The organism is Paenibacillus tepidiphilus (assembly GCF_008635795.1).
In the GTDB taxonomy this organism is placed as follows: Bacteria; Bacillota; Bacilli; order Paenibacillales; family Paenibacillaceae; genus Paenibacillus_AQ; species Paenibacillus_AQ tepidiphilus.
Genome location: NZ_VWRQ01000013.1, coordinates 115,344 through 200,526, shown reverse-complemented (window position 1 = coordinate 200,526; position 85,183 = coordinate 115,344). Strand labels below are relative to the sequence as shown.

The following is an 85,183-nucleotide window of genomic DNA, read 5'->3' as shown; positions in this document are numbered from 1 at the left end:
TTGGTGGGGGAGGCCTCCCCCACCAAGAGAACCATCTCACCGATGTCCCAGAAGAATACTTTTACTCTTTTACACAAACTTCTTGACGCTACCTGAAATTCGTAAAAACGGCGAAATTAGTGTGCGAAAATCCAACTATTTGAGCTGGGCAGTGCTGGACGGGCGCTGGACAACGCTGGGCAGTGTCAGTCAATGCTCGACGGCGCCGAGCAATGCTGGACAGTGCTGGACAGTGCTGAGCAGTGTTAGGTGTGTTGGAAGTGCCAGACAAAGCCGGACAATGCTGGACTCTTCCGGACAATGCCGAATTGCTGTCATCACACAAGCAACAGCCGTGACTCCGGGAACTAATGTGACTTCCAGCCGTTGTCCGTCCCCCGGGCTTCGCCGCAAACTAGTCGCAAATTATAGAAACGGTAGCTACGGTTAAGGCTTCGCCTGTGGACTGCTACCTGTGGCTGTTATCTGCGGACTGTTTCTAATCCCCTCATAGCACCAGAATCAGCAGCCAAGCATAGGCCCACTTAGCGGATGTTGCTGGTGATGCTGATTGCCACCCGAAAAATGAACCCCCAAAACGGAAATTTGAAGCCTTTCTCGCCCGGGTGTATGCGATTACAATAAAGAAGCAAAGATGAAAACGCTTAACACAGAGAAACAGATTGATGGTGGAGGTTCGGATTTTATGGAGAACAAGACAAGCGGGCACGGAAATCCCGCAATGAAGCCGCTGATTCCGGAGCTGATCGAAACCGGTAAAGGACGTAAAAACCCGCTTTGGAGGCGTCTGCTGGCCCAGCGCCATCTGCAGATTATGGCCCTTCTCGGCGTGGTCTGGATGATTATTTTCAACTACATTCCGATGTACGGGCTGATCATCTCCTTCAAGGAATATAACATCGTCAAGTCGATTGCCGAAGCACCTTGGGTGGGGCTTGAACATTTCCGCGAATTCTTCGACGACGATGAATTGCCGAATGTTATCCGCAATACGCTGGGCATCAGCCTGCTCAAGCTGCTTATCGGGTTTCCGCTGCCGATTATATTCGCGCTGTTTCTGAATGAGGTCCGCTCCCTGCGGTTCAAGAAAAGCATTCAGACGATTTCCTACCTGCCGCATTTTCTGTCCTGGGTCGTGCTCGGCGGTATTCTGGCTACCTGGCTGGCCGATGTGGGGATTATCAACAATATTCTGCTGGCGCTGAACCTGATCGACAAGCCGATCTCGTATCTGGCGGAGCCCAGCTATTTCTGGACGATCATCATCACCTCCGACATCTGGAAGGAGCTTGGCTGGTCGGCGATTATCTACCTGGCGGCCATCGCGGGCGTGTCTCCGGAAATGTACGAGGCAGCAACGATTGACGGGGCCGGACGGTTTCAGAAAATGTGGTTCGTCACGCTTCCGGCGATCAAATCGACGATCAGCATCCTGTTCATCCTGGCGGTAAGCGGCGTGCTGAACAGTAACTTCGACCAGATTCTCGTGCTGCGCAATTCGCTTAACGACAGCGCCAGCAATGTTATTGACTATTACATTTACTACACGGGCATTGTCTCCAGCCGCTTCTCCTATTCTGCGGCGGTCACCCTGATCAAAGCGGTCATTGCGCTGATTCTGCTCCTGATCGCGAACCAGGTTTCCAAAAAAATCAACGACACGTCGCTGTTCTAGGCTAAGGAGGATCTCATATGTTTACGCTCAAGCGCAAAACGGCGGGCGAAGCCGTCTTCGACATCGTCAACAATTTGGTAATGCTGTGCATCTGCTTCATCACGCTGTATCCCATCTGGTATGTGCTGATCAACGCCTTCAATGACGGCAACGACGCAATGATGGGCGGCATTTACTGGTGGCCGCGTGAGTTCTCTCTGGAGAACTTTGAGGCCGTCTTCCAAAGCCCCGGAATCATGCTTGCTATGGCAATCACCGTAGCTAAGACGGTAATCGGTGTCGCCGTGCACGTATTGTTCACGGCGACGGTAGCCTACGCGCTGTCCCGCAGAAATCTGATCGGCGGCAAATTGTATATTCTGCTCGGCACGATCACCATGTTCTTCAACGGCGGGCTGATCCCGACCTTCCTGCTGAACCGTGATCTGCACTTACTCGATAATTTTCTCGTCTACATTATTCCGGTCATGTTCAGCTTCTTCGATCTCATTATCTTCATGACCTTCTTCCGCGAAATTCCCGAGGGGCTGGAGGAAGCGGCCTGGATCGACGGGGCGAACGACTGGTCGATTCTCTTCCGGATTGTGCTGCCGATATCAATGCCGGTAGTTGCGACCATCGCGCTGTTCCACGGGGTGTATCAGTGGAATGATTATTTTGCCGGAATTATCTACATCAACAACCCGGATCTGCAGCCGATCCAGACCTATCTGTTCCGGGTGGTCGCGCAGTCCAGCTCTACTCAGATGATGGTGGCCGTGCAGGGCAGCAGCGTCACGAAGAGCGTCACCTCGCAGTCGATCAAGCTGGCGACAATGGTGGTCACCACCCTCCCGATCGTGTTCGTCTATCCGTTCCTGCAGCGCTATTTCGTCAAAGGGATGATGATTGGATCGATCAAAGGCTAGACGCAATGGTAACTCCTCCGGCGTCGCTTGGAAAGTGGCGCGGGAGTTATAGTATAAAAACTCATATTCTGTGCGAAAAGGGGTATACACAATGGGCAAGAAATACAAGCCAAGAGCAAGCATGCTGCTGACGCTTGGACTGGTGCTGGCGTTTGCGGCGACCGGCTGCGGCGGCAATAATGCGGCCAATAACAAAGGCAATGCGGAGAATGCGAATGCAACCAGCACGGCGGCTGCGGAACAGACGGCTGAACCAACGGCTGCGGCCTTGTCGGCTGACGAGCCGGGCTGGAAGATCGACACCTCGCCGATAACGTTTGACTGGTATCTGAACTTCTCCTGGTTTCCGAATAAATGGGGCGTAGACCCGACCTCACAATACGTCACGAAAAAAACAGGCGTCAACATCAACTTCATCGTACCTGCGGGTAACGAGAACGAGAAGCTCAACACGATGATCGCGTCCGGCCAGTTGCCTGACTTCATCACGCTCGGCTTCTGGGAAGATGCGATCAAGAAAATGATCGAAGGCGACATGGTGCTGCCGCTCAACAAGCTGGCAGAGGAATATGATCCGTATTTCTTCAAAGTATCCGATAAAGATAAGCTGGGCTGGTACACCCAGGAAGACGGCAATGTCTACGGCTATCCGAACTCATCCTCGTCTCCGGCTGATTATGAGAAATACGGCGCTAACTATGTTTCGAACCAGACCTTTGTGGTCCGCAAGGACATCTATGAAGCCATTGGCAGCCCGGATATGCGTACTCCTGAAGGCTTCCTGAATGCGCTGAAGCTGGCGCAGGAGAAATTCCCGCAGGTGAACGGCCAGCCGCTGATTCCGCTGGGTCTACATGAATTCACCGAGAACGGCAACGACTCGCTGGAAGGCTACATTCAGAACTTCCTGGCCATTCCATGGGAGAAGGACGGCAAGGTCTATGACCGCGAGACTGATCCGGAATATGTCCGCTGGATGAAGACGCTGCGTCAGGCCAACCAAGACGGGCTGCTCGCCAAGGATATCTTCATCGACAAGCGGGCGCAGATGGAAGAGAAGATCGCTCAGGGCCGTTACTTCGCGATGCTGTACCAGCGCACAGACTTCGCCGCACAGCTCGGCACGATCCAGCAGAAGAATCCTGATCAAGTGTATATCGCTGTAGACGGTCCATCCAACACCAATCTGGACCAGCCGACCCTGAACGGCCCCGGCATCTCCGGCTGGACGGTGACGCTGATCTCCAAGAACGTCAAGAATAAAGAGCGGGCGATCCGCTTCCTGAGCTACCTGAACAGTGAAGAGGGCAACAAGGATTTATATCTGGGCGAAAAAGGCGTCAGCTATGATACAATTGACGGTAAGGACCAGTTCCTGCCGGAAGCGTTCGAGCTGATGAACAAGGACCGTGCGGAGTTCGACAAGAAATACGGCTCCTCCTTCACCTTCTGGATGATGCAGAATACGAACATCACCGACCAATGGGCGCCGAAATCGGTAGAGCCGTTCAAACAGCTTGAGGACTGGACCCGCGGCAAAGCAATCAACACCTCGGAATTTCAGCTGATTGATCCGACCGGCAACTCGCCGGAGGGCATTATCGGCACCAAGCTGAAGAATCTGCGCGGCAAGACGCTGCCGAAGCTCCTGATGGCTTCCTCCGAAGCTGAATTCGACAAGATCTGGAACGAATATCTGGAGAAGAAGGATAAGGAAGGCCAGGCTGAATTTGATGCCTACCGGCAGATGAAATATGAAGAGAACAAGAAGAAGCTCGGAATGGAATAAACAGGACCGGCCCAATTGCCCGCCACCCGCGGGCTTTTGGGTGTTTTTCTTCTTTTGCGGAGGAAAGCCGGGCAGGGAGGATGCGGAAGAATGGGCATGCGCGGGCGGATAGGGGCACTATGGAATTCATTCAGCTACTGGTTTGGCCGGTTATCGCTGCAGAGCAGGCTGGTGGCGGCTTATATCTTTATTATTCTCGGTCCGAGCCTTCTCGTGTCCACGTATTCGTACCAGACCATCAACAAGACTTATGTAAGCGATGCCATTGACAAAAACAACTATCTCCTGCAGATGGAGAAGCTGCATGTCACGAACCAGATAGAAACGATGGAACGGGCGGCCCAGATGGTCATCTCCGATAAGGATGTACGGAGTTACCTGATGAATGATGCCTCCGCCCCGCTCTCGGAGCTGATTGAATTCAACACAATTACGATCCGGAATCTGAGCCGGATTATGGACAATAACCCGAGCATCGAGCATTTGCGGCTGTATTCGGACAATAGCAGCATGTACGAATTCTGGCCGATTCTGTTCCGTGAGGAACGGGCCAGAGATGCTTCCTGGTACCAGGAGGCCCTCAGACTGGGCGACCAGGAGCTCTGGGTGTTCCAGAGCACCGATCCCGATGTGATGCAGCGTTTCGCGAACCAGATTACGGAGGACCAGCCGAAGGTCTCCCTGGTGCGCGAGGTCAGCATCCCTGCGGGGCATCATGCAGGAGTGCTGCAGGTGGATATGCTGCTGAACAATTTCACGCCCAAGACCTATACTGATGTGCGCGACAACCAGTCGCAGATGTTCATTGCCGACCGTGATCTGCGTCTCTTTACGCGGCCGGATCATTCTTTTCTGGAAGCGAATGGGCAGATGTCGGCGGCGATTCTGGAGCGGCTGCAGCATTACCGGGATACGGGGGAGTGGGATGTCCATTACAAGGAAAACGGCAAATCCTTTCTGCTGATTCATGCGCCGCTGGAGCGGATCGGGGCGACGCTGCTCAATGTGGTGTCGATGGAGGATGTGCTGAAGGATATTTCCCGCACGCGCAATCTGCTCATCGGGGCGAATATCGGATTTATTTTTCTGGTAACGGCCATTGCTTATGTCATGAATGCCTTTATTCTCAAGAATCTGCGTAAATTGACCGAAACGATGAAGCAGGTACGCCGGGGCGGGGAATATACGGGCATAAGCATCCGCGGCGGCGGTGAGGTCGGGGAACTGGCGCATCATTTCTCCAAGCTGATGAATACGATCAATACGCTGGTGGCCCAGGCGGTGCACAAGCAGGCGCTCTCGAAGGAAGCTGAGCTGCGGACGCTGCATAACCAGATTGATGCCCATTTCCTCTATAACACGCTGGAAAATATCAAAATGCTGGCAGAAATCGAGGACCAGCGGGAAATCTCCGATGCGCTGACCTCACTTGGCGGAATGATGCGCTATAACTTCAAGTGGTCCGGTGAATACGTCAGGCTGCAGGAGGAAGTCCGCCACATTGAGAATTACATTGATGTGATGAATATCCGGTTCGACCACCCTGTACATCTGGAGCTGTGCATCGACCCGTTTTATGATGAGCTGGAGGTGCTGAAGATGTCATTGCAGCCGATCGTGGAAAATAGCGTCAAGCATGCCTGGCCGGCGGACACCGGAGATAGCGACGGGCGGGTTATCCGTATTGAGGTCAAGGAAGCGGGCGGAGATATCGCAATTACGATTACCGACAATGGCTCCGGGCTTTCAGCCGAAGCCCTCAAGGCGCTGCATGAGGCGATTTATGCCAAGGCAGAGCCGCATACGGAGGATTCCGCTGCGGCGTCAGCCGGCGGCAAGGCGGGCGGAATCGGGCTGCGGAATGTGCATCAGCGGCTGCAGCTGTTCTACGGCGAGGCTTACGGGCTGGTGGTGCGGAGCGAGCAGGGAAGTTACACCGAGGTATGCATTTCGCTGCCGAAAGTTCTTTTTGCCGGGGGAGGCAAGCCATGACAACACTGCTGATTGTCGACGATGAGAAAATGATCCGTCACGGCCTGAAGGCGATGATTGAACGGGAATTCCCGTCCATGTACAGCATCGCGCTGGCCGGCAACGGGGAGGAGGCGCTGGAGCTGTTCCGGCGGGAGCCCCGGGACATTATTATTACGGATATCCGGATGCCGGTGATGGACGGCTTTGCGCTGCTGGAATCTCTGGCGAAGCTGACGGCAGGCAGAGAGGGTCCCGCCGTGGTGATCTTAAGCGGCTACGATGACTTCGAGTACGCCAAGAATGCGATCCGCCACCGTGTGAAGGATTACCTGCTGAAGCCGATCCGCCGCGACGAGCTGTTCGAGGTGCTCTCCCGTATCGGCCGGGAGCAGCAGGAACGGGAGAGCACCGCCCGCCGGCAGGCGCAGGAGACGCAGGACTTCCGCCGCGAGCTGCGCGCCGCCCGGCTGCGCGGGCTGCTGATGCGGGAGGAGAGCGCGCCGACGGCGGAGCAGCAGGAGGAGCTTGCCGCGCTTGCGGCTCCGTTTACGCTGGCTGTGCTGGCCGGGTACTATGCCGACGGCACGCGGATGAAGCCGGAAGAGGTGCAGGCCCTGGCCGAACGGCTGGCTGGTCCGCTGGAGCGGCGGTTTCTGGAGGTTCTGGCCGACTGGGAGGGCAAGCTGGTGCTGGTCGGCGGGAGCAAGGAGCAGCTGCTGGTGCTCCCGAAGCTGGCGGAAGCCAAGGAACGAAAAAGCCTGCGGATCGGCATTTCACGGACGGCCGGACACGCAGGGGAGTTCCGGACATGTTACGAGGAGGCCTGCCGTGCGCTGAAGTACACCTTCCTCTCGCCGCAGGCCGGCTTCATGGATGTGGCGGACACGTTGACGGGGCGGCTCAGCTTCCCGGTTCCCGAGGCAGAGCTGCGTAAGCTGCTCAATATGCTGGGCACGGACCGGGGGAAGGAAATTCGCCAGCTGCTGGGCCGGATTTTTCATATCGAGCAGTTGCCGAATCTGGATCTGTCCTACGTGGAGCAGGTGGCCCGGAGCATCAACGAACGTGTGCTGGACGAGGTGTTCCGTATGCACGGGGAGGCCTCGGTGGAGGTGCTGAAGCAATACCGCATGGCCGGCAATATGTATAATTACCGTCATTTTCACGACTATTACCGGGCGCTGGAGCATCTGCTGCTGACGGTGAATGACTATATTATCGGCATCCGCTCGGCGCATACCGAGCACGCGGATATGGAGAAGGCGCTGCAGTATATCGAAGAGAATTATGCCCGGCCGCTGAACATGGCGATGGTCAGCAATCATGTGTCGCTCAGCTATTCTTATTTCAGTGAGGCTTTTAAGGTTTATACCGGAGAGAGCTTTGTCGTATACTTGAAAAAAGTCCGCATCCGCCATGCCAAGGAGCTGCTGCAGGGCAACACGATCAAACTGAACGCCGTATCGGCGGCGGTCGGCTTCGAGAACAGCAAGCAGTTCGCCCGCGTGTTCAAGGAAATGGAGGGCATCTCGCCCGGAGAGTACCGGACCAAGCATCTGCTGGAGCAATCCGCTTCCAGGGTAAGGGGTGGTCAACCGTAAGGCTGGGTGGCCAGCTGTAAGGCGGGAAGGTAGGATACGGGAGGGTCAACTATAGGCGGACTGGCCAGATGTAAGACGGGAAGGCTTAATGAGACGGGATGCCAACCATAGACGGACTGGCCTATTAAGTGCAGGGCCACTTTTGACGGGGCTACGTTGGATTTCGTGTTCCTTCCCGCCTACGGAAGCTTTGAATCTGGAGTATGGGGACTAAAGGGCCGGCGTACCTGGGCATTGGTGTGGCTGCGTTGCGGGCGGAATTGCTGGAGGAACATTGACATGGAAATGATTCAAGGGAATTTGATTACTGTAGAGACGCTGGCTGCAGATTTCCGCAGACTGGGTGTGCGGGAAGGGATGACGCTGCTGGTGCACTCCTCCTTCAAGTCGCTGGGAGAGTGGGTGGCGGGCGGACCGGTCGCGGTCATTCTCGCCCTGGAGGAAGTGCTTGGTAGGGAAGGAACGCTGGTCATGCCGACCCATTCCTCCGACCTGACCGATCCGGCCGGCTGGAGCAATCCGCCGGTGCCGGAGGAATGGTGGCAGACGATCCGGGAGCAGATGCCGCCTTATGATCCGGATTTGACCGCGCTGCGGGGCATGGGCATTATCCCGGATACCTTCCGCAAGCAGTCCGGAGTGCGGCGCAGCAGCCATCCGACGGATTCGTTCGCCGCTTGGGGCAAGTACCGGGATCAGATCATTGACGGCCATGGGCTGGAGTTTGGACTCGGAGACAGCTCGCCGCTGGCCCGGATTTATGATCTGCACGGCAGTGTGCTGCTGCTGGGGGTAGGCAACCTGAACAATACCTCGCTGCATCTGGCCGAGTTCCGGGCGGAGTATGCCGGGAAGAAGGAGCTCACCGCCGGAGCACCGATGCTGGTAGATGGTGCGCGGCAATGGGTCAAGTTCAGGGATTATAACTGGAACTCCGACGATTTCGGGGCGCTCGGCGATGACTTTGCCCGCGATACGGGCGGAATCGTCTATGGCAATGTAGCTGCCGCCGCAGCCCAGCTGATCCCGCAGCGGGAGATCGTTGATTATGCGGTGAGCTGGCTGGAGCGTGTGCGGCGGGAGGTCTTACGGTGAAGTGGCCACTAAGTGGATAATTGCAAACTAATATCGGGGTTTATGTGTAATTGGTGAGACTAAGTGGATTTGAGCAACCTATTTCAGCATTCTGAGGTGTGAGATGCGCTTTTTAGGCAGATTAGTTTGCTGTTTTCCACTTAGAAGTTAAATTACCGGTTACAGGATGAAATTAGGTGGCGATAATCCAACTAGCCGTGTTTAGTCGACCAGCTCGACAAGGCTGCATACGCTGTAAATCCCAGTCACTTCCCCCGGCTGAAAGAGCCGGGAGAAGCGAAGCTGCCATTCAAGAGAAGCGGTGTTCAAGAAAAACTGGCCAGGGGGCGAAGAAATGGGGACGACGACACTATACATCACAAGACACGGGCAGACGGAATGGAATGTACAGCAGCGCATGCAAGGGCATATGGACTCCCCGCTGACGGAGCTTGGCGTAAGGCAGGCGGAGTGGCTCGGCCGCGCGATGCGCGACAAGTCCATCGACGCTGTATACTCCAGCTCCAGTCTCCGGGCCGTGCGCACGGCCGAGATTATCCGCGGTGAGCGGGCGGTCCCGGTTGTGCCTTGCGACGAGTTCAAGGAGCTGGGCCTCGGCACATGGGAAGGCGGCGTCACCGCCGAGCTGGAGGCCGGCAGTCCGGAGCAATACCAGTATTTCTGGAAGGACCCGGCGCTGTTTGCGGTGGAGGGCAGTGAGACTTTTGCCGGTGCACAGCAGCGGGCGCTTGCCAAGCTGATGGACATTGTCCGCCGGCATGAAGGGCAGACGGTACTGATTGTCACGCATACGGTCATCATCAAGGTGCTGATGGCGTATTTCGAGGGTAGAGCGATGGAGAAGCTGTGGGACCTCCCCTATATCCATCCGACCTGTCTGTGCAGGGTGGATATTACGGACGGCGTGCCGGAAATCGTGCTGCATGGGGATATCAGCCATTATGAGACGGACGCGGGAGAGACGAAATCTTAACCGGCGTGTGCGAAGTATAAGACAGCGTCGCAAAGAAGGGGATATTAGACGCTGTCACTGGTATGAAAATGATAAGTACAGGCAGGCGATGGACGCTCAATAAACGTCTGTCGCCTGTTTACATAGGTGTCTGGTTCTTGGCAAGCGGGGAGGCGGCTGCTCCTCACTGATGGACAGGCAGCTGCCCGGGGGTGTCATGGAGCAATGAAGGCGATAGCAGCGGGCCGTTAATTCGGGCCTTCAGAGCTGCGAGATCGCCGTCAAGCGCCTTGAGCCCGGGTAGGAAAGCCATTACTCCCGCACAGAGGACGGGCAGGAGACCGGCCGCTACAAACATGGCGGGCACGCCGGATAGCTGGGCCACCGCCGAGCCTGCAAAAGCGCCGATGGGCTGGAGTCCCCCGCCAATAAGCAGCCGGATAGAATTGACCCGTCCCTGAAGTTCTGCAGGGACTAGTCTGCTGTGCAGGGCGGAGCTAAGCGAACCGAAGAAGGGACCGCAGACGCCGGTAATAAAGACGGCAGCCAGTGCAACGGGGTATACCGGGAACAGTCCCCATATTGCCGTGGCGAGACCGATACAGGTCAGGCTGCCGAGCATTACTGCCCGCCGCCGTTTGACCTCTCCAATTAGCGAGATCAAGCCCAATCCGGCCAGAGTCCCTAATGCGAGAGCTGTGGTCAGTGTGCCCAGAACTGTTGCATCACCGTGCAGTATTTGCCGCACATAAGGGCCCATCATTGTCCAGACAGCTGCAGAGCTTAGGTTGCTGACTGCGGCCATACCCATGATCATCAGCATGGCTGGAAACTGCCGGTAGAAGGAGAAGCCGGCAGCGATCTCCCGCCGATAACTCATGATGGAGAACGGGATTGAGGTTGGTGCGGGCACAGGTATACGGCGCAGGATCAGCAGGGAGCAGATGGCAGCGGCATAGCATAGAGCATTGATGCCCAGCGTAGGCAATGTTCCGCTTGCAGTAATTAAGACGCCGGCCAGCGCCGGACCCAGCAGAACGGCGGCACTTCGGCAGGCATCGACAGCAGCGAAGGCTCGGGTCAGCTTGCGGTCATCGGCGATGCCGGGAATAATAGCCATGGCGGTGGGCATGAATAGGGCTGCACCGGCACCGCTGAGGATAGCCGCCACGAATAAATGCCACAGCTGCAGGCTCCCGGTCAAGCCCATGAATAGCGGCACGACGATTGCCAAGATACGCAGGGCGGTCAGTACAGCCATCAGGCGTACACGGTTCAACTTGTCGGACAACGGTGAGCCGAGCAGGCGCAGCAACAGCTCCGAGGCACCGGAAACGAGTGCGATTCCCCCCAAGGCCAGCTTGGAATCGGTCAGCTCGCTCGCCAGCCACTCCATCGCAAACAGCCCGGCGGCATCTCCCAGCGTGCTGAAGGAGACTGTAGCCAGCAGGCCGTAATAACTGCGTTTTTGCATGCGCCTCACCTCTACTTAATTAGTGTGTTTCCTCAAATCCCGGGCATCAGGCTCAGCTTTGCAGATAGGCTGCCATCTGTTGCGGCAATCCATCAAGAGCCTCCAGCCTCAGGCTGTACGAGATGCTTTTACCGCTGGAATGGACGATGATCAGGCCTGCCGCCCGCAGGGCAATCAGGTGATAGTGAATGGTGCTTTTGGAAAGGCCGACCGCCTTTACGATTTCCGTGAAATTCAGCTGCTTGCCGGACAGCAGGCGCAGGATATAAAGCCGGGTCTCATCTGACAAAGCGCGGGTCAGGCGCAGCAGCGCCGGAGCCGGACGGCCTGCTTCGGGCGGGAGAACATCGCAGGAATAAGCGGTGAACACAAATTCATCATAGAACACGGAAGTAACCAAGGGCCGGGCATGATATTGCGGAATCAGAATGACCTGCTTCAATTGTTCAGATGGATACAGCCGCATACCCGCGGTGGCCTGCTCAAACACCTCCGCATCGTTCCCGCCACTTAGCGACCCGCGCCTGGCCTCCGCTTCTTGCTGCAGCCCCGTGAGAATCGCCGGATCAATGCTGCTGAAATAACCCTGATTCCATTCCCGCAAAATATCTACAGCCACATCCCGCAGCTCCGGCAGAGTGGACGGCACCGTTTGGCCGAAGCGTCCGGCGGTCTCATAGAGTTCTCCCGCACCCAGGGCTGCGAACCAATCCAGGAAGCCGTTGACTGTACGTTCACCCGGACAGGTCCAAATGAAAGGCAGCAAGCTGAAATCTCCGGAGGCCGTAACCAGCTCCTTCATTCGCTGCAGGGTTCTGGGGGCAAAGCCATCCTGGACCTCGCGGACCCAAAGCTTGCCCGCGTCCATGGCATTATGATTTTGCTTGCCCAAAAAGGCGTTCAAGCTATTGATACATTCGTACATTGGCGCGAAGTCAATTTCGACTTTGAACACGGGTATTCACCTTCCTTATTCAGCTCCTGAGTTGGTTCTATAAATATAGAACTAATATGTAGTTAGATTATATTTGAACATTACTCCAATTTCAAGAGAATCGCAGAATTTTTTTCCAAACTACGTGTAAACGCCAAAAAAGACGGCTCCAGGGACATCATGTCCCCGGAGCCGTCTTTGGCTCAAACTGCGATCATACTCGCTGGTTCAGAGCTTGAAATAGCGGATCAGTCGATGAACTGCAGCGACTTCAAGGCTTTCTCCAGCATGGTTACCGCTTCGGCGCGGGTCGCCAAGAGCTGCGGTGCAAAGGTGCCGTCCGGCCGGCCCTGGATAATGCCCTCGGCGGCAATCTCACCGATGGCAGCCTGGGACCAGGCCGGAATGCTTGCAGCATCGCTGAATTTCGCGAGTGCGGCAGCGTCGGCATTCAAGGCCTTGCCGGTGTACTTCATGGCTTTGGACAGCACGACCGCGATTTCCTGGCGGGTAATCGGGCTGGCTGGCTTGAAGCTGCCGTCCGTATAGCCTGTAATCAATCCCGCTGCCGCAGCGGTCTGTACTGCTTCAGCGTACCAGGCGTTTGCACTGACATCACTGAAGGCCGTTCCGCTGCTAATCGGAGCAAGTCCGAGCGAGCGGGTAATCAGCGCCGCGAACTCGGCGCGGGTTACGTTCTGCGATGGCGAGAACGCCGTGGCACTGGTTCCGGTGACGATCAGCTTGGAAGCCAGCAGCTCAATGGCCGATTGCGCCCAGTGTCCGCCGGTATCTCCGAAGGTCTTGGACGATGTTACTACGGTGTAGAGGCTGTTGCTGTTGCGCAGAATCGTTACTTCCGTTGTTCCGTCGGCCTTGGCGGTGAATACGGAAGGAACGAAGCTCAGCTTGCCGGTGGCCGGATCATAAGATACGGCTGTCGCATGGTCCGGATTCAGCGCAGACGGTGCGGTAATACTGCGCTTCACATACGTGCTGCCGAAGCTGTTCAGCGGCACGCTGGTACTGCCGGAGGAAGCAGTAACCGTGAATTCAATAACTGGTGCTGCTACGGTAACAGAGCCTGCTGCTGCAGCTTGGCTCACGCTGCTCTGCGCTGCTGCACTTGCTGTCAGCACGGACACGGTAACCGTGAAGTCGCCGCTGCCAAGCTGCGCCGTCAGTGCCGATGCGTTCAGAGCGCTAAGCGGCAGAGAGTAAGTGGCGGTGCCGGTTGTAAAGGTCAGCACCGTCGCAGGGTTAGCCGCTGCTTGCTGCAGCAGTGCGCTGCCCGGAAGCACAACCTGCGCGCCGCCTGCCGTTGCGGTTACCGGAATGACCAGCTCGCTGGTGCCGGAAGGCAATGCCGCCAGCTTGGCAGTCAGATCGGCCGGGGTAATCGTCGTTACCTGAGGCGCGGCGGAAGGTGCCGGTGTTGCCGAAGCACTAGGTGTCGGCGTCGGATTTGTTCCCCCGGTACCTCCTGGTGCAGGTGTCGGCGTCGGTGTCGGTGCGGCGCCCTTCAGGTCGGTGATACGTCCCTCCGTACCGATGTTGACTGTGCCAACGGCTTTCAGATGATCCGTAAATACTTCATAGTCCGGCAGGTACAGTTCATAGAACCGTCCGTCCGCTTTGGCTGCCGCGAGCGAGCGGTAGAAGTCGCCGCCGCCGGCCATAAAGGAGTTGGTGGACAGAATGTAGTAGCCGTTCGGATCAACGGCGGTGTAGCTGCCGTTCGCTTGCTTGATCTCTACGGATACAATCCGCTGGCCATTTTGTTCTACAACATTTGAAGTCGGATTAATGATTTCCGCCGGTTTGGTGGAGTCATAAGTGTATCTCATGCCGGAAACCTGGGCGAACCGGCCCTGGTCGGTCTCCAGACCGCTGACGCTGTTCTCCAGCGCGTCGATAATTTCTTGTCCTGTAACCTTCAAGGCTACCAGACTGTTGGAGAATGGCATTACGCCGAGCACTTCGCCGAGCGTGATGTCGCCCTGGTCGATGCCTGCCCGGATGCCGCCGCCGTTCTGGATGGCCACGAAGCCCTTAATCGTGGAAAGCTCCGCTGCCGGAATCAGACCGCTGACGAGTTCCTTCGCTTTGGCGTTGATGCCGTCGGCAACCAGATTGCCGAGATTGGTCTCTTCTTTGCGCACAACGCGTGTAGCTTTGCCGTCAATTACGCGTTCATAAACAAGCGGCACATCGGTCTTGCCGACAACGGTCTGGCGGATTTCCGCGAGATCCTTGTCATAGCCGGCCAGCATTTCCTTGGCCTGCGCATCGTCGGCAAATTTGGTGACGTCGAGCAGCTTGCCGCTGTAATCGGTAATGACGCCTTCATCGTCGAATTCGACATCGAGCTCGCCCAAATTTTGTCCGTACTCGCCGGTCTGAACAATCAAAGTGGGTTCGCTCTCTTTATTAACCATTACCGGTGTGTCCAGCTTCGTATGGGAGTGACCGCCGACAATGACGTCAATGCCCGGGACTTCTGCAGCAAGCTGCAGATCGACATTGTAGCCCAGGTGGGAGACGGCGATGATCTTGTTAATGCCCTCTGCCTTCAGTGCAGCTACAGTCGCTTCAGCGCTTGCTTTGTAATTCTGGAAGCTGATCTTGTCTCCCGGTGAAGAGAGGCCTACCGTATCCTCGGTGGTCAGGCCGAAAATGCCAATGGGCTCGCCGTATACTTCTTTTACAACAGAAGGGTAGATGTGGCCATTGAGCACTTCAGTTCCGCCCAAGCCGCCGATCTCATCCTTGTAGTTCGCCTTCAGTTCATTATCTTTGGTTGTAAAATCAATGTTCGAGCTGACAAACGGGAACTCCGCCTGATCCATGAACTTCTTCAAGGTGCCGAGACCTTTATCGAACTCATGGTTGCCGAAGGTCATTACATCATAGCCGATATAGTTCATGAAGTTGAGATCGGCCAGACCTTCGAACTTGGTGAAGTAAAGTGTGCCTGAGAACACATCCCCGGCGTCAATCAGCAGGGAATTAGGCGTGCGCTCCTGCTTGATGGCGGTCATCCGCTTCACGACGGTTTCCAGATGGCTGTGCGTGTCGTTCGTGTGCAGAATGCGCAGGGAGAAGTCTTCTTCCTCCGGTGCGGTACCCTTCAGGTCGGTGATACGTCCTTCCAGCTTGGCTTCAACCGATTCATGCTTCTTCAGATAAGACAACAGCACTTCGAAGTCGGGAAGTCCAAGCTCGTAATAACGCCCGTCTGCCTTCGCTGCGGCCAGCGCGCGGTAGAAGTCGCCGCCGCCCGCCATGAAGGAGTTCGTGGACAGGAGATAGTAAGCTTTCGGATCAATTGGCGCATAAGATCCGTCTGCCTGCAGGATATCAACGGAGATAATCCGTTCGCCTGCCTGCGTAACCTTGCCGGATGCCGAATCGACGATTTCCGGTGTTTTGGTCGAATCGAAGGTGTATCTCATGCCCGATACCTGGGCGAACCGGCCCTGGTCGGAGCTGAGGCCGCTGACGGAATTCTCCAGCGAGGAGATGATCTCTTCACCGGTGACCTTCAGCGCAACCAGACTGTTGCCAAACGGAAGTGTAGTCAGCACTTCGCCCATGGTAATGTCGCCTGGGTCAATCGCTGCGCGGATACCGCCTCCGTTCTGGATGGCGACCACACCCTTGATGGTCTTCAGATCCTCTGCCGACACGAAATTCGGCATCAGCTCGCGCACTTTGTCTGCGATGCTGTCGGCAATCAGGTTGCCGATCGGCGTTTCTTCCTGGCGCACGACGCGCACGGAGTCACCGTTGATCAACCGGTTGGTGTACAGGTCCACACTGGTGTGGCCGACCACAGTGCTGCGGACGGTCGCCAGCTTGGCGTCATATGGCGCAAGCAGCTTTTTGGCCGCCTGATCCTCGCCGAACAGACCCACATCAAGCAGTTTGCCGTTGTAGGACAAGATATCGCCGTCTTTGTCGAAGGTAACGTCCAGCTCGCCAAGGAACAGGCTGTACTCCCCTGTCTGGACAATCAGCACAGGGTCACCGTTGCCGTTGACGGCAGCGGTTGTCGGAGTATCGAGCTTCGTATGGGAGTGGCCGCCCACAATAATATCGATTCCCGGTACGGCTTTGGCCAGCTCCAGATCGACAGTGTAGCCCAGATGGGTAAGGGCGATGATTTTGTTGATGCCCTGATCTTCCAGCAGCTTCACTGCCTTCTTGGCACTTTCCACATAATTGTTGAAGATAATCTTATCGCCCGGAGAAGCCAGGCCGACGGTATCCTCGGTGGTCAGAGCGAAGATGCCTACTTTCTCGCCGTAAACATCCTTGATCACCGCAGGATAGATGTTTCCGTCCTTGGCGGTGCTTGCGCTCTCGCTGGTGGCAAGTGTTCCTACAGTGTCATGGTACAGCTCTGCCAGCTCACTCTTCTTGGTAGTGAAGTCAATGTTTGAGCTGATGAACGGGAATTGTGCAGCGGTGATGAAATCCTTGAGCACTTCCGGCTGCTCTTTGTTCATATCGAACTCGTGGTTGCCGAAGGTCATGGCGTCATAACCGATCAGGTTCATAAACTCAAGGTCAGCTTGACCCTTGAACTGGTTGAAATACAGCGTTCCCGAGAATACATCCCCGGCGTCGAGCAGTATCGTGTTGCCTGTGCGCTCGCTGCTGATGGCAGAGGTGCGCTTCGTGATATTTTCCAGATGGGCATGCGTATCGTTGGTGTGCAATACCCGCAGGTTAAAGTTGTCCGTACCGAAATCAATCTGGGTCAAAAGCGGATCATGGTCGCTGACGCGTCCGTCCTCTTCCATGAAGTCGGCGTTAATGTGGACAATATCCAGCTTGGACTGGCTGGCCAGTGCGTTGTTGACCAGCATATGGTCAAGCGTTTGCGAGTTGCCTTCATAGACGTAGGAATAACGTTCGCCCAGAGGCAGGGTGTCGATCAGATTGGTCAGTGCGCTGCCCTTGAGCACCTTGAGCGTGTTCGAGAACTGGAAGTCGTTGAGATCGCCCAGCACTACGATGTTGGCTTCAGGGTTCTTTGTCAGCACATCACTCACAAAACCGTTAACAACCTTGGCGATTTCCGCACGCTGCGTCTCGCTGTTTCTTACCGGAGGCTGGATGCCGCCGTACAGCCCTGAGTCGCCGGTCTTGGAGTTGAAGTGGTTGGCGATGACCATGACCTTCTCATCGTTAAACATAAATTCAGCCGCCAGCGGCTTGCGCGATTCGCTGAAAGCCGCGTTGCCCGGGTCGATCCGGCCCGGATTCAGACTGAGTCCGCCATCCTTGGTGTAGGTTACGGCAGTGGTGGCGTCGCCAGCAGTACCTGGAACCAGTGATACCCGTGCTGTGTTGTAAATGAAGCCGGCACGGATGTTGCCGCCAGTGGCGCCGCCGTCCTTATTATTTTCCGGTGAAATGTCGGTGTAGGCATACACAGGTCCGCCCGCCTTGGCGATGGCGTCAATCAAGGCCGTGTAGCTCTCTTTGGCATCGACGATGCCGTTGTCCGTGCCGCCGCTGTTGTCCTGAACCTCCAGCAGTCCGACAATATCCGGTGTCTGCAGGTTGCTCACGATGGCTTTGGCTATATTGTCAATTCTGGCTCCGGAAGTCTTGGAGAAATTCTCTACATTAAATGAAGCGATGGTCAGCTTGTCCGCTTCCGGCTTCAGGCTCGTAGTTTCCCGCACGATGGAGGTTCCTGCGCTGACCTCCGGAAGAGCTGCATCCGGACGAACCTTGTAATTACCGTAGTCATAGCCGAGAATACCGGTAATGTTGCCGGTGAAGACTTGGCCCGTCTTGACCGGAGTACTTGGTGCCTTGGCGATCAGAATCCGCTGCGGATTGAAGTCGGCGCCGGTAAGAACCAGGCCTCCCGCCGGAGAGCTAACCTCTGTAGTGCTGGTTCCGTTGTTTACGGTGACCGGAATTTCATATTTATTATAAGGTCCAATTATCTTTGGAGTATTGAGCTGCACGCGCATGCCTTCCAGACTTTCATAGAAATCCAGCGCGTATTTGGCGGGTTCGAGAGCTTTGGTCAACCCGGCAGAGATTGTAGCAGTAGGGATGGTGCGGCCGCCGGTGCCAATGATGGTAGGGGCGGGGAGCGCATTGCCCTTGGACAGCGTTACCGCCTGTACAGCCACGATTTCGGTCGTGAGCAGATCGACGGCGTCGGCATAGCCGGATTCCTTGTACTCTTTGACGCGTCCGTCCACTTGTACAGCATCGCCGACAGCTACGCTATTGCCTGGAAGGTATACCATGATGGCTTCCGAGGTGCGCGGATCGCTGTCGGGTGTTGCGGTCTGAATGTAGAAGGTGCTTCCGTTCTTGTAGGTAACGATCCCTTGAATACCCTGGACCAGCTGATCTGCATAGGTCGAAGAGTGGGCCGTTCCCTGAATTTGCGGAATCGTCAGGCCGGTAAGCGCCTGCTGTGTAGTGTAGCTGAACTGGGCGATGGAGCTGTCAGTCTTGCCTTCTTCCTTGGAAAAGGCTTTAATCGCCACACTGTCGGCTTCAAGCACGAGAGGGGCCTGATACCAGGCAAAATCCTCAACAGCCGTGCCGCTGCCGTCTATGTAGACGCTGTAGTAAACGCTGGCCGTTACACTTCCGGTGGAAAGGGCGAGTGCCGAGCCTTTAGGTACAGTTGAACCGGTGGCAATGGATGCTTTGACCGCAGGAGCGACAGTGTTGTCTACACCGGAAGAGCGCGGGTCCGGCGTACCGGCGGTGAAATCGGCGATATTGCTGTCCGTATCCAGTCCGCGGTTGCCGGCAGGAAGCAGATCAGAAGCTTTGCGGATGGCTGCAGTGGTGTTGCTGAGTACAGGAGCCGCACCTTCAGGGGCAGCGATGCCTTTTCCTTCGTACTCATTAGCTGAGCCATAGCCGACCAGGTCTATTCTTGTGCCTGAGGTATTTAACAATTCAACTTTTCCGTTAGGTCCACCCATAGCAATGCTGCCTACTTCGTTGGGAACCGGTAAATTCACAGTTCCGCCGGTGCCGGCTGCCTCTTGAATCAAATAGTAGTCACCGGCAGGAATGGTTCCGGACAGTGAGGTAACATACTTGTCGTCATCCGAGAATGAAGTGGTTGCACCTGCATATCTTACTTTCCAACCGCTCAAATCTACCGGAGAATCAGTCGGATTATACAATTCAATAAAATCGTTCTTGTACAGGGCGCCGGAGTTGCCGCCCCCACCGTATACCTGAGAGATGATGATATTGGAGTAATCGGGGGCTGCAGACGCCGTCTGCGGTGCGGGGAGGGCAATGCCGGCGATTAGCAGTGCGGAAAGCGCCACGGACCAGCCTTTTTTCCGCCTGGACGAAATATTCATGGGTTCAAATCTTCTCCTCTCGTACTTACAGTGATAATCAACCCGCTTCATTCTAGCATCTCAACGTTAAATGACAGGTTGTCTATCATTAAATATATATTAAGCCTAGCTTAAAAAACATGGATTTACTGGAAATTTTGTTGGTGGGCACAAAAATCTATGATTTTTTTCTCGATGAAAACAATAGAGTAGTGCTGAATCGTGAACTAATGAATAATTTGCTGGATTTAGTAGTTAAAGTGTATGTAATGTGCATGTTATTTTAGTGTTAAAAATACGCAAAAAAAAGGCGTTTTTCCCGAAGGTCGCGTGAATCATGTGAGGTTAAAGATCATTTTCCGCAACGAAAAGCCCTTGGCCAAAACGGTCAAGGGCTGATACAGATGTGAGTTCTCTGAAATTCTTCTACAGCGTAAGATATTCCTGACCGCCCATATAAGGCCGCAGCGCCTGCGGGATATATATGGTGCCGTCTTCCCGCTGATGGTTCTCCAGCAGCGGGATGAGAATCCGCGGCGTGGCCACAGCGGTATTGTTGAGGGTATGGGCGTACCGGAGGCGTCCGTCTTCATCGCGGTAGCGGATGTTCGACCGCCGGGCCTGGAAGTCCAGCAGATTCGAGGCCGAATGGGTCTCTCCAAAGGCATCGCGGCCGGGCATCCAGGTCTCGATGTCATACTGCTTGTGTGTCTTGAGCGACATGTCGCCGCTGCAGACCGCCACAACGCGGTAGGGCAGCTCCAGCAACTGAAGGATATGCTCCGCGTTGGCCAGAATCTCCTGCAGCATCTGCTCCGAGTAAGCCGGATCATTGCGGCAGATGATGACCTGTTCGACCTTCGCGAACTGGTGCACCCGGTACAGGCCGCGCACATCGCGTCCCGCCGAGCCGACCTCGCTGCGGAAGCAGGCCGAGATGCCGGCCAGCCGCAGCGGCGCGTCCAGCTCCAGAACCTCGTCGCTGTACAGCGAGACCAGCGACACCTCCGACGTTCCGGCCAGCCAGCGGTTCTCGCCGCTCAGCTCATACGTCTGGTCCTTGCCGGCGGGGAAGAAGCCGGTGCGGGTCAACGCTTCCGGCCGCACGATGACCGGCACGTCCATCGCCGTGAAGCCGCGTGCAGCCAGCACATCGAGGGCCAGCCGCTGCACGGCCAGATGCAGCAGGACCCCGGCGCCCTTCAGCACATAGCTGCGCGGGCCGCCGGCTTTGACGCCGCGCGGGATGTCGATGATCCCGTGCAGCTCGCCGAGCTCCACATGATCGCGCGGGGCGAAGGTGAATTCGGGCAGCGCGCCGACCCGGCGGAGCTCCACATTCTCGCTGTCGTCCTTACCGATCGGCGTGTCGGCCGAGATCGGGTTCGGCGCAAGCAGGTGCAGCTCCGCGCAGCGCTGACCGGCCTCTGTCAGTGCTGCTTCCAGCTCGGCCAGCGTGTCGCCAATCTCCCGCACCTGCTGTTTCACAACTTCGGCGGCATCAGCTTCACCCGCGCGCATCAAGCGCTCCACTTCCTTGGTCTGCTGATTGCGCTCCGCCCGGAGCTGCTCCGTCTCTTTCATCAGCCCGCGCCGCTTGTCGTCCCATTCCAGCAGATCGTCTAGCGGAAAGTCCACCTTTTTCCAACCTGCCGTCTGTCTTGCGAGCTCCTGGTTGTCTCTGATCCAATTCATGTCCAGCATACCGCGTTCCTCCTTGTTGTTCGAAATGAAAACAAAAAGACGCCCTCATCCATGGGACGAGGAGCGTCAGCTCGCGGTGCCACCCAGGTTGACCCTTATCCAGGCAGGCAATAGCCGTGCTATAGGAAGAGGGTCCTCTTTGGTCTTCGCGGTAACGGGCGAAACCCGGTAAACTTAGGGAACAACAGTTGGTGAAGATGCTCCGTTCGCAAACGCCTCACGGTTGGATGCCGTTCATTGGCCTGGTTGCGCTATAGTGTTGCCGTTTATTATAGCTCAGCGTGCAGCCGGGTGCAAGAGCTTACTTGCTTTGACAGAAGTCCGCGGATTTTGGTAGGATTAGTACTAATTTAAAGTATTCATGCCCGGAGTGGCGGGTACATATATTTTTATATTTTACGGATGAGGTGAAGATATGGCTAAGATTGTTGTAATCAACGGAACACCCTCTCTGGTATCGCGGATCAATGCGGTCATTGAACATGCGGAGAGCAGACTGAGTGAACAGGGTCTGGAGGTAGCGCGGATTAATGTGGCCGAGCTTCCGGCGGAGGACCTGATCCATACCCGGTTTGAGAGCGAGGATATTGTCAAAGCGAATGGGCTGGTGGCCGAAGCGGATGCGGTTGTGGTGGTAAGCCCCGTCTATAAGGCATCTTACACCGGGGTGCTGAAGACCTTTCTCGATCTGATTCCGCAAAAAGGACTCGCCGGCAAAATCGCCCTCCCGCTCTTCATGGGCGGCAGTCTGGCGCATCTGCTGACGATTGACTATGCGCTGAAGCCGGTACTGTCCGTGCTTGGCGCCCGCCATATTCTGGGCGGCGTCTACGCCGTGGATTCCCAGGTGACGCGCAATGACCAGGGTACGGTAGAACTGGCCGAAGAGCTGCAGCTGCGCCTGAACACCGTGCTGGACGAACTGGCGGAAGAGACCAGGCTGAAGGCGGCGCGGAGGCAGGCGGAGTAACCGTAGTTATCGGCAGTGGCCGGAGATCGCGAACGTCCTCTGGTGCGTGCTGTGAATTAGCGCTGGAGGCGCCGTATATAATAAAAGCCCCTATGTCCCGGGTGTGCCGGGTATAGGGGCTTATTACTGTGTTCTGTACGAGACGGCTCCGGTAACTTGGTCTAACGGTGCCTAAGTTTTATTACAAATCGTCGAACCCGTTGTCGTCGCTGGTCTTGCCGTAGTTGCGGGACTTGGCTTCGAAGAAGTCCGTTTTGGTCGCGTTCAGCGCTTCATCGGAGAACGGCTTGATCCAAGGCATGCAGTTGACGTCGACACCCTGGTAAGCCTTGTCCAGGCCCATCAGCGTCAGGCGTTTGTTGGCGATGTATTTGATGTAGTCGCCCAGCTCATTCAGGTCGATGCCCTGCACATCAGTCAGGGTATAGTGCGCCCAGTTTGTTTCCAGTTCAACAGCGCGGTCAATCGTGCGGTAGACGTAATCCATGTTCTCCTTGGTGTTCAGCTCAGGGAAATCGGCCAGCAGCTGCTTGAACACTTCGGCGAAGAAATAGCAGTGCTGGTTCTCATCGCGCTGGATGTAGGAGATCATCTGGCTGGTCGCCATCATTTTCTGGTCACGGGCCAGATTATAGAAGAAGGCGAAGGTGCTGTAGAAGAAAATCCCCTCCAGAATCAGGTCGGCCACCAGTGCGCGGAAGAAGGTCTCCTTGCTCGGCGCATCGCGGAAATCCTGGTAGATTGCCGAGATAAACTGGTTGCGCTCCAGCAGCACAGGGTCATGCTTCCAGTATTCAAAAATCTCCTTCTGTTCACTCTCCGACACGATGGAGGACAGAACGTAAGAGTAGGACTGGTTGTGCACCACTTCCTGCTGCCCGATAATAGCCGAGATCGCCTCCAGCGAGGAGTCGGTGAAATACCGCTTCACATCGCCCACGAACATCGTCTGCATGGAGTCCAGCACTGCCAGCAGCGAAATGTTGATCTTGAACACGCGCTGTTCCTCCGCTTCGAGCAGCGGGAACTGCTGGGCGTCCTTGGACATCGGGATTTCGTCGGCAATCCAGTGATTGAGCAGCAGCACCTTGTACAGCTTGTACATGTGCGGCATGCGGATATCGTTCCAGTTCAGAATGCCGGAGCATTCCCCGTCAATGATGCGGGTAGATCTATTCGGTGCTTCCGTATTAAAAATCTTTTGCAGTTGCATCCTATTTCCCTCCTATATATTGCGCGAAGCTGTTGTTGTTTTTTGACTTGAGTGATGGAGCCGTGGAACGGAAGTTTGGAACTGGAGGAGCGATAGCGATCGCCTTTATCCTCGGATTTCTACCGTGTTAATGGTAAATCAAAGAAATCAGAGGATAACAGCGGCCGGAAGTCCAAACATTGCGTGGAACGGCGGTTATATCACTCAATTTTGAACTCGGATCAGCTCGCGCAAGACTCGCACTCCTCAATCGTCAGCGCCCGGCTGCGCACATAATACGTCGATTTCAGGCCGCCCTTCCAGGCGTTCAGGTGCAGCTCCAGGAACTCGGTCGCCTTGATATCCGGGCGTACATACAGGTTAAAGCTCTGGCCCTGGTCGACATGACGCTGGCGGGCCGAGGCCATGCGGATCGACCAGTTCTGGTCAATCATGAACGCCGTCTTGTAGTACCAGATCGTCTTCTCGGACAGGTCCGGCGCCGGATTGGCGATCTTGTAGGTTGTCTTCTCCTCGTAGGAGAGCAGCTCGTACAGCGGATCGATGCTGGCTGTGGAGCCGGCGATGATCGAGGTCGAGCCGTTCGGCGCAATGGCGAACATCCAGGCGTTGCGGACGCCGTCCGCTGCCACCTGTGCCTGCAGCTCACGCCACTGCTCAGCCGTTACATATTTGCCCTCGCGTTCCCCGCTGGTGTAGCCGCGCAAGGTGAAGTAGGCGCCGGTCTCCCAGTCGGACCCGGCGAATTTCGGATAGCGGCCCTTCTCGCGGGCCAGCTCCATGCTGGAGCGTACCACCAGGTAGTTGATGTGCTCGTACAGGTGATCATTGTACGCTACAGCTTCGTCGGACTCCCAGCGGATGCCCTCCAGCGCCAGCAGGTGATGGAGCCCGAACGTACCGAGACCGACGGCGCGGTATTGGCTGTTCGTGTACTGTGCCTGCAGCACTTCGATATTGTTAATGTCGATGACATTGTCGAGCATGCGTACCTGAATCGGAACCAGGCGCTCCAGCACTCCTGCCGGTACGGCACGGGCCAGATGGATGGAGTTCAGGTTGCAGACAACAAAGTCGCCGGGGATCTTCGAGATCACAATCCGGGTCTGGCCGTCCTTAGTCACCAGCTCTTCCTGCTCAACGACCGTCGCCGATTGGTTCTGCATAATCTCCGTGCAGAGATTGGACGAGAACACCATGCCTTGATGCCGGTTAGGATTCGTACGGTTGACTGTGTCACGGTAGAACATGTAGGGTGTGCCCGTCTCCAGTTGGGACTTCATAATCCGCTTCATAATGTCGATGGCCGGAACGGTAATGCGCGAGAGGTCCGGATTGGCCGAAGCCTCGACGTATTTATCGCGGAACGAGCCCAGGCCGAATTCCTCGTCATAGAAATCTTCCAGGCCAAGCGCGCGGCCGTTCTTGTCCTTCCAGCCCATGACCTTCTTCACTTCATGCGGGCAGAACAGGTTCCAGGAACCGCGGGCTTCCACCGCCTCCATGAACAGGTCGGGCAGGCAGACGCCGTGGAACACGTCATGCGCACGCATCCGCTCGTCGCCGTTGTTCAGCTTCAGGTCGAGGAAGGCGAGAATGTCCTTGTGGAACACGTCGAGATAGACGGCCACCGCGCCCTTGCGTGTGCCAAGCTGGTCTACGCTGACAGCGGTATTGTTCAACTGGCGGATCCAGGGGATGACGCCGGAGCTGGTGTTCTTGTGGCCGCGGATGTCGGAGCCGCGGGCCCGCACCTTGCCCAGGTAGACGCCGATACCGCCGCCCATTTTGCTGAGCCGGGCTACATCGGTGTTGGAGTCAAAGATACCTTCCAGCGAGTCGTCGACGGTGTCGATGAAGCAGCTGGAGAGCTGGCCGGCCACTTTTTTACCGGCGTTGGACATGGTTGGTGTAGCTGCGGTCATGTAGATGTTGCTCATCGCCCAGTAAGCTTCTTTGACGAGTTCCATGCGCTTCTCTTCCGGCTCCGTATGCATGAGGAACATAGCGATGATCATATAACGCTCCTGCGGCAGTTCCATTACGCGCCCGTCGAAGTCGTGGGCCAGATAACGGTCGGACAGGGTGAGCAGACCGATATAATCGAACAGCAGGTCGCGGGTAGGGTCAATGCAGGCGCCGAGCTCGGCGATTTGCTCTTTGGTGTAATGGGTCAGCAGCTCTTCACGGTAGATGCCCTTCTTGACCATTTCGGAGATCAGCGGATACAGCTCGCCGTACGGCTCGTCCGGGTACGCTTTGTAGCGGCGGTTGACGGCGGCTTTTTTGTACAGGGAGGTCAGGAGAGAGCGGGCAGCGGCAAATTTCCAGTCCGGTTCTTCCTTGCTGACCAGCTCCAGAGCGCTCATGGTAAAAGCGTTGCTGATTTCCTCCCCGCTCACTTCGTTGCGGCGCAGCTTGGTATTCACCCCGCGCAGCAGGGCTTCCTTGTTCAGCTGTTCCAGGCCATTCAGGATACGGTCGGCATAAACAGAGAGGCGCATAACATCAAAAGCCAGCTGGCGGTTGTCGGGTTTCACTACGAGTTGCGGCATAATAGGATCATCCTTTCGGTTTTAGGTTTATTTTGTAATATCAAAAATTGAAGTATAGGGTCAAAAGAGATGCCAAGCACAGACTTGGCATTCTGGGTGTAAGTATAGAAGAAGGCTCGTTTACTCCGTCAGATACAGCTACAGCGCAGCCGGCTCCCAGAGCACAACCTCTGGACCTGCGAGACTGGCCGGGATGTCGATAATCCGCTGGTTGCTGCTCCCCCGGTAAGGGAGGGTGGTATCCTTCAGCTCCTCGACAAAGCGTCCGTCGATGACGACCTGGCATAGCGAGAGCAGGTTCCACTCCGGCGAGCCGGGAGCGGCGGTCAGCTCTTCGTAGGTATAACCGGTATAAATCCAGATAGGGAAGCCGGGCAGTGCGGTCCGCAGGTCATGGATGAAGCCGGCAGCCTCCTCCGCTGAGAAGAACGGGTCTCCACCGGCCAGCGTTAGTCCGTCGAGCAGGGGATTGGCCGCGATATCCGCGATAATCTCCTGCTGCCGCTGCGGGGTGAATACTTCACCGTAGTTGAAGTTCCACGTCTTCGGGTTAAAGCAGCCCGGGCAGCGGTGACGGCAGCCGCTCAGGAAGAGGACGGCCCGCAGGCCTTCCCCCTCATTGATGGATTCCGGGTAATAACCGCAGATGTTCATAGATGCTTCACGCGGTCCCTGACCTCGGCCTGCTTGGCGGCATTGAAGCGGGTCTGGTAATCCCCGGTCAAATAGCCGGTCACACGGCGCAGACGGCGGATATGCGTGGTGTCCTCATGCGCATTGCAGGAAGGGCAGTTCCTGCCGATGACTCCTTCGTAGCCGCAGCCGGAGCAGCGGTCAATCGGGTGATTGATGCTGAAGTAGCTGATATTCTGCTCCAGGGCGTAGCGGATGATTTTGACAAAAGCAGCCGGGTTGCTGCGCGCATTCCCGTTCAGCTCGACATAAGAGATGGCCCCGGCATTGCAGTATTCATGGAATGGCGCTTCCAGGGCGATCTTCTGCGCTGCGCCGAGCTCGTGATAGACAGGAACATGGAAAGAGTTCGTATAGTATTCGCGGTCGGTTACGCCGGGAATGGTGCCGAGCAGCTTGCGGTCCACCTTGGTGAACTTGCCGGACAGCCCCTCCGCCGGAGTGGCGAACAGCGTAATGTTCAGGTTCAGCTCGTCGCTCTTGCGGTCGCAGTACTCGCGCATGTGGCGGACGATATTCAGCGCTTTGGCATGGACCTCTGTATCCTGGGCATGATGCTTGCCGTACATCGCCTTCATGCATTCGGCCATACCGATGAAGCCAATGGACAGGCTGCCGTGCTTGAGCAGGTCGCCGACCTGATCGTCGGGAGCAAGCTGCTCGCCGCCTTCCCAGACACCTTCGCGCATCATGAAGTCAGAGGCCTTGGCCTTCTGTGCAGCCTGGATGCGGTAGCGGTGCAGCAGGCCCTCCAAGGCGATATCCATATAGTAGTTCAAATCTTCATAAAAGCCTGCTTCGTCAGGGACCAGGCGGCGGCCGGTCACGGTGCCGTGGGCGATGCCCAGGCGGACCAGGTTAAGCGTGTTGAAGGACAGGTTGCCTTTACCAGAGCAGTGGTTGCGTCCGAAACGGTCGCCCAGCACGCGGGTACGGCAGCCCATGGTAGCGAACTCTGTATCCGGATCGGCCGGATTGTAGTATTGCAAATTCAGCGGTGCATCCAGATTGGCAAAGTTCGGGTACAGCCGCCGCGCGGAGCATTCCGCAGCCATTAGGAACAGCTCGTAGTTCGGATCGCCCTGCTGCTGGTTGATACCCTGCTTGCATTTGAAGATCTGGATCGGAAAGACCGGCGTCTCGCCGCTGCCGAGGCCGTTCATGGTTGCGGTCAGCAGGGAACGGATGACGAGCTGGCCCTCCGGAGAGGTGCAGGTGCCGTAGTTGATGCTGGTGAACGGAATCTGTCCGCCCGAGCGGCTCGACATTGTATTCAGGTTATGTATCATGCTTTCAGCCGCCTGCAGGGTTTCGCTCTCCGTCTCCTTCAGTGCGAAGCGGAATGAGCGAGGGTATTGTTCTGCCAGATCACTGCGGCTCATCGTAATTTCACCGAGCTGCGGACCGGCTTGTCCTTCATCGAAATAGTCAAGTCCCTTGCGGAACAGCTTTGCGAATGATTTGGTGACGTAAGGCGCGAGATCAAAGTCGATTTTGTTCGCGGAGACCCCGCCGTATTGGGCGTTCTGCTGAGACTGGAAAATAATCGCCACCAGCGACATCGCGGTCATAATCGAGTTCGGCGGGCGGACGCTGCCGTTGCCGGTGTTGAAGCCTTCCCGGAGGAGCCGCTCAAACGGAATGAAGATGCAGTTGGTTGTCCCGATAGCGTATTGGTCCAGATCATGGACATATACGACATTGTCCTGGATGGCCTGTACCAGCTGCGGAGGCATCGTGAAGTTGCGGGCGTACCACTTGGAGTATTCACTGCCGAATTTGCTCATTTTGCCTGAGAAGCTTTCCCCGTTGAGATTGGCATTCTCGCGCAGCAGATCCATATCCCGGCTGTCGATAATATCCCGTCCCAATTGAATCACTTCCTCCAAAAGAACCTCCTCGGCAGCCTGTCCCCCGTCATAGCGTTTCTCCAGCAGCGTCATGTATCGCCCTCTCCTCTCGGAATTATGTATAGTCCAACTCTCATTAAAAAGGCATCTCCCGCCGGCGGTGGCGGGAAATGCCCGATGCGTAAACAGAGAATATCTGTCCTCGATATTCGCTGGCTTTGCGATGGGAATACTGGGTGTTATGACCGCTCAAGCATGGTTACATCACCGTAGTTATTCCGGCAGAAGCCTATACCTGAGGGCATTATCTGTGATATTGCCCTCAGGTATAGGCAGCCTCTTCATCCCGGTGCCGGGAAGGCTGGTCCTGCGCCTAGCAAGCCGCATGCGGACACCTCACCTGTTCCTCGCAGGCTGTCAGTGGTGTCGAAAGAAAACAGGCAGGTCTTCTGGCTTCCGTTAAATCCTCCTGCGCCTTCCCGAAGACTCCTGTCTCCAGTGGCTGTAGCCATGCGGGAGGATGCTGCCGCCTCAGGCATCTATATCTGGCCTGCGGGCATCCGGTTACAGTGGCGGGACCGCAGCGGTATCGCACCGCGTTTCCCTATTAAGCTCGGACTCTGTGATGAAGTCGAGCACCTGTTTACACTATATTTTGTTGTACTCATATAAAGTTAACCCAATATATTGTGTTTGTAAACATATTTTTGCGAGCCCAGGCAGGGAGCGGGCTGAAGGGATTTACCCACAATTGCTCCACAAATCATCCACAGGTAATCCACAGACTGGGGTTAAGTTATGCAGAATTTTTGCCGCAAATTATCCGCAAAGATGCCACAAAGACTTCAAAAATACAGTGCGTTTGACACTTTGAAAACAGAAGAGTGACGCCATAGAAGATTTCAAGAGCCGTTCGGGATTTGTGGGAGCGCAGCAGAGTTGCTACAATAATGAAGAAGCTGAAGTGGCAGATGGCATTTAACCGGATGGGAAGCAGCGGATTAAGAACCAGTGAAGTACCAGGAAGTTACCAATAGGAGGGATTCACATGGCTATTGCCGAAGTTACAGTTATTCCGATCGGAACGGGCAGCACCAGCCTCAGCGGTTATGTCGCCGGCATGCACCGCGTGCTGCAGACGCTGGAGGGGATTACTTACGAGCTTACGTCCATGGGTACGATTATCGAGGGGCCTTTGCCGCGCATCCTGGCGGCGGTAGAAGCGCTGCATGAATCGCCGTTTACGGCGGGCGCACAGCGGGTGTCCACCTCGCTCAAGATCGACGACCGCCGCGATAAGCCTTCTACAAGCCGCAGCAAGCTGGAAGCCGTGGAGCGCAAGCTGCAGGATAACGGCTAAACCATCAGAGTAAATGTAGAGAAAAAAGGCTTGCGTTTTCGCTTCAAAGTTGTATAATATTTTTTGTTTGACGGCAAAAAAGCTTCACGCTGGTGTAGCTCAGGGGTAGAGCAACGCACTCGTAATGCGTAGGCCGGGGGTTCAATTCCCTTCACCAGCATATCTAAGAACGGCCTAACGGCGCGGTTTCCCGGGATTTCGGGGCCGCGCCGTTTTTTTACCGAATTTTGATTATACCATGGCCGTTCCATTAAGGTTAAAGCGTTTAAAGCAGCAGCTACAAGAATGATACGGAGAATAATTGGTCCAAGCAGTTGCTCATAAAATCGTTGAATGAAATCCATCTTGTTTCTCCTTCCATAGGTCCAAAGTTCAACAGCAAAGGAGGAAATTCCTTCCTTTAAGCGAATACGGACCTATACTGACTTTTAGCGGAGGGGTTTCAATGGCAAGAAGAAAGAGTAAGGTGAAACAGGAAGAAGAGTTTTATCAAGGTTTGGCCGGCTTAGCGGCAATGGGGTTAGCGCTCGGAGGATACTATATAACCAAAACCTTGCAGGGTGCAATGGTGGGAGCAGCCGTCGGGCTGGCTATTGTAGTTGCAATAATGATTGTGGTAGGACAGAAACGAGCCGAACGCTTGAAGAGATCAGGTATAGCCGATATCGACAAGATGGAAGGTATTCAGTTTGAGAAATACCTCGGGCATCTATTTCGGGCCCAGGGCTATAAAGCAGAGGTTACAAGGGCTGTTGGTGATTACGGGGCGGACCTTATCATCCAGAAAGATGGCAGAAAGATTGTTGTCCAAGCCAAACGTTACAACAAGAATGTTGGAATTAAGGCAGTACAAGAGGCGCAGGCTTCGATTGCCCATTACGGAGCATCGGAAGCTTGGGTTGTATCGAACAGCGATTATACAGCAGCTACGTATGAGCTGGCTCAATCGAACCGGGTTAAATTAATCAATCGTGAAGTTCTTATCGGAATGATCCTGGCTATGAATCCTGATGCAGCACCAACGCCGAAGGCTGTAATGGCTGAAGTTCCTGTGGATGAATTTTCTTGCCCAAAGTGTGGTAGCAAGCTGGTGCTGAGAAATGGCCCAAAGGGTCAATTTTACGGCTGCAGCAGCTTTCCGAAATGCCGGTATGTAAAGTCAATCAAAGCAGTATAATGATAAAGTGAGCAAATAAGAAAAAAGCTATCGATATCAAGAGATTTTAATCTTAATTGTAAATTAGTTATTTTGACTCTGATTTCTCAAGATCAGTAAAATGGTATTGTCCTCCTTGTTACTAGGGAGGTAAAGACTTTTAGCAAAGAGCATAGCGTTTTTGCTGAGGCTGCGGAGCGGACGCCACTTATCCGGCCAATTGCAGGACGTAACTTTATACGTAATTTGAAGTCGCTCATTATTGGGAGGCTTTTTCTATAGGGGGAATTATTCTGAAGAAGAAGCAAAAGCAGCGGCGGTTAAAGGACCGCCCCAGCAATCGGCTAAGTGTAAGAGTTGCATATGGGCGCGTTGGGAAGGAACTCCACAGTTTTGCGTCAGGCCTATTTATCAGAAGGGAAAAACTTCCTGAATGTAGAAGAATATATGTCAGGAGGGATAAAATGTTTGATTTTATAGGAAATTTAAAAGAATTTAAAAATATGACGCTATTTAAACTGTTATTTTTTTCTACGTATGTTTTGCTGATCCTTTTCTTTGCTAGAAAGTTTATGCCTCATTTGTTTGCAGACTTTCTAGAGACTGTATCCTATTTTTCAAGAAAGTTAAACTATGAGAAATGGGAGGCTGTTCTACCTTTAATTCAAATTTTGTTTGGTTCATTCGTTGTGATGGTTGCTGTTGCGTTTTTTATTGCCTTGATTCTGTATGGGTTATATTGGAGAAAACAAACCAATGCGCGCCTTATCTTAATGGAGAGAGAAACGTATGGATTTCAGTTAAATTCCCTCCATATCTTCTTTTGACAGCGTTGTTTTATATAAATGTAATTGGATATTATAACATCTTAGAAATAAAAACTCTTACCTACAAGTTTCCTTTTTCTCTTACAGTCGTCATATTAATAATTACTGCGGTTGTTGGCATAGCTAAGCTTCTACAGAGCACAGATGATAATTAGAAACATCTTACTAAAGGAGGCTTTTTTCAATTATAAATTTGGCTAGTTTCTGTCTACCCAAAGATGAAGACCAAATCAAAAATGCTTAACGCGTATCGAATATTGGGACACCTGCCACAATATCGGAGGTTGAAAATATGGGGAAGCTTATGAAATATAGAAGAAACTCAAACATCTTCACTATAGCTGTCTCATTACTCTTCTGTGGCATGATTTTCGGTGCCGGATTAACGCACACTCTCCGCAATCAATCGTTTCAAACGGCTACTGTGCAATTTCCAAGTGGAAGCCTGGTAAACATTAAATCAAATGATTTTATTGAACAAATAAAGAGAGTAATTGGAGTCCATGGTGATGCAATATATCTCTTTAGTGAAGATACTCCAATGATTACTCTAAATGCAGATGGCCAAATAAATGATTTACGATTCTCGGTGCTTATTCCAGAATACAAGAATAAGAGTATCCGCTATATGGCTTATCAATTGAGAAGTGAAGAAACCGGTGAACTCCATATTACAAAGCTTTACGAGGTGCCTGAGCCCACTAAAATGGTTTCAATCCAAGCATTATGGGACTCTCTTTACTATATGCCCGTTGAACATGTTGAAAAACAAGTAAATAGTAAAGCAGATCAATATATGCTGACCTTACTTAAGGACAATTTTGTTATTCATCATCCAGCTATTGAAGAGAGCAGCGAAGAGAGTGGTAATATTATACATTACAATCAAACGGGATTATCTAATGTCCACTTATCAGGAGCAGTTATTAGCTGGAATGTGTTGCCGATGTATACTCAAGCTGGACAGCTATCGGGACTCCACGGAATTAGCAGCGACAGTTTTGTATTTTACTATAGCGAATCGTAATTGCATCCTTTGCTGAACCTTCTTCAAGATATTTGGCGACAGTGCTGACGAAGGAATGATAATAGCTCGCTGGCTCCGGCTAGCGGGCTTTTTGGCAATTGACTGTGGATATCACCCTTAACTTAATGCTATTGGAAATCTATACAGGGAATGTTACATGCGCTGATCCCAGCCTCGAAATTTTTGAGAATAAAATAGTCATATCTGTCGGTGATAAATCGAAATCGCGTTGAATCCAAAATTGCATTGTCCCCACGTAGGCTGAAGCAAGATAAGCGAATAAGTATTGTTGTTTTACAGGAATATCTGCTGACTTAATCGGTTGATGATTTGCGCGATAGGCATGAATAAACTGTTGATTAATTAGCTCTGTCATTTGAAGTGAAAGATTAGTGTCGCCTCCAAAACCTAAGAATATTTTGAAAAAATGCTTTTGCTCAAGGACATACTCAAATGGACGTACATAACCTGAGGGGGGATCAATGAAGGGCTCCCTGGTTTCACGAGTGTGGCTAAGCTTCTTTATAATGCTGTTAAATTGGTCCAACACCTCATTTTTATACTGTTCATAAAAATCATGAATGTCCTGATAGTGTAAATAAAAGGTACCTCTATTTAGTCCGGCTGTATCCGTCAGTTCTTTGACAGTAATGCTTTCCAGTGGTTTTTCTGATGCCAAATCAAGCAAAACTTTTCTTAAAAGCGTGCGAGTCCGTAGAACCCTGCGGTCAATTTTTTCATTCACTGCAATACCTTCTCCTAAACAAAATAGTAACTTTACTGATCATTCAGTAACTTGCCGTTGATTAATGAACATAACGATTATTTATGATCATCGATTTTGTTGTTGTTCTGATTATAATCAGCAGGTGAAAGTTAATCAACACGCTGTTTAGTAAAAGGAGAGCTGATATGAATAGTCAGTACAAACAGAATGAGGTGTCTCAACGGAGGTCGTTCATACTTACGCTAATGGCTATTATCCCCGGAATGATGATGGTGATGATAGACAGTACCGCCATGAATGTAGCCATTCCCAGCCTGGCTAGGGATTTTGGAGTTTCCTTTGATACCTTACAATGGGTAATCACAGGTTATATGTTAGCGATGTCGGTGACTATTCCGCTGGCTGGATGGTTTTCGGACAGGCTCGGTTCAGCAAAAGCGTACATTATAACCATTATCATGTTTGTTATTGGATCGTTACTATGTGCCCTGGCCCAGAACTCCATGCAGTTAACAATCTACCGAATAATTCAAGGGCTTGGAGGAGGTATGGTTCAGCCAATAGGAATGGCTATGGTTTTTCGGCTTGCACCGGAGAATAAGAAAGGGCAGGTTATGGGCATGCTGGGTATCCCGATGGTGCTGGCACCGGCCTCCGGACCTGTCTTGTCTGGCTGGCTGTTAGAATCAATAGGCTGGCAATGGATTTTTCTCATTAATCTTCCTTTGGGAATTATTACGGTTTATTTAGGAACAGGTTATTTGCTTAAAGTGAATTCCCTACAATCATCTAGTTCCTCATGCGGTAAGCAATCCTTGGATGTTGTTGGCTTATTTATAGCTCCTGTGGCCTTTGTGTTACTTGCTTTAAGCATGAATATTGATGCTTCACAATGGGTCCTTTGGTTATTGGGGGTAATCGGTGTCATATTACTAATCTGGTTGTGGTTTCATGAGACAAGACATCCACATCCCATTCTAGCTCTTCAGGCATTCAGAAAAGTTAACTTTCGAAGAGGCGTATTTGTAAGCTGGATTCAATATGCAGCGCTAAACGGATCACTAGTATTTATCCCGCAGTACCTTCAACATTTTAAAGAGTATAGCCCATTTCAGGCAGGTCTGGTCATGAGTATGCTGGCTATAACGTCAGGGCTACTGATGCCGATTGGCGGAAGGCTTTTTGATAAGGTAGGTATACGCCCGCTTGCTGGTTTGGGTTTGGGGACGATTTCTCTGGCGTTATTTCTGCTTTCACAAATAGGCCAAAACATAGGAGGGGGGCTGATAGGGGGAATGGTAGGGCTGCTCGGAATTGGAATGGGTCTTTGTATGATGTCTCTTAATACCTACATTCTGCAATCTGCTCCTTCGGATCTAATCAGTCGTGTTACACCTTTGACTTCAGCAAGCTCCAACTTGGTAATACCTATTGCAATTGCTGGTTTGAGTAACTTCTTGGCAATCCGCGCTAGCGCGCGAATAACGATGGCAGGCGGTAATACGTCATTGGCAGAAATGAAAGGATACTCTGATACCTTCCTATTAGCGGCTTGCATTGCTTTAGTAGGAGCGTTGTTCAGTCTGCTGCTCAAGTCAAAAAGCCCTACTGAAGATGGCTCTACCAGATGAATTGAATAAAGTAACAGAGTTTCTACTTCAAACATTCCTCCTGCAAGCAAGTGTTTTGTAACGAAATTGTGTGGTGTGTTGATGAAAAATGAAGACTACCGCTACTGGCCTATGTCTGTAAATGAATCGTAAAACACGAACCCTATGATGATACACAACACACCGACTACCCGGATGAACAGCAGGGTGATCGGGCTGGGGTTTCCGCGGCTGTACCGGTTCAGTTCCCAGCCGATTTTCGGGAATATCGTATAAAAGGCGCCTATAATTATGAATATTATAGGGATTATTTTAAATAGAATCATGATTCATCCTCCCTTGTTGGATAATTATAACATTCACTTACACGTGGATGAGGGTTCGAAATAACGCAGCGGGCAAATGAGAGGTATCAGCAGGACAAGATATAGTGAGATGAAACGAAGAAAAGATATTGAGGTTATGACTTATCCACACTGGAGAGTGAACAAAACTATGCGCTGCATAACGATACGCCAGCCTTGGGCGACCTTGATTGCTTTGGGGGAAAAGCGGTTTGAGACTCGTTCCTGGAGAACGCCTTACCGCGGAGAATTGGCCATCCATGCCGGCAAGAAGCTGGATCGGGCGTCTTGTGCCCGGGAACCGGTGCGGTCAGTGTTGGCACAGCATGGGTTGACGGCTGACGATTTGCCTTTAGGGGCAATTATTGCAACCTGCATTTTGAGTGAATGTACGGAAACGCTGGAGGTTATGGCCGAATCGGATTGGCCGGGCGGACATGAGTCTGTCTTTGGCGATTATACGCCGGGAAGATTCGCCTGGAAGCTTGCGGAGGTTGTTGCCTTGAAGCATCCGATTGCGGCGCAAGGACGGCTGGGTTTCTGGGAATACCCTGTACTGGAGGAAGAGATATGACTGAACATGAGGGGCGGATCGAACGGCTGCAGAATCTATTGCCCCAGGCGTGGTCACGGGAATCCAGCTCTAAATGGACGGCGGAGAATCCAGCCTGCGGGCAATGCGGGGTAACTGCGCTGGTGGCCCAGGATTTGCTGGGCGGGGAGCTGCGGAAGACGCCGCTGCCTGACGGATGGCATTTCTATAATTGCATCAATGGGCGATGTGTGGACTTCACGGAATCCCAGTTTGCCGAGCCGGTTGTTTACGCTGATATTCCGGCGACCTGGACGGAGGCGTTTGCGGACACGAATGACCGGCAATATGCTGCACTGCAGGGGAGGGTATTATGGTTATGGAATGAGCCGGAGCAGGCCGGTGACAAAAAATCGTAATTTTAAGCTTCCTTTTAGGTAATCATCAGCTAATTTTCAGGTAAGGGGGGTATATTGGTTATACCAAACACCCCCCAGTGTTATATGGTACCCTGAGAGGCCTTGCCACCTCCCATGGCAAGGCCTTATTTATGCTTGGGGGGAGAGGTCAGCCCCTGACGCTTGTGCGCAATCTCTGGTCTGAATGTGGAGGCCTGCCGTCCGGAGTTTAGCCTATACTGTTCTTCGTGGCTCTTATATTCGGAAATATCAAGCCCCAGATAGCTGCGCATGTGGATCGCCGCCTGTACGGTGATGACATCATATAACAGCAGCATGCGTTCATGGTAGCCCCGGCAGAGGAATTTGGCCTCAACCCCGCTGTCCAGCCGGTTCTGTTCATATACCTTTAGCCCGCGTGACCTCATTTCGGCACGCACGTCCCTGAGATCGGCAGCGGCTGTATTACCGGCTTTGCGCAGCACCTCAACATAAGGAGCCGGAGTCCGCAGCTGCGCGGACATAATGGCGGCGTCGCGCTCGAAGGCCGATATAACCAGCGGAAGAATAATATAGGTCTTCACCAGCATGTTGTCGTTACTTTCCGCTCTGTGAGTCGTTGTTATCACCTCCAAAGGGAACATGTATTCGTATTTTAACCTGAGCGGACCATGGCAGGCAATAGAATTTCTTAATACGGCGAATATTGTGACATTTTTCACAATAACTCAAGGGAAAAAGATGTATATTAAATTTGAAATATAAAATATTTAAAAATCAGCTTTTAAAAAGGAGCATAAAGTATGAGTTATGAAGGGAATCTTCGCCGCGGATTGTTTTTCGGGATTGTTTTGAGCATTCCGTTATGGATGTCTCTGATTGGCTGGATGCAGATGCTGTAACATAACTTGAGATACCAGATTCAGATAGTATGGAATATTGAAATATAAAAGACTGTGGCAATGAATTCGGGCGACGGTCTTTTGCTATGTGGACATAGAGTGAAATGCATGAGGTTGATTAAATAGAAATTAGCAATAATAGTTCATTTATACTAATACTGTGTGGCGAAGGAATCGGAACCATAGACCTGTGAATATTTCATATAAAAGACACAAATATGTCCGGATATCATGCCATGTTTTGGGTAAATCAAAGGAAAGGCCTTGTGTGTCAGGCTTTTGGGCGTTTAGGATAAGCGACCTAAATTTTGTCATAAAACAGATTGACAATACAAGGAAAAAGGAGATAAACTGAATATAGTTCAAAAGTAACAAATGTCATAGACTTACATATGATACATAAGTAAACTGAATAATTTTTTCATGTATAATCGCAAACCGTATGAAAATGCGGGACGCAAAGCCTGGAATCTACCGTTTCTCCAAGAGAAACCAAGGTCGTCCGGCCGCCGTGAAGCTGATCCTTCGCTGCGGCCTTTTTGTTGTTATCATTTATATTCTTGATCATAGAATAGATTAGTGGAGGTGCGTTATATGAACATAAAATGGCGTAAAGCAGCCACCCTATTCGCATTGGCTGTTCTCGTTGTGGGAAGTACTGCCACCTGGGGATGGAATGTTCGCGCAGCCGTCGTTAAGCCGTACAACCCGACTCCGGTATTGGGGATAGCCGGGAATTTCAATGCTTTTACATTTAGTGATTTTGTCCAGTCGAACGATCAGATACACGGGAGACTTGCTGCTGCGGGGAGCATCACGCTGCAAAATTACGGGGTGTCCAAAGATGATGCCGGAGGAGATGTGCTGGTCGCAGGTAAAAACTTCAGTATGACCAATGGGACGGTGTACGGAGCCGCTGTGTATGGTGGTGCGATCAGCACCAGTGGAGTCGATCTGAAAGAGACTGCGCGCAAAGGTGCACCGATTGATTTTGCTGCTGAAGAGCAGTACCTGCTGCAGCGCTCAAGTGAGCTGGCTGCTCTGGAGCAAACTGCTCCCATAGCGAGAAAAGATAGAAAAATTATCATTAATGCTACCGAGGCATACAATGTAATCAATATGACCGCCGCCGATTGGGCGGGTGCCGACGGTATGCAGTTCAATATTGCGGACGGAGCTACAGTAATTATTAACACTAGCGGTACCGATGTGAGCATCCCTGGCTTTAGTATGTGGGACGGAAAACCGCAGCAGGTGCTGTTCAATTTCTATGAAGCGACTTCGCTGCAGATAGGACATACTACCTTTCAAGGATCGATACTCGCTCCTAAAGCAGAGGTATTTTACAACTATGCCGAATTGCACGGAACGCTGATTGCCAAGCATTTCAGCGGGTTTGTGCAGATGCACTGGTATCCTTTTGGCGGGCAGGAGCCTCCGGTGAAGCCTACGCCGACTCCGACAGCGACGCCAACGGCTACGCCGACAGAGACACCGACGGCCACGCCGACAGAGACACCGACGGCCACGCCGACAGAGACACCGACGGCCACGCCGACAGAGACACCGACGGCCACGCCGACAGAGACACCGACGGCCACGCCGACAGAGACACCGACGGCTACGCCGACAGAGACGCCGACGGCAACACCAACAGGGACACCAACGGCAACGCCAACAGAGACACCAACGGCTACGCCGACAGAGACACCGACGGCAACGCCGACAGAGACACCGACGGCCACACCGACAGAGACACCGACGGCCACGCCGACAGAGACGCCGACATCTACGCCGACGGCCACGCCAACAGTGGAACCGACGCCAGGGCCGACACCAACGCCAACGGCGACAGTTGAGCCTACGCCGTCGGCAGGACCTACGCCGACGCCGACAGCGCCGCCAAGCGAAGAACCTACGGCAACGCCGACGCCAACACCTACAGTGACGCCGAGTAAAGAACCAACAGCAACACCGACACCAGTACCAACAGCAACACCGAGCGAGGAACCAACAGCAACACCGACGCCGAGTGAAGAACCAACGCCATCGACAACACCGTCTGCAACGCCAAGCGAAGAACCAACGGCGACGCCAACAGCATCGCCGACGCCGACACCAACAGTGGGACCGACACCAGGGCCGACACCAACGCCAACGGCGACAGTAGAACCGACACCGTCGGCAGGACCTACGCCGACACCGACAGCGCCGCCGAGCGAGGAGCCTACGGCTACGCCGAGCGAAGAACCAACAGCAACACCGAGCGAGGAACCAACAGCAACACCGACGCCGAGTGAAGAACCAACGCCATCGACAACACCGTCTGCAACGCCAAGCGAAGAACCAACGGCGACGCCAACAGCATCGCCGACGCCGACACCAACAGTGGGACCGACACCAGGGCCGACACCAACGCCAACGGCGACAGTAGAACCGACACCGTCGGCAGGACCTACGCCGACACCGACAGCGCCGCCGAGCGAGGAGCCTACGGCTACGCCGAGCGAAGAACCAACGCCATCGCCATCGACAACACCGTCGGCAACGCCATCGACGACGCCATCAGTAACGCCATCGGCAACACCGTCGGCAACGCCATCGGCAACACCGTCGGCAACGCCGACGACGCCATCAGTAACGCCATCGGCAACACCGTCGGTAACGCCATCGGCAACACCGTCGGCAACGCCATCGGCAACACCGTCGGCAACACCGTCGACAACGCCATCGACAACGCCATCGACAACGCCGTCGGTAACGCCATCAACAACGCCATCGGCAACGCCGTCGACAACGCCAGCAGCATCACCGACCATACCGACACCAACGCCTACGACGGATGTCTTTATATCAACGCCGCCGCCGACACCAACGCCAACCAGCATCATAGTTAACAATGATCCGACGCCTACCAGTACCACAGGCGATGATGACATCGTCATTGAAGATGATGTCGTTCCGCTGGGGCCGGTAAGCAGCCCGGCGGCAGCCGGTACATCCAGTCCGGCTCCATCCAAGACATCTCAGCCAGGACCTTCTTCTGACAGAACGGATGAAGAACTGATCCTGGACGATGAGATTCCTCTGGGAGGCGTAGATGCCGCTGAGGAATTGCCGAAGACGGGTGAAGCAAGTCCGCTGCCTTATTATCTTACAGGCGCCGGATTGACTGGCCTGGGTGTACTGCTCAGCAGACGGGGCAGAACAGGCAAAGACGGACGCTAATGAATGATGGTGCAGCAAGCAAATTCATATCGTAGACTGATTTAGTATCGCCGAGGCTGTTTCGGGAGAGCACTATTCCCCGAAGCAGCCTTTTTTGCTCCGCACGGCGATTTTTTCTTTGTGTTACCTACCGTGATATACTGGGCTCGAAATAGCCAAGACGGAAAAATATAGAAAAGCAGGTGACAGGGATCAATGTGGAGTGTAATTATTTTAGCGGCAGTTCTTCTTGCCGCAGGAGGGATTGCGTACGCAGGCGTCTTCTTCTACCGTTTGGCGATCAAGCGGACGCCTAAGGAGTTTTTGGCCAACACACCGGATTTGGCGACCCCGCCGCCGCCCGTTTCTGAGGATTCCTGGGGAGAAGGGGCGAAGTGGCTGGCGCAGCAGCCGCTGAAGAAGGTCGAAATTACCGCAGACGACGGACTCCGGCTGCAGGGATATTACCTGGCTTCAGGGCAAGGCACACGCAAGACGGTCATACTCGCGCACGGGTACTCCGGGAAGGGCAAAGATATGGGCGCTATCGCCAAGCTATACAGCGAACAGCTTGGCTACAATATTCTGTTGCCCGATGCCAGAGGGCACGGCGAAAGCGAAGGGCATTATATTGGGTTCGGCTGGCCGGAGCGTAAGGATTATTTGAAATGGATTCGTCATGTTATTGCTGTCAGCGGAGAAGAGGTGCAAGTGGTGCTGCATGGCGTATCTATGGGGGCGGCGACGGTGCTGATGACCTCAGGCGAGCCGCTGCCGCCGCAGGTGAAGGCTATCGTTGCTGATTGCGGGTATACGTCGGTGACCGCTCAGCTTTCCTATCAGCTGCGGCGAATGTATCATCTGCCGGGCTTTCCGTTCATTCAGAGCGCCAGCCTGGTCACCAAGCTGCGGGCCGGGTACTTCTTCGGGGAAGCCTCGGCACTGAAGCAGGTAGGCAAGGCGAAGGTGCCCATTCTGTTTATTCACGGCGATGCCGATACCTTTGTTCCGTATGCCATGATGGAGGAGCTGTACGAGGCTTGCAGCAGTCCTAAGGATAAGCTGACTGTGCAGGGAGCGGGTCACGGTCTGGCTTATCAGACGGATAAGACAGCCTATACCGGTAAGGTGAGCGAGTTTCTGGCCCGTTATGTCCGTTAATGGCGATAGAGACCCCATAAACGTAGACGCGCCCGGACAATCCGCTGATGCAGCGGTTACCCGGGCGCTAATATGTTCCACGCATTGCCTTGACTTCCTGCAACGGAAAGTTTGGACAAATGCGTTCTCGGTATACTTATCCCCCATCGTCCGTGAGAGTGACGGGTGTCTTGATTCCTTGTTAATTCCAGCAGCCGTATGGCGAGAATAATCCTTCCAAAACGACAAAAGCCCTACCTCTCTTTTGTCCTTGCGGCTCCAATGACCGCGCCAGTGTGAATCGGAAAAGCTCAAATTTGAATTTCATCTCGTTAAAAGGAAGAGTCATGCAAGAAAACGTAAGATTTTGTGTCCAAAATGCCGATAATAAAGTGAAGGCGCTCGGCGTAACATCTTCTTGTCAGGGATATACATACACGAAAACAAATATTTCTATATTATATCATCGATTGTATAGAAATGCAAATCTAAATTCAAACAGCAGGGTGTGTCAGGAATGGGAGAGCGGATGAACATATTAGGGGCATTTTTAAGGAGACAGCTTGGCAATTACTTGTTCGGTTCCCTGGTAGCCGTTCTGGCAGTAGGCAGTCTGATTCTGTTCTCGTCGCTGGAGATCAGCGCACGGGAATATTTCAAGCTTATGATCGTCCTGCTGATTTCGTTCGTCATCATGGCTGTGCTTGAGATCAGCATGTTCTTTGTCCATCTGAAGCCGATCCGTACAGCAATGCGGGAGCCCCGTCCCACGCTGCAGATGCTGGAGCAGGCCTATATCCATACGCACCGGATGCCTAAATATGCGATCCTGCGCATTATGGGTCCGCATCTGCTGGGACTTGCTATACCGGCGACGCTGATGACCTACTGGCTGATTCGTACCGGACAGATCGGCATTCCTTATTTCTATCTGGCGCTGGCCATGGCAGGAGCTGTACTGGTGGCAAGTATGCATGCGCTGATTGAATTTTTCCTGACCGGTGCGGCCATTATTCCGTTGATCAAAGAATTCAGGAACCGCGCAATGGAGCTTTATCATACTGATTTCTCCCTGGAAGGGCATGTTTTTTTATCGATACGCCCCAAATTTATGATTACCTGCATGGTTATCGGAACCTTTCCGCTGGTGTTTTTCATTATGGCTACCCAGGTGCGGATGCACACCTACGGGCAACCGTCGTTCACCGGCTTGCAGGGCTACTGGTCCTGGGCGGGCATGGTGCTGGTCATCGGCACGTTCTTCTCAGCCATCGCCGCCTGGCTGCTGACCCGCAGCGTCCAGCATCCGATCAATGAGCTGTACAACGCTATGAATCAGGTACGGGAAGGACAGCTCATCCAGATCCAGGATGAATACTCCGATGAATTCTCCAAGCTGGTCGCCGGCTTCAATATGATGGGCCGGGGGCTGCAGGAACGGGAGCGGCAGAGCACCCAACTGCTGGAGAGCTTCTTCACTACGCTGGCTGTGGCGCTGGATGCACGTGATTCGTATACGGCCGGACATTCGCTGCGGGTGGCGGAGTATTCGGTTATTATCGGTCAACTGGCGGGGCTTACAGGCAAAGAGCTGGATGACCTGCGCAAATCGGCGCTGCTGCATGATATTGGCAAGATTGGTGTGCCGGACAGCGTGCTGTTTAAGGACGGCAATCTGACGGAAGAGGAATTTAGCCAGATCAAGAGCCATCCGGTGCTGGGGGAGAATATCCTGCTGCAGGTGGAGCCTGTCGACAAGATGGCGCCCTATTTAAGCGGGGTGCGCTCCCATCATGAGCGATACGACGGCAAGGGTTATCCGGACGGGCTTGCCGGACTGACCATTCCCCTGCACGGCAGAATCATTGCGGTTGCCGACGCCTATGATGCCATGACCTCCGACCGTCCTTACCGCAAAGGCATGGACCATGAACGGGCGCTGCAAATTCTGGAGCAAGGCCGGGGGAGCCAGTGGGACCCGGAATTCGCCGGTCTGCTGCTGGCTTACTTCGGCAGAGTCGCCCGGACCGGCAAGGAGGATTATAGTGAGCGGATCGGATAATACCGGGGGATATTCCCTGAATGTTCCTTATATTGCCGTTGCAAGCGGATTTCATCCTGAATTTGGATGGGTCCGCTTTTTGCAGCGCGTGCCTAATTTGTGAAATTCATCACTAAATACGACAATTAACGACGACATTCATTGAAGGTTTGGAGGGAGACCGTTATAATTATTAAGTCTGGATTTTAATTAAAAAATAAGGGAGATTTTTATGAAACGCGCAGATATTCTGCTGGTTTCCATCGTGCTCATTGCCGCCCTGGCATTTCTCGTTCCACGATGGCTTTCGGATGATAAAGGCGGTCCCGGCAAAAATCTCGTGGCCAACATAACGGTGGACGGCAAGCTGTTCAAGACAGTGGAGCTTACCGAGGAAGAACAAACCATTGATGTACGTACAGACCACGGATACAACATTCTAAAAGTACATGATTACGGCATTGAGATGTATGACGCCGATTGCCCCGATAAGGTATGCCTTGGCTTTGGCTTCATCACGTTGCCGAAGCAGACGATTGTCTGCCTGCCGCACCGGGTATTGGTAGAGATCGCGAGCGCTTCGGGGGGAGATGATGTCGATGCCTATGTCCAGTAAAGAATCCACCACCGCGCTGAAAAGAACGGTGATTGTCGCATTATTTGCGGCGGTGGCGGTAGTACTAAGTATTGTAGAGGCCCAGATTCCGCTTGCCGGAATGGGCCTGATGCCCGGCGCCAAGCTGGGCTTTGCCAACATAATGATTTTAACCTGCATTTACTTTCTTCGGGCACGTGATGCGTTCGTACTGGTGCTGCTCAAAACGCTGCTTACCGCTTTTATCCTCGGCACCTTCTCCAGCTTGCTGTTCAGTCTCTTCGGCTCTCTGTTCAGCTTTGCCGTCATGTATGTGCTGGTGCGCTTCGGCGGCAAACGGCTCAGCGTCATCGGCATCAGCATCGCCGGGGGACTGGCCCATAACACGGGGCAATTGCTGGCGGCCTCCATCGTGCTGAAATCGTCCAGTACGTTCTATTATTTTCCGATGCTGCTGATTACCGGCGTCGTTACAGGGATTCTGGTCGGCTTCGCCGTACGGTATGTGGTAGCTTCCCTCTCCAAAATTTCGCTGTTTGAGGAGTTTCTGAAACCGGACCAGCAGCTGCGGAAGGACTGACAACATGAAGAACATTCACACAGAGGGCGCCGCTGAAGCGGCGCCGGCCGTCATTACACTGGACAGGGTTTCTTTTGGCTATGATCCGGAGCATCCGATTCTGCATGACCTGTCTCTCTCGATCTCCGGGGGCCAGTGGGTCAGTATTGTCGGATCCAACGGGTGCGGCAAGTCGACGCTGGTCAAGCTGCTGAACGCCTTGCTTCCCAAGAGCGACGGGGAGATTACCGTCTGCGGACACCGGCTGGAGGAGGAGAGTATCCAGGATATCCGCCAGTGTATCGGCATGGTGTTTCAGAATCCGGATAACCAGTTTATCGGGGCGACCGTGGAAGAGGATATTGTATTCGGCCTGGAAGGGCTGTGTTTGCCATACGCGGAAATGGAAGAACGTCTGCAAGCGATCTCCGTCAAGCTGGGGATTGATCATCTGCTGTCGAAGCATCCCGGTGAGCTGTCCGGCGGGCAGAAGCAGCGGGTAGCCATCGCTTCCATCCTTGCCATGAGACCCGGCATCGTCATCTTTGACGAGGCCTCTTCCATGTTGGACGAGGGCAGCCGCAACGAGCTGATGGAGATCTTGCAGGGAATGCGTGCAGAAGGGAACTACACGATACTGATGATCACGCATGATGCCGACGAAATTCTCGCGTCTGACCGGGTATTGGCCCTGCATGGAGGCGGTCTGGCTGCGGATGTTACACCGGCTGAGCTGTTCCGGGATGAAGAGCTGCTGCGCAAATGCCATCTGCGGGAGCCGTATCCGTGGCAGTTGGCGCGCGAACTGCAGCAGCTGGGAATCCCGGTGGAAGTTCCCGCCGATGAAAAGGAGCTTATAGACAGGTTATGGCCATCCAACTACAGCAAGTGAGTTATACCTATGCGGACCGGAGCCTGTGGCGGCAGACGGCGCTGCACGACATTGATCTGAACCTGCCGCAGGGTTCCATGGTGGGCATCGCCGGAGCTACGGGCTCCGGCAAATCCACGCTGCTGCAGCTGTTCAACGGCATACTGAAGCCGACCACAGGGACGGTAAGCGTCCTTGACGTGACCATCCGCGCCGGTGAGAAGTCGCCGAAGCTGCTGCCGCTGCGCCGCCGCGTGGGGCTGGTGTTCCAGTTCCCGGAGCAGCAGATGTTCGAGGAGACGGTCGAGAAGGATCTGATCTTCGGACCGCTTAACTTCGGCATGAGCCCGGAGCAGGCGGGAGAAGCCGCGCGCAAGGCGATGAGCGCGATGGGGCTGGATCATGAGCTGCTGAAGCGCAATCCGTTCCAGCTCAGCGGGGGACAGATGCGCAAGGCGGCGATCGCCTCGGTGCTGGCCATGGAGCCGGAGGTGCTTGTGCTGGATGAGCCGACGGCGACGCTTGATCCGATCAGCCGTGCCGAGCTGATCGGGCTGCTGGAGCGGCTCTGCCGGGAGGAGGGGCGCACGGTCATCATCGTCACCCACCGGATGGACGAGCTGCTGCCGTATGCCGACCGCTGGGTGCTGCTGCAGGAGGGCCGGCTGGCCTTTCAGGGCAGCGGCGCCGAGCTTGCCGCCGACCCTGCCGTGCTGGAGCGCTGCGGCCTGACGGTTCCACAGTCGCTCCGCTACTGGCGGGCGGTGGCAGAGCGGTTCGGCCTGGACGGCGAGAAGCCGCGGCTGACCGCCGAGAGCCTGGCCGAGCGGATTGCTGCCCTGTGGGAGCCGAATGGCCCCGCCGCAGAAATGGGGGACAAAGGCCATGAATGAACGGCTGCTGCTTGGACGCAGCATTGAGACCGGCTCCTGGGTACATAAGCTGGATGCCCGCTCGAAGATACTGGCGATGCTCCTGTATCTGGTCGTTATTTTACTCGCGGATTCCTGGTGGGCCATGGCGGGGCTGGCTGTATTCTCGGCCGCTGTGCTGGCTTCGACGAAGGTTCCGCTTAAATATTACATCAAGGCGGCCAAACCGCTGCGGTATCTGATGCTGTTTATCTTCGTAGTGCAGGCCCTGACTATCAAAGAGGGTGAGCCTCTGTTCTCCATCGGCTCCTTTGCGCTGCATGAAGGCGGGCTAAGCCTCGCGGCGTTCTCCGTCATCCGGATGTTTCTGCTGATTACCTTCACTGCGCTGCTGACGTTTACCACAAGGCCCGCCAAGCTGAACCAGGGACTTGAAGGCGTTCTGTCCCCGCTCAAGAAGCTGGGGCTGTCGCCGGAGCGGATTACGCTGATGATCAGCATTGCGCTGCGGTTCATTCCGACAATTCTCGACGAGTCCCAGATTATTATGAAGGCGCAAGCCTCGCGGGGGGCCGATCTGAAAGAGCTGCCTCTCAAGGAGAAGATGCGGATGCTCGTCTCGCTGCTCGTGCCGGTCATCTCCAGCGCGTTCCGCCGGGCGCAGGATCTCGTCTATTCCATGGAAGCCAGAGGCTTCCGCATGGATGCACCGCGCACGAAGTATCACCGTCCCGCATGGGGCGCCGCCGATACCGCTTTTATACTTATGTTTGTCATCATGGGAGTTGCAGTAGTTGTACTGTAATACTTTAGGGGGAAACACCAATGGCACGTTATTTTAACGGCAAGGAAATTGAATTGCTGGCACCTGCCGGAACCTTTGACATCTTTAATGAAGTAATCCAGTCCGCGTGCGACGCCGTATACTTCGGGGGACCTGTGCTGAACATGCGCATGATGCGCAAGGGCTACAATCTTTCACATGAAGAAATCATTCAGGCTATAGAAATTGCCCACGGCCTCGGCAAAAAGGTCTATATCACCGTCAACAATCTGTTCAGCGAAGAAGATGTGGAGGAATCCAGGGAGTATCTGCGGTTTCTGGACGGCGCCAAGCCGGACGCGCTGATCGTTCAGGATATGGCTGTGCTGGAGCTGATCCGCGAAATGGAGCTTACGCTGCCGATACACGCATCGGTCATGATGAACGTGCATAATCTGGAGATGATCCATGCGCTGCGCGGCCTCGGTGTAAGCCGGGTGGTCACCTCCCGCGAGATGGACCTGCAGACGGCCAAGCTGCTGGGCCAGATGAGCGGGATGGAGCTGGAGTATTTTGTCCATGGGGATATGTGCTCCGTGCACGGGGCCAACTGTTACTTCAGCTCCCAGGTGTTCGGCATGAGCAGCAACCGGGGCAAATGCATGAAGCCCTGCCGCTGGGACTACCGGATCAAGAAGGACGGCTTCATCTATCCGGCTGAATACCCGCTTGCGGTCAAGGACATGTATATGTACGAGCACCTGCCGGAGCTGATTGAATCGGGCATTACTTCCTTCAAGATCGAAGGCCGGATGCGCGATAAGGAATTTATGGTCGCCCTCGCGAACAGCTATGGCGAAGCGCTTGACCGTTATATCGAGGACCCGCTGGGCTTTGACCGGAAGGTGGATGCCGGGGAGCTGTACCGCAGCCGCAAACGCGATTTCTCCAACGCTTACGCCTTCGGAAAGCCGGGTCTGTCCAATATTAACCGGCGTTATGAGGGCACGGGCAAGTTCTACAGCACCGGCAAGGTATTCAGCACTCCGACCGCCGAACGGGAGCTGTCCGAGACCCGCGTCACGCAGCTGCGCGAACGACTGGCTGAAGCGAAGCGGGATGGACTGACTCAGCCGGAACTGGCAGTACGGGTGAACAATATGTCTCAGGCCAAGCTGGCGCTGGAGATGGGCGTCGACACACTGTATTTACCAGGCGATGTGTTTGAGCCGGATCGTCCGTTCACCAAGCAGGAGATTAAGGAGCTGGGCGCGCTTAAAGGCAGCACCAAGCTCATTCTCGGCCTGCCGCGGATGATGACCGAGCAGCATTTCAGCCAGTATGGCCATCTGCTGGACGGAGAACGGCTGCCGATAGACGGTCTGCTGGTTACCAACCTTGGGGCAATCCACCGCTTCAGAAGCCTGGGCTACCCGATGATTGGGGATGTGAACCTGAATGTGTACAATCATCTGTCTGCCGGACTGTATGCGAAGCTGGGACTGGATAAGCTGACCGTTTCGCCGGAGATGACGCTGGAACACTTTGCGACCTTCGCCTCCCGCTGCGAGCAGCCGCTGGAAATGGTGGTGCACGGCTCTCCGGCGCTGATGTATATGGAGCATGACCTGTTCGAGAATACGGAAGTCATGGAGCCGATTGGTGAAGAGGACAACCGGTTCGTACGCAACGATGTGCTCGTGTTGATGACGGATAAAGGTGAGAATCCTGTCTACCGCGACCAGTTCGGCCGCTGCCACCTGCTGTTCTCCAAGGAGCTGTGCTACCTGCCGATGCTGCAGGAGCTGAAGGAACTCGGCATTGCCAGCTTCCGGATTGAAGCCGCCACTTATACAGTGGAAGAGCTGCGGACCATTATTGCAGCCTATCAGGCGGCGATTCAGAATAGCGGCAATAGGGACGCTGAAGATATGCTTGGCGGGCTGAAGCCGGTCTATGCAGGCTTTACGCTGGGCTCGCTGCAATTTAATTAATGGTTTAATTTTTAAATAGTTCGGTGATAGAATAGATTTGGGATATTGGATATCGTAGAAAGTACTTTTTTTCACAAATAGGAGGAACAACGGATGGAAGCTCAACCCTATATCGGCAGAGAGGCGGTTGCTGCCAAGCGCAAGCAGTATTTCTATCCTTGCACCGCCCATTTCTACCGCGACGCGCCGCAACTGGTGCGTGGAAGCATGCAGTATGTCTATGATGAGAACGGCAAGGAGTACACGGACTTTTTCGCTGGAGTCTCGGTAGTAGCCTGCGGGCATTGCAACCCGGCGATCACGGGCCGGACGATTGAACAGCTGCAGCTGCTGCAGCACACCTCGACTATCTATCTGACCCAGCCGAATGTGGATCTGGCGCAGCGGCTGGAGCAGGTGCTGCCCGGGAAGCTGCGGCGCAGCTTCTTCGTGAACAGCGGCTCAGAGGCCAATGAAGGCGCGCTGCTGCTGGCACGGATGCATACCGGACGCAAAGGCTTCATCGCGCTGGAGAGCGGCCTGCACGGACGGACCAACCTGACCATGAGCGTCACCGGTCTTGCGATGTGGCGGACGGATGACTATCTGGACGAGGATGTCACCTTCATTGAACGGCCGTATCAGCCCGGAATGACGCTGGAGGAGGCGGCTGAGGTCTCGCTGAACAGCTTGAGACGCGTGCTTGCCGAGAAGGGGGACAGCATTGCTGCTATGATTGTTGAACCCATTCAAGGCAACGGCGGTATGATCATGCCGGTCTCCTGGTATTTCCGCGAGGTCAAAGCGCTGCTGGAGCAATATGGCGTGCTGCTGATCGACGATGAAATCCAGACCGGCTACGGACGTACAGGGGCAATGTTCGCGATGGAGCACTTCGGTGTGGTTCCCGATATTATCAGTATGGCCAAGGCGCTCGGCAACGGCGTCCCCGTTGCAGCCTTCGCTACCACGGATGAGATTGCAGCGTCGCTGAACCGCCCTTCCGCCTCCACCTTCGGCGGCAATCCGGTATCTGCGGCTACGGCCCTGGCCGTGCTCGATTATATTGAGAGCCAGCGCCTGCCTGAGCGCTCGGCGGAGCTGGGCAGACGGCTGAAGCAGGGCCTCTTGGCCCTGCAAGAGTGTTATCCGGCGCTGCTGGCCGACGTCCGCGGTACCGGGCTGATGCTGGGCGCGGAGCTTCAGGCATCTGATGCGGCCGCAGCCGCTGTGCTTACGGACGATGTGCTGGAGGCGATGAAGGAACGCGGCTATCTGATCGGCAAGAACGGCGTAGGCCGCAATGTGCTGGCGTTCCAGCCTCCGATGGTCATTACCCCCGCCGATGTGGATGGATTGCTGCAGAATCTGCAGGAAGTGCTGGACCATTGCGAACAAGTAATGCTTTCTTCCGGTAACTGATTTAAAATGAAGGTATCAAGTTGTACTTATGGAAAGAGGCTAGGCATTTATGGTTATTATTAATGCGTTTAAGACAACTGCGCTGAAGCTGAAGATGTTCAGCGAGCTGGTAATGTTCTCCCATACGCTGTTCTCGCTGCCGTTTGCGGTGATCTCCATGGTCTGGGCTGCTGGCGGTTGGCCCTCCGGGCACATGATGCTTTGGGGCCTGATTGCTTTGATCGGCGCACGCAACGGGGCCAACGCCTTCAACCGGCTGGTGGACCGTACCTTCGACGGTCAGAATCCGCGTACAGCGCACCGTCATCTGCCGCAGCGTCTGCTGGCGGAGAAGGAAGTTATTCTCTTCATTATCATTAACTACGCTGTGTTTATCGTGGCTTCCGGCATGCTGAACCTGCTGTGTCTGGTGCTGTCGCCGGTGGCAATTGTACTGATCTCGACGTACTCCTATACGAAGCGGTTCACCTTTCTCAGCCACTTGTACCTGGGTTTTGTCATTGCGTCGGCACCGATTGGCGCGTGGTTTGCCGTCACCGGCAGCATCGCCTTCACGCCGTTTGTGATCGGCACAGTGGTCATGCTCTGGATCGCCGGTTTCGATATTATTTATGGAACACAGGATATTGATTTTGACCGGCGGCACGGCTTGTGGTCGATTCCCAGCTTCTTCGGGCTGGAGAACGCGCTGCGGATTGCCCGGGGCCTGCATTTTATTATGGTGCTGCTGCTGCTCTTCCTCTTCCTCTGGATGGACATGGGGTGGATGTATCTGGTCGGCATCGGCATTGCAACCGTGCTGCTGATGACGGAGCACCGGATCATCAAGCCGACGAACCGCAAGCTGATGAAGGTAGCCTCCTATAATTTAAATCAGGTCATCAGCATGGTTATTTTATTGTGCACACTGACCGATTATTTCTTTGTGAGATAAGGTATACGTTAAGTAGAGAAGAATAATAGTCTGCTTTGAATGCCGCAGGTCGCGGAAGGCTGCAGTCCCGGAGGATATGTACGGGGGGGCAGCTTTTTTTGATCAAATAGAAGCGTATAACGGAATCTCTGCAAAATATCTGACTGGCCCCCTGCTAAGCCTAAGCTTGTGGGTTATTTAGCATGTCCGGAGCATAGATAATCAAAAGCTACTAGTCAAAATCAAAAGTCATGATATGAAAATATGTAATTATATGTAATAATCGCTAGTGGATTCTATTGCAATATTACAAGTATACCAAATTATGTGAAGGGGGCTTCAGTAATGAGTAAGCGGTTACATTCGTTTTGGTTTAAGTCTGCAATTGCTGTTTTGTTATTTGCACTGATTCTGCAAGGCCTGGTGCAAGTGCCATCCGCATCCGCTGCAGCAGCAAGACAGGCAGAGAAGCTGAACCGCGGGGTAGTGGCGGTAAAAGTGTCCGGAGGCGTGTTCGTCAGCTGGCGGCTGCTGGGAACGGAAGATCTGTCGGTAAGCTTTAATCTGTACCGGAACGGGACCAAGGTGAATTCCAGCCCGATTATCGGCAGCACGAACTATCAGGACAGTGCAGGCACAACATCCTCTGCTTATACGGTTCGGGCTATTGTGAACGGGGCGGAACAGGCGGCTTCGCCTGCAGCCAGTGTATGGAGCAATAATTATCTCGATGTACCGATTCAGATTCCGGCCGGGGGCACTACCCCTGACGGGGTCAGCTACACCTACAGCGCGAACGATGCCAGTGTAGGCGATCTGGATGGAGACGGAGATTATGAGATTGTCCTGAAATGGGACCCCTCCAATGCCAAGGACAATTCACAAAGCGGGTACACGGGGAATGTGTATCTGGATGCCTATGAACTGAACGGTACGCGGCTCTGGCGGATTGATCTCGGTAAAAATATCCGGGCCGGCGCCCATTACACGCAGTTTCTTGTATACGATTTCAACGGCGATGGCAAGGCTGAAGTGGTCTGCAAAACGGCCGACGGCACCGTTGACGGCGGCGGTACAGTCATCGGCAGTGCCAGCGCAGACTACCGGAATTCCAGCGGATACATCCTTACCGGTCCGGAGTATCTGACGGTATTTAACGGACAGAACGGCAAAGTACTCAAGACCATTGATTACGTGCCGGCACGGGGAACCGTATCCAGCTGGGGCGACAGCTACGGCAACCGTGTAGACCGTTTCCTGGCCGGGGTGGCTTATCTGGACGGTGTTCATCCGAGCATTATTATGGCGCGCGGCTATTACACCCGCACGGTAGTGGTAGCTTTTAACTGGGACGGCAGCTCCCTGACGCGCAAATGGACCTTTGACAGCAACAGCTCCACTAATTCCGGAACAGCCGGCCAGGGCAATCACAGCCTTAGCGTAGCGGATGTCGACAATGACAGCAAAGACGAGATTATTTACGGCGCTTTGACCATTGATGATAATGGGGCGAAGCTGTACAATACCAGCCTGGGGCATGGGGATGCCCTGCATGTCGGCGATCTTAACCCGAACCGTGCCGGTCTCGAAGTCTTCAAAGTAATGGAGAGTACAAGTGCTCCTTACGGTGCAGCCGTATGGGATGCCGCGAACGGCACGATTCTGTGGGGAGTGAGTACGGGAGCGGATACCGGACGCGGCATGGCGGCCGACATCGACCCCACTTATCCCGGTGAAGAGGTATGGGCGAGCAACGGCGTGGGCCTGTATTCCATAACCGGTACCAAAATCAGTACCTCAACGCCTTCCATCAACTTCGGTATCTGGTGGGACGGAGATCTGTCGCGTGAGCTGCTGGACGGCGTCAAGATTGACAAATGGAACAATTCCAGCAACTCCGTATCCAATCTGCTGACTGGGGCAAGTGTAGCCTCCAATAACGGCACCAAGGCGACACCAAGCCTGCAGGCCGATCTGCTCGGGGATTGGCGGGAAGAGGTCATCTGGCGCAAATCCGATAACACCGCCCTGCGCATCTATACGACTACCGCGCTCACTTCGTCCAAAATCTATACCCTGATGCATGATCCCGTCTACCGCCTGAGCATTGCCTGGCAGAACACAGCCTACAACCAGCCGCCGCATACGGGGTTCTTCCTGGGCAACGGCATGGGGACTGTGGTGAAGCCGAATATTTATGTGGTTCCTTAATGAACTAATGCTCTGTAATTCAAAAAAAGCATTTGCCTCCGCTGTATGCGGAAGAGCAAATGCTTTTTTCAGTGCGCCGGGCTGCGGTAGTCTAGTACTCGCGACCCGAGAAGTACTCCAGCAGCGTCAGCAGATCGGCGTGAGCCGGATAAGCGGACAGCTGCAGGGCGAGGCTCTCGGCCTTGTCCAGATAATCCCGGCTGCACTGTTTTGTACGGGCCAGGGCCCCGCTGCCGCTGATCAGTTCCAGCACATGGGCGATTTCCTCCGGCGAAGAAGCGGGCCCGATGGCACGGATCGCCGGGGCAAGGGTCTCATCCTCCAGGGCGAAGAGAACCGGAAGGGTCACCTGCCCATGCTGAAGGTCGCTGCCCGCCGGCTTGCCGAGTACCTCAGACGATTGCGTGAAATCCAGCAGATCGTCCTGAATCTGAAAGGACATCCCCAGGGCTTCGCCGAACTGGTACAGAATTTCGGCCACTTCTTCGGAGCTCTCGGCGGCCAAGGCCCCGACCCGCAGGCAAGTAGCCATAAGCAGGGCCGTCTTGTTGCGGGACTTCTCCAGGTAATCCTCCATGGTCAGGCTGTAATCATAGGCATGCGCCAGCTGTTGATATTCACCCAGGCACAGCTGTGCGGTGGCCACTGCGGACAGATCATGTACGTACCGGTTCTTGTCGCCGGTGTATTTGCTGAGCAGCTCGATGACCCTTGAGGACATGTAGTTGCCGATGTGCACGGCAGAGACTACGCCAGTCTTGACATGCAGGGCGGGGTCGCCCCGCCGCAGCTCGGCGCCGTCAATAATGTCATCATGAATCAGGGAAGCCGCATGAATGAACTCGGCGGCAGCAGCCAGCTGAAGCATCCGGCGTCCCTGGGACGTAGGGCCGAAGCGGCTGCCGACGATGAGCATGAGCGGCCGCAGGCGTTTGCCTCCGGAGCGGACAAGCTCCAGAATGCTTTGCGCCAGCTGCGAATGCTTGGGTACATCTTTATCGCGAGCCACGAGATATTCAATTTCGCGGTTGATTTCATTCAGATCAATGTGTAGTGCTTCATGCAGCTTCATTGGATGTCCCACCTGTCAAATGGCTTTGCTTGTTCGGCCCCGCTGCCTGCGCTCCTGAAGGAGATACTGTGCGATTTCAGCCGCCGGGTGATATTCTGCGAAGTCTCCATTTGAACGTCTGATTTGCAGCTTTTTAATGGAAGGCGCCAGATAGGCGACGAGATCAAGCTCACGGTATTTAATGGCAAATTGCAGATAAAAGCTGTACAGATAATCACCATCCAAAATATTGCGGGTCAGATCGGGATGATTCAGGTTACATTCCAGATGGCGCCTGGCGGCTACGGTAAGAATGATATAAATACCGAGCAAATGGACTTGGCGGTCATATTGCAGTTCGATGCCGTCCAAAGCCGGGAGCAGGGGCTCGCATTCCGCCGGAGAGAGATGCAGCTGAATTCCGGCAATGGGGGACATTTCTGCCTCCAGTAGCCGGAAAGTATCTGTAATAAGTGGATGATTCACAAGATCCTCTCCTTCTTGTCGGTTTTGCCGGAAGCAACCAAATCCCTGATGATCCTACAAAACCCGTAACATTTCACCTTGTTAAACAAGGAGAGTAATGTGCCCGCACGGACACATTACTCTTCAAGAATAGCATATTCAGCTGAGATAAGCTTTCATGCCTTTATCTATGGCAGTCATAAGCATGCAGTCAAGCGTCAGTCAGTAAAGAGGTACCAGCGCCTTACGAGCGGAATTCTCTTCCACTGCTTCTTGAGCCAAGGAAGGACATAGTAGTCCAGGCCGAACGTGCTGCCCGATCCGCCGATGCAGGCAATAGCTGCGCCTACATACCAGAGCATTTCGGTCGATGCCATCTTCGTAGACCAGATCATGACGGCCATTGCTATCGTTGCAATGGAAGCAATTGCTGTGAAGAGACCGACGATCAGCATAATACCAAAGACGATTTCGGCGCAAACCATACCGATCTGGAACCATTTGGCCAGGAAGGTGTAGGTTCCGTCGTTGTTGTAGAACATCAGATCCATGAACCAGTTCGTAATATCATAGATAAAACCTGGAACCGGAAGGGCTTCAACGGCTTCCTTCGCAGTAGTAACTGCAGAAGCTGCCGATTGTGCGTCGACGGTTGTCTTGACGGCGTCTACAGCCACGCTGGCCGAAGAAGCGGCGTCAGTAGCGAATGGAGCTGCAGGGATCAGGAAGATTTTATCGGGATCTTCCCAAATCTTCTTTATCTTGTCGATGCCTTCATAGAGCCACATGCCGCCGAGCAGCATGCGCAGCGGAACGATCCAGAAATTCGGAGACCGCTTGGAGAAGTGCCCGCCAAGGAAGCTCTTGCGGTTCTCCACATGGAAAATCTCATGCATCAAATAAGTCCATACTTTATTGAAGCCGACCACTTGTGACAAATAAAGCATGTTGATGGCATGCTTGGAGAGCATGGCCAGGAAGCCGGTCAGCATAAACATCTTGCCCGGGAGACCGACGTTCGCTACGCCGTAGCGGCTGCCAATCGAGACCATCGTCCCGTGGAAAGCCGGTTTGTAGGCTTTCTTCTCGGTGCCTTTGATGTCGGCTTCGATATTCTTGGCGATGAGCGGAGCGGCCTGCTCGGCATTCTCAACCATCTGCGGAACCGGACGTTCTTCGCCTTCAGGGATATAGAAAATGTTGTCCCCTACAACGTAAACGTTCTTGTGGTCCACGCTTTCCAGGTGGGAATTGGTAACAATGCGCTTGCGTCCCTGCTGCTGTACATCCAGGCCGCCGACAATCTCGGAGCCTTCAACACCGGCAGTCCAGACGATAGTCCGGGCATCGACAACGTTCTTCGCACCGAGGGCGACACTGCCGTTGCCCACTTCGGTAATCTTGGCGCCGGTCACGATTTCTACGTTCAGCTTGCGCAGTCGGGCTTCAGCCTTCTGAATCAGCTTATCCGGCAGAATCGGCAGAATCTTCGGAGCCATATCGGCTACGATCAGCCGTACTTCGGACGGATCAATATAGAACTCTCTGCACAGCTCATCGCGTTGCTCGGCCATTTCGCCGACCAGCTCGACGCCGGTGAAGCCTGCGCCAATGATGACGAAGGTCAGCATGGAACGGCGTACCGCCGGGTTCTTCTCTTTGGCTGCGAGTGTGTACATATCGCGGATCTGACGTTTCAGCACAACAGCATCGTCGTAAGACCAGAAGGAGAAGGTGTTCTCTTCCGCTCCGGGAATACCGAAGAAGGTTGGCTTGCTGCCTGTGCCGATGACCAGGTAGTCATAGGCATAGGTTGCTTTTTCGGATTGCAGCTTCTTGTTCTTGAAATCGATGTTGCTGATTTCGTCAAGCACTACATCCACTTTGAGACCTGCAAAAATCTTCTTCAGGTCAATCTTGATCGAATCTTCCGGTGCGCGGTTCGCAGAAACCTCATGCAGCTCAGTCAGCAGAGTGTGATAGGGATTCCGGTCGATCAGCTTAATTTCCACATTGTTGTCTTTACCAAATTTCTTTGCCAGTTTCTTAGCCGTGAGTACGCCGCCGTAGCCGCCGCCCAAAATGACTATTCTTTTCAAGAGAAACTCACCTCGTTTGTCTGATTAACTGCAAGAGGGTAGCGAATAATTATTTCGCGCCTTCGAGTGCTTTGTCTGCCAGTGTGAAGTATTCGCCTACGTGGATGGATACGCCGGAGATGGCATCGGTTTTGCCTTCAGCATCCAGTGTAGGTGCAGCGCCTTTGTTCTGCAGGTAGTAATCTTCTGTAAGTTCGATTTGTTCATGCCATTCGGAAGAAGCGCCGCCGGCTTTCATGCCATACTTGCCGTCGATGGAGAATTGCTTCTTGTCTTCGTTATTGGCATTCAGACCGCTGAATTTAACGGCTACCACATTACCGCCGGCAACAGTTACGGAAGCAGTGGATTTCCAGCCGGAATCGGCATCCATTTCGCCTTCTGCTGTGTAACCGCCGTCCTTGTAAGGACCAACTTCTACCGGGCCGGCTGCAAGTGCTGCAGTAGCAGCTTCTACAAAGTCGTTAACGTGTACGGATACGCCGGAGACAGCGTCAGTATGTCCCTCGCCGTCGAAGGTGATGGCTGCAGGATCTTGTTTTTCAATGAGGAATGCTTCGGCAGTTGCTGCCTGTTCGTGCCATTCGGCTTGAGCGCCGCCTTTTTCCTTCATGCCGTAGTTGCCGTCTTCGGATACTTTCTTCTTCAGATCGCCGGCATTGTTCACGTTGAATGCGTTCCAGTCAGCCTTGGTGATCTTGCCGCCTTCTACAGTCAGGAGAGCGTAAGTCTGCCAGCCGGTTTGTTCATCTACAGGAACAGTGGCGAAGTAAGTGCCGTCCTGATATTGACCGGTTTCGGCAGTACCGGAATTAGTTGCCGGTGCCTCGGAAGCCGGGGCATTGGTTGCTGCAGTGTTGCCCGCAGCGTTGTTTGCAGCATTGTTGTTGTCGCCGCAGCCTGCGAGCAGTGTGCCCAGCACAAGGGCGCTCGACAAGATAACAGAAGCTTTTTTCATTTGAAATGACCTCCAAAAATAGTTTAAAATATATATATTAAAATGTAAAACATTTTAATAGCTATGGAAGTGACAAAAATCACTTTATAAATGATAAATGTCACTATCTGCATGAACCGAACTAGGGAATTGTTGCGATTCTCCTACATATATCGGCAAGCATTATGAAAAAATTTAATCATTTCGTTTCGACTCCGATGGCATTCTAGCACATACCTGCTGAATTGTCATGTGAAAATAATCACTTAAAAGTTAAAGTTTTATTTACACCTGAAGTATATCAAATTTTAAAAGATTGGACTACCCTTTGGAAAAGTATATTATGTGACAAAAAACGACTTTTGTAGCGAGGCGGCGGGTTCGATTCAGCCCACGGAGGCAAGGGTAATTATATTCTAGGACATGAGCCTCTGACCATACCTAAACTATTTAAGGAGATGAGCAGATAATGGACAGCAACGTAATTAAGGGAAAATGGCTGCAATTTAAAGGCGAAGCCAAGAAGCAATGGGGCCAGCTCACGGATGATGATCTGGATGTCATTGACGGTGAAAAGGATAAATTGATCGGTAAGCTTCAGGAACGTTACGGACATTCCAAGGACGATGCCGAAGCGGAATACCGCAGCTGGGAGCAGACACTCCGCAACTGATCAACTTTAACTATAGCAATCAGGAATTATAGAATTTCAAGCCTCAAGTTTCAATACGGTCATATATGCCAGTAGAGGCGGTGTCTTATGGACAAATTCCATGTTGCGGCCGGCCGGATTCTAGAAATTCATAGTGATCGGGTGCTTACGCTTGAGGGAGAAACGATCTGCACGTATCACCCCCGATATTATACTGTGCCGGCCGGATATGACCAGATGGAGGAGCCATTACCGGAGCCGGAGCCCCAGAACGGGCACAGAGGCATACAGTCCCCAAGGCGGGGAATTCTGGCCTGGCCGTGGTTTTCTCTTCACAAGAAGAGCGCGAATCGTATCTGATTTGCGCTCTTCTGCTGTTCCTTAAGCCTAAAGTGGCAGGTCTATCCCTATACATATTTATGGAACTGTGGTTTCATATATTCGACTTATTAAATATGATAGTATGAAGTAACAATAACTGCCTTTCCTATGTGCAGCAGGAGTGAAGCTATGGAATATCTCAAAATATTCTTTGTGAATACAGCGATCCTGATTACCCTCGCCTATCTGGCGAACCTGATATACAAGCATACACTTTCGCACGCATCACGGCGCATCCAGCAGGCAAGCTGGGTCGTTCTGGCGATCTTTGCCGGCTGGGCCAGCTCTTTATTCGGCTACAGGCTGGACGAGCATGTAATCTTCGACTTGCGGTATGTGCCGCTGATGATTTCTGCATTGGCCTACCCGCATCCTTATACGCTTATTGTGATCGGCTCGGGCATCGGCCTGATGCGGCTGACCTTCGGAGTTACCGATGCGGCATGGGTAGGGGTGCTCAATATGTCCCTGTTGGGCCTGCTGTGTGCCGGCCTGAGCTTCTGGATTCGCCGCACGCCGGCCTCCATGGGCATGAAGGGTCTCATAACCATTGTGCTGGTGAACATCGTTAACGTGGTTAACATTGCAATATTCGGTGTGATACCTACCCGTGAATACATCACGGAGATTATGCCGGTTACTCTTCCCGCGGGCTTTGTGCTCAGTCTTCTGTTCGCCCTGATTATCCGTGACTTTCACTTGGAGCATAAGCAGCGGGGCCAGATCATACAGGCCAACAAGATGTTATCGGCACAGACGGAAGAGCTGCACAAGAACAAGATTGTGCTGGAAGAACGAGCCCGGCAGCTGACACTGGCTTCCCAGTACAAATCGCAGTTTCTGGCCAATATGTCGCATGAACTGCGTACTCCGTTGAACAGTATTATTAACCTGTCCCAATTAATCAATGAACATGAAGGGACGCTGAGCCGTCAAGAAGTCGGTGAGTACGCCGGTATCATCCAGCGCTCAGGGGAAGATCTGCTGGCGCTTATCAATGATATTCTCGATTTATCCAAGGTGGAGGCCGGGAAGCTGGATGTCGTGCTGGAAGAGCTGAATGTAAGTGAGATTCCAGAGCTGGTTGCGCTGCAGTTCGACCTTATCGCCAAGCAAAAAAAACTGGACTTCCTCATTACACTGGATGACAATGTCCCGTTAACGATTACCTCGGATCCTAAGCGTGTGCAGCAAATTCTGCGCAATCTGCTGGCCAACAGCTTCAAGTTTACAGCAGCCGGTTCGGTTGCGCTCAGGGTCCGGACGGAGGAACAGGCTGCAGGTGACGGACTTAAACGCTGGGTTGTGTTTGATGTTACCGATACGGGGATTGGCATCGCTCCCGAGAAGCACGATTTAATCTTCGAGATGTTTCAGCAGGCGGATCCTGCGATCAGCCGCCAGTATGGGGGGACGGGTCTCGGGCTGTCAATCAGCAGCGACCTGGCCCGGCTGCTCGGCGGCTTCATCACGCTGCATAGCGAAGAAGGACGGGGCTCCCGCTTTTCCCTCTACCTGCCGTACTGAAACGCTTTTTCATTGCCAGAAGCTCCAATTCTAATTGTGGTTTCGTCTTATTGACAGTAGATAGCCGCTGAGTAGAATGGAGCCAATGCTGCAAGAAGGAGTGTCATGACCCCATGAACATCATGCTAAGAGGGCAGCCGGGCCGGCGCGACAAGCGCAGCCGCAAGCCCTCGTTACACCGCAGGAATCTGAAGATCGCCACCATCGAAGGAATCCCTTCCACGATCTTTCAGGTGCTGCTGCAGGGACAATTCCTCACCGGATATCTGCTGTATTTAGGCGCAAGCTCCGGGCAAATCGGCTTTGTGCTGGCACTGACCACACTGGTCAATGTGGCACAGATCGGTGTAGCTTATCTGATCCAGAGATTGCCCAGCCGTAAATGGGCACTGGTGACTTTTATCGGCCTGCAGCGTCTGCTCTGGGTCTCGACGGGACTAGTCCCGTTCCTGTTCCCGCAGGAATACTGGGTTATCGCCTTTATCATGCTGTATACCAGCGCATTTATTGCCAACACGGCAGGCGGCATGCTATGGAACTCCGTCATCAGTGATCTTGTGCCGGCCCGTGTACGCGGACGTTACTTCGGGATACGCAACACGCTGCTGAATGCGCTGGGCAGTCTTGTTATCTATGGCGGAGGTGTTGTACTGGACCGGTATCCCGGTGGACAGGGATTTCTGATCCTGTATATCGTGGTCTGGATTTTTTCTTTCTTGAATATCGTTACGTTCTTCTTCTATCCGGATGTCCCGTTCGAGAAGTCGGAGGAGACGAGCTTTCTGCCGATGGTTAAGAAACCGCTTCACGACCGGCTGTTTATGAAATCGACACTGTTCCTCTCGGCCTGGCTGCTGCTGCAGAACATTACGGTACCGCTGTACTCCTATGTCATGCTGGAGCTGCTGCATCTGGAATATGAAACCTTGTCGCTGCTCAATGTGTCGCAGACCGTTCTGATGATGGCGAGCTTCTATGTATGGGGCAACCTGAACGCCCGGTACAGCAATAAGAGGCTGCTGCTCTTTACGCTGCCGATTATTGCCGCGTCCTCGCTTCTCTGGGGACTGTTGTCCATCCTGCCGATGCTGCCGGTTCTGTTTGCCGCACATATGCTGTTCGGGGTCGGCGTAGGCGGGTTTAACCAGCTGGCCTTTAATTTCATTATCGGGGATACTCCGAAGCGGGAACGGCCGATGTATATGGCGATGTATGCGGCGCTGACGGGGCTGGCGGCCTTCTTCGGGCCGGTGCTCGGCGGTCAAATTTATGAATGGATTGCAGAATGGCCGCACTGGACGCAGGTGTACGGGCTGCAGCTGCTGGTAGGAACGCTGATGATTGCCCTGGCGCTGCTTCTGGGACGCCGGATTCTCAAGGATTAGGGACAAACGGAGGATAAAGCCAATTTTAAAGGAGGCTATCATGACAAAAATAGCGGTGGTGCTGGGGGCTACTGGCTTGGTCGGCAAGGCGGTGACCGGGGATTTGCTGGCGGGGGATTGGACTGAGGTCCGCGTGCTGGTCCGCCGACCGCTGCCGCTTGAGCACCCGAAGCTGAAGCAGGTGCTTGTGGATTGGGAACGGATTGACCAATATAGAGAAGAATTTATGGGGGCTGCGGCCGTATTCTGCTGTCTGGGGACGACGATTAAGCAGGCCGGGTCCCAGGCCGCCTTTGAGCGTGTGGATCTGGAGTATCCGCTGGCTGCCGCCAGGCTGGCCAAGGAATGCGGCGTCAAGCAATTTCTGGCCGTCTCTTCGATGGGCGCGAACGCCAAATCACGCAACTTCTACAGCCGCACCAAAGGTAAAGCCGAGGAAGGCCTGATTGCGGTCCAGTTCCACGGACTGCATCTCTTCCGCCCGTCGCTGCTGCTGGGCGAACGCACGGAATTCCGGCTGGGCGAGCGCGTGGCAGCGGTAGTCATGAAAGCGCTGGATTTCGCCATGGTCGGCAAAGCGGCCAAGTACCGGGCCATTCCCGGTGCCAAGGTCGCGCGGGCGATGGTCAATATCGCCCTGGCCAATACAGGCGGGGTGCATGTTTACCCGAATGATGTCATTCATGTGGTCGGCGGACGCTGATCACCGGGCCGCACGGGCTGTATGATTTGCATGAGGCAGGCAAGGCGACGTACAATGGGTCATAATACAAGCGTACATAGGGATACCGCCGTGTACCAACAGGAGGAGATATCGTGGGTAAAAAGCAGGTGGCGACAACGAAGGCGCCGGGAGCGATCGGGCCTTACAGCCAGGCAATTGTTACAGGGAGCTGGGTCTATACATCCGGCCAGCTCGGGCTGAATCCGGAAACGGGAGAATTGGCCGAAGGCGTACAGGAGCAGGCGCGCCAGTCGCTCAGCAATGTTAAAGCTATTCTTGAAGAAGCAGGGGCGACGCTGGAGCAGGTGGTGAAGACGACGGTATTCCTGAAGGATATGAATGACTTCACGGCTGTTAACGAGGTGTACAGCACGTTCTTCACGGAGCCGTACCCGGCGCGCAGCGCCGTAGAGGTGGCGCGTCTGCCGAAGGATGGTCTGGTTGAGATCGAAGTCGTAGCCCGCAAGAAATAATACGGTAATACAGCAGACAGGCTGCTCCGCCAACGAAATGGCGCGGGCAGCCTGTTTTAATTGTATGCGCGAATTCTTGATATCAACGCCGGCGCCGCGGCGTCAGCAGCAGCCAGATGCTGTAGAGCAGCAGCAGTCCGGCAGTAACCAGCGCGGTGATAAAGACGTTGCCGGTCTCATGCTGTTCTAAGGCGATGGCAATAAAAGCCCAGACGAAGACGAGCGGATAAATGCAGTCGCGGTGAGGGAAACTGACGATAACGGCCAGAATAGCGCCGACGATCAGCATGATGACCGCCCAGGTCGTTCCGCTGAGACCGAACCCGCCCCAATCATTCTTCGTCAATACAATGCTGACATTGACGATGGTTGCAACGGAAATCCAGCCGAGGTAAATGCTGAAGGGCAGCTGCAGCAGCCATTTCTCTCCGGTGGTGGGGTTTGGAATTGCCCGCGTCTTCCGGTAAATAACGATTAACGAAATCAACAGCAGAATCATCAGCGCAAGCGACAGCTCGATATAAAGATAATGCCAAAGAATCAGCCAGCCCATATTAAACACACAGCTGAGCACAAACCAGAAGCCGATGGAGCGTACCGAATCGCGGGAGCCGGTTACTGTGCGGAATTGGTAAATTACGAATCCGGCCAAAAGTACATAGATCAGCGACCAGATGCTGAAGGCATACCCGGCGGGCGTGAAATACGTATGATACCGGTCGGAAATCTCTCCGGTGGTTCTTCCGCCCAGCGGCAGCGTTACCGAAAGCACATTGACGGCGATAACGCCAAGGTAGAATAACAGATTCCACCACTTATAAGGATTAGTGCGGTTCAAACGGATCACTTCCTGTCTGTATGATAATATGGCAAGTCCTATGATGGTATGGCAAGTCCCGGGTCTATCATAATATACCCGCAATATCCGAGATTCAGACTGGTTTTGCAAAAATAATGACCGGCAGGTCATCGCAAATTAGCGGATAGCACTGCGGAAAGTCGGGGTAAATATGTATTATATGCATTTTTACAACAACTCGGCGGCAGCCGGAAGGGGGAATGACAATTATGGAAAGCAGTGAAGCGATACGCCCCGAAAAAGTCGGACCACTGATCATGAAGGAGACCTGGACCACCCCGGGCAGCCTGGTGTCCTGGGAGCGTGCGGAGAATGTCTACATCTGCCATGGGGAGCGCGGTGGCATCGTCTTTATTTTCCTCGGGGACGATATGTTCCGGATGAAGGTGTTCCGGGGAAAAGCGCCGGATCTGACGACAAGCCCTGCAGTGATGCCGGAATGCTGTATTCCGCATCTCTTCCCGGCCGAAGAGACGGAGAATGAGCTGATCTTCACCACCGGGGCCATCCGGTTGACCATTATGAAGACAAACTTTGTGATCACTGTGGAGAACCTGGAGGGCAAGGTGATCATGGAGCAAAATGCAGTCAGCTGGAATCCGCGCGGTGCCAGCCATGCGGAATACGACATGCAGCCGGACTCCCACTTCTACGGGCTGGGGGAGAAGTCCAGCTTCCTCGACAAGCGCGGGGAGAAGTACACGAACTGGAATACGGATGTATTCGCGCCGCATTTGCCGGAGATTGAAGCGCTCTATGAGTCCATACCGCTGCTGATCCACATGCATGACGACCTGAGCTACGGGCTGTTTCTGGACAATACGGGCCGCAGCGATTTCGATATGCGCTCGCATGGAGTGGCGTTCTCCATCGGCTGCTCCACCGGAGCTTATGACATGTACTTTATTAACGGGCCCGAAATGAAGGATGTGGTCAAAAGATATACCTCCCTGACCGGCCGGATTCCGCTGCCGCCGAAATGGGCGCTTGGTTACCATCAGTCGCGTTACAGCTACATGAACCAGCAGGAGGTGCTGCAGCTCGCCCGGACCTTCCGTGAGAAGAAAATACCGTGCGACGTCATCTATCTCGATATTCATTACATGGATGAATACCGTGTATTCACCTTTGATCCTGTTAATTTTGCCGAGCCGGAGAAAATGATCGCCGAGCTCGGGGAGCTGGGCGTGCGGATCGTACCGATCGTCGATCCGGGGGTTAAAAAGGACCCCAACTACGAGGTCTACAAGGAAGGGGTGCTGAACAAGCATTTTTGCCGGCGGCTTGAAGGGGATATCTTCTTCGGGGAGGTATGGCCGGGCATCAGCGCCTTTCCCGACTTCAGCGACAGCCGGGCGGCGGAATGGTGGGGCGACCTGCACAAGTACTACACCGACCTCGGCATTCAAGGCATCTGGAACGATATGAATGAGCCGGCGGTGTTCAACGAGAGCAAGACGATGGACCTCGATGTCATGCACTTCAACAACGGCCGCCCGGTAACCCATGAGGAGTACCACAATCTGTACGGCATGATGATGTCGAAGGCGACGTATGAAGGCTTGGCCGAGCATATGCAGGGCGAACGGCCCTTCGTGCTGACGCGGGCAGGCTATGCGGGCGTCCAGCGCTATGCCGCCGTCTGGACCGGCGACAACCGCAGCTTCTGGGAGCATATGGCGATGGCGATGCCGATGGTGCTTAACATGGGCCTCTCGGGCCTTGCCTTCTCCGGCCCGGATATCGGCGGGTTCGCCCATCATACCTCCGCACAGCTGCTGGTGCGCTGGACGCAGATGGGCGTATTCTTCCCTTACTGCCGCAACCATTCCTCCATCGGCACGCTCCGCCAGGAGCCGTGGTCGTTCGGGGAAGAGGTAGAGACGATTCTGCGGGATTACATCAGCCTGCGCTACCGCTGGCTGCCGCATCTCTACAACCTGTTCCATGAGGCGGAGACGACCGGGCTGCCGATCATGCGGCCGCTGATCCTGGAATATCCGCGGGACCCTTATGTGTACAACCTCTGCGACCAGTTCCTGCTGGGCGAGGGTGTACTGATTGCCCCGGTCTACCGTCCGGATACGGAGCACCGCTCGGTCTACCTGCCGGAAGGACGCTGGCTGGATTACTGGGACGGTGAGGTTCATGAGGGAGGGAGCCATATCCTTGCGGCTGCTCCGCTGCATATTATGCCGATGTACGTGAAGGCGGGCAGCTTTGTAGCCGAAGGCCCACTGAAGCAGTATGCCCTGGAGGAACTGGAGGAGACCGTAACCTTCCATCTTTATGGCGCCGAAGCGCAGGAGGGCTTTGCTTCCTCTTATACGCTATATGAAGATGACGGCCACAGCTTCGCTTACAGAAACGGACAATACTCACAGCTGGCTGTAGCTGCCGCCGGAGAAGCGGGCGCCTTGCGGATCAGCTGGTCCTATCAGGTACAGGGTTTTGTTCCGCGCAGACAGATGATCCGCTTTGCACTGTGCTATCCGTTTTTTGCTGCGGAGGCAGTGGACGGGCTGTCTGAAATTACGCTGGAGGAGCTCCAAGACGGGCATACAGGCTGGGCACGCAACGGCGGGACCGGTGCGATTATCGTGCAAATGGACGATGACCCGGCCGGCGGAGAGCTGCTCATCCGGGCGGCCCGGGATACGGCTGAGGGTTAAGAGTTCCAGAGAGTGTTTCATGGCCGGCGGCCTTGGAACACTCTTTTTTAGATAGGCGATGGATAAGAATGAGGGCGGGTAAAATCCGACAGCAATGAAATACCGGCCGGTTCAGCCGTGTCATCTTGGCCGAATTTGTGAAAGCGAGCAGAAAAATTGCATGAAATGTTTTTAAATTGCGGCTTTTCGTATAAGATGAAGGGATGAACTAAAATATCCGTTACAGGAGATCACCGATGATTATGCATCTGTATGCCATATGGCTTGGGGACGTTTTATTTTGCTTTTCCGGAGAAACTTCGGAGCCGAAGGTCGACGCGTGGACGCGTGTGGTCAAGCGGCTGGAGTTCCGCGGGGGAGTGCGCCCGTTCGCGGGTGCCCTACTACGTCTGGCGGAAGTGAAATATCCGGTTTCCGTCCCGGCGGAAGGGAGAACGGGACGCCGCGGGCTGCCCGGACGCACGCTGGAAGGCCTCGCGCTCGGTCCGAAGGAAGCCTTTGAGCTGCTGCTGGCCTGGGATGAGCAGGATAGCCGGGCCAAGGGCATCGAGCCCGGCGGCGAGCTGCGCTACTGGGCGGCCGCTGCCCGATTCGCCCTGGAGTTGCTTGCCACCGGCGGTATGGTGCCGGGGGCGCAGCCCCAGCGTACCGGCAGTCCGCGCCGCCGCGGCGGGGAGCAGGCGGCTGCTGCGGTGTGGCGGCCCGCTTTCCGCACGGAGGCGGCCCGGGAGCATTTCCTGGGGCTTGCTTCCGCTATGCCGGTAATCGCGCTCGGTGCCCATATTGCCGAGGAAGGCGAGCTGTCCAGCCGCACGAACGCGGGGGCCTATGTGCTGCACTCCTTCCTGCAGGCGGTTATGAGCACGGAGATCAAGCGGGTCATTGCAGGTGTCGAACGAGAGCTGGAACCGAGTAAAGCGAACTACCGGCGGGGGGCTTCGCCCCTGACCGAGCTATGGTGGAACAGCCTCCTGACCGGCAGCCGCGAGGTCCAGGTCCAGGGGACGCCGGCCGAGGTCGCGGAGCTGCTGGAGGCCGTGCAGCTTACGGCGGGCCATGAAGTGCCCTACGCCGAAGGACAGGAAGAGGCCGGCGGCCGTCTGGGTCTCGGACTGCGCCTGGAGCCGCCGGATACAGCGCACGCACAGTGGCGGATTACCTTCTGGGCGGAGAACCGCGAAGAAGGTGAATTCTGGATTCCGGCAGCGCATATCTGGAGCAGCGCTGAAAGGGAATTTACGCTTTGGGGCAAGCGGTACCGCAATATCCAGCAGCAGCTGCTGGACTGGCTTGGCCAGGCGGCGGCTGTCTCGCCGGAAATCCGCGGGGCGCTGTGCGTTCCGGCACCTGCGGGTGCGGAGCTTACACCGGAGCAGCTGTATGCGTTCCTGAAAGACAGCGTGCAGCAGCTGCGCGACCGGGGAATCACGGTGCAGATGCCGTCGCGCTGGAGCCGGGAGGGACGCCGCCGCGCCGGAATGAAGCTCAGAATGCAGCTGCCTTCGGAGGGGCAGGATGGCCGTGCGGAAGCGGCATTAGGACTGGAAATGCTGGTCTCCTTCCGCATCGAGGCCTCGCTGGGCGATTCTGCCGTCAGTGAAGCGGAGCTGCAGGCGCTGGTGGATGCCGGTGTGCCGTTCGTGCGCTTCCGCGGCGAGTGGATTGAGGTGGACCCGAAGGAGATCCGCCAGGTGCTGCGCTACATGAAGCGGAATGAAAGCGGAGAAATGGCGGCCGCCGACTGGCTGCGCCTGGCCGCCGAGGACGAGGAGGAGCGGCTCTGGAAGGGCCTGTCCGTGACGGGGATGGAGACGGCCGGACTGCTCTCTTCACTGATGCGCGGCGACGTATTGCGCAGCCAGACGGTGCGTCCGGTCCCTGCCCTGCTGCAAGGGACTCTGAGGCCTTATCAGGAGCGGGGCTTCCAGTGGCTGGCCACGCTCAGCGGGCTGGGCTTCGGAGTATGCCTCGCCGATGATATGGGGCTGGGCAAGACGGTGCAGGTGATTGCCTGCCTGCTTGACCGCGCCCTGACCGCCCCGCCTTCCGAAAGGCAGGATCCGGTATTGATCCTCTGCCCGACTTCGCTGCTCGGCAACTGGCAACGGGAGCTGCAGCGGTTCGCGCCTTCGCTCAGTGTACATATTCATCACGGTGGCAGGCGTGTGCGGGGCGAAGGCTTCCGGGCGCTTGCCGCCGGCCATGAGATCGTGCTGACAACGTATCATCTGGCGGGCCGGGACAGTGAAGATCTGGCCGGAGTCCGCTGGTCTACCGTCGTGCTGGACGAGGCCCAATATATCAAGAACCACCGGACGAAGCAGGCGCAGAGCGTAATGAAGCTCTCGGCTCCGCACCGCATCGCCATGACCGGCACGCCGGTAGAGAACCGGCTCGGCGAGCTGTGGTCCATCTTTCATTTTCTTAATCCGGGCTATCTCGGTACTTACCACTCCTTCCGGCAGCGCTATACCTCCGGTGAAAGCGAAGAGCGGCTGCGGGAGCTGCACCGGCTGGTCTCACCGTTTCTCCTGCGCCGCCTGAAGAGCGATCCGGATATCTCCAAGGATCTGCCGGAGAAGCTGGAACTGAAGGCCTACTGCCCGCTTACAGAAACGCAGGCCGCCTTGTATCAGGGTGTGGTCAACGAGATGCTCGGTGCCATAGGTGAGCGGTCGGGCTTTGCCCGCCGCGGGCTGGTGCTGTCATCCCTGACCCAGCTTAAGCAAATCTGCGACCATCCGCAGCTGCTGCGCAAGGAGGAGAGCAGGAGCGGGCGCGCAGAGCAGTCCGGCAAGCTCGACATGCTGTATGAAGTGCTGGATAGCATCTCGGAGTCCGGAGAGGCTGCGCTCATCTTCACCCAATATGTGGCGATGGGCGAGCTGCTGGTTTCCCGGCTGGCCAAGCGCTACGGCACGGCGCCGCTCTTCCTGCACGGCGGCATTGCCAAGCGTGACCGCGATGAGATGGTGCGGGCCTTTCAGGAAGGCGAGGGCCCGGCGTTCTTCGTCCTGTCGCTGAAAGCCGGAGGCGTGGGCCTCAATCTGACGCGGGCTAATCATGTCATTCATTATGACCGCTGGTGGAATCCGGCGGTAGAGAATCAGGCGACCGACCGGGCTTTCCGCATCGGCCAGCACAAGAATGTGCAGGTCCACAAGCTGATCTGCCAGGGAACGCTGGAGGAGCGGATTGATGAGCTGATCGAACGCAAAAGGAATCTGTCGGAGCAGGTAGTCGGCTCCGGTGAGAACTGGCTGACCGAAATGTCCAACCAGGAGCTGGAGCAGCTGATTACGCTGCAGGGCCAGGACTGGATGTAAACGGCAGGAATGAACAGGGAGGAATGGCACAATGATGGAATCGGCAAAGCTGCGGCTGGAGCTGCTGCCGGGAGAAGGAGAGCTCCGCGTGACCGGAGACGCTTCCGGCGGTACGGAGCGGCCGGTATTGTCCTTGCGGGTTCCGCGCTGGAACGCCGGAGAACGGAAGGCGGCGCTCCGCCGGCTCGCGGATCATCCCTGGCAGCTGTACACACTGCTGGGCGGCGGACCGGGTGCTGTACCTGACGGATTGCCGCTGATGCCGACGGCCGAAGAGCTTCTTGGCTTTAATCCGCAGACGTCGGAGACAGAGCTGCAGCCGCTGCTCGCGCTGCTCGGTGAAGCCCTGCGGCAGGAGCCGCTGCGCGCGCTGGCGCTGCGCGGCATGGGCAAGGAAGAGCTGCTGGACGGAGTCTTTGCGCTGTGGGCGGAGGAGACTCAGGAAGAGGCTGCTCCCGACAAGGCTGCTGCGGGAGGACAGCTGGCACAGGAGCTGGCCCGCCTGGAGCGCAAAGGCTCTGCCGTGCCCACCGGCGAATGGCTGGCGGAGGCGGCTGCGGAGGGCTCACTGCATCAGCCGGGCGCGCAGTTCCATGAGCTCGCCGCGCGGCCGTTCCCGGCAGCCCCGCAGGTAGCGGAGCCAGCCGAGGACTGGGGCGCGCTGCTGCCGCGCACGCCCAGAGCCGGCGAAGGGCTGGCGCTGATTATGCGCCGCGTCGCCGAGGCCGCGCAGCGGCGGGCGGCGGAAGCCGCCCCGGCCGCAGAGCCGGCCGAGGGCCCGGGCAGGCGCGGCAGGTAAGCTGCCGATGCAGCGGACGCGCCTGTACTGCGAAGTGAGCTTCAAGAGGGATGCAGCCGCAGAAGAGGCGCGCCCCAGCCGCCTTGCAGCCAGGTATGGAAGGCAGGTGCAGCGGGTATAGCCGGTAAAGCCGGTAAAGCCGGTAAAGCCGGTAAAGCTGGGCTGCTGAAATGCTGCCGTGATAAGAAAAGGACTGTCCAATAAGCTGGGCTTACAAATCTGTTTCTTCAGACATCACTCACTCCTAAAAAGAAGTAGCTGTCCCAAGCAGCCGTTTCACGGCTTTTGGAACAGCTACTTCTTCAGGCTTCGCCGGCTTTAAAGGGCCGCATCCGGTGAGCGGTAATCGCGCAGCTGCGTTATGGAACTCAGATGCATAGTTGTATTGCTGCATACCTGCATAACAGACTTAGCTGCATTTGATACAACTATTATCGCGGAAACATGCCGGTTTGTCAGAATAGATGTATTCTCTGCAATTAAAACGCTCAAAAAAGGCCGCAGCACAGTAAACTCCTGCTTTTAGTTGTACAAAGTGCAGCTATGTTGTAATCACTGCCTCTTTTAGAGCAGATAGTTGTACAAAGTGCAGCTATTCGATCAGCTGCGGTTCTTGCGCCCTCAAAGTATCGATTGAATAAGGTCGCTGTCAATCCATTACTACTCATCCGACAGACAACTCCCAGCCTCATCACTCCTCATCTTTTCCGCATTCCAGGGTTCGACACTCAGTCGCTCCCCGGCCTCGATACTCAGTCGCTCCCCGGCCTGCTATTCACTGGCCTTGCGGCTCTGCGTACTCCCCGCGCTCTGACAGCTCCAGAATCTCATGGCGCAGGCGGAGCATGCGCTGGTCGAGCTCATCGGCGGCCCGTGCCGCTTCCTTCAGTTCCTCGGCGACATGCGGCGGCAGCCGTTTATCGAATTTATAATAAAGAATATGCTCCATGCTGGCCCAGAAATCCATGGCGAGCGTCCGCAGCTGAATCTCCACCTTCACCCAGCGCGTTCCCTCCAGCAGCACCAGCGGGATGGCCGCAATGATATGCAGGCTCTGGTAGCCGTTGGGCTTCGGCTGGGCGATGTAATCCTTGATCTCCAGCACGCGCAGATCCTCGCGTTCACATAGATGGTCGACGAGCCGGTAAATATCTTTTACAAAAGCACAGACAATCCGCATACCCGCGATATCGTGGATGTGCTGCTCCATATTCTCCAGGGTAAGCTCATGGCCTTTGCGCTGCAGCTTCTGCAGAATACTTTTGGGCTCCTTGATCCGTGTCTTGACATGCTCAATCGGACTGAATCCGTCGCGGATCTGCCACTGAGTCTTGATGACGTCGATTTTGTTCTCAAGCTCATTCAGCGCGTGCCGATAAAGCGCCGGCAGTGCTTTGAAATTCTCCATCGTCTTGGCAAAATCCTCATCCACCTGCCACTTCTGCAAATCCTTGACGTGGATCTGCAATTGGTTCAGCGCAGCTTGTGTACTATCTTGTTCTTCCACTGAGACTCTCCCGGTTTCGTATTTGTGACTCCTTGCGGTTCCATGTATATTTATTTTAACTTATGTTCAGGTGCGGAAGCAAAACCGGAACCAGGGACAAGGCCGCTGCGCTGACCGTAAGGGATTTTGCTGTTTCCGCTCCGCAGCTAATGAATCTGGGCGAGACATTTGGTATGATAGAAGCACGTTTTCGCAGCAGTCTTTAAACGGGTAGGAATAATTTGACGAATATTCGGCGTAATGCCGGTCTCACTCTGGAGAAGGAGGACTACTACGATGGATTTTTTGCAACGCATTAAAAACGGTGCCAGCCGGGTGAGTGAAAAGGCGCAAAGCTCGGTGGAGGTCGGCAAGCTGAACAGCCAGATCTCCGACATTGAACACGAGATGGATATGCAGTTTCTGAAAATGGGCAAGCTGTTCTATGAAGGTTACCGTAACCGGGACCTCTCCCTGGCCGAAGGCCAGATGGTGGAGCTGTCACGGAGCTGCCTGAAGCTGCAGGAAGAAATTGACGCGCTGCGGTTCAAGATTGCCGAGCTGAAGAATGAACGGCTGTGCAAATGCGGCCATGTTGCGTCCCTGGACGCCAACTTCTGCCCTAAATGCGGACGGAAGCTGGAGGAGCCTGCACCTCAAAAGGAATCCGCAGCCTATACTGCCCAGCCGGTGTATGAACCGGAGGAGGAAGATGAATTCTACGGGGCCGAGGAGCTGACGGAAGAAGAAAGAGAGCTGGCTCTGCGGATGTCTCCGCGCACCGTATATACGGAAGCGCAGCCTTCAGAGAAGGAGCTGGCACCGGAGCCTTACCGGGAGGAGGCTCCGGAAGGGCCGCGGAGCCGCCGGGAAGCCGATGAGCTGGAGCGGGAACGGGAACGGCAGCTTGAGCTGGACCGGCGCATCCGCGACTGGAGAGCCGGGGAGCCGGATGAGGAAGCATCCGCCATTCAAGAGGAGGGCTTGCGGGATACTGTCAAATGCCAAATCTGCCGAAACGATCTGCCGAAAGGCTCCATGTGGTGCTCCCGCTGCGGCTCGGAGCAAATTTAGCGGCATTGTACAGACATACCGGGAGGACAACATAGATGGAACAATTGCTGCAGCATTTGCGCAACTTGGGATTTACAGAGCTGGAGGCCAAGATTATGGTCGAGCTCGGCGCCAAAGGACAGTCCTCGGGCTATGAAGTGGCGAAGCAGCTTGGCATTTCCAGATCGAATGTGTATGCCGCGCTTCAGCGGCTCACCCAGCAGGGATATGTAAGATGCAGCGAAGGCGAGCCGGCGCGTTACAGCGCGCTGGCTCCCGAGGAGCTGGCAACGATGATATCGGGCCGGGTGCAGGCCTCGCTCGCTTATATGGAGAGCGAGATGCCGCGCGGCGGCCCGCTTAGCCCCTCCTTCTACAATCTGGAGGGGGACCGCAATGTATTGGGCGAACTGGTCCGCCAGCTTAATCTCGCTAAGGAAGAGATTGTTGTCGACGTCTGGCGGGAGGAGGCTTCGCTCCTGCGCAGCGAGCTGGAGCAAGCCGAGCTGCGGGGAGTCCGGCTCCTGTGGTCCTTCAGCGGCGACAATGCGCCGCCTGCGCTGTATCCGGCCTGGCCGCCGCTTGCCGGCAGGCCGCGCCTGAGCGACGGGCGCAAATTCTCGTTCGTGATTGACCGCAGCTGGTGCATGCTTGGCATGCGCTGTGACGACGGCTCCGCACAGGCCGTGGTTACCGAGCATGAGGTGCTCGTGGAGCTGCTGCTCAACCATTTTACACAGGAAATGGTACTCTTCGAGCTGGAGGAAGACATGGGAACGGAGCTGAAGCAGCGGTACGGAGAACGCTATGACCGGATCGTCGGCAAGTATGTCATGCAGGACAGGGATGGAGAACGCGGAAGCGGACAGCCGGCAGAGGCGGAACAGCCCGCGGGGCAGCTGCCGCGAACTCAAACGTAGATCATGCTGGGGAGGTGAAACGCATGGAATGTATCGTTCATTTTGATGTGGTGCATCAGGAAGGGAACAAGTCGCTGCGGGGCCTGTTGTTCTTGGATAAGGGAGAGCGTCCGGGAGAGCAGGAGCTGGTTCAGATGTTCAAGGATATGAATTTCGACGTCCGATTGGAAGACCGGGAGAAGCTTATTTTTAAACCGGTCAAGCCGGACAAATTCACGGAAATCCGCATTACCGGCTTTAACAGCGGCAATGCTGGCAGCAAGGAAGACCAGGAGCTAAAATCGATTGTCGCGAATTTGCTGCCGCAGAAGCCAAGCGGCTTATAGAGCGGGCTGAGTTATTCGTAAGCGGAAGGAGGAGCGCGGGATGGAACTGCTGAAGCAGAAGGTAATACGTGAGGGAATCGTTCTCGGACAGGGTGTGCTCAAGGTCGATTCATTTCTGAATCACCAGATGGACCCGTTTCTGATGCGCGAGGTCGGACGGGAATTTACCCGGCGTTTTGCCGGTGAGGCGGTGACGAAGGTGCTGACGATTGAATCCTCGGGCATCGCTCCGGGAATTATGACGGCGCTGGAGCTGGAGGTCCCGCTGATTTTTGCCCGCAAGCAGAAGTCGCTCACCCTGACGGAGGATATTTACGTGGAGCAAGTGTATTCGTTCACGAAGCAGGTCAGCAATGACATTACGGTCGCCAAAAAGTTCATCGCCCCCGGTGAACGGGTGCTGATCGTCGACGATTTCCTTGCCAACGGCGAAGCGGCCTTAGGCCTGGCCCGGATTGTGGAGCAGGCGGGGGCAAGTGTGGCGGGAATCGGCATCGTGATCGAAAAGTCCTTCCAGCCCGGCGCCAGCCGCCTGAAGGAGGCCGGCTACCGCGTGGAATCGCTGGTGCGGATTGCTGCGCTGGAGAACGGGGCGGTATCTTTTGTAGAGGAAGCTTAGCGCTAATGCGCCTTAAGCTAACGGACCGTTACGGGCAGGGCCGGCTTTAGTCAGAGTGTGACAGCGTTATTGTCTGCCCGATGAGACAACGGCGTACCGGCTAACGGAAGTTGGCTGGATCATTGAAAATAGCCTACATAAAGAGCAGGCCTCCGTATAGACGGGGGCCTGCTCTTTATGTAGACGGAGGCTGCGCAGTGCAATCCGTGTATGCCACTGCCGGGTACATGCAGCGGCAACAGGGGCGATCCTGCCCGCTGCTGCTGGCGCGGTAACCGGGCAGTGCCTGCCTGGCATGTGCCGCATGCCGCAGGCACTGTGCCGCCCCGTGCGCGGCCCCGCGAGGCGCAGCGGCGTGCCGCCCCGAGCGCGGCCCCCGCGAGGCGCAGCGGCGTACCGCCGCGCCGCCGCTACCCGCTGGCGTGGCAGGAGCCCGCCACGCCCACGGGCCGCTCCGCGGCCAGCGGCGAGCGCACGCGCAGCGCCGCAGGCTCGCACCGCACCGCGAAGGCTGCGGTGCCCAGGGCCTCGCCGTCGCCGATGGCATGGCGCGGCTCGCTGAACCTGACCGCTGCGCTGTGTCCGCGCAGCATGGTCACGAAGGGCAGCTTCACGTGGCTGCCCTTCAGCAGCGTCGGGAACAGCCGCAGCACCTGCAGGCGGCTGCACCCGTGCACGACGCAGACGTCGAGCCGGCCGTCGCCGGACTCCGCCTGCGGGCAGATCAGGAGCCCGCCGCCGTAGCTGGGCAGGTTGCAGACCGAGACCAGCCAGGCCTGGTCGAAGCTGTGCTCCTGGCCGTCGCAGGTCACGGAGACGCGGCAGGGCTTGAAGGTGGCGAGCGTATGCAGGATGCCGATAATGTAGGCGAGCCGTCCGGCGCCGATAGCGTTGCAGAGCCGCTTGTAGGGGCCGTTATTCACATTGACGGCCACCTGTGCGTCAAAGCCGCTGGCGACGGCGGTAAGCGTCAGCCCGCCTGGGCCAGCGAGCAGGTCTGCTTCAAGGCAGCGGTCCTGCAGCGCGGCCTCCAGCGCCGCTGCGGTGTCCAGCGGGATGCCGAAGCCGCGGGCCGTGTCGTTGCCGGAGCCGGCGGGGATAACGCCGAGCGGCACGCCGCGCCGCCGCAGCGCGCCCAGCACGCTGTGGAGGGTGCCGTCGCCGCCGATGACAAGGGCGGCCTGCCAGTCGTCGCGGCGTGCGAGCGCGAGCAGCACCTGGCCCTCGGCGCTGTCAGCGCTGTGCGTCAGCAGCGTCTCGAAGGGGATGCCGCGCAAGCGGAGCGTCTCTTCCACGGCTTGCCGGGTCCTTGCACCGGCTCCCCCGCCGGCGCGGGGATTTATGATCAATAAATACATGCATGTTCCTCCAGCCTGCAGATTCCTGTAAGTCCTACCCCCATTGTAAGGAGCAGGCAGGCAAAAGGGAATCTTAAGTATAAAGATAGTTTCCGGCGGAGGAACTTGCCTATAACTGCCGCAGCTGTCTCTCTGCCAGCTCTCCCGCCCACGGCAGCCTATACCATCTTCCGCCCAGGGCGTGGTAGATCATGAGCAGCCAGACGGCCAGCGTGCACAGCGACAGAAGCGCTGCGATCATCGGACCGATAAGCGGGATTAAGCCGCTCAGCATATGGGCAACCATGAGCGCCCCGTAGACGATCAGCGACTGCAGCGCATGGAAGAGGACGAAGCGGCTGCGCTTCTCCAGCGCCAGGAATACGATCCCCCCGATAAAGGGGAAGAAACAGCACAGGCCAGCGGCAATGTTATCCGGTAACCCGGTAGAGGATTTGAAAGAGGACAATAGGCTCACTCTCCTTTGTATGAGCCTATGATTTGTCCGCGAAAAGTATGTGGGGGACCTGCCCCGACCACCATACGCCAAGACACCGCAGTTAGCGGGTCATTGCGGGAATAATGTGCTGCTCCACCAGACGGCGCGGGTTCCTGTAGCGGCTGACGGCGCTCTCGGCAGTGAACACCACCGCTGCATCAAGGTCCGGCAGGAGCCAGAGCTGCTGGCCGCCATGGCCGTGGGCCAGCCGGTAGGGCTGACCGCTCATTACACCGGTCCAGCATTGGTACCCGTATTGGCCGAAAGCCGGGTAGCCGTCAGCCTGGACCTTGAACATCTCGTCAAGCCACCCCGGGCGGATAATGGTCCGCTCCCCGTACATGCCGCCGTTCAGCAGGCACAGGCCAACCTTAGCCAGGTCCCGGGAGGTCAGATACAGTCCGATGTGGCCCATGCTATGGCCCTCAGGACTGGGCACCCAGGCGGCATGGCTGATATCCAGCGGACCGAACAGATGCGTCTTGGCATAACTGAAGGCATCCCTTCCGGTATAGCGGCTCAGTATCGCCGAGATCAGATGGGAGTCGCAGCTGCGGTACTGGAACACGCCGATCTGATTCTCATCGACAGGCAGATTAAGAATATAGGAGGTGAAGCGGCGGCTGCGCTGGAGGTTGCGGACAAGCGGCTCGCCGAGCTTCTTGCCGGTAATCCAGCGGAAGCCCGAGGTCATGCTCAGCAGATGGTGCAGCGTAAGTCTGCCGAGCAGAGGGGACGCGAAACGCGGGAGCTCATGGGCAAGCGCCTCGGTGAGCGGCGTCTCTATACCGGGCATCTCTGCGTTATCCATAGCGATGCCTGCCAGCAGGGCAACGAAGCTTTTGGTCGCAGAGCGCAGATCATTGAGCATCCCGGCTTGAAATCCGCCGTAATAGCGTTCAAATATCAGTTTCCCGTGGCGGACAACAAGCATACTATGCATCTTGGGATAAGATTCGAGGACAGCCTTATGGGCTTCCTCCAGATGCTGCCCGCAGGTACCGGCATCCATTGGGAGGGCGGCGGCGATATAAGGAACCTTTTGGTGGGGAGAATGAAGTAATGAAAGCTGATGGCTCATGGCAATCCCCTTTCCGTTCGCGGTCTGTACACAACCGCTTTCGATACTGGTATTTTAACCAGAGGCAGGGATTTTTCCCGCAGCGGCAAAGAATTATTTTAAAAAAAGTTGCCAACAGAATTTACATGGAAAGGTGGAAGTTGGTGCCGAATATGATACAATATAACGATAAGGCCCGAAAGGGGTGATTCAGCCAGCGGCTCTTCGGGTAATTAAAGTGTCAAGATGCCGTTTAAATTCCAGGGTGTCTTACTCTCAACCCAAATCACGACGAACCTGCTTCACCGTCAGGAAGATTTCATTCTGCGGATAATGCAAGCCGAGGTTGTGAAACGGTCTTACTTGCATTTCGAGGTACGGCGGACTTTTCATCATGCATTCTCTACAACGGAGCATTCATTACCAATGTTTTGGGAGGGAACTGATCATGGCAAGTAAAGGTCACAACGAAGTCAAGGAAAGTCTACGGGAAATGACACGTATTTTCCGGCCCAAAGATCCCAAGAAATTTGTAAAGGAGTACGTCCGGAAGTATCGGATCACGGGAGGCTATGAAGAAGAGCTGACCATGGTCGTGGAGCATGAGCTGGGAAGAATCAACTCTTCCGTCTCCTGAAGGACAGAGAACAGCGCCGCTGTATCGGACTCTGCTGAAACTTGAATAAGATATTATCCATGAGGATTCTCATAAACCGTGCCTGACGGGTCCGCCGTCATATAGGTAACGGTTTTTTTGTGTTTACTCTGAGCAGTAGAGAGTAGCTATGCCAAAAGAGGCTGACACACATGCTTGGCCTTTTTACTGCCCTTTGTGGTATTATTGATGTGAAATAATGCACAGACAAATTTGTGTACACTAGATTGGCGATCGCCGAGGGGGAGAAGCATGGATATCTTTACAATATTTCCGACCATCAGCACATCGTTTATTGTCATCAGTGCCGTGCTGGTCGCAATTGGCTGGAGACAGATTATCAAGGGCAAGCGCGAGGCGCACAAGAAGACAATGATCGCTGCCGCAGTGGCCGCCATCCTGTTTTTTATCGTGTACATGTCCAGAACCGTATTTGTCGGCAACACCTCCTGGGGCGGACCGGATCATTTATCGGCGCTCTATCATATCTTTCTGATCTTCCATATTGTGCTGGCTACAGTGGCTGCCGTATTCGGCATCACGACGCTGGTGCTGGGCTTCAAAGAGAAATATGCGAAGCACAGAAAGTGGGGGCGCGTGACCGCGATGATGTGGTTCGTAACTGCAGTTACAGGGGTAGCGGTATACGTGCTGCTCTATATTTTTTATCCGGGCGGGCATACCAAGCCGGTCTGGCAAGTCATTATGGGCGGCTAACATTCAAAGCGCAAAGTTTATGCATCAGGCGTAGGCCTGTGTCCTTCTCACCTTCCGGTGGCGGGGCACAGGTTTTTTTGTGCGGGTAGAATGCACCGGTGCTTTTACAATTTTTTCTGAACGGGATATTGACATTGGAAAATACAGGTCATATACTGTGTATAAAGATATACACAGTAAGCACAGGTATATGAACACTTGAAGTTTTTCATATACAATGACTCTTACTGAACCCGAATGAAGCAAAGTGAGGTTAAATAGATGACGACACTCAAGCAGGCATGGTTCATTCTCCGCGGAGACCATCGGGTTGGCCTGTGGAATACGCTTTTTATGCTGATCTTCACGGCATTGTTCATGCTCTATATCGGAGCCTTGACCGGTGTGATCGTGGACGATATAGTCGCAGGCCAGGCCAGGGAAGTGTTAGGTGATTTCATGCTGCTGGGCATGGTTCCGATGCTGGGATTTACCTTCTCGAAACGGAAAATGAAATACTTAAGCGATGATACCTATACGCGGATGCTCGCCTATATGCGGGGGCTGCCGATTCCGGCCGTCGTGCTGCTGTGCAAGCGCAAGCTGGATGCCATCCTCGCTTTTGCCCTTAACGGGGTGCTGTTCTTCGGCTTCATCTACGCGCTTAGCCCGCACATGCGCGGCGAATTGAAGCTTGCGGCTTACGCAGCCTTCGCCCTGACCTGGATCGGTTATGGACTAATCGTTGCAGGCATCTATATCATGGTCGAATTCTCGGTCAGCGGCAAAATGTACTTTGTGATCACCCTGCTGCTGATGATCAGCTCCAGCGGTATATCAGTGCTGATCTGGCTGGCCGGCGGCAACCTGCTGCTATATACAGTGAAATGCTCGCAGGATTGGGGACTGGCTTCACCCCTGATGTGGGGCACGCTCATAGGCGGCACGGTATCGGTGCAGCTATTCTCCAAATGGACGATTCACCGGCTGAAGAGCCGCGATCTCGTATGAGAGGGCGGGGTGCATCGTATGTGGATACCGATACAGATCAATGAGAACAGCGCGGAGCCGCTGTATCACCAGATCGAGACCCAGCTGAAATCGCTGATTATCAGCGGGGTCATCGCCGAAGGGACGCTGCTGCCCTCCATCCGGGAATTCGCCGGAGACCTGAAATGCAGCGTGATCACGGTGCGGCGGGTTTATCAGGATCTGGAGGCGCAAGGGCTCTTGCGGACGAGGCAGGGCACGGGCACCTTTGTGTCCCATGTGGGCGAGGGTGCTATGGAGGAATATAAGCGGGTTGCCGTACAGAAGGCTCTGGAGAACGCCGTAGATACGGCTTTGTCAGTCCAGTGCGGCGAAGAAGAGCTTAACGAAATGTTCAGAAGGCTTGTGAAGGACAAGTACGGCGAAGCGAAGTGAAGGGGGAGCACAGATGGCACAGCAAGCAATCGAGCTGCGGAATGTAAGCAAGAAAAGGCCAAATAAGGTGATTGGTCCGCTGAATTTGGTAATCCCGCAAGGCTATGTCACCGCGCTGGTCGGCCAGAACGGGTCCGGCAAAAGCACTTTGATGAGCATGCTGATACAGCTGACCTATCCGGAGGAAGGAGAAATCCGCTGGTTTGAGGAGCCTCATCCGGAGGGGCTGCCGCTGACGCTCCGGCAGAATATCGCCTATGTGCCGGAGACCTCCCTGGCGGAGGAGAATTACTGGACAGCGCCCGAGGCTGCCGCGTTCCGCCGGTATTGGTATCCGGGCTGGGACCAGCCGTTCTTCGAGGAGCTGATGAAGAGGTTTGAAATTCCGCAGAAGGCGCGGCTGAGCAAGATGTCCAAGGGCGAACGGCGTAAATTCGAGATTGCCGCCGCGCTGGCTGCGCGTCCGCAGCTGCTGCTCCTCGATGAGCCGTCCTCCGGACTCGACCCGTTCGCCTGGAGGACGATGCTTGATACGCTGCAGCAGTTCGTGGACGATACCGGAGCTACGGTGCTTATCTCCACGCATATTGTTGAGGAGGTCCGGCGGCTGGCCGATTATATCGTGCTGATGCACCGGGGACAGCTGCTGGGAATTACCGAGAAGGACAGTCTGTTCGGGGCCTGGAACGAGGTGTGGGTCCAGGCGGAGAGCGAGGAAGAGCTGCTGGAACTTGTGGCCGAGCTGCCGGGGACGCTTAGGCCCAGGCTTGAAACTCCAGGAGTGGGTTCGTTCCTGGCCCGGCATTTTCACCAGAACGAGAAACGCATCCGGGATATGGGCGTAAAGGTAATCAAGAGCCGCAGCCTGGAGCTGGAGGAAATCTTAAGCTTATGGATGGAAGGGTACCGTCCGGATACGGATTGACTAGGGAGAGAGGGGACTAACGATGGAAGCTTTGAAGCTGGATAAGGTAGTGAAGCAGTACGGGGACAAGACGGCAGTAAACGAGATCAACCTGAAGGTGGAGCCGGGTGAGATTTACGGGCTCCTGGGCGCGAACGGCGCCGGCAAGACGACGACGATGCGCATGGTGCTGGGCCTGATTTATCCGGACGGGGGCAACATCCTCTATAACGGCAAGCCTTACAGCAACGAGCTTCAGCATCTGATGGGTTATCTTCCTGAAGAACGCGGGCTGTATCCGAAGGTGAAGGTCAGCGAGCAGATTATCTATTTGGGGAAACTCCGGGGCATGACCACTGCCGATGCAGACAAGAGCCTGCGCTACTGGCTGGACCGCTTTGAGGTGCCGGAATATTACAATAAACGGATCGAAGAGCTGTCCAAAGGGAACCAGCAGAAGATGGGCTTTGTTGCCGCAGTCATCCACAAACCGCAATTCCTGATATTGGATGAAGCCTTCAGCGGACTTGACCCGGTCAATGTAGAGCTGCTGAAGGATACGGTCAAGGAGCTGCGCGACCAGGGCACCAGCATTCTGTTCTCCACCCACCGGATGGAGCATGTCGAGGAATTATGCCGCAATATTACGATTCTGCACCGTTCGAACACAGTGGTTCAGGGCGACATCCGCGAGATCAAGAAGGGTTACCCGCGCGAAGAGGTGCTGCTGCGCACCGCCGGCGACGTGTCCGGCCTTGCCCAGATTCCGGGCGTACGCGGCGTACAGCTGACGGAACGGGGATATGTATTGTCCATCGGCGAGCTTGCCGCTGCGCAGCGGATTCTGCAGCATGCCCTCGGACAGAGCGAAGTGGAGCACTTCGAGATTAAAGAACCGACGCTAAACCAAATCTTTATCAGAGCGGTGGGTGAATCCAATGAATAAGCTGGGAACGATTATCGGATTTACGTTTAAGAATAAAGCCAGAACCAAGTCCTTTACCATTACTACGCTGATTATCGTATTGCTGATAACCATAGGGATGAACATCCCTTACTTTATTGACAAATTCAACGGCGAGGATGAAGCGGCGGAAGCTGCGCGTATCGGGGTTGTCGCCGATTCCGGAATCCCGGCGGCGGCGTTGCTGCTGGATTATACGGCCCCGGAGGGTTCGGATAGCAAGGTGGCTTTGGAGTCTTATGCTTCACCAGAGGATGCTGCACTTGTAAAGGGTCTGGATGAAGGCGATATCGAAGGATACCTTACCTTCGGCACTGCAGCCGGCGGGGGCGTTCCCCCAGTGACTTATCACAGTAAGGACGGGGAACTGGACCAGGATGTGCAGATGTATCTGCAGACTGCGCTGCAGCAGGTGAACACCCAGCTGATCGCCGAAGGCAAGCTGACGCCGGAGGAAGTATCCGCCATGTTCGCGCCGGTCTCCATCGGGACCGAGCAGCTTAGCGGCAGTGCCGGAGGAGCGGACGGGGCCGCACCGGAAGAAACTTCGCCGATCAACTTCGTCATTGTGTATGTGCTGCTGATTCTTTTCTTCATGTCGATTATGCTGACCGGCAATATGATTGCCGCTGAAGTGACGGCGGAGAAAAGCTCGCGCATTATGGAGATTCTCATCACCAGTGCTTCGCCGCTGACGCAAATGTTCGGCAAGGTCATCGGTGTGTTCCTGGTGGGGCTGATGCAGATCGGCATTCTGGTGGCCACGATTGCCGCCAACCTGCTGCTGCCGCACAACGCCGGGGTGCTGGCCGATTTCGACCTCGATTTGAGTCAAATGAATTACGGGATTCTGGTCTACGGGCTGATCCTTTACATTCTCGGCTTCTTCCTCTACGCACTGATGTATGCCGCCGTCGGCTCAATCGTCAGCCGCACCGAGGAGCTGGGCCAGGCTACGATGCCGGTAATGATGCTGGGCTTCGTGAATTACTACATCCCTACCTTCAGCGTAGCCGCACCTGATACGCTGCTGGTCAAGATCGCCAGCTACGTTCCGTTTACTTCGCCGCTCAGCATGCTGCTGCGCATCGGAATCGGAGAGGTAGCGGTGTGGGAGATCGCCGTGTCGCTGGTTATCCTGGTGGTCACGATTCTCTTCTTCGCCTGGCTCGCGGCCAAGATCTACCGCACCGGCGTGCTGATGTACGGCAAGCGTCCTAGCATCAAGGAAATCCGCAAGGCTATGAAGGCGTACAAATTCTAATTGGGGGTCTTCTCATGGATAAGAAGCAACAGCAATCGGTAGCATTACTTGCTATGAGCTCGTTATTATTGCTGACGACAAGCGCAATATCGGGTGGCGGCTCCGATCTGCGGGATTTCTTTCAGGGTATGCTGACCGGGATGGGCATCGTCAGTTCACTCCTCACGATCATTGCTTTCGCTAAGTACCGTAAGAGTCGCGTGTAAGGTATATACCTTGCGCCAGATATGGACCGGCGAGCCGATAAATCGGCTTGCCGGTTTTTTGTTGAGAAGCAAACCAATATTCTTGATATAAATGCACTCTCTCAGGTAAGATGGTTGTACTTAACAAGGTAGCCGGGAGGATACGAGCCTTATGCTGGAGTTGGGATTACATGATGCGGACAAGCTGGTGGCGGTGGCGCATGCTCTGTCTACCCGTGCACGCGTTGATATGC

General features: G+C 54.9%; 68 protein-coding genes, 1 tRNA gene and 2 riboswitches (1 of these 71 running past the window's edge). Of the genes, 49 read left to right on the top strand and 20 right to left on the bottom strand.

The window, feature by feature from the left end; translation table 11 throughout:
• Window positions 1-721: 721 nt before the first annotated feature.
• The 7 genes from F1379_RS17760 to F1379_RS17730 all read left to right on the top strand — a co-directional run bounded on the left by F1379_RS17760 (window position 722) and on the right by F1379_RS17730 (window position 10,015).
• Window positions 722-1,675: an ABC transporter permease gene (locus F1379_RS17760; RefSeq protein WP_239004718.1), complete on the top strand. Its 954-nt coding sequence runs from the start codon at window positions 722-724 to the stop codon at window positions 1,673-1,675.
• A 17-nt stretch (window positions 1,676-1,692) separates the two neighbouring features.
• On the top strand, window positions 1,693-2,583 hold the full coding sequence (locus F1379_RS17755; RefSeq protein WP_150272237.1) for a carbohydrate ABC transporter permease: 891 nt from the start codon (window positions 1,693-1,695) through the stop codon (window positions 2,581-2,583).
• 91 nt (window positions 2,584-2,674) lie between these two features.
• On the top strand, window positions 2,675-4,372 hold the full coding sequence (locus F1379_RS17750) for a type 2 periplasmic-binding domain-containing protein (RefSeq protein WP_150272235.1): 1,698 nt from the start codon (window positions 2,675-2,677) through the stop codon (window positions 4,370-4,372).
• Window positions 4,373-4,462: 90 nt separating this feature from the next.
• The gene (locus tag F1379_RS17745) at window positions 4,463-6,364 is read left to right on the top strand and encodes a cache domain-containing sensor histidine kinase (RefSeq protein ID WP_150272233.1); all 1,902 of its coding nucleotides are present in this window, start codon (window positions 4,463-4,465) and stop codon (window positions 6,362-6,364) included.
• A complete protein-coding gene (locus tag F1379_RS17740) occupies window positions 6,361-7,947 on the top strand; it encodes a response regulator (RefSeq protein ID WP_150272231.1) in 1,587 nt (528 codons plus the stop codon). The genes F1379_RS17745 and F1379_RS17740 overlap by 4 nt, the downstream gene beginning before the upstream one ends.
• Window positions 7,948-8,226: 279 nt before the next feature.
• Entirely contained in the window at window positions 8,227-9,042 is an 816-nt protein-coding gene (locus tag F1379_RS17735) for an AAC(3) family N-acetyltransferase (protein WP_150272229.1), read from the top strand.
• Window positions 9,043-9,376: 334 nt separating this feature from the next.
• Window positions 9,377-10,015 carry a histidine phosphatase family protein gene (locus tag F1379_RS17730; RefSeq protein ID WP_150272226.1) on the top strand — a complete coding sequence of 213 codons (639 nt, stop codon included), beginning with the start codon at window positions 9,377-9,379 and terminating at the stop codon, window positions 10,013-10,015.
• A 163-nt stretch (window positions 10,016-10,178) separates the two neighbouring features.
• On the opposite strand, the gene F1379_RS17725 is transcribed toward F1379_RS17730, so the two are convergent.
• From F1379_RS17725 to serS, 4 genes are all read right to left on the bottom strand, one after another.
• Complete coding sequence (locus F1379_RS17725) at window positions 10,179-11,468, bottom strand: MFS transporter (protein WP_150272224.1); 1,290 nt, start codon at window positions 11,466-11,468, stop codon at window positions 10,179-10,181.
• A 52-nt stretch (window positions 11,469-11,520) separates the two neighbouring features.
• A complete protein-coding gene (locus F1379_RS17720) occupies window positions 11,521-12,423 on the bottom strand; it encodes an ArsR/SmtB family transcription factor (RefSeq protein ID WP_150272222.1) in 903 nt (300 codons plus the stop codon).
• 227 nt (window positions 12,424-12,650) lie between these two features.
• On the bottom strand, window positions 12,651-19,772 hold the full coding sequence (locus F1379_RS17715) for a 5'-nucleotidase C-terminal domain-containing protein (RefSeq protein ID WP_162551198.1): 7,122 nt from the start codon (window positions 19,770-19,772) through the stop codon (window positions 12,651-12,653).
• Between the two features lie 405 nt (window positions 19,773-20,177).
• Window positions 20,178-21,455 carry a serine--tRNA ligase gene (gene serS / locus F1379_RS17710; protein ID WP_150272218.1) on the bottom strand — a complete coding sequence of 426 codons (1,278 nt, stop codon included), beginning with the start codon at window positions 21,453-21,455 and terminating at the stop codon, window positions 20,178-20,180.
• Window positions 21,456-21,870: 415 nt separating this feature from the next.
• On the opposite strand from serS, the gene ssuE reads away from it, so the two are divergent.
• Complete coding sequence (gene ssuE, locus F1379_RS17705) at window positions 21,871-22,425, top strand: NADPH-dependent FMN reductase (RefSeq protein ID WP_150272216.1); 555 nt, start codon at window positions 21,871-21,873, stop codon at window positions 22,423-22,425.
• A gap of 181 nt (window positions 22,426-22,606) precedes the next feature.
• Here the strand turns inward: ssuE and F1379_RS17700 are convergent, their stop codons facing one another.
• The 4 genes from F1379_RS17700 to F1379_RS17685 all read right to left on the bottom strand — a co-directional run bounded on the left by F1379_RS17700 (window position 22,607) and on the right by F1379_RS17685 (window position 28,829).
• A complete protein-coding gene (locus F1379_RS17700; RefSeq protein ID WP_150272214.1) occupies window positions 22,607-23,638 on the bottom strand; it encodes a ribonucleotide-diphosphate reductase subunit beta in 1,032 nt (343 codons plus the stop codon).
• Between the two features lie 221 nt (window positions 23,639-23,859).
• Window positions 23,860-26,193 (bottom strand): ribonucleoside-diphosphate reductase subunit alpha, encoded by a 2,334-nt coding sequence (locus tag F1379_RS17695; protein ID WP_150272212.1) that lies wholly within the window; start codon window positions 26,191-26,193, stop codon window positions 23,860-23,862.
• Window positions 26,194-26,331: 138 nt separating this feature from the next.
• Complete coding sequence (gene nrdG, locus F1379_RS17690; protein WP_150272210.1) at window positions 26,332-26,847, bottom strand: anaerobic ribonucleoside-triphosphate reductase activating protein; 516 nt, start codon at window positions 26,845-26,847, stop codon at window positions 26,332-26,334.
• Window positions 26,844-28,829, bottom strand: coding sequence for an anaerobic ribonucleoside triphosphate reductase (locus tag F1379_RS17685; protein ID WP_150272208.1), 1,986 nt, complete (start codon window positions 28,827-28,829; stop codon window positions 26,844-26,846). Before F1379_RS17685 ends, nrdG begins: the two co-directional genes overlap by 4 nt.
• Before the next feature lie 329 nt (window positions 28,830-29,158).
• Window positions 29,159-29,394, bottom strand: a riboswitch (cobalamin riboswitch).
• A gap of 390 nt (window positions 29,395-29,784) precedes the next feature.
• Between F1379_RS17685 and F1379_RS17680 the strand changes: the two genes are divergently transcribed.
• The 5 genes from F1379_RS17680 (at window position 29,785) to F1379_RS17660 (ending at window position 33,106) form a co-directional block, all read left to right on the top strand.
• Entirely contained in the window at window positions 29,785-30,096 is a 312-nt protein-coding gene (locus tag F1379_RS17680) for an MTH1187 family thiamine-binding protein (RefSeq protein ID WP_150272206.1), read from the top strand.
• Between the two features lie 88 nt (window positions 30,097-30,184).
• A tRNA-Thr gene (locus tag F1379_RS17675) sits at window positions 30,185-30,256 on the top strand.
• A gap of 285 nt (window positions 30,257-30,541) precedes the next feature.
• Window positions 30,542-31,273, top strand: a complete 732-nt coding sequence (locus F1379_RS17670) for a restriction endonuclease (protein WP_150272204.1) — start codon at window positions 30,542-30,544, stop codon at window positions 31,271-31,273.
• Window positions 31,274-31,716: 443 nt separating this feature from the next.
• Window positions 31,717-32,079 (top strand): hypothetical protein, encoded by a 363-nt coding sequence (locus F1379_RS17665; RefSeq protein WP_150272202.1) that lies wholly within the window; start codon window positions 31,717-31,719, stop codon window positions 32,077-32,079.
• Between the two features lie 292 nt (window positions 32,080-32,371).
• Window positions 32,372-33,106: a hypothetical protein gene (locus F1379_RS17660; RefSeq protein ID WP_150272200.1), complete on the top strand. Its 735-nt coding sequence runs from the start codon at window positions 32,372-32,374 to the stop codon at window positions 33,104-33,106.
• Window positions 33,107-33,245: 139 nt separating this feature from the next.
• Here the strand turns inward: F1379_RS17660 and F1379_RS17655 are convergent, their stop codons facing one another.
• The gene (locus F1379_RS17655; RefSeq protein ID WP_150272198.1) at window positions 33,246-33,851 is read right to left on the bottom strand and encodes a TetR/AcrR family transcriptional regulator; all 606 of its coding nucleotides are present in this window, start codon (window positions 33,849-33,851) and stop codon (window positions 33,246-33,248) included.
• 167 nt (window positions 33,852-34,018) lie between these two features.
• Between F1379_RS17655 and F1379_RS17650 the strand changes: the two genes are divergently transcribed.
• A complete protein-coding gene (locus F1379_RS17650; protein WP_150272196.1) occupies window positions 34,019-35,464 on the top strand; it encodes an MDR family MFS transporter in 1,446 nt (481 codons plus the stop codon).
• Window positions 35,465-35,565: 101 nt separating this feature from the next.
• Here the strand turns inward: F1379_RS17650 and F1379_RS17645 are convergent, their stop codons facing one another.
• Entirely contained in the window at window positions 35,566-35,769 is a 204-nt protein-coding gene (locus F1379_RS17645) for a DUF6199 family natural product biosynthesis protein (protein ID WP_150272194.1), read from the bottom strand.
• A 109-nt stretch (window positions 35,770-35,878) separates the two neighbouring features.
• On the opposite strand from F1379_RS17645, the gene F1379_RS17640 reads away from it, so the two are divergent.
• Together F1379_RS17640 and F1379_RS17635 are read left to right on the top strand one after the other, a co-directional pair.
• On the top strand, window positions 35,879-36,361 hold the full coding sequence (locus F1379_RS17640) for an ASCH domain-containing protein (RefSeq protein WP_338046485.1): 483 nt from the start codon (window positions 35,879-35,881) through the stop codon (window positions 36,359-36,361).
• Window positions 36,358-36,738, top strand: a complete 381-nt coding sequence (locus F1379_RS17635) for a YunG family protein (RefSeq protein WP_150272192.1) — start codon at window positions 36,358-36,360, stop codon at window positions 36,736-36,738. The genes F1379_RS17640 and F1379_RS17635 overlap by 4 nt, the downstream gene beginning before the upstream one ends.
• Window positions 36,739-36,863: 125 nt before the next feature.
• Here F1379_RS17635 and F1379_RS17630 read toward each other — a convergent pair whose 3' ends face one another.
• Window positions 36,864-37,361 carry a YhjD family protein gene (locus F1379_RS17630; RefSeq protein WP_476739484.1) on the bottom strand — a complete coding sequence of 166 codons (498 nt, stop codon included), beginning with the start codon at window positions 37,359-37,361 and terminating at the stop codon, window positions 36,864-36,866.
• A 680-nt stretch (window positions 37,362-38,041) separates the two neighbouring features.
• Window positions 38,042-38,133: riboswitch (cyclic di-GMP riboswitch) on the top strand.
• 80 nt (window positions 38,134-38,213) lie between these two features.
• Here F1379_RS17630 and F1379_RS17625 point away from each other — a divergent pair.
• The 12 genes from F1379_RS17625 (at window position 38,214) to F1379_RS17570 (ending at window position 54,186) form a co-directional block, all read left to right on the top strand.
• Window positions 38,214-40,847, top strand: a complete 2,634-nt coding sequence (locus F1379_RS17625) for a choice-of-anchor A family protein (protein ID WP_150272188.1) — start codon at window positions 38,214-38,216, stop codon at window positions 40,845-40,847.
• Window positions 40,848-41,042: 195 nt separating this feature from the next.
• The gene (locus tag F1379_RS17620) at window positions 41,043-41,987 is read left to right on the top strand and encodes an alpha/beta hydrolase (protein WP_150272186.1); all 945 of its coding nucleotides are present in this window, start codon (window positions 41,043-41,045) and stop codon (window positions 41,985-41,987) included.
• A 508-nt stretch (window positions 41,988-42,495) separates the two neighbouring features.
• Window positions 42,496-44,028 carry an HD-GYP domain-containing protein gene (locus F1379_RS17615; RefSeq protein WP_150272184.1) on the top strand — a complete coding sequence of 511 codons (1,533 nt, stop codon included), beginning with the start codon at window positions 42,496-42,498 and terminating at the stop codon, window positions 44,026-44,028.
• 211 nt (window positions 44,029-44,239) lie between these two features.
• On the top strand, window positions 44,240-44,623 hold the full coding sequence (locus F1379_RS17610) for a NusG domain II-containing protein (protein ID WP_150272181.1): 384 nt from the start codon (window positions 44,240-44,242) through the stop codon (window positions 44,621-44,623).
• Complete coding sequence (locus tag F1379_RS17605) at window positions 44,607-45,182, top strand: Gx transporter family protein (RefSeq protein ID WP_203457124.1); 576 nt, start codon at window positions 44,607-44,609, stop codon at window positions 45,180-45,182. Before F1379_RS17610 ends, F1379_RS17605 begins: the two co-directional genes overlap by 17 nt.
• A gap of 4 nt (window positions 45,183-45,186) precedes the next feature.
• Complete coding sequence (locus F1379_RS17600) at window positions 45,187-46,053, top strand: ATP-binding cassette domain-containing protein (protein ID WP_150272177.1); 867 nt, start codon at window positions 45,187-45,189, stop codon at window positions 46,051-46,053.
• The gene (locus tag F1379_RS17595; RefSeq protein WP_150272175.1) at window positions 46,029-46,925 is read left to right on the top strand and encodes an energy-coupling factor transporter ATPase; all 897 of its coding nucleotides are present in this window, start codon (window positions 46,029-46,031) and stop codon (window positions 46,923-46,925) included. Before F1379_RS17600 ends, F1379_RS17595 begins: the two co-directional genes overlap by 25 nt.
• Window positions 46,918-47,709, top strand: a complete 792-nt coding sequence (locus F1379_RS17590; RefSeq protein WP_150272173.1) for an energy-coupling factor transporter transmembrane component T family protein — start codon at window positions 46,918-46,920, stop codon at window positions 47,707-47,709. The genes F1379_RS17595 and F1379_RS17590 overlap by 8 nt, the downstream gene beginning before the upstream one ends.
• Window positions 47,710-47,729: 20 nt before the next feature.
• On the top strand, window positions 47,730-49,661 hold the full coding sequence (locus F1379_RS17585) for a peptidase U32 family protein (protein WP_150272170.1): 1,932 nt from the start codon (window positions 47,730-47,732) through the stop codon (window positions 49,659-49,661).
• Window positions 49,662-49,754: 93 nt separating this feature from the next.
• Entirely contained in the window at window positions 49,755-51,062 is a 1,308-nt protein-coding gene (locus F1379_RS17580) for an aspartate aminotransferase family protein (RefSeq protein ID WP_150272167.1), read from the top strand.
• 49 nt (window positions 51,063-51,111) lie between these two features.
• Window positions 51,112-51,996, top strand: coding sequence for a UbiA-like polyprenyltransferase (locus tag F1379_RS17575; RefSeq protein ID WP_150272165.1), 885 nt, complete (start codon window positions 51,112-51,114; stop codon window positions 51,994-51,996).
• A gap of 324 nt (window positions 51,997-52,320) precedes the next feature.
• A complete protein-coding gene (locus tag F1379_RS17570) occupies window positions 52,321-54,186 on the top strand; it encodes a rhamnogalacturonan lyase (protein WP_150272163.1) in 1,866 nt (621 codons plus the stop codon).
• A gap of 91 nt (window positions 54,187-54,277) precedes the next feature.
• On the opposite strand, the gene F1379_RS17565 is transcribed toward F1379_RS17570, so the two are convergent.
• The 4 genes from F1379_RS17565 to F1379_RS17550 form a co-directional block, all read right to left on the bottom strand.
• Window positions 54,278-55,258, bottom strand: a complete 981-nt coding sequence (locus F1379_RS17565; RefSeq protein WP_150272161.1) for a polyprenyl synthetase family protein — start codon at window positions 55,256-55,258, stop codon at window positions 54,278-54,280.
• A gap of 15 nt (window positions 55,259-55,273) precedes the next feature.
• Entirely contained in the window at window positions 55,274-55,723 is a 450-nt protein-coding gene (locus tag F1379_RS17560; RefSeq protein WP_150272159.1) for a hypothetical protein, read from the bottom strand.
• Between the two features lie 197 nt (window positions 55,724-55,920).
• Window positions 55,921-57,801, bottom strand: a complete 1,881-nt coding sequence (locus F1379_RS17555; protein WP_150272157.1) for an FAD-dependent oxidoreductase — start codon at window positions 57,799-57,801, stop codon at window positions 55,921-55,923.
• 49 nt (window positions 57,802-57,850) lie between these two features.
• Window positions 57,851-58,759, bottom strand: a complete 909-nt coding sequence (locus F1379_RS17550) for an FMN-binding protein (protein WP_150272154.1) — start codon at window positions 58,757-58,759, stop codon at window positions 57,851-57,853.
• Window positions 58,760-59,207: 448 nt separating this feature from the next.
• On the opposite strand from F1379_RS17550, the gene F1379_RS17545 reads away from it, so the two are divergent.
• From F1379_RS17545 to F1379_RS17525, 5 genes are all read left to right on the top strand, one after another.
• Window positions 59,208-59,411, top strand: coding sequence for a CsbD family protein (locus F1379_RS17545; protein ID WP_150272152.1), 204 nt, complete (start codon window positions 59,208-59,210; stop codon window positions 59,409-59,411).
• A 489-nt stretch (window positions 59,412-59,900) separates the two neighbouring features.
• Window positions 59,901-61,298 (top strand): sensor histidine kinase, encoded by a 1,398-nt coding sequence (locus tag F1379_RS17540; RefSeq protein WP_150272150.1) that lies wholly within the window; start codon window positions 59,901-59,903, stop codon window positions 61,296-61,298.
• 113 nt (window positions 61,299-61,411) lie between these two features.
• Window positions 61,412-62,683, top strand: a complete 1,272-nt coding sequence (locus tag F1379_RS17535; protein WP_150272148.1) for an MFS transporter — start codon at window positions 61,412-61,414, stop codon at window positions 62,681-62,683.
• A gap of 40 nt (window positions 62,684-62,723) precedes the next feature.
• Complete coding sequence (locus F1379_RS17530) at window positions 62,724-63,386, top strand: oxidoreductase (protein ID WP_150272146.1); 663 nt, start codon at window positions 62,724-62,726, stop codon at window positions 63,384-63,386.
• A 113-nt stretch (window positions 63,387-63,499) separates the two neighbouring features.
• Entirely contained in the window at window positions 63,500-63,880 is a 381-nt protein-coding gene (locus tag F1379_RS17525) for a RidA family protein (RefSeq protein ID WP_150272144.1), read from the top strand.
• Between the two features lie 82 nt (window positions 63,881-63,962).
• On the opposite strand, the gene F1379_RS17520 is transcribed toward F1379_RS17525, so the two are convergent.
• The gene (locus F1379_RS17520; protein ID WP_150272141.1) at window positions 63,963-64,718 is read right to left on the bottom strand and encodes a tryptophan-rich sensory protein; all 756 of its coding nucleotides are present in this window, start codon (window positions 64,716-64,718) and stop codon (window positions 63,963-63,965) included.
• A gap of 230 nt (window positions 64,719-64,948) precedes the next feature.
• Here F1379_RS17520 and F1379_RS17515 point away from each other — a divergent pair, with 230 nt between their 5' ends.
• From F1379_RS17515 to F1379_RS17505, 3 genes are all read left to right on the top strand, one after another.
• Complete coding sequence (locus tag F1379_RS17515; RefSeq protein WP_150272138.1) at window positions 64,949-67,411, top strand: glycoside hydrolase family 31 protein; 2,463 nt, start codon at window positions 64,949-64,951, stop codon at window positions 67,409-67,411.
• A gap of 236 nt (window positions 67,412-67,647) precedes the next feature.
• Complete coding sequence (locus F1379_RS17510; RefSeq protein ID WP_150272136.1) at window positions 67,648-70,737, top strand: DEAD/DEAH box helicase; 3,090 nt, start codon at window positions 67,648-67,650, stop codon at window positions 70,735-70,737.
• A gap of 31 nt (window positions 70,738-70,768) precedes the next feature.
• Window positions 70,769-71,536, top strand: a complete 768-nt coding sequence (locus tag F1379_RS17505) for a hypothetical protein (protein ID WP_150272134.1) — start codon at window positions 70,769-70,771, stop codon at window positions 71,534-71,536.
• A gap of 775 nt (window positions 71,537-72,311) precedes the next feature.
• Here F1379_RS17505 and F1379_RS17500 read toward each other — a convergent pair.
• Window positions 72,312-72,944: a GTP pyrophosphokinase gene (locus tag F1379_RS17500; protein WP_420850512.1), complete on the bottom strand. Its 633-nt coding sequence runs from the start codon at window positions 72,942-72,944 to the stop codon at window positions 72,312-72,314.
• 375 nt (window positions 72,945-73,319) lie between these two features.
• Here F1379_RS17500 and F1379_RS17495 point away from each other — a divergent pair, with 375 nt between their 5' ends.
• From F1379_RS17495 to F1379_RS17480, 4 genes are read left to right on the top strand one after another with little or no spacing between them, the layout of a single operon-like run.
• Window positions 73,320-74,096 (top strand): zinc ribbon domain-containing protein, encoded by a 777-nt coding sequence (locus F1379_RS17495; protein WP_150272130.1) that lies wholly within the window; start codon window positions 73,320-73,322, stop codon window positions 74,094-74,096.
• Window positions 74,097-74,131: 35 nt separating this feature from the next.
• Window positions 74,132-74,995, top strand: a complete 864-nt coding sequence (locus F1379_RS17490) for a TrmB family transcriptional regulator (protein ID WP_150272128.1) — start codon at window positions 74,132-74,134, stop codon at window positions 74,993-74,995.
• Window positions 74,996-75,018: 23 nt separating this feature from the next.
• Complete coding sequence (locus F1379_RS17485; RefSeq protein ID WP_150272126.1) at window positions 75,019-75,321, top strand: hypothetical protein; 303 nt, start codon at window positions 75,019-75,021, stop codon at window positions 75,319-75,321.
• A gap of 40 nt (window positions 75,322-75,361) precedes the next feature.
• Window positions 75,362-75,940: a xanthine phosphoribosyltransferase gene (locus tag F1379_RS17480; RefSeq protein ID WP_150272124.1), complete on the top strand. Its 579-nt coding sequence runs from the start codon at window positions 75,362-75,364 to the stop codon at window positions 75,938-75,940.
• Between the two features lie 410 nt (window positions 75,941-76,350).
• Here F1379_RS17480 and F1379_RS17475 read toward each other — a convergent pair whose 3' ends face one another.
• From F1379_RS17475 to F1379_RS17465, 3 genes are all read right to left on the bottom strand, one after another.
• Window positions 76,351-77,298: a diacylglycerol/lipid kinase family protein gene (locus tag F1379_RS17475; protein WP_150272122.1), complete on the bottom strand. Its 948-nt coding sequence runs from the start codon at window positions 77,296-77,298 to the stop codon at window positions 76,351-76,353.
• Window positions 77,299-77,407: 109 nt separating this feature from the next.
• Entirely contained in the window at window positions 77,408-77,746 is a 339-nt protein-coding gene (locus tag F1379_RS17470; protein ID WP_150272120.1) for a DUF4870 domain-containing protein, read from the bottom strand.
• A gap of 91 nt (window positions 77,747-77,837) precedes the next feature.
• Entirely contained in the window at window positions 77,838-78,857 is a 1,020-nt protein-coding gene (locus F1379_RS17465; RefSeq protein WP_150272118.1) for a serine hydrolase domain-containing protein, read from the bottom strand.
• A gap of 427 nt (window positions 78,858-79,284) precedes the next feature.
• Here F1379_RS17465 and F1379_RS17460 point away from each other — a divergent pair, with 427 nt between their 5' ends.
• From F1379_RS17460 to F1379_RS17420, 9 genes are all read left to right on the top strand, one after another.
• Window positions 79,285-79,473 (top strand): hypothetical protein, encoded by a 189-nt coding sequence (locus tag F1379_RS17460; RefSeq protein WP_038585388.1) that lies wholly within the window; start codon window positions 79,285-79,287, stop codon window positions 79,471-79,473.
• A gap of 270 nt (window positions 79,474-79,743) precedes the next feature.
• A complete protein-coding gene (locus tag F1379_RS17455) occupies window positions 79,744-80,208 on the top strand; it encodes a DUF420 domain-containing protein (RefSeq protein WP_150272116.1) in 465 nt (154 codons plus the stop codon).
• A 261-nt stretch (window positions 80,209-80,469) separates the two neighbouring features.
• A complete protein-coding gene (locus F1379_RS17450; protein ID WP_150272114.1) occupies window positions 80,470-81,198 on the top strand; it encodes a hypothetical protein in 729 nt (242 codons plus the stop codon).
• Window positions 81,199-81,216: 18 nt separating this feature from the next.
• Complete coding sequence (locus F1379_RS17445; protein ID WP_150272112.1) at window positions 81,217-81,612, top strand: GntR family transcriptional regulator; 396 nt, start codon at window positions 81,217-81,219, stop codon at window positions 81,610-81,612.
• 13 nt (window positions 81,613-81,625) lie between these two features.
• The gene (locus F1379_RS17440) at window positions 81,626-82,537 is read left to right on the top strand and encodes an ABC transporter ATP-binding protein (RefSeq protein WP_150272109.1); all 912 of its coding nucleotides are present in this window, start codon (window positions 81,626-81,628) and stop codon (window positions 82,535-82,537) included.
• 22 nt (window positions 82,538-82,559) lie between these two features.
• Window positions 82,560-83,462: an ABC transporter ATP-binding protein gene (locus F1379_RS17435; RefSeq protein ID WP_150272107.1), complete on the top strand. Its 903-nt coding sequence runs from the start codon at window positions 82,560-82,562 to the stop codon at window positions 83,460-83,462.
• Entirely contained in the window at window positions 83,455-84,744 is a 1,290-nt protein-coding gene (locus F1379_RS17430; protein ID WP_150272105.1) for an ABC transporter permease, read from the top strand. The genes F1379_RS17435 and F1379_RS17430 overlap by 8 nt, the downstream gene beginning before the upstream one ends.
• A 14-nt stretch (window positions 84,745-84,758) precedes the next feature.
• A complete protein-coding gene (locus tag F1379_RS17425) occupies window positions 84,759-84,950 on the top strand; it encodes a hypothetical protein (RefSeq protein ID WP_150272103.1) in 192 nt (63 codons plus the stop codon).
• Between the two features lie 151 nt (window positions 84,951-85,101).
• On the top strand, window positions 85,102-85,183 hold the beginning of the coding sequence (locus tag F1379_RS17420; protein ID WP_150272101.1) for an ArsR/SmtB family transcription factor. 851 nt of this gene lie beyond the right edge of the window; only the first 82 of its 933 coding nucleotides appear in the window; it begins with the start codon at window positions 85,102-85,104; its stop codon lies beyond the right edge, outside the window.

Excerpts from the sequence above, each read along its gene's own strand:
- F1379_RS17760 (WP_239004718.1), top strand. The coding sequence starts at position 722 with ATGAAGCCGCTGATTCCGGAGCTGATCGAAACCGGTAAAGGACGTAAA.
- F1379_RS17755 (WP_150272237.1), top strand. The coding sequence starts at position 1,693 with ATGTTTACGCTCAAGCGCAAAACGGCGGGCGAAGCCGTCTTCGACATC.
- F1379_RS17750 (WP_150272235.1), top strand. The coding sequence starts at position 2,675 with ATGGGCAAGAAATACAAGCCAAGAGCAAGCATGCTGCTGACGCTTGGA.
- F1379_RS17745 (WP_150272233.1), top strand. The coding sequence starts at position 4,463 with ATGGGCATGCGCGGGCGGATAGGGGCACTATGGAATTCATTCAGCTAC.
- F1379_RS17740 (WP_150272231.1), top strand. The coding sequence starts at position 6,361 with ATGACAACACTGCTGATTGTCGACGATGAGAAAATGATCCGTCACGGC.
- F1379_RS17735 (WP_150272229.1), top strand. The coding sequence starts at position 8,227 with ATGGAAATGATTCAAGGGAATTTGATTACTGTAGAGACGCTGGCTGCA.
- F1379_RS17730 (WP_150272226.1), top strand. The coding sequence starts at position 9,377 with ATGGGGACGACGACACTATACATCACAAGACACGGGCAGACGGAATGG.
- F1379_RS17725 (WP_150272224.1), bottom strand. The coding sequence starts at position 11,468 with ATGCAAAAACGCAGTTATTACGGCCTGCTGGCTACAGTCTCCTTCAGC.
- F1379_RS17715 (WP_162551198.1), bottom strand. The coding sequence starts at position 19,772 with ATGAATATTTCGTCCAGGCGGAAAAAAGGCTGGTCCGTGGCGCTTTCC.
- serS (WP_150272218.1), bottom strand. The coding sequence starts at position 21,455 with ATGCTGGACATGAATTGGATCAGAGACAACCAGGAGCTCGCAAGACAG.
- ssuE (WP_150272216.1), top strand. The coding sequence starts at position 21,871 with ATGGCTAAGATTGTTGTAATCAACGGAACACCCTCTCTGGTATCGCGG.
- F1379_RS17700 (WP_150272214.1), bottom strand. The coding sequence starts at position 23,638 with ATGCAACTGCAAAAGATTTTTAATACGGAAGCACCGAATAGATCTACC.
- F1379_RS17695 (WP_150272212.1), bottom strand. The coding sequence starts at position 26,193 with ATGCCGCAACTCGTAGTGAAACCCGACAACCGCCAGCTGGCTTTTGAT.
- nrdG (WP_150272210.1), bottom strand. The coding sequence starts at position 26,847 with ATGAACATCTGCGGTTATTACCCGGAATCCATCAATGAGGGGGAAGGC.
- F1379_RS17685 (WP_150272208.1), bottom strand. The coding sequence starts at position 28,829 with ATGACGCTGCTGGAGAAACGCTATGACGGGGGACAGGCTGCCGAGGAG.
- F1379_RS17680 (WP_150272206.1), top strand. The coding sequence starts at position 29,785 with ATGGCTATTGCCGAAGTTACAGTTATTCCGATCGGAACGGGCAGCACC.
- F1379_RS17670 (WP_150272204.1), top strand. The coding sequence starts at position 30,542 with ATGGCAAGAAGAAAGAGTAAGGTGAAACAGGAAGAAGAGTTTTATCAA.
- F1379_RS17665 (WP_150272202.1), top strand. The coding sequence starts at position 31,717 with ATGTTTGATTTTATAGGAAATTTAAAAGAATTTAAAAATATGACGCTA.
- F1379_RS17660 (WP_150272200.1), top strand. The coding sequence starts at position 32,372 with ATGGGGAAGCTTATGAAATATAGAAGAAACTCAAACATCTTCACTATA.
- F1379_RS17650 (WP_150272196.1), top strand. The coding sequence starts at position 34,019 with ATGAATAGTCAGTACAAACAGAATGAGGTGTCTCAACGGAGGTCGTTC.
- F1379_RS17645 (WP_150272194.1), bottom strand. The coding sequence starts at position 35,769 with ATGATTCTATTTAAAATAATCCCTATAATATTCATAATTATAGGCGCC.
- F1379_RS17640 (WP_338046485.1), top strand. The coding sequence starts at position 35,879 with ATGAAACGAAGAAAAGATATTGAGGTTATGACTTATCCACACTGGAGA.
- F1379_RS17635 (WP_150272192.1), top strand. The coding sequence starts at position 36,358 with ATGACTGAACATGAGGGGCGGATCGAACGGCTGCAGAATCTATTGCCC.
- F1379_RS17630 (WP_476739484.1), bottom strand. The coding sequence starts at position 37,361 with ATGTTCCCTTTGGAGGTGATAACAACGACTCACAGAGCGGAAAGTAAC.
- F1379_RS17625 (WP_150272188.1), top strand. The coding sequence starts at position 38,214 with ATGAACATAAAATGGCGTAAAGCAGCCACCCTATTCGCATTGGCTGTT.
- F1379_RS17620 (WP_150272186.1), top strand. The coding sequence starts at position 41,043 with ATGTGGAGTGTAATTATTTTAGCGGCAGTTCTTCTTGCCGCAGGAGGG.
- F1379_RS17615 (WP_150272184.1), top strand. The coding sequence starts at position 42,496 with ATGAACATATTAGGGGCATTTTTAAGGAGACAGCTTGGCAATTACTTG.
- F1379_RS17610 (WP_150272181.1), top strand. The coding sequence starts at position 44,240 with ATGAAACGCGCAGATATTCTGCTGGTTTCCATCGTGCTCATTGCCGCC.
- F1379_RS17605 (WP_203457124.1), top strand. The coding sequence starts at position 44,607 with ATGCCTATGTCCAGTAAAGAATCCACCACCGCGCTGAAAAGAACGGTG.
- F1379_RS17600 (WP_150272177.1), top strand. The coding sequence starts at position 45,187 with ATGAAGAACATTCACACAGAGGGCGCCGCTGAAGCGGCGCCGGCCGTC.
- F1379_RS17595 (WP_150272175.1), top strand. The coding sequence starts at position 46,029 with ATGGCCATCCAACTACAGCAAGTGAGTTATACCTATGCGGACCGGAGC.
- F1379_RS17590 (WP_150272173.1), top strand. The coding sequence starts at position 46,918 with ATGAATGAACGGCTGCTGCTTGGACGCAGCATTGAGACCGGCTCCTGG.
- F1379_RS17585 (WP_150272170.1), top strand. The coding sequence starts at position 47,730 with ATGGCACGTTATTTTAACGGCAAGGAAATTGAATTGCTGGCACCTGCC.
- F1379_RS17580 (WP_150272167.1), top strand. The coding sequence starts at position 49,755 with ATGGAAGCTCAACCCTATATCGGCAGAGAGGCGGTTGCTGCCAAGCGC.
- F1379_RS17575 (WP_150272165.1), top strand. The coding sequence starts at position 51,112 with ATGGTTATTATTAATGCGTTTAAGACAACTGCGCTGAAGCTGAAGATG.
- F1379_RS17570 (WP_150272163.1), top strand. The coding sequence starts at position 52,321 with ATGAGTAAGCGGTTACATTCGTTTTGGTTTAAGTCTGCAATTGCTGTT.
- F1379_RS17565 (WP_150272161.1), bottom strand. The coding sequence starts at position 55,258 with ATGAAGCTGCATGAAGCACTACACATTGATCTGAATGAAATCAACCGC.
- F1379_RS17550 (WP_150272154.1), bottom strand. The coding sequence starts at position 58,759 with ATGAAAAAAGCTTCTGTTATCTTGTCGAGCGCCCTTGTGCTGGGCACA.
- F1379_RS17545 (WP_150272152.1), top strand. The coding sequence starts at position 59,208 with ATGGACAGCAACGTAATTAAGGGAAAATGGCTGCAATTTAAAGGCGAA.
- F1379_RS17540 (WP_150272150.1), top strand. The coding sequence starts at position 59,901 with ATGGAATATCTCAAAATATTCTTTGTGAATACAGCGATCCTGATTACC.
- F1379_RS17535 (WP_150272148.1), top strand. The coding sequence starts at position 61,412 with ATGAACATCATGCTAAGAGGGCAGCCGGGCCGGCGCGACAAGCGCAGC.
- F1379_RS17530 (WP_150272146.1), top strand. The coding sequence starts at position 62,724 with ATGACAAAAATAGCGGTGGTGCTGGGGGCTACTGGCTTGGTCGGCAAG.
- F1379_RS17515 (WP_150272138.1), top strand. The coding sequence starts at position 64,949 with ATGGAAAGCAGTGAAGCGATACGCCCCGAAAAAGTCGGACCACTGATC.
- F1379_RS17510 (WP_150272136.1), top strand. The coding sequence starts at position 67,648 with ATGATTATGCATCTGTATGCCATATGGCTTGGGGACGTTTTATTTTGC.
- F1379_RS17505 (WP_150272134.1), top strand. The coding sequence starts at position 70,769 with ATGATGGAATCGGCAAAGCTGCGGCTGGAGCTGCTGCCGGGAGAAGGA.
- F1379_RS17500 (WP_420850512.1), bottom strand. The coding sequence starts at position 72,944 with ATGGAGAATTTCAAAGCACTGCCGGCGCTTTATCGGCACGCGCTGAAT.
- F1379_RS17495 (WP_150272130.1), top strand. The coding sequence starts at position 73,320 with ATGGATTTTTTGCAACGCATTAAAAACGGTGCCAGCCGGGTGAGTGAA.
- F1379_RS17490 (WP_150272128.1), top strand. The coding sequence starts at position 74,132 with ATGGAACAATTGCTGCAGCATTTGCGCAACTTGGGATTTACAGAGCTG.
- F1379_RS17485 (WP_150272126.1), top strand. The coding sequence starts at position 75,019 with ATGGAATGTATCGTTCATTTTGATGTGGTGCATCAGGAAGGGAACAAG.
- F1379_RS17480 (WP_150272124.1), top strand. The coding sequence starts at position 75,362 with ATGGAACTGCTGAAGCAGAAGGTAATACGTGAGGGAATCGTTCTCGGA.
- F1379_RS17475 (WP_150272122.1), bottom strand. The coding sequence starts at position 77,298 with ATGTATTTATTGATCATAAATCCCCGCGCCGGCGGGGGAGCCGGTGCA.
- F1379_RS17465 (WP_150272118.1), bottom strand. The coding sequence starts at position 78,857 with ATGAGCCATCAGCTTTCATTACTTCATTCTCCCCACCAAAAGGTTCCT.
- F1379_RS17460 (WP_038585388.1), top strand. The coding sequence starts at position 79,285 with ATGGCAAGTAAAGGTCACAACGAAGTCAAGGAAAGTCTACGGGAAATG.
- F1379_RS17455 (WP_150272116.1), top strand. The coding sequence starts at position 79,744 with ATGGATATCTTTACAATATTTCCGACCATCAGCACATCGTTTATTGTC.
- F1379_RS17450 (WP_150272114.1), top strand. The coding sequence starts at position 80,470 with ATGACGACACTCAAGCAGGCATGGTTCATTCTCCGCGGAGACCATCGG.
- F1379_RS17445 (WP_150272112.1), top strand. The coding sequence starts at position 81,217 with ATGTGGATACCGATACAGATCAATGAGAACAGCGCGGAGCCGCTGTAT.
- F1379_RS17440 (WP_150272109.1), top strand. The coding sequence starts at position 81,626 with ATGGCACAGCAAGCAATCGAGCTGCGGAATGTAAGCAAGAAAAGGCCA.
- F1379_RS17435 (WP_150272107.1), top strand. The coding sequence starts at position 82,560 with ATGGAAGCTTTGAAGCTGGATAAGGTAGTGAAGCAGTACGGGGACAAG.
- F1379_RS17430 (WP_150272105.1), top strand. The coding sequence starts at position 83,455 with ATGAATAAGCTGGGAACGATTATCGGATTTACGTTTAAGAATAAAGCC.
- F1379_RS17425 (WP_150272103.1), top strand. The coding sequence starts at position 84,759 with ATGGATAAGAAGCAACAGCAATCGGTAGCATTACTTGCTATGAGCTCG.